103 protein-coding genes, 1 other RNA gene, 5 pseudogenes and 2 riboswitches (1 of these 111 only partly in view) are annotated in these 114,129 nt (G+C 67.9%); of the genes and pseudogenes, 68 read left to right on the top strand and 41 right to left on the bottom strand.

Annotation, left to right across the window (positions count from 1 at the left end; genetic code table 11):
* On the bottom strand, positions 1-771 hold the 5' portion of the coding sequence (locus tag IMZ29_RS02115; RefSeq protein ID WP_216179848.1) for an ABC transporter substrate-binding protein. 801 nt of this gene lie to the left of the window's left edge; the window shows 771 of its 1,572 coding nt (coding positions 1-771); its start codon is at positions 769-771; the stop codon falls past the left edge of the window.
* A gap of 266 nt (positions 772-1,037) precedes the next feature.
* Positions 1,038-2,708 (bottom strand): energy-dependent translational throttle protein EttA, encoded by a 1,671-nt coding sequence (gene ettA / locus IMZ29_RS02110; protein ID WP_216179845.1) that lies wholly within the window; start codon positions 2,706-2,708, stop codon positions 1,038-1,040.
* 214 nt (positions 2,709-2,922) lie between these two features.
* On the opposite strand from ettA, the gene IMZ29_RS02105 reads away from it, so the two are divergent.
* Entirely contained in the window at positions 2,923-4,527 is a 1,605-nt protein-coding gene (locus IMZ29_RS02105) for a tannase/feruloyl esterase family alpha/beta hydrolase (RefSeq protein WP_216179843.1), read from the top strand.
* Positions 4,528-4,636: 109 nt separating this feature from the next.
* On the opposite strand, the gene IMZ29_RS02100 is transcribed toward IMZ29_RS02105, so the two are convergent.
* The 4 genes from IMZ29_RS02100 to IMZ29_RS02085 form a co-directional block, all read right to left on the bottom strand.
* Complete coding sequence (locus tag IMZ29_RS02100) at positions 4,637-5,941, bottom strand: tetratricopeptide repeat protein (RefSeq protein ID WP_216179841.1); 1,305 nt, start codon at positions 5,939-5,941, stop codon at positions 4,637-4,639.
* Between the two features lie 94 nt (positions 5,942-6,035).
* The gene (locus IMZ29_RS02095) at positions 6,036-6,347 is read right to left on the bottom strand and encodes a HigA family addiction module antitoxin (protein WP_216179839.1); all 312 of its coding nucleotides are present in this window, start codon (positions 6,345-6,347) and stop codon (positions 6,036-6,038) included.
* Between the two features lie 9 nt (positions 6,348-6,356).
* Complete coding sequence (locus IMZ29_RS02090) at positions 6,357-6,635, bottom strand: type II toxin-antitoxin system RelE/ParE family toxin (protein ID WP_216179837.1); 279 nt, start codon at positions 6,633-6,635, stop codon at positions 6,357-6,359.
* A 42-nt stretch (positions 6,636-6,677) separates the two neighbouring features.
* Positions 6,678-7,961 (bottom strand): arsenic transporter, encoded by a 1,284-nt coding sequence (locus IMZ29_RS02085; RefSeq protein ID WP_216179835.1) that lies wholly within the window; start codon positions 7,959-7,961, stop codon positions 6,678-6,680.
* A 153-nt stretch (positions 7,962-8,114) separates the two neighbouring features.
* Between IMZ29_RS02085 and IMZ29_RS02080 the strand changes: the two genes are divergently transcribed.
* The 5 genes and pseudogenes from IMZ29_RS02080 (at position 8,115) to IMZ29_RS02065 (ending at position 12,905) form a co-directional block, all read left to right on the top strand.
* Complete coding sequence (locus tag IMZ29_RS02080) at positions 8,115-8,594, top strand: MarR family winged helix-turn-helix transcriptional regulator (RefSeq protein ID WP_216179833.1); 480 nt, start codon at positions 8,115-8,117, stop codon at positions 8,592-8,594.
* A 71-nt stretch (positions 8,595-8,665) separates the two neighbouring features.
* Positions 8,666-9,355 (top strand): annotated as a pseudogene (locus IMZ29_RS23155) (TolC family protein); the annotation flags it as partial.
* 92 nt (positions 9,356-9,447) lie between these two features.
* Complete coding sequence (locus IMZ29_RS23150) at positions 9,448-10,074, top strand: TolC family protein (protein WP_371820069.1); 627 nt, start codon at positions 9,448-9,450, stop codon at positions 10,072-10,074.
* 35 nt (positions 10,075-10,109) lie between these two features.
* Positions 10,110-11,339, top strand: a complete 1,230-nt coding sequence (locus tag IMZ29_RS02070) for an HlyD family secretion protein (protein ID WP_216179831.1) — start codon at positions 10,110-10,112, stop codon at positions 11,337-11,339.
* Positions 11,340-11,342: 3 nt separating this feature from the next.
* On the top strand, positions 11,343-12,905 hold the full coding sequence (locus IMZ29_RS02065; protein ID WP_305852500.1) for a DHA2 family efflux MFS transporter permease subunit: 1,563 nt from the start codon (positions 11,343-11,345) through the stop codon (positions 12,903-12,905).
* A gap of 48 nt (positions 12,906-12,953) precedes the next feature.
* Here the strand turns inward: IMZ29_RS02065 and IMZ29_RS02060 are convergent, their stop codons facing one another.
* Complete coding sequence (locus IMZ29_RS02060; protein ID WP_216179828.1) at positions 12,954-13,424, bottom strand: Lrp/AsnC family transcriptional regulator; 471 nt, start codon at positions 13,422-13,424, stop codon at positions 12,954-12,956.
* Between the two features lie 115 nt (positions 13,425-13,539).
* Between IMZ29_RS02060 and rarD the strand changes: the two genes are divergently transcribed.
* The 3 genes from rarD (at position 13,540) to IMZ29_RS02045 (ending at position 16,737) form a co-directional block, all read left to right on the top strand.
* A complete protein-coding gene (gene rarD, locus IMZ29_RS02055; RefSeq protein ID WP_371820068.1) occupies positions 13,540-14,490 on the top strand; it encodes an EamA family transporter RarD in 951 nt (316 codons plus the stop codon).
* Between the two features lie 108 nt (positions 14,491-14,598).
* Positions 14,599-15,822: an MFS transporter gene (locus IMZ29_RS02050; protein WP_216179822.1), complete on the top strand. Its 1,224-nt coding sequence runs from the start codon at positions 14,599-14,601 to the stop codon at positions 15,820-15,822.
* Between the two features lie 177 nt (positions 15,823-15,999).
* The gene (locus IMZ29_RS02045; protein ID WP_216179820.1) at positions 16,000-16,737 is read left to right on the top strand and encodes an ABC transporter substrate-binding protein; all 738 of its coding nucleotides are present in this window, start codon (positions 16,000-16,002) and stop codon (positions 16,735-16,737) included.
* A gap of 18 nt (positions 16,738-16,755) precedes the next feature.
* Here the strand turns inward: IMZ29_RS02045 and IMZ29_RS02040 are convergent, their stop codons facing one another.
* Positions 16,756-17,064, bottom strand: a complete 309-nt coding sequence (locus IMZ29_RS02040) for a GNAT family N-acetyltransferase (RefSeq protein WP_253206663.1) — start codon at positions 17,062-17,064, stop codon at positions 16,756-16,758.
* Between the two features lie 65 nt (positions 17,065-17,129).
* Between IMZ29_RS02040 and IMZ29_RS02035 the strand changes: the two genes are divergently transcribed.
* Positions 17,130-17,705, top strand: a complete 576-nt coding sequence (locus tag IMZ29_RS02035; protein WP_216179818.1) for a DNA-3-methyladenine glycosylase I — start codon at positions 17,130-17,132, stop codon at positions 17,703-17,705.
* Here IMZ29_RS02035 and IMZ29_RS02030 read toward each other — a convergent pair.
* Positions 17,668-18,633 carry a LysR family transcriptional regulator gene (locus IMZ29_RS02030; protein ID WP_216179816.1) on the bottom strand — a complete coding sequence of 322 codons (966 nt, stop codon included), beginning with the start codon at positions 18,631-18,633 and terminating at the stop codon, positions 17,668-17,670. The genes IMZ29_RS02035 and IMZ29_RS02030 overlap by 38 nt on opposite strands.
* A 93-nt stretch (positions 18,634-18,726) precedes the next feature.
* On the opposite strand from IMZ29_RS02030, the gene IMZ29_RS02025 reads away from it, so the two are divergent.
* Positions 18,727-19,929, top strand: a complete 1,203-nt coding sequence (locus tag IMZ29_RS02025) for an MFS transporter (protein WP_216179814.1) — start codon at positions 18,727-18,729, stop codon at positions 19,927-19,929.
* Here the strand turns inward: IMZ29_RS02025 and IMZ29_RS02020 are convergent.
* Positions 19,912-20,766 (bottom strand): hypothetical protein, encoded by an 855-nt coding sequence (locus tag IMZ29_RS02020; protein WP_216179812.1) that lies wholly within the window; start codon positions 20,764-20,766, stop codon positions 19,912-19,914. The two genes, IMZ29_RS02025 and IMZ29_RS02020, sit on opposite strands and share 18 nt — an antisense overlap.
* Positions 20,767-20,931: 165 nt before the next feature.
* On the opposite strand from IMZ29_RS02020, the gene IMZ29_RS02015 reads away from it, so the two are divergent.
* From IMZ29_RS02015 to IMZ29_RS02005, 3 genes are all read left to right on the top strand, one after another.
* The gene (locus IMZ29_RS02015) at positions 20,932-21,333 is read left to right on the top strand and encodes a DUF4878 domain-containing protein (protein WP_216179810.1); all 402 of its coding nucleotides are present in this window, start codon (positions 20,932-20,934) and stop codon (positions 21,331-21,333) included.
* Positions 21,305-21,946, top strand: a complete 642-nt coding sequence (locus IMZ29_RS02010) for a YiiX/YebB-like N1pC/P60 family cysteine hydrolase (protein ID WP_216179808.1) — start codon at positions 21,305-21,307, stop codon at positions 21,944-21,946. Before IMZ29_RS02015 ends, IMZ29_RS02010 begins: the two co-directional genes overlap by 29 nt.
* A gap of 411 nt (positions 21,947-22,357) precedes the next feature.
* Complete coding sequence (locus tag IMZ29_RS02005) at positions 22,358-23,332, top strand: tripartite tricarboxylate transporter substrate binding protein (protein ID WP_253206661.1); 975 nt, start codon at positions 22,358-22,360, stop codon at positions 23,330-23,332.
* A 90-nt stretch (positions 23,333-23,422) separates the two neighbouring features.
* Here the strand turns inward: IMZ29_RS02005 and IMZ29_RS02000 are convergent, their stop codons facing one another.
* Positions 23,423-24,211: an SDR family oxidoreductase gene (locus IMZ29_RS02000; RefSeq protein WP_216179805.1), complete on the bottom strand. Its 789-nt coding sequence runs from the start codon at positions 24,209-24,211 to the stop codon at positions 23,423-23,425.
* Between the two features lie 162 nt (positions 24,212-24,373).
* Positions 24,374-25,735: a tRNA uridine-5-carboxymethylaminomethyl(34) synthesis GTPase MnmE gene (gene mnmE, locus IMZ29_RS01995; RefSeq protein ID WP_216180210.1), complete on the bottom strand. Its 1,362-nt coding sequence runs from the start codon at positions 25,733-25,735 to the stop codon at positions 24,374-24,376.
* 222 nt (positions 25,736-25,957) lie between these two features.
* On the opposite strand from mnmE, the gene IMZ29_RS01990 reads away from it, so the two are divergent.
* The 3 genes from IMZ29_RS01990 (at position 25,958) to IMZ29_RS01980 (ending at position 29,487) form a co-directional block, all read left to right on the top strand.
* Positions 25,958-26,650, top strand: coding sequence for a GntR family transcriptional regulator (locus IMZ29_RS01990; protein ID WP_216179802.1), 693 nt, complete (start codon positions 25,958-25,960; stop codon positions 26,648-26,650).
* 84 nt (positions 26,651-26,734) lie between these two features.
* A complete protein-coding gene (locus IMZ29_RS01985; RefSeq protein ID WP_371820084.1) occupies positions 26,735-27,718 on the top strand; it encodes a Bug family tripartite tricarboxylate transporter substrate binding protein in 984 nt (327 codons plus the stop codon).
* Between the two features lie 170 nt (positions 27,719-27,888).
* Positions 27,889-29,487 (top strand): gamma-glutamyltransferase family protein, encoded by a 1,599-nt coding sequence (locus IMZ29_RS01980; protein ID WP_216179799.1) that lies wholly within the window; start codon positions 27,889-27,891, stop codon positions 29,485-29,487.
* A 108-nt stretch (positions 29,488-29,595) separates the two neighbouring features.
* On the opposite strand, the gene yidC is transcribed toward IMZ29_RS01980, so the two are convergent.
* The 4 genes from yidC to rpmH form a co-directional block, all read right to left on the bottom strand.
* Positions 29,596-31,278 carry a membrane protein insertase YidC gene (yidC, locus tag IMZ29_RS01975; RefSeq protein WP_216179796.1) on the bottom strand — a complete coding sequence of 561 codons (1,683 nt, stop codon included), beginning with the start codon at positions 31,276-31,278 and terminating at the stop codon, positions 29,596-29,598.
* Positions 31,279-31,355: 77 nt separating this feature from the next.
* On the bottom strand, positions 31,356-31,625 hold the full coding sequence (gene yidD, locus IMZ29_RS01970; RefSeq protein ID WP_253206660.1) for a membrane protein insertion efficiency factor YidD: 270 nt from the start codon (positions 31,623-31,625) through the stop codon (positions 31,356-31,358).
* The gene (rnpA, locus tag IMZ29_RS01965) at positions 31,625-32,017 is read right to left on the bottom strand and encodes a ribonuclease P protein component (RefSeq protein ID WP_216180200.1); all 393 of its coding nucleotides are present in this window, start codon (positions 32,015-32,017) and stop codon (positions 31,625-31,627) included. The genes yidD and rnpA overlap by 1 nt, the downstream gene beginning before the upstream one ends.
* 167 nt (positions 32,018-32,184) lie before the next feature.
* The gene (gene rpmH, locus IMZ29_RS01960) at positions 32,185-32,319 is read right to left on the bottom strand and encodes a 50S ribosomal protein L34 (protein WP_216179794.1); all 135 of its coding nucleotides are present in this window, start codon (positions 32,317-32,319) and stop codon (positions 32,185-32,187) included.
* A 198-nt stretch (positions 32,320-32,517) separates the two neighbouring features.
* Here rpmH and IMZ29_RS01955 point away from each other — a divergent pair, with 198 nt between their 5' ends.
* From IMZ29_RS01955 to IMZ29_RS01895, 13 genes and pseudogenes are all read left to right on the top strand, one after another.
* A complete protein-coding gene (locus tag IMZ29_RS01955) occupies positions 32,518-33,879 on the top strand; it encodes a FecR family protein (protein ID WP_216179791.1) in 1,362 nt (453 codons plus the stop codon).
* Positions 33,880-33,974: 95 nt separating this feature from the next.
* Positions 33,975-35,813 carry a CHASE2 domain-containing protein gene (locus IMZ29_RS01950; RefSeq protein ID WP_216179789.1) on the top strand — a complete coding sequence of 613 codons (1,839 nt, stop codon included), beginning with the start codon at positions 33,975-33,977 and terminating at the stop codon, positions 35,811-35,813.
* A 21-nt stretch (positions 35,814-35,834) separates the two neighbouring features.
* Entirely contained in the window at positions 35,835-37,133 is a 1,299-nt protein-coding gene (locus IMZ29_RS01945) for a tetratricopeptide repeat protein (RefSeq protein ID WP_216179786.1), read from the top strand.
* Positions 37,130-37,780: a TetR family transcriptional regulator C-terminal domain-containing protein gene (locus IMZ29_RS01940; RefSeq protein ID WP_216179783.1), complete on the top strand. Its 651-nt coding sequence runs from the start codon at positions 37,130-37,132 to the stop codon at positions 37,778-37,780. Before IMZ29_RS01945 ends, IMZ29_RS01940 begins: the two co-directional genes overlap by 4 nt.
* Positions 37,781-37,900: 120 nt before the next feature.
* Entirely contained in the window at positions 37,901-39,202 is a 1,302-nt protein-coding gene (locus tag IMZ29_RS01935; protein ID WP_371820067.1) for an amidohydrolase family protein, read from the top strand.
* Between the two features lie 7 nt (positions 39,203-39,209).
* Positions 39,210-40,214, top strand: coding sequence for an ABC transporter substrate-binding protein (locus IMZ29_RS01930; RefSeq protein WP_216179781.1), 1,005 nt, complete (start codon positions 39,210-39,212; stop codon positions 40,212-40,214).
* Positions 40,215-40,286: 72 nt separating this feature from the next.
* Positions 40,287-41,147, top strand: a complete 861-nt coding sequence (locus tag IMZ29_RS01925; protein ID WP_216179778.1) for an ABC transporter ATP-binding protein — start codon at positions 40,287-40,289, stop codon at positions 41,145-41,147.
* Positions 41,144-41,959 carry an ABC transporter permease gene (locus tag IMZ29_RS01920; protein WP_216179775.1) on the top strand — a complete coding sequence of 272 codons (816 nt, stop codon included), beginning with the start codon at positions 41,144-41,146 and terminating at the stop codon, positions 41,957-41,959. Before IMZ29_RS01925 ends, IMZ29_RS01920 begins: the two co-directional genes overlap by 4 nt.
* A gap of 59 nt (positions 41,960-42,018) precedes the next feature.
* Positions 42,019-43,400, top strand: a pseudogene (locus tag IMZ29_RS01915) (FAD-binding oxidoreductase).
* Positions 43,397-45,101, top strand: a pseudogene (locus IMZ29_RS01910) (CocE/NonD family hydrolase). Before IMZ29_RS01915 ends, IMZ29_RS01910 begins: the two co-directional pseudogenes overlap by 4 nt.
* Before the next feature lie 10 nt (positions 45,102-45,111).
* On the top strand, positions 45,112-45,948 hold the full coding sequence (locus IMZ29_RS01905) for a creatininase family protein (protein WP_253206658.1): 837 nt from the start codon (positions 45,112-45,114) through the stop codon (positions 45,946-45,948).
* Positions 45,945-46,718: a cysteine hydrolase family protein gene (locus tag IMZ29_RS01900; RefSeq protein ID WP_216179768.1), complete on the top strand. Its 774-nt coding sequence runs from the start codon at positions 45,945-45,947 to the stop codon at positions 46,716-46,718. Before IMZ29_RS01905 ends, IMZ29_RS01900 begins: the two co-directional genes overlap by 4 nt.
* Entirely contained in the window at positions 46,712-47,143 is a 432-nt protein-coding gene (locus IMZ29_RS01895) for a cupin domain-containing protein (protein WP_216179765.1), read from the top strand. Before IMZ29_RS01900 ends, IMZ29_RS01895 begins: the two co-directional genes overlap by 7 nt.
* Before the next feature lie 24 nt (positions 47,144-47,167).
* Here the strand turns inward: IMZ29_RS01895 and IMZ29_RS01890 are convergent, their stop codons facing one another.
* The 8 genes from IMZ29_RS01890 to apbC form a co-directional block, all read right to left on the bottom strand.
* Positions 47,168-47,773, bottom strand: a complete 606-nt coding sequence (locus tag IMZ29_RS01890) for a carboxymuconolactone decarboxylase family protein (protein WP_216179762.1) — start codon at positions 47,771-47,773, stop codon at positions 47,168-47,170.
* Positions 47,766-48,761, bottom strand: a complete 996-nt coding sequence (locus IMZ29_RS01885) for a Bug family tripartite tricarboxylate transporter substrate binding protein (RefSeq protein ID WP_216179759.1) — start codon at positions 48,759-48,761, stop codon at positions 47,766-47,768. Before IMZ29_RS01885 ends, IMZ29_RS01890 begins: the two co-directional genes overlap by 8 nt.
* Positions 48,762-48,795: 34 nt before the next feature.
* Entirely contained in the window at positions 48,796-49,893 is a 1,098-nt protein-coding gene (locus tag IMZ29_RS01880; protein WP_216179757.1) for a mandelate racemase/muconate lactonizing enzyme family protein, read from the bottom strand.
* Between the two features lie 166 nt (positions 49,894-50,059).
* Entirely contained in the window at positions 50,060-51,130 is a 1,071-nt protein-coding gene (locus tag IMZ29_RS01875) for a LacI family DNA-binding transcriptional regulator (protein ID WP_216179755.1), read from the bottom strand.
* A gap of 92 nt (positions 51,131-51,222) precedes the next feature.
* Complete coding sequence (locus IMZ29_RS22520; protein ID WP_253206699.1) at positions 51,223-52,323, bottom strand: translocation/assembly module TamB domain-containing protein; 1,101 nt, start codon at positions 52,321-52,323, stop codon at positions 51,223-51,225.
* Positions 52,324-52,982: 659 nt separating this feature from the next.
* Positions 52,983-54,770 (bottom strand): translocation/assembly module TamB domain-containing protein, encoded by a 1,788-nt coding sequence (locus IMZ29_RS22515; RefSeq protein WP_253206656.1) that lies wholly within the window; start codon positions 54,768-54,770, stop codon positions 52,983-52,985.
* Positions 54,767-56,764 (bottom strand): autotransporter assembly complex protein TamA, encoded by a 1,998-nt coding sequence (locus IMZ29_RS01865; RefSeq protein WP_216179751.1) that lies wholly within the window; start codon positions 56,762-56,764, stop codon positions 54,767-54,769. Before IMZ29_RS01865 ends, IMZ29_RS22515 begins: the two co-directional genes overlap by 4 nt.
* Before the next feature lie 6 nt (positions 56,765-56,770).
* Entirely contained in the window at positions 56,771-57,856 is a 1,086-nt protein-coding gene (apbC, locus tag IMZ29_RS01860) for an iron-sulfur cluster carrier protein ApbC (RefSeq protein ID WP_216179749.1), read from the bottom strand.
* 118 nt (positions 57,857-57,974) lie between these two features.
* On the opposite strand from apbC, the gene IMZ29_RS01855 reads away from it, so the two are divergent.
* From IMZ29_RS01855 to IMZ29_RS01845, 3 genes are all read left to right on the top strand, one after another.
* Positions 57,975-58,292, top strand: coding sequence for a hypothetical protein (locus IMZ29_RS01855; RefSeq protein ID WP_216179747.1), 318 nt, complete (start codon positions 57,975-57,977; stop codon positions 58,290-58,292).
* Positions 58,293-58,475: 183 nt separating this feature from the next.
* Entirely contained in the window at positions 58,476-60,608 is a 2,133-nt protein-coding gene (gene metG / locus IMZ29_RS01850; RefSeq protein WP_216179745.1) for a methionine--tRNA ligase, read from the top strand.
* A 1-nt stretch (position 60,609) separates the two neighbouring features.
* Positions 60,610-61,716, top strand: a complete 1,107-nt coding sequence (locus IMZ29_RS01845; RefSeq protein ID WP_216179741.1) for a 3-deoxy-7-phosphoheptulonate synthase — start codon at positions 60,610-60,612, stop codon at positions 61,714-61,716.
* A 62-nt stretch (positions 61,717-61,778) separates the two neighbouring features.
* Here IMZ29_RS01845 and IMZ29_RS01840 read toward each other — a convergent pair whose 3' ends face one another.
* From IMZ29_RS01840 to gyrA, 4 genes are all read right to left on the bottom strand, one after another.
* Positions 61,779-62,669: a prephenate dehydrogenase gene (locus IMZ29_RS01840; RefSeq protein WP_253206697.1), complete on the bottom strand. Its 891-nt coding sequence runs from the start codon at positions 62,667-62,669 to the stop codon at positions 61,779-61,781.
* Between the two features lie 152 nt (positions 62,670-62,821).
* On the bottom strand, positions 62,822-63,913 hold the full coding sequence (gene pheA, locus IMZ29_RS01835) for a prephenate dehydratase (RefSeq protein WP_216179739.1): 1,092 nt from the start codon (positions 63,911-63,913) through the stop codon (positions 62,822-62,824).
* Entirely contained in the window at positions 63,906-65,039 is a 1,134-nt protein-coding gene (serC, locus tag IMZ29_RS01830) for a 3-phosphoserine/phosphohydroxythreonine transaminase (protein WP_216179737.1), read from the bottom strand. The genes pheA and serC overlap by 8 nt, the downstream gene beginning before the upstream one ends.
* Complete coding sequence (gene gyrA / locus IMZ29_RS01825) at positions 65,032-67,701, bottom strand: DNA gyrase subunit A (RefSeq protein ID WP_216180189.1); 2,670 nt, start codon at positions 67,699-67,701, stop codon at positions 65,032-65,034. The genes serC and gyrA overlap by 8 nt, the downstream gene beginning before the upstream one ends.
* Before the next feature lie 696 nt (positions 67,702-68,397).
* On the opposite strand from gyrA, the gene ompA reads away from it, so the two are divergent.
* The 7 genes from ompA to IMZ29_RS01790 all read left to right on the top strand — a co-directional run bounded on the left by ompA (position 68,398) and on the right by IMZ29_RS01790 (position 75,341).
* Positions 68,398-69,048: an outer membrane protein OmpA gene (gene ompA / locus IMZ29_RS01820; RefSeq protein WP_216179735.1), complete on the top strand. Its 651-nt coding sequence runs from the start codon at positions 68,398-68,400 to the stop codon at positions 69,046-69,048.
* Between the two features lie 126 nt (positions 69,049-69,174).
* On the top strand, positions 69,175-69,894 hold the full coding sequence (gene ubiG, locus IMZ29_RS01815) for a bifunctional 2-polyprenyl-6-hydroxyphenol methylase/3-demethylubiquinol 3-O-methyltransferase UbiG (protein WP_216179733.1): 720 nt from the start codon (positions 69,175-69,177) through the stop codon (positions 69,892-69,894).
* A gap of 3 nt (positions 69,895-69,897) precedes the next feature.
* A complete protein-coding gene (locus IMZ29_RS01810; RefSeq protein ID WP_216179731.1) occupies positions 69,898-70,560 on the top strand; it encodes an HAD-IA family hydrolase in 663 nt (220 codons plus the stop codon).
* A gap of 326 nt (positions 70,561-70,886) precedes the next feature.
* A complete protein-coding gene (locus IMZ29_RS01805) occupies positions 70,887-73,067 on the top strand; it encodes a TonB-dependent receptor domain-containing protein (RefSeq protein ID WP_216179729.1) in 2,181 nt (726 codons plus the stop codon).
* Between the two features lie 69 nt (positions 73,068-73,136).
* Positions 73,137-73,503, top strand: a transfer-messenger RNA (tmRNA) gene (gene ssrA, locus IMZ29_RS01800).
* A gap of 222 nt (positions 73,504-73,725) precedes the next feature.
* The gene (locus IMZ29_RS01795; RefSeq protein ID WP_371820065.1) at positions 73,726-74,817 is read left to right on the top strand and encodes an ADP-ribosylglycohydrolase family protein; all 1,092 of its coding nucleotides are present in this window, start codon (positions 73,726-73,728) and stop codon (positions 74,815-74,817) included.
* Between the two features lie 188 nt (positions 74,818-75,005).
* Positions 75,006-75,341 (top strand): hypothetical protein, encoded by a 336-nt coding sequence (locus tag IMZ29_RS01790; protein WP_216179724.1) that lies wholly within the window; start codon positions 75,006-75,008, stop codon positions 75,339-75,341.
* Positions 75,342-75,461: 120 nt separating this feature from the next.
* On the opposite strand, the gene IMZ29_RS01785 is transcribed toward IMZ29_RS01790, so the two are convergent.
* On the bottom strand, positions 75,462-75,812 hold the full coding sequence (locus tag IMZ29_RS01785; protein ID WP_216179722.1) for a hypothetical protein: 351 nt from the start codon (positions 75,810-75,812) through the stop codon (positions 75,462-75,464).
* 415 nt (positions 75,813-76,227) lie between these two features.
* On the opposite strand from IMZ29_RS01785, the gene IMZ29_RS01780 reads away from it, so the two are divergent.
* Complete coding sequence (locus IMZ29_RS01780; protein WP_216179720.1) at positions 76,228-76,509, top strand: peptidylprolyl isomerase; 282 nt, start codon at positions 76,228-76,230, stop codon at positions 76,507-76,509.
* Between the two features lie 22 nt (positions 76,510-76,531).
* On the opposite strand, the gene mntP is transcribed toward IMZ29_RS01780, so the two are convergent.
* The gene (mntP, locus tag IMZ29_RS01775) at positions 76,532-77,110 is read right to left on the bottom strand and encodes a manganese efflux pump MntP (RefSeq protein WP_216179718.1); all 579 of its coding nucleotides are present in this window, start codon (positions 77,108-77,110) and stop codon (positions 76,532-76,534) included.
* A gap of 6 nt (positions 77,111-77,116) precedes the next feature.
* A riboswitch (yybP-ykoY riboswitch) is annotated at positions 77,117-77,282 on the bottom strand.
* A 115-nt stretch (positions 77,283-77,397) separates the two neighbouring features.
* Between mntP and IMZ29_RS01770 the strand changes: the two genes are divergently transcribed.
* Entirely contained in the window at positions 77,398-78,663 is a 1,266-nt protein-coding gene (locus tag IMZ29_RS01770; protein ID WP_216179716.1) for an MFS transporter, read from the top strand.
* Between the two features lie 7 nt (positions 78,664-78,670).
* On the opposite strand, the gene IMZ29_RS01765 is transcribed toward IMZ29_RS01770, so the two are convergent.
* Positions 78,671-79,312 carry a response regulator gene (locus IMZ29_RS01765; RefSeq protein WP_253206655.1) on the bottom strand — a complete coding sequence of 214 codons (642 nt, stop codon included), beginning with the start codon at positions 79,310-79,312 and terminating at the stop codon, positions 78,671-78,673.
* On the bottom strand, positions 79,309-80,688 hold the full coding sequence (locus IMZ29_RS01760) for a cache domain-containing protein (protein WP_216179714.1): 1,380 nt from the start codon (positions 80,686-80,688) through the stop codon (positions 79,309-79,311). Before IMZ29_RS01760 ends, IMZ29_RS01765 begins: the two co-directional genes overlap by 4 nt.
* A 430-nt stretch (positions 80,689-81,118) precedes the next feature.
* Between IMZ29_RS01760 and IMZ29_RS01755 the strand changes: the two genes are divergently transcribed.
* Positions 81,119-82,588 (top strand): aminotransferase class V-fold PLP-dependent enzyme, encoded by a 1,470-nt coding sequence (locus IMZ29_RS01755; protein WP_216179712.1) that lies wholly within the window; start codon positions 81,119-81,121, stop codon positions 82,586-82,588.
* 28 nt (positions 82,589-82,616) lie between these two features.
* The gene (locus IMZ29_RS01750; protein ID WP_216179709.1) at positions 82,617-83,072 is read left to right on the top strand and encodes a RidA family protein; all 456 of its coding nucleotides are present in this window, start codon (positions 82,617-82,619) and stop codon (positions 83,070-83,072) included.
* A gap of 66 nt (positions 83,073-83,138) precedes the next feature.
* Here IMZ29_RS01750 and IMZ29_RS01745 read toward each other — a convergent pair whose 3' ends face one another.
* Together IMZ29_RS01745 and IMZ29_RS01740 are read right to left on the bottom strand one after the other, a co-directional pair.
* Complete coding sequence (locus tag IMZ29_RS01745) at positions 83,139-85,079, bottom strand: M48 family metallopeptidase (protein ID WP_216179707.1); 1,941 nt, start codon at positions 85,077-85,079, stop codon at positions 83,139-83,141.
* A 5-nt stretch (positions 85,080-85,084) separates the two neighbouring features.
* Entirely contained in the window at positions 85,085-85,681 is a 597-nt protein-coding gene (locus IMZ29_RS01740) for a LemA family protein (RefSeq protein WP_216179704.1), read from the bottom strand.
* Positions 85,682-85,803: 122 nt separating this feature from the next.
* Between IMZ29_RS01740 and IMZ29_RS01735 the strand changes: the two genes are divergently transcribed.
* From IMZ29_RS01735 to IMZ29_RS22510, 9 genes and pseudogenes are all read left to right on the top strand, one after another.
* Positions 85,804-87,003 (top strand): efflux RND transporter periplasmic adaptor subunit, encoded by a 1,200-nt coding sequence (locus IMZ29_RS01735; protein WP_216179701.1) that lies wholly within the window; start codon positions 85,804-85,806, stop codon positions 87,001-87,003.
* A 1-nt stretch (position 87,004) separates the two neighbouring features.
* Entirely contained in the window at positions 87,005-88,207 is a 1,203-nt protein-coding gene (locus tag IMZ29_RS01730) for an ABC transporter permease (RefSeq protein ID WP_216179698.1), read from the top strand.
* On the top strand, positions 88,200-88,925 hold the full coding sequence (locus tag IMZ29_RS01725; RefSeq protein WP_216179695.1) for an ABC transporter ATP-binding protein: 726 nt from the start codon (positions 88,200-88,202) through the stop codon (positions 88,923-88,925). The genes IMZ29_RS01730 and IMZ29_RS01725 overlap by 8 nt, the downstream gene beginning before the upstream one ends.
* Before the next feature lie 141 nt (positions 88,926-89,066).
* Positions 89,067-89,630 (top strand): alkyl hydroperoxide reductase subunit C, encoded by a 564-nt coding sequence (ahpC, locus tag IMZ29_RS01720; protein ID WP_216179692.1) that lies wholly within the window; start codon positions 89,067-89,069, stop codon positions 89,628-89,630.
* A 96-nt stretch (positions 89,631-89,726) separates the two neighbouring features.
* Positions 89,727-91,307: an alkyl hydroperoxide reductase subunit F gene (gene ahpF / locus IMZ29_RS01715; RefSeq protein WP_216179689.1), complete on the top strand. Its 1,581-nt coding sequence runs from the start codon at positions 89,727-89,729 to the stop codon at positions 91,305-91,307.
* 22 nt (positions 91,308-91,329) lie between these two features.
* Positions 91,330-91,662 carry a tetratricopeptide repeat protein gene (locus IMZ29_RS01710; RefSeq protein ID WP_443083789.1) on the top strand — a complete coding sequence of 111 codons (333 nt, stop codon included), beginning with the start codon at positions 91,330-91,332 and terminating at the stop codon, positions 91,660-91,662.
* A 236-nt stretch (positions 91,663-91,898) separates the two neighbouring features.
* The gene (locus IMZ29_RS01705) at positions 91,899-92,744 is read left to right on the top strand and encodes a motility protein A (RefSeq protein ID WP_216180182.1); all 846 of its coding nucleotides are present in this window, start codon (positions 91,899-91,901) and stop codon (positions 92,742-92,744) included.
* Positions 92,741-92,968, top strand: a pseudogene (locus tag IMZ29_RS23145) (flagellar motor protein MotB); the annotation flags it as partial. The gene IMZ29_RS01705 and the pseudogene IMZ29_RS23145, both read left to right, overlap by 4 nt.
* A 679-nt stretch (positions 92,969-93,647) precedes the next feature.
* Positions 93,648-94,010: an OmpA/MotB family protein gene (locus IMZ29_RS22510; protein WP_371820063.1), complete on the top strand. Its 363-nt coding sequence runs from the start codon at positions 93,648-93,650 to the stop codon at positions 94,008-94,010.
* A 75-nt stretch (positions 94,011-94,085) separates the two neighbouring features.
* Here IMZ29_RS22510 and IMZ29_RS01695 read toward each other — a convergent pair whose 3' ends face one another.
* The 4 genes from IMZ29_RS01695 to ribB all read right to left on the bottom strand — a co-directional run bounded on the left by IMZ29_RS01695 (position 94,086) and on the right by ribB (position 96,855).
* Positions 94,086-94,556, bottom strand: a complete 471-nt coding sequence (locus tag IMZ29_RS01695) for a hypothetical protein (protein ID WP_216179687.1) — start codon at positions 94,554-94,556, stop codon at positions 94,086-94,088.
* Between the two features lie 18 nt (positions 94,557-94,574).
* Entirely contained in the window at positions 94,575-95,288 is a 714-nt protein-coding gene (locus IMZ29_RS01690) for a TVP38/TMEM64 family protein (protein ID WP_216179685.1), read from the bottom strand.
* A 159-nt stretch (positions 95,289-95,447) separates the two neighbouring features.
* Complete coding sequence (locus IMZ29_RS01685) at positions 95,448-96,089, bottom strand: hypothetical protein (RefSeq protein ID WP_216179683.1); 642 nt, start codon at positions 96,087-96,089, stop codon at positions 95,448-95,450.
* An 82-nt stretch (positions 96,090-96,171) separates the two neighbouring features.
* On the bottom strand, positions 96,172-96,855 hold the full coding sequence (gene ribB / locus IMZ29_RS01680; RefSeq protein ID WP_216179681.1) for a 3,4-dihydroxy-2-butanone-4-phosphate synthase: 684 nt from the start codon (positions 96,853-96,855) through the stop codon (positions 96,172-96,174).
* A gap of 102 nt (positions 96,856-96,957) precedes the next feature.
* Positions 96,958-97,108: riboswitch (FMN riboswitch) on the bottom strand.
* Between the two features lie 170 nt (positions 97,109-97,278).
* Between ribB and IMZ29_RS01675 the strand changes: the two genes are divergently transcribed.
* The 11 genes and pseudogenes from IMZ29_RS01675 (at position 97,279) to IMZ29_RS23030 (ending at position 107,665) form a co-directional block, all read left to right on the top strand.
* Entirely contained in the window at positions 97,279-99,717 is a 2,439-nt protein-coding gene (locus tag IMZ29_RS01675) for a penicillin acylase family protein (RefSeq protein WP_216179679.1), read from the top strand.
* Between the two features lie 25 nt (positions 99,718-99,742).
* Positions 99,743-100,207 (top strand): azurin, encoded by a 465-nt coding sequence (gene azu, locus IMZ29_RS01670; protein WP_216179677.1) that lies wholly within the window; start codon positions 99,743-99,745, stop codon positions 100,205-100,207.
* 52 nt (positions 100,208-100,259) lie between these two features.
* Positions 100,260-100,520 (top strand): annotated as a pseudogene (locus IMZ29_RS23140) (heavy-metal-associated domain-containing protein); the annotation flags it as partial.
* 139 nt (positions 100,521-100,659) lie between these two features.
* Complete coding sequence (locus IMZ29_RS01665; protein WP_371820061.1) at positions 100,660-102,519, top strand: heavy metal translocating P-type ATPase; 1,860 nt, start codon at positions 100,660-100,662, stop codon at positions 102,517-102,519.
* A gap of 4 nt (positions 102,520-102,523) precedes the next feature.
* On the top strand, positions 102,524-102,745 hold the full coding sequence (ccoS, locus tag IMZ29_RS01660; protein ID WP_216179674.1) for a cbb3-type cytochrome oxidase assembly protein CcoS: 222 nt from the start codon (positions 102,524-102,526) through the stop codon (positions 102,743-102,745).
* A 123-nt stretch (positions 102,746-102,868) separates the two neighbouring features.
* The gene (ccoN, locus tag IMZ29_RS01655; protein ID WP_216179671.1) at positions 102,869-104,323 is read left to right on the top strand and encodes a cytochrome-c oxidase, cbb3-type subunit I; all 1,455 of its coding nucleotides are present in this window, start codon (positions 102,869-102,871) and stop codon (positions 104,321-104,323) included.
* 49 nt (positions 104,324-104,372) lie between these two features.
* Positions 104,373-104,978, top strand: coding sequence for a cytochrome-c oxidase, cbb3-type subunit II (ccoO, locus tag IMZ29_RS01650; RefSeq protein WP_216179668.1), 606 nt, complete (start codon positions 104,373-104,375; stop codon positions 104,976-104,978).
* 24 nt (positions 104,979-105,002) lie between these two features.
* Positions 105,003-105,179 (top strand): cbb3-type cytochrome oxidase subunit 3, encoded by a 177-nt coding sequence (locus tag IMZ29_RS01645; RefSeq protein WP_216179665.1) that lies wholly within the window; start codon positions 105,003-105,005, stop codon positions 105,177-105,179.
* Positions 105,176-106,096 (top strand): cytochrome-c oxidase, cbb3-type subunit III, encoded by a 921-nt coding sequence (ccoP, locus tag IMZ29_RS01640; protein ID WP_216179662.1) that lies wholly within the window; start codon positions 105,176-105,178, stop codon positions 106,094-106,096. The genes IMZ29_RS01645 and ccoP overlap by 4 nt, the downstream gene beginning before the upstream one ends.
* A gap of 2 nt (positions 106,097-106,098) precedes the next feature.
* Positions 106,099-107,493 carry a cytochrome c oxidase accessory protein CcoG gene (ccoG, locus tag IMZ29_RS01635; RefSeq protein ID WP_216179659.1) on the top strand — a complete coding sequence of 465 codons (1,395 nt, stop codon included), beginning with the start codon at positions 106,099-106,101 and terminating at the stop codon, positions 107,491-107,493.
* A 43-nt stretch (positions 107,494-107,536) separates the two neighbouring features.
* Positions 107,537-107,665: a hypothetical protein gene (locus IMZ29_RS23030; RefSeq protein ID WP_256445142.1), complete on the top strand. Its 129-nt coding sequence runs from the start codon at positions 107,537-107,539 to the stop codon at positions 107,663-107,665.
* On the opposite strand, the gene fnr is transcribed toward IMZ29_RS23030, so the two are convergent.
* Entirely contained in the window at positions 107,666-108,448 is a 783-nt protein-coding gene (fnr, locus tag IMZ29_RS01630) for a fumarate/nitrate reduction transcriptional regulator Fnr (RefSeq protein ID WP_216179657.1), read from the bottom strand.
* A gap of 151 nt (positions 108,449-108,599) precedes the next feature.
* On the opposite strand from fnr, the gene hemN reads away from it, so the two are divergent.
* From hemN to IMZ29_RS01610, 4 genes are all read left to right on the top strand, one after another.
* The gene (gene hemN / locus IMZ29_RS01625) at positions 108,600-110,015 is read left to right on the top strand and encodes an oxygen-independent coproporphyrinogen III oxidase (RefSeq protein ID WP_216179654.1); all 1,416 of its coding nucleotides are present in this window, start codon (positions 108,600-108,602) and stop codon (positions 110,013-110,015) included.
* 14 nt (positions 110,016-110,029) lie between these two features.
* Positions 110,030-110,773: a sulfite exporter TauE/SafE family protein gene (locus tag IMZ29_RS01620; RefSeq protein WP_216179651.1), complete on the top strand. Its 744-nt coding sequence runs from the start codon at positions 110,030-110,032 to the stop codon at positions 110,771-110,773.
* 196 nt (positions 110,774-110,969) lie between these two features.
* Complete coding sequence (locus IMZ29_RS01615; protein ID WP_216179648.1) at positions 110,970-111,191, top strand: KGG domain-containing protein; 222 nt, start codon at positions 110,970-110,972, stop codon at positions 111,189-111,191.
* A 156-nt stretch (positions 111,192-111,347) separates the two neighbouring features.
* Positions 111,348-112,628, top strand: coding sequence for a putative Na+/H+ antiporter (locus tag IMZ29_RS01610; protein ID WP_216179645.1), 1,281 nt, complete (start codon positions 111,348-111,350; stop codon positions 112,626-112,628).
* A 38-nt stretch (positions 112,629-112,666) separates the two neighbouring features.
* On the opposite strand, the gene IMZ29_RS01605 is transcribed toward IMZ29_RS01610, so the two are convergent.
* Both IMZ29_RS01605 and IMZ29_RS01600 read right to left on the bottom strand, forming a co-directional pair.
* A complete protein-coding gene (locus IMZ29_RS01605; protein WP_253206688.1) occupies positions 112,667-113,452 on the bottom strand; it encodes a ferritin-like domain-containing protein in 786 nt (261 codons plus the stop codon).
* Between the two features lie 86 nt (positions 113,453-113,538).
* Positions 113,539-113,937, bottom strand: a complete 399-nt coding sequence (locus IMZ29_RS01600; RefSeq protein WP_216179620.1) for a YchJ family protein — start codon at positions 113,935-113,937, stop codon at positions 113,539-113,541.
* Between the last annotated feature and the right edge of the window lie 192 nt (positions 113,938-114,129).

The following is a 114,129-nucleotide window of genomic DNA, read 5'->3' as shown; positions in this document are numbered from 1 at the left end:
GCGCAGGCGGTCCAGATCCTGGGCGGGGGGATCGAGGATGAAATCGATCTCGCCCGAGAGCAGCGCGGCGGTGCGCGTGGCGTTCTGGCGGATGGGGGTGTACACCACTTCCGTGACGTTGCCCTTCTTCTCGCCCTTGCCCCACCAGTTCGGGTTCTCGGTGTAGACGGTGCGCACGTCCACTTCTCGGCTCTTCAGCTGATAGGGGCCGGTGCCATTGGTGTTGCGCGCGGCGAAGGTCTCTTCGTTCTTGGTGAAATCCTGCGGGACGCTGGCGTTGTTCTTCTCGGACCAGTTCTTGTCCATGATGAAGAGGTTGGTCAGCTGGCGCAGCAGGACGGGATTGGGCCCGTCGGTGATCACTTCCACGGTGTGATCGTCAACCGTCTTCACGTCCTTGATGCCGCCCACGTACAGTTTGAAGTGCGAGGTGGGCGCCATGGCGCGCTTCAACGAGAACACCACGTCTTCCGAGGTGAAATCATTGCCATCGTGGAACTTCACGCCCTGGCGCAGGGTGAAGCGCCAGGTGTCGGGGGACGTCTGTTCCCAGGCCGTGGCCAGCGCCGGCACCAGATTGAACTCGGCGTCGTACTGCAGCAGCGGCTCGTAGACGTAGCTCGAGGCCGCGATGGTCATGCCTTCGTTCTGGGCGTGAGGATCCAGGGTGAGGATATCGCCCTGGCTGGCCCAGCGCAGGGTTTTGGCCTGGCCGGCGAGGGGCAGGACCAGGGCAGCCGTGACGGCAACCGCAAGGAGAGAACGACGCATGAAGACTCCTGATCGATGACAGTCGGATGACGACTGTTTGCTGCGGGATGTTGCAGCAGGCAGAACAGGGCGTCAATGGTGTCGACCGAGTGCAGGAGGGCACTTGGTGATATTTGCTTAAGACGCAAATCCGTGCCGCGGAAAGATCGTCATCGCTGACAAAGTTTCCGAGACAACTTGCGCGGCTCGCAAAATCCGCGATCCGGGGATAGACCGGATCCTGTGGCGCTGGCAGGCCTGGCCCGCAGGGGGCCAGGCCACGCCGGTTACTTCGTGAGCGGCTTGTAGCGGATGCGCTTGGGCTTGGCGCCCTCTTCGCCCAGGCGGCGCTTCTTGTCCGCCTCGTATTCCTGATAATTGCCATCGAAGAAGACGACTTGCGAATCGCCTTCGAAGGCCAGGATGTGCGTGGCGATGCGGTCCAGGAACCAGCGATCGTGGCTGATCACCATGACGCTGCCGGCGAATTCCAGCAGGGCGTCTTCCAGGGCACGCAGGGTTTCCACGTCCAGATCGTTCGACGGTTCGTCCAGCAACAGGAAGTTGCCGCCAGCGGCCAGCGTCTTGGCCAGGTGCAGACGGCCACGTTCGCCGCCCGAGAGCTGGCCGGCGAGCTTGCCCTGGTCGGCGCCCTTGAAGTTGAAGCGGCCCAGGTAGGCGCGCGCCGGCATCTCGAAGCGGCCCACGGTGATGAGATCCGCGCCGTCGGAGACCACGTCGAACACCGACTTGTTGGATTCGAGGGCGTCGCGGTGCTGGTCCACGTAGGAAAGCTGCACCGTCTGGCCGATGGTGACGCTGCCCGTGTCCGGCTGCTCCTGGCCCGCGATCATGCGGAACAGCGTGGATTTACCCGCGCCGTTGGGGCCGATCACGCCGACGATGGCGCCCGGCGGCACCTTGAAGCTCAGGTTGTCGATCAGGAGGCGATCGCCGTAGGCCTTGCTCACATTGGTGAACTCGACCACCTCATTGCCCAGGCGCTCGGCCACGGGAATGAAGATTTCCTGGGTTTCGTTGCGCTTCTGGTACTCGTGCGAGCTCAGTTCCTCGAAGCGGGCGATACGTGCACGCGACTTGGCCTGGCGGCCCTTCGGGTTCTGGCGCACCCACTCCAGTTCCTTCTTGATCGTCTTCTGGCGGGCCGATTCGTTGGACTCTTCCTGCTTCAGGCGATCTTCCTTCTGCTCCAGCCACGAGCTGTAGTTGCCCTTCCACGGAATGCCGTGGCCGCGGTCCAGTTCCAGGATCCATTCGGCGGCGTTGTCGAGGAAGTAGCGATCGTGGGTGACGGCCACCACGGTGCCGGAGAACTTGGCGAGGAATTGCTCCAGCCAGTCGACGCTCTCGGCATCCAGGTGGTTGGTGGGCTCGTCCAACAACAGCATGTCGGGCTTGGACAGCAGCAGGCGGCACAGGGCCACGCGGCGCTTCTCACCGCCGGACAGATTGCCGACGACGGCATCCCAGGCCGGCAAGCGCAGGGCGTCTGCCGCGATCTCCAGGTGGTGATCAGCGTCGCCACCCGAGGCGCCCGCCGCGATGATGGCTTCAAGCTCTGCCTGTTCGTTGGCGAGCGCATCGAAGTCCGCATCCGGTTCGGCATAGGCGGCATAGACTTCGTCCAGACGCTTCTTGGCGGCGAAGACGTCGCCCATGCCCTCTTCCACCGCTTCACGCACCGTGTGCGCGGGGTTGAGCTCGGGCTCCTGCGGCAGATAGCCGATGCGCAGGTTGGGCATGGCCTGGGCCGTGCCTTCGATGTCGGTATCGACGCCGGCCATGATGCGCAGGACGGTGGATTTGCCAGAGCCGTTCAGGCCCAGCACGCCGATCTTGGCGCCAGGAAAGAACGACAGGGAGATGTCGCGCAGGATCTGCCGCTTGGGCGGCACGACCTTGCCGACGCGGTGCATGGTGTAGACGAATTGGGCCATGGCGGACTCGAAAGACGGGTTCGGGCAGGAAACCCTGGATTGTAGGCCACGGGCGTGACGCGCCCGAACGCGCTGCGTCGCGCGCCGCGCGGCCACCCGTCTGCCGGGCCGCGGGCGCGTGGACGCATCGCTGCCGCTGTCGTCCTCGCGGAGGACTGACAGGCCCACGGGCGCCGGGCGATGATGAAAGAAAAACAACCACCGAGGAGACACGATGCCCCCGCTTCCCTTTCGCCTGAGCGCCGTGTGCGCGCTGTTCCTCGCTGCCGGCTGCGGCGGCGATTCCGATGCCAGCCCCACGGGCTCGGCCGATGCCTGCGCCGCCTTTGCCAGGCATACGTTGGCCGATGCCACCCTGCGTACCGAAACCGTCACGACGGGCACGGCCCCCAGCGGTGCCGCGCTGGTGCCACACTGCCGCGTGACTGGCAGCATGCACCCGCGTACGGGCGTGGACGGCAAGCCCTACGCCATCGGCTTCGAGTTGCGTCTGCCCGATGACTGGAATGGGCGCTTCCTCTTCCAGGGGGGTGGCGGCAACGATGGCGTCGTGCGCCCCGCGCTGGGCACCCAGGCCACCACCTCGCCCGCCTTGAACCAGGGCTATGCCGTCGTTTCCACCGACGCGGGTCACGAGGGCACCGACGCGAGCTTCGGTCTGGATCCGCAGGCCCGGGTGGACCACGCCTACAACAGCTACGACAAGGTGGCTGTCGCGGCCAAGGACCTCATCCAGGCCTACTACGACAAGCCGACCGAATACTCGTACTTCATCGGCTGCTCGGGCGGCGGACGCCAGGGCATGATGTTCACGCAACGCTTTCCGGACTACTTCGACGGCGTGATCGCCATGGCCCCGGCCATGACCGTGGCGCGTGGCGCTGCCATCGCGTCGGCGCACAGCAGCATCGAGCTCACCGCCATCGCCCCGCGCAATGCGGAGGGCGCGCCGATCCTCGCCAAGGCGCTCACCAACGCCGACCTCGGCGTGCTGCGCGATGGCATCCTGGCGCAATGCGACGCCAAGGATGGCCTGGCCGACGGCCTCGTGAGCAACCCGGCGGCCTGCCAGTTCGACGTCAAGGCACTGCAATGCGCGCCCGGCCAAACCGACGCCTGCCTTACACCGCAGAAGGTGAACACGCTTGCGCGCATCTTCGCCGAGCCACGCAACAGCGCGGGCGAAGCGCTCTATGCGGCCTGGCCCTGGGACGCCGGCGTCGGCCACCCTGCCAACGACTGGCGTGGCTGGAAGCTCGGTACCGCCGAGGGCCCCGTGCCGAACGCCCGCAACGTGACGCTGATCGGCGACGCGATGGCGCACGAGTTCTTCACCCCGCCCCAGCCGGACTTCAACATCCTGGATTTCGACTTCGATCGCGACCCGCCCCGGATGGATGCCTACGCCGCCATCTACAACACCGCGGCCGACGCGCGCCTGGACGCCTTCAAGGCGGCTGGCGGCAAGCTCCTGATGGCCACGGGCATGGCCGATCCGATCTTCTCGCCGCTGGAGACGATCGATTACTTCGAACGCCTGCAGGCGTCACACCCGGCGGATGGCGCGGACTTCTCGCGTCTTTTCCTGATTCCGGGCATGGCGCATTGCCAGGGCGGTGCGGCCACCGATCGCTGGGATGGCCTGGGCGCGCTCTCGCGCTGGGTCGAGCAGAAGCAGGCGCCTGACGCCATCGTGGCATCGGGCACCACGGTGTATCCGGGACGCACCCGGCCACTGTGCGCCTACCCGGCCTACGCCCGCTACGACGGCAAGGGTGACCCGGAGAAGGCGGAGAGCTTTCAGTGTGTGACGCCGTGAGGGTCGTGGCGGGGGGCTGAGCCCCCTACTACCGGGTGCGGCGACGCGACGCCGCCGCGTCCGACCCGTGCGGCCAGCCTACGCCACAGGCACCGGCAGGCTGGACTTCTCAGCCCAGCGTGCGAAGCACGGCGTACCAGCCCGGGATCGGCCGAGTCTGGTCCTCACGGATCGGTGCTTCGGTCAACGACAGCACCTCGAAGCCGTGCGCGTCCGCCAAGGTGCGCAGATAGTCGTCGCCGTGGCGATACGTGAGGCTGGGCGCGAGCGCATACGTGCTGCCCGGCTCGCCCTTCTCCACCGTGAAGGCCAGCAGACCACCGCTTCGGAGCACGCGGCGCGCGCCGGCGAACACCGGGGCAAGATCCCCCAGGTAGATGAAGACGTCGGCGGCAGCCAGCACATCGTGACGCTCGTCCGTGCTCGCCAGATGCTCGGCAAGGTCGGCCTGGGTGACCGCGTCGTAGAGGCCGCGGGCGCGGGCGCTCTCCACCATCGCGGCCGAAACGTCCACGCCATGCAACGCGCGCGTCACCGGGCGCAGGAGCGAAGCGCACAGGCCGGTGCCGCATCCCAGATCCAGGATCGAGCCCACCGGCGCGGGGATCTGCGCGGCCAGCTGCTCGACCAGATGCGTGTGCCCTTGATAGCGCAGCACATCGACGAGGTGAGCATCGAAATCCGGCGCATAGTTGTCGAAGAGCGATTCCACGTAACCCCGCGGGGCCGCCGCCGGGGCCTTGCGGCCCGTCACGGAAGCGAGCAGGAAACCATTCAACTCGGCATCCGCCCCCAGCGTGATCGCACGCTCGAAGGCATCGGCAGCATCTTCGGCCTGACCCAGCTGCTTCAGGATGGCCCCGCGCCGGCTCCAGGCATGCGCCACGTCCGAATCGATCGCGAGGCAACGGTCGAAGGCCGCCAAGGCCTCGCCCTGGCGATCCTGTGCGAGCAACGCCTCGCCCTGGTGCAGCCAGGCCTGGGCATGGCCGGGTTGCTGCCGCGTCCAGTCCGTGAAGGCCGCGAGCGCATCGCCGTGGCGGCCCAACCGCTGCAACGCCAGGCCGCGATGTCGCAACGCCGGCACGCAGGCCGGGTCGAGCGCCAGGGCCTTGGCGTCGCTTGCCAGCGCCTCGTCGAGCCGACCGAGTTCGCCCAGCGCCACTGCCCGGTGGCACCACGCCTCGACATTGTCCGGCTCGGCGGCAGTGGCTTCCTCCAGCAGTGGCAGTGCCTCGGCAGGACGCGCGAGCCGCAGCCGTGTCGCGGCCAGATTCGTGAGCGTGGACGGCCGCCCCGGCAGCGCCGCGAGCGAGGCCGAGAACGCCGCCTCGGCCTCGGCCAGGCGATCCGCCTCGAAGTGTTGAATGCCTTCGAGGAAGCGGGTCTTGGCGAGTTCGAAATCAGCGGTCATGCGCGAGAAGCTCCAGGGCGGGCGGAAAGCCTTCGATCATAAGACCAAAGCGTTTGGCTTCATGCATCGACCTGTGGTCCAGCCCGCTGGCTGCTCAAGCCGTCGCAGGCCGCCGAAAGACACGAATCCTGGACGCGATCATGTCACGCGAGGTCCGCGCGGCGACACGCATGTCAAACTCCGTTTGCAGATTCATCCAGAACCGCGGCTCCATGTCGAAGAACAGCCCAAGGCGCAGCGCGGTATCTGCCGTGATAGGGCGTTTGCCATGGATCAGTTCGCTGATGCGGCTGGGCGACACGTCGATATCCGCTGCCAACTGCCGTGACGTGATCCCCATGGGCTTCATGAAATCTTCCAGCAGAATCTCGCCGGGGTGGATGTCTTCAAGGTATTCGGCCGTCATCTCTCGCTCCTAGTGATAATCCACGATCTCGACGCGATATGCGGCCTCGTCTTGCCAAACGAAGCAGATGCGCCATTGGTCATTGATGCGGATGCTGTGCTGTCCCTGCCGATTCCCTCGCAGCGACTCCAGTTGATTACCAGGAGGAATTCGCAAACTCGCCAACACTGACGCGGCATGCAATTGCAAGAGCTTGCGCCTTGCCACACGCTCGATGTTCTTGAATCGGGGGACAGGCCGACTGAGAAACAGCGCTTCCGTGTCAGCGCAAATGAACGAGCGAATCATGCTGCCATGATGTTCTGAATAACAGGATCTGTCAAACAGAATCTAGATTGACAGCCGCAGCGCCAGCGCCGCCAGCGTCACCGCCAGCACCGGGACGGTAGTGATGAGGCCGATGCGGCAATATGCCCCCCAGGTGATCGTGAAGCCCTTCTTGGCGAGCACGTGCAGCCACAGCAGCGTGGCGAGCGAGCCGATGGGGGTGATCTTGGGGCCCAGATCGCAACCGATCACGTTGGCGTAGATCATCGCCTCGCGCACGACGCCATTCACATCCGCGACATGGATGGACAACGCCCCCACCAGCGTGGCGGGCAGGTTGTTCATGATGGACGACAGGATGGCCGCGAGAAAACCCGTGCCCAGCGAGGCCGTCCATACCCCGCCCTCAGCGAAGCGCTCGAGCAAGCCCGCGATGGCGTCGGTGAGGCCGGCGTTGCGCAGGCCGTAGACGACCAGATACATGCCGAGCGAGAAGATCACGATCTGCCAGGGCGCCTCGCGCAGCACGCGGCGCGTGCTGATGACGTGGCCACGAGCCGCCACCGCGAGCAGGATCGCCGCACCGGCGGCCGCCACCGCGCTCACCGGCACGCCCAAAGGCTCCAGGCCGAAGAAGCCGGCGAGCAGCAGCACGAGCACCACCCAGCCGGCGCGGAAGGTGGCCGGATCGCGGATGGCCTCGGCCGGGTGGCGCACGTGTGTCGGGTCATAGCGCACGGGGATGTCGCGGCGAAACACCAGGAAGAGCACGACGAGCGAGGCGGCCACCGCCGCCAGGTTGACCGGCACCATGACGCTCGCATAGCGATCAAAGCCGATCCCGAAGAAATCCGCCGACACGATGTTCACGAGATTGGACACCGTGAGCGGCAGGCTGGCGGCATCCGCGATGAAGCCCGCCGCCATGACGAAGGCGAGCGTGGCTGCCGCGCCATAGCCCAGCGCCGCCAGCATCGCCATCACGATGGGCGTGAGGATGAGCGCGGCGCCGTCGTTGGCGAAGAAGGCGGAGACCAACGCCCCCAGCAGGATGACGAGCGCAAAGAGCAACCGCCCTCGCCCGCCTGCCAACCGCGCCACGTGCAGTGCGGCCCACTCGAAGAAGCCTGAGGCGTCCAGGACCAGGCTGATGACGATGATGGCGATGAAGGCCGCGGTGGCGTTCCAGACGACCTGCCAGACATCCGCGATGTCGTGCGGGTGGACCACGCCGGTGGCCAACGCAAGCCCCGCGCCGATCAAGGCGCTCCAGCCGATGCCCAGCCCGCGCGGCTGCCAGATGACGAGAACCAGGGTGAAGACGAAGATAGCGGCAGCGGCGAGCATGGCGGATGGCGCAGACGCCGGCAGCGGCACGGGGTGCTGCGCGGGCCCGGCCCAAGGCAGGGAGGATCGGGCGTGGGCCCGGGGCGGCCATTATGGTCGCTGCAGCGCAACACGTCCATTGCCAATTCGCTGCCTAGTCAGTTAATATGCGGCATGGCATCTTCCTCCGCACCCACCCGCACGCCCGGTCCCTATCGGGGCGACGCCCTCGTGGCCGAAGAAACGGTCGGCTATCTGGTCAAGCTCTTCTACATCTCCATGCAACGCGTGGTGGACCGGGAAATGGCACCACTGGATCTGACCGCCATGCAATGGCGGCCCATCCTGCTGCTGCACAGGGGGTTGGCGGATACGCCTGTCGAGCTTGCGCGCCTGCTGGACATCGACACGGGCGCGATGACGCGCTCGCTGGATCGGCTGGAAGGCAAAGGGTTGCTGCGACGCGTGCGCAACCATGAGGATCGCCGCATGATCCGCATCGAACTCACCGACGAAGGCCGGGCACGCGCGATGCAGGTGCCGGATGCGCTGGCCGAAGCCCAGAATATCCACGTCCGGGGGCTGTCGGCCGAGGAGCTCGCCACGTTCAAGCATCTGATCCGGCGCATGATCGCCAACGGCGCCCCACCCTGACGCCCGTCGTCCACCTCGCGCCATTGACTTATTTAGCTGCCTAGGCAGTAACAGACCCATCAGACAACACCATGAAAGCCCGTCTGCTCCTTGCACCCCTGTTTGCCGCCGTCCTGGCCGCATGCGCCCCGATGCATTCCGGGCCCGTGCCAACGTCCCGTCTGGACGCGGCCACGGTGGGCGCTGTCGAGACGCCCGTGCAATGGCCCACCCACGCTTGGTGGCAGCGCTACGGCGATCCGCAACTCAATCGCCTCATCGACGCCGCGCTGGCCGGCAGCCCTAGCCTCACCATGGCGCAGGCGCGCATTGCGCAGGCGAATGCCGCCGTGGGCGAGGCCGAAGCCGTGCGACTGCCGCAAGTGGCCGCCAATTACTCCCTCACGCGCCAGCGCTACTCCGAGAACTATATCTACCCCGAACCGCTGGCCGGCTCCGTAGGCTCGGACAATCGCCTGGCCCTGGACGTGAGCTTCCAGCTCGACTTCTGGGGCAAGAACCGCGCGCTCTTCGAAGGCGCCGTCTCGCAGGCCCGCTCGGCAGAGGCCGAGGCGCAGGCTGCGCGCAACGTGCTGGTGCAGTCCGTGGCCACGGCCTACTACAACCTGCAGGACGCCTTCGCGCAGCGCGAGGTGCTGCAGAACACCATTGCGCAGCGCGAAGCCGTCACCAGGATCACGCGGGACCGCGTCGCGGCGGGCCTGGATACGCAGGTGGAAGTGCGCCAGGCCGAATCCGCGCTGGCCACCGCCCGCGTGCAGCAAGAGCGCAACGAGGCGAATCTGGAACGCCTGCGTCACCAGGTAGCGGCGCTGGTAGGGCCGGCCCCCAGGCGGGCGACGCCCTGCAGCCGGTGGCATTGCGCACGCCGGGCGCCGAGGCGCCGGCGAATCTTCCGCTGGAATTGCTGGGCCATCGCCCGGATGTGGTCGCCGCGCGCTGGCGCGCCGAGGCGAGCGGCTCGGCCATCGATGCCGCCAAGGCGAGCTTCTATCCCAACGTCAATCTCACGGCCTTCGTCGGATTGCTCGCGCTGGGCACCAACCGCCTCTTCGACAGTGGCAGCCGCACGGCGGGTATCGGCCCGGCGATCTCGCTGCCCATCTTCGACGCGGGCCGGCTCAACGCCAATCTGAACGCCCGCCGCGCGGACGCCGAGCTGGCCGTGGCCGACTACAACCAGACGGTGCTGGACGCCGCCCGTCAGGTGGCCGACACCGTGGGCGACATCCGCTCGCTGAACCGCGAGGCGCAGCACCAGCGCGAAGCGCGCGAGGCGATCCAGGCCGCCTATGACCTCGCCGTGCGCCGCTATGAAGCGGGCCTGGGCAACTACCTGACGGTGCTTGCCGCGCAAGATGCCGTCCTGGCACAGACCCGCCTGGACACCGAAATCGCCGCCCGCCGCCAGGTGCTGGACGTGCAGCTCGCCACCGCGTTGGGCGGCGGCTACGACGACACCATCGCGCCCACGCGCTGAATCCTTCTCCTCGACATTCGCCAAAGGCCCACGCCATGTCCGACACCGACAACGCCACGCCCCGTTCCCCCCGCAAGCGCCTCCTGATCGGCGCTGCCGTCCTCTTCGTCGCCCTGGGCGCCGCCTATGGCGCCTACTGGGGATTGGTCGCACGTCACTTCGAATCCACCGACGACGCCTACGTGCAGGGCGACCTGGTGCAGATCACGCCGCAGATCGCCGGCACCGTGATTGGCCTGCACGCCGACGACACCGACTTCGTCAAAGCCGGCGAGCCCCTGGCCGAACTCGACCGCGCCGATGCCGACGTGGCCCTGGCACAAGCCGAGGCCTCGCTCGCACAGACCGTCCGGCAAGTGAGTACTTTGTACGTACAAAACACCGGCCTGGCCGCGGACATCTCCGCGCGTGAAGCCCAGGCTCGCAGCGCGCGCTCCGAACTTGCCCGCGCCCAGAACGACCTGCGTCGCCGCCAGGCGCTGGCCAAATCCGGCGGCGTGAGCGGCGAAGAGCTGCTGCACGCGCAGTCGGCCGTGCAGAATGCCCAGGCGGCCGTCTCTGCCGCCGACGCGGCCATCGCCGCAAGCCGTGCCACGCTGGCCGGCAATGAGGCGCTCACCAGCAACACCACCGTCGCCGAGCACCCCAACGTGAAGCTCGCCTCGGCCAAGGTGCGCGAGGCCTACCTGAATCTGGCCCGCACCCACGTGCTGGCGCCGGTCTCAGGCTACGTGGCCCGCCGCTCGGCCCAGCTGGGCCAACGCGTGGCCGCGGGCGCGCCGCTGATGGCGATCGTGCCGCTGGACGGGGTGTGGGTGGATGCCAACTTCAAGGAAGTGCAGATCGGTCGCATGCGCATCGGCCAGCCGGTCACGCTGACGGCAGACATGTATGGCAGCAAGGTGGTGTATCACGGCACCGTGGCCGGTCTGGGCGCGGGCACCGGGAGCGCCTTTGCGCTGCTGCCCGCCCAGAACGCCAGCGGCAACTGGATCAAGGTCGTGCAACGGGTGCCCGTGCGCATCGCCCTGGACAAGGCCGACCTCGACGCGCACCCCCTGCGCCTGGGCCTCTCGATGGACGTGAAGGTGGACATCTCCGATACCAGCGGCCAGGCGCTGGCCCAGGGTGCGCGCCGCGAGCCTGCCTATGCCAGCGAAGCCTTCACGCAGGCCGATGCCCAGGCCAGCGCCGCCGTGGCCCGCATCCTCGCGGACAACGGGGCTGGTGTGCCCCGCATGGCGGCTGCGCGCAGCGGAGAATAAGCCATGGCCGCCGCCACCGCGTCAATGACGCATCCACCGCTCGAAGGCTCACAGCGCACGCTGGGCACCATCGCGCTGTCGGCCGCGGTGTTCATGAACGTGCTGGACACCTCGATCGCCAACGTGTCGATCCCCGCCATCGCGGGCGATCTGGGCGTGAGCGCGAGCCAGGGCACATGGGTCATCACATCCTTCGCCGTCGCCAACGCGATCTCGCTGCCGCTGACGGGCTGGCTCACGCAACGCATCGGCCAGGTTCGGCTCTTCGTCTGGTCGGTGGTGCTCTTCGTCATCGCCTCATGGCTGTGCGGCTTCGCCCCCAGCATCGAAGCACTGATCTTCTTTCGCATCCTGCAGGGCGCCGTGGCCGGGCCGATGATCCCGCTGTCGCAGACGCTCATGCTGGCGAGCTACCCCAAGGCCAAGTCCGGCACCGCACTTGCCCTCTGGTCCATGACCACGCTGGTGGCGCCCGTGGCCGGCCCGCTGCTGGGTGGCTGGATCTCGGACAACTATTCCTGGCCGTGGATCTTCTACATCAACGTGCCGGTGGGCATGCTGGCCGCCTGGGCCAGCCTGCGCATCTACCGCAACCGCGAATCGCCCACGCGCAAGCTGCCGATCGACCGCATCGGCCTGGCCTTGCTGGTGCTGTGGGTGGCGGCGCTCCAGATCCTGCTCGACAAGGGCAAGGAGCTGGACTGGTTCGCGAGCGGCGAGATCCAGATCCTGGCCGTGATCACCGTCGTCGCCTTCGTCTTCTTCCTCATCTGGGAGCTCACGGAGAAGCACCCCATCGTGGACCTGCGGCTCTTCGCACAACGCAACTTCACCACCGGCGTGGTGACCTTGTCGGTGGCGTATGGGGTCTTCTTCGGCACAGTGGTGCTGCTGCCGCTGTGGCTGCAGACCACGATGGGCTACACGGCCACGTATGCCGGCCTGGTGACGGCGCCCGTGGGCATTCTCGCGATCATCCTCACGCCGATCGTGGGCAAGCTGCTCGCCAAGCATGATCCGCGGCTGCTCGTGACCGGCGCCTTCCTGATCTTCTCGGCCGTGAGCTACCTGCGCTCGAACTTCAACACGCAGGCCGACATCACGACCATCGTGATCCCCACGATCCTGCAGGGCGCGGCGATGGCGGCCTTCTTCGTGCCCCTGGTGTCGATCACGATGTCCGGGCTCGCGCCTGACAAGATCGCCAGCGCCGCGGGACTGTCCAACTTTGTGCGCATGACGGCGGGCGCCTTCGGTACCTCGCTGGTGACGACGCTCTGGGACAGCCGCACTACCCTGCATCACGCCCAACTCACGGAGCACATCCAGACCGGCACGCTCGCCACGGACCAGGCGCTGGCAGGCATGCGTGCTGCGGGCCTGTCGGAGACGCAATCGCTCGCCACGTTGAACAACATGATCAACCAGCAGGCGGCCACGATGTCGGCCACGGACATCTTCTACATCTCCTCCGGCATCTTCCTGCTGCTGGTGGCCATGGTGTGGTTCGCCAAGCGGGTGAAGGCGCCGGCAGGCGCGCAGGAAGCGGCAGGCGGCGCGCATTGAGTGGTCTGCGGTGCATGCCGGTGCCAACGCGTCTGGCCCGGCACCGCCTCAATCCACGGGCACGGCCCCGCCCGTTTTCACGCGGTCCATCGCCACCCGCGTGGAGAAGCGGCGCACGTTGTCGTTGGCAAAGAAGAGCGAACGCGTGAGCTCGGTGTATTGCGCCATGCTGCGCACGAGCAACACCAGGACGAAGTCGCAGCCGCCCGCCACGTAGTAGCACTGCTGCACTTGCGGGCAGGCCAGAAAGGCGCGGCGCAGGGTGTCGAGGCGGTCCGGCCGCTCGCTCTCCACGTGCACCTCGGTGATGATGGTGAGCCCATAGCCCAGGGCATCGGCATCCACCTCCACGCGCTGGCCGCGGATGACACCGTCGGCGGCCAGCCGCTTGAGACGCCGGTTCACCGCCGCCGGTGACAGGCTCACCCGCTCGCCAAGCTCGGCCTGCGACATGAGGGCATCTTGCTGCACGAGCGCCACGAGCTGGCGGTCGTACGTGTCCAGGACAACAGAAGTCATCAAACAGGCTCCACAACGCAATGGGATTGCGTCCAACGGGGCATTTTTGCATCGATGCAAGCCGTCGACAGCAATAGCATTACGCTCTGCCCTGTCTTTCGCGTTGTCCCGCCCTGTGTCTGTCGCTCCCGCCTCCAACAGCCCCGCCGGTATTGCCCTGTCCCTCACCGCGTCGGCGCTGTTCGCGACGATGTATTACTACGCCACGCTGCTCGAGCCGCTGGGCGGTGAGCGCATCTTCGGCTGGCGCATCCTGCTCACGGCGCCGTTGCTCACCCTGCTCATCGTCCTCACCCGACAGACCCATCAATGGGTGACGCTGTGGCAGCGCTTGCGGGCGCGACCGGCGCTGTGGCCGGTCATGCCCGTGTCGGCCGCGCTGCTCGGGGTGCAGCTGTGGCTGTTCCTCTGGGCACCCATCAATGGGTACGCGCTGGACGTCTCCCTGGGTTACTTCCTCCTGCCGCTCACGCTGGTGCTGACCGGGCGCTGGGTGTTCGGCGAGCGGCTCTCGCGCTGGCAGCAGGTGGCCTGCGTCCTGGCCGGCATCGGCGTCGTCAACGAGCTTCTGTTCGCGCCCAGCATTGCCTGGCCAGCCTTCGTCGTGTGCCTGGGCTACCCGCTCTACTTCGGCCTGCGCCGCCACCTGCGCACGCCGCCGCTCGCCGGCATGTGGCTGGACATGCTGCTGTGCGTGCCGCTGGGCATCGCCTTCCTGGTGTGGTCGCCCGCCACCGGGGCCCTGCCCGCATCGAGCGCCTGGCTGCTCATCCTGGGCCTCGGTGCGCTCAGTGCAACGTCGCTCGCGTGCATGATCGCCTCCACGGCGCGCTTGAGTCTGGGCCTCTTCGGCCTGCTGAGCTATGCCGAGCCCGTTCTGCTCGTCGTCGTCGCCCTCCTGCTGGGCGAGCGCATCGCCCCTGCGCAGTGGCCGACGTATCTGGCGATCTGGTCGGCCATCCTGGTGCTCGTGGCGGCAGGCCTGCGTGACATCCGTCGACGCTCGCGCAGCCGCGTGGCGGCCGCACGCGGCACAGAAGCGGTCGCCCCGTCAGCGGGCGTGTGAACACGGCCACCCGCGCGGTGTCCCTGCCGCTCGCAGGGACGTGCGATGGTCATCACGACCCCAGGTGTAATATCCGGGTTTACCCTAGGTAGCACCCCGCTGTCCGCCATGTCTTCTGCTCTGCCGCCGGTCTCCTCGGCACCGCCCCCCGCCTCGCGTCATCCCGTCGGCCTCGTGCTGCTCGCCCTGGCCGTGGGCGGCTTTGCCATCGGCGTGGCCGAGTTCGCCGCCATGAGCGTGCTGCCCCACTTCGCGCGCGGCTTCGACCTGGACCCCGCCCGGGCGGCCCACGCGATCAGTGCCTACGCGCTCGGGGTGGTGGTGGGCGCGCCGATCCTGGCGGTGATGGGCGCGCGCTCGCCGCGCTGGCTGCTCCTGATCGGCTTCATGCTGCTCTTCGGCCTGGGCAACGTGGCGACCGCCCTGTCCACGAACTTCCCGAGCATGCTGGTGTTCCGCTTCCTGAGCGGCCTGCCGCACGGCGCCTACTTCGGCATCGCAGCCCTGGTGGCAGCCTCGCTCGTGCCGCTGCATCTGCGCGCCCGCTCCGTCGCCGCCGTGATGTCCGGGCTGACGGTGGCCACGATCGTGGGCGTGCCCATCGCCACGGCCATCACCCAGGCGCTGGACTGGCGCTGGACGTTCGGCCTCGTGGGCGCGCTCGCCCTGCTCGCGGCCATCCTCGTCGCGCTCTTTGCCCCGCGTGACACCGCGCGGCGCAGTGCCAACCCCTGGCGTGAGCTGGACGCCCTGCGCAACCGCCAGGTGCTGCTCACGCTCGCCATCGGCTGCATCGGCTTTGGCGGCATGTTCGCGGTGTACGCGTATCTCGGCTCCACGCTCGAGAACGTGACCGACGTCGAACCGTCGGTCGTGCCGTGGGTATTCGGCGTCTTCGGCCTGGGCATCACGATCGGCAACCTCGTGGGCGCGTGGCTGGCCGATCGCTTCGGCATGCGCTCGGCGGCGTGGGTGCTGCTCTGGAGCGCCGCTGCGCTGGCCGTCTATCCCTTTGCCATCGGCCGGCTCGACACCATGATCGTCGCCGTGTTCCTGGTCGGCACGCTGGGCGCCCTGCCCACCATCCTGCAGACGCGGCTGATGGACGTGGCGGGGGACGCGCAGAACCTAGCCGCCGCGCTCAATCACTCGGCCTTCAACCTGGCCAACGCCATCGGCCCGTACCTCGGAGGGCTCGCCCTGCTGCAAGGCGGGGGCTTTGCCTCGATGGGCTGGGTGGGCGTGAGCCTCTCGCTTGGGGGCCTGGCGCTCTGGGCGATGGCGAAGATTGACGCGCGCGGCTCGGCACTGGCCTTCGGCCGAGGCGTGTGAGTCGGGCGTGCGGCCGACGTCCACAGGCTAGCGCGGGAGCGCGCCGGAACACGCGCCAGCGCGCTCGACTCCTCGGACGCGGCTGAGGTTTCGCAACACCGACAGGCCCGGCATGGCGTACCATCCTCTGGTCACGCCATGCCGCGCGTTCGGATACACGCCCTCCCGGAGCCTCCCATGACTGCAGCCACCGCCGATCTCATCGCCGCCTTCGCCCCCACCGGCACCCTGCACGCGGCTATCAACACCGGCAACCCGATCCTGGCCCACGCCGATCCTGGCACGGGCTCGGCAGGCGGCGTCTCGGTGGACATTGCCCGCGCGCTGGCCGCCCGGCTAGGCGTCCCCTTGGCGCTGGTCGTGGTGGACGCCGCAGGCAAGTCGGTGCAGGCTGTGGAGTCGGGCGAGGCGGACGTGGGCTTCTTCGCGATCGACCCGGTGCGGGGTGCGAACATCGCCTTCACCGCGCCCTATGTGCTGATCGAGGGCGCTTATCTCGTGAAGAACGATTCCGCGCTGCAATCCAACAACGAGGTGGACCGCCCCGGCACGCGCGTCACGGTCGGCAAGGCCAGCGCCTACGATCTTTTCCTGACCCGCCACCTGCAGCAGGCCGAGATCGTGCGCGCACCCACCTCGCCCGCGGTCGTCGATACCTTCATCGCCGAGCAGCTGGACGTGGCTGCGGGCGTGAAGCAGCAGCTCCAAGCGGATGCCGCCCGCCTGGGTGGCCTGCGTCTGCTGCCGGGCCGCTTCATGGTGATCGAGCAGGCCATGGGCGTACCCAAGTCGCGCGGCGAGGCCGCGGCCCAGTACCTGCGCGAATTCGTCGAATCCCTCAAGGCCAACGGTGCGGTGGCACAGGCGCTGGAACGCCACCAGATCCAGGGCGCGTCGGTCGCCCCTGCGGCCTGACGTCCGACGCTTACGTCCTTACGCCACCAGGGCGCGGCCCTCCTCGGCCAGGAGATCCTGGGTGTCGGGATGCTTGCGCATGAAGCCGGCGAACATCGCGCACTGGGGGATGACCTTCAGGTGATGCTCTCGCGCATAGCGCAACCCGGCTTTCACGAGCTTGATGCCCAAGCCCTGGCCCTGCATCGCCTTGGGGACGATCGTGTGGGTGAAGGTGATCACGTCGCCGGCCAGGGTGTACTCGGCGCGCGCGACGTGGGTGTCGATCAGGATGGCAAAGCGGCTTTGCTCGGGCTGGTGCTGGACGGTGTGTGAAGAAGCGGACATCAGGGGTTCATCCTGTGAAAGGGGTGCGCTATCGTCTGCACCTTACCACTGGGAGGATGAGGCACATGGCGGATCACGGCGAGCGTTGCCGGTGTCGTTGGGCGGGCAATACGCAGCTCATGCAGGATTACCACGACCATGAATGGGGCGTGCCCGAATACGATTCGCGTGCGCTGTGGGAAAAGCTCATGCTGGACGGCTTTCAGGCGGGGCTCGCCTGGGTGACGGTGCTGCGCAAGCGCGAAGCCCTGCGGGCTGCGTTCGCCGGGTTCGATCCGGTGAAGGTGGCCGCGTTCGGCGAGGAGGATGTCACGCGGCTGCTGGGCGATGCGGGCATCATCCGGTCGCGCGCGAAGATCGCGGCCACGATTCGCGGCGCCCAGGTCTATCTGGACATGCAGGCGCGCGGCGAGGATTTCTCGGCGTTCTGCTGGCAGTTCGTCGATGGCAAGCCGGTCATGGGCGACGGCGTGACGCTACCCGTGAGCACGCCCCTGTCCGAGCAGATGTCCAAGGAGCTGAAGCGTCGCGGATTCTCGTTCGTGGGGCCGGTGATCGTCTACGCGTGGATGCAGGCGGTCGGCCTGGTGAACGATCACGAGATCACGTGCTTTCGGCGCCCGGAAACGGCGGCGGGCTGACGCGCCCCGGCTCGCGCATGCCCGCCACCGCAGGCAGGGCCTCACGCATGGCTTCCAGAAACAGGCGCAGCCGTGCCGGATAGAACCGGGCGCGGGGATACATGAGATACACGGGCAGCGGCGCGGGTGCCCACCCCGGGGCCAGCGCCACCAGGCGGCCGGCTTCGATGTCGGGCGCGACCAGCCAGGATGACAGCGCGGCCGCCCCGAGCCCGCGCACTGCAGCGTTGCGCAAGGCATGCAGGCTGTCGGTCATGATGCGGGGCTGGATAGCGAAGGCCAGCCGTCTGCCCGTCGCGTCATAGAGCACTACTTCGTCCCGGTAGTACGTCTGCAGGGCGAGCCAGGGCAGCCCCGCCAGGCCGGCCTGTGGATCGTGCGCGAGCTGTTCTGCCAGCGCCGGTGCCGCCACGACGATGCGCGGCACGTCCGCCACATGCCGGGCGATCACGTTCGGGTCTTCAGCCGCCCCAACGTGCACCGCGCAATCCAGATTGCGCCCCGTGAAATCCGGCGTCTGATCGTACAGCAGCCACTCCACCGACACGTGGGCATGACGGGTGAGAAACGTGCTCAACGGGCCGACGAGCTGGTCCTGGCCGAACGCGTGCGGGACCACCACGCGCAGGGTGCCGCGCGGCTCGGCCTGTGCGCCGTGCATGTCGTCCGCCAGCTCGTCCCAGCCGCCCAGGAGCGCACGCGCATGCGCGAGGCATCGCTCGCCCTCGGTCGTGAGCCGCAGCCGGTGCGTGGAGCGCTGCAATAGCCGCTGGCCCAACGTGCGTTCCAGCATCTGCAGCCGTCGGCTGACGGTAGGCTGGGTGGTCTCGAGCTGCACGGCGGCAGCGGACAAACTGCCCGCTTCGACGATGCGCACGAAGGTCTGCAGGAGCAGCAGACGATCCAGGGGAACCAGCGTGTCTTCCATACGCCGAGCGTATAGCAACTCTTCCTGAACCGCCACTTCCCGACCCCACCATCGAGACGGACAATGCGAGCCATCCCCCCACCCGACTCAATCATGTCCTCCATCTCCTCCCCCCAGGCGCCCGCCACAGGCAGCGCGCTGCCGCGCTCGCTGGTGCTGCTGCTCGCGACCGGCGCCGGCCTCGGCGTGGCCTCGCTCTACTACAGTCAACCCATGCTCGCCCTCGTGGGCGACGATCTCCAGGCTGGCACCGGTGCGCTCGGACTGGTTCCGATGATGACGCAGCTGGGATACGCCCTGGGTATCCTGCTGCTCGCCCCGCTGGGGGATCGCTACGACCGTCGACAGATCATCCTCGTGAAGACGGCCGTGCTGGCCCTCGCGCTGCTCGCGAGCGGACTCTCGCCCAACCTGCCCGCCCTGCTCGTGGCCAGCCTCGTCATCGGGTTGGCTGCCACGCTCGCGCAGGACATCGTGCCGGCTGCGGCCACGCTCGCCCCTGCCGAACATCGCGGCCGCATCGTGGGCACGGTCATGACCGGGTTGCTGCTGGGTATCCTGCTCTCGCGCGTGGTGAGCGGGGCCCTGGCCGGACAGACGGGCTGGCGCGCGGTGTTCATGGCCGCGGCAGTGATGATCGCCCTGGCGGGCATGGCGTTCTGGCGCGGGCTGCCCCGATTCACGCCGACTACGCGGCTGGGCTACGGCGCCCTGCTCGCCTCCATGGTGGCCCTGTGGCGGCAGTACCCGGCGCTGCGGCGGGCCGCCCTGGCGCAAGGCCTTCTGGCCGTGGCGTTCAGTGCGTTCTGGTCCACGCTGGCGGTGATGCTGCACGACGACTTGCATCTGGGCAGCGCAGCGGCAGGCGCCTTCGGATTGGCAGGTGCGGCGGGCGCGCTGGCTGCGCCGCTGTCTGGCCGGCTGGCCGATCGGCGCGGCACCGAGATCGTGGTGCGCCTGGGCGCCGCCCTGACGGCAGCGTCGTTCGCGGTGCTCACGCTGGGCAGCGGTCTGTCAGCCCAGGGACAGATTCTCTTGATTGCCGGCGCCACCGTGGGCTTCGACCTCGGCATGCAGGCGGCGCTCATCGCCCATCAGACCGAGGTCTACAGCCTGGATCCGGCCGCGCGCAGCCGCCTGAATGCGGTGCTTTTCACCGGCATGTTCGTTGGCATGGCGAGCGGCGCGGCCCTGGGCAGCTGGGTCCTCGAACACGCCGGCTGGACGGGCGTGGCCGTGCTCTCCACGGGTAGCGCGCTCGCTGCCCTCCTCGTGCGGCTAGCGCGCCGTGCCTGAGGCCGGGGCGCGCCCGTCGTCGGCCTGCATGGCGGCGGCCACGCGCTCGGACATCACTTCGTAGCGATACAGCAACGCCTTGCCGTCCGCGTGCTGGAAGAAGAAGCGCTCGGTGGTCTCTTCTTCCGCAAAGCGGGTGTCCATGTCCACCTGCATCAGCGGGATGCCGTCGTCGGAGGCCACCGTGTTGCGACGTTCTGGCGTACTCGTGCCACGCGCCCCCAGCACCTCAGTCACCCGGCGCATGGCGCTCACGAACCGTTCCTTCGTCACGCTCTGCTTCATACCGGGTGCGCCCGCGTCATAGATAGCGGCGAACTCACCGACGCCCACCTGTTCATGGAATCGGGCGATCGCCACCAGCACGGCCTGGCCGAATGCATCGTCAAAGTTGGGTTGCGCACCCACCAGCTTGCGCAACGCTGGCGAATCGATCTCATAGTGGAAAAGCCGCGGCTTGTCGCCCACCCGGGTGAGGTGAAAGGACTCCTCGCCCTTGCCCTTCTCGAACTCCGTCGCGTAGACGAGGCGCGTGAGTGCGGCGCCATCCACGGACTGCGAACTCTCGCTGCGCACGAAGGTGGTCTTGCGGCGCTCACCCAAGGCGCCCTGGATGCGCGTGAGCAGGCTGATGAATTCATCTTCCTTGGCCACTGCCTTCATCATGGGCGCGCTCTCGGCATACAGCTCAGAGAACGCACCCTTGTCGGCCTGGGCCTGGAAATGTGCCACGTAATCCTTCGAGGCCTGCTCGAAATTCTCGTTCTTCTGCCCACACGCGGCCACCGTCACCGCGATCGCGAGCATCCACGACACCATCCACGACTTGCGCAACATCCACCCCTTTTTTCGATGCAAAGACAGGCTCAGAGATCTGAGGACTGGCGACAGGTAGCAGGCAGCATGCCGGCAACAATGGACACATGACGATACAAACCGCGGACACGCACCAGTATCCGACTGGCTATCATGCGGCGGCCTCACCCATTCTCAGGAATTCTCATGCCCCTGCTTGTCCGGTCCCCTTTGCTGCTCATGCTCGCTTGCGCTGCGATGCTCACAGCGTGTTCGGGCGGCAAGCCGGAATCGGCAGTGGAGACGTTCTACGAAGCCGTGGCCAAGGGCGACGTGGACAAGGCCACGGCCCAGATCTCGTTCGCCAACGTGCCCGCCGATCGTGTGGTGCAGGCGCGTGGCAAGGTGCAGATGATCGTGGGCGAGATGCAGAACCGTGTGGAGGCCAACGGCGGACTGGACCGCGTGGAGATCCTGGAGACCACGATGGATGACACCCGCGAGAGCGCGCAAGTGCGCGCCCGCGTCGTCTTTCACAATGGCCGCGACGACACACAGAACCATCGCCTGGTAAAGGACGATGGCGATTGGAAGATCCAGCTGCGGTGAAGGCGCCAGGCTCGCGCTGGCGCGCAGCGCTCACCGCCTTCTGGATGGTGACGGCCGCGCTGTCCGGGGCCCGGCCCTGGCGATCGACGTGCCGGCACAGGCACGCGCAGGCGATCTCGTGTTTCGCGAAGGCACTGCAGGCGTGAGCGTGGCAGTCCTGAGCGTGGACGGCGGGCCCTACAGCCATGTGGGCATGCTGCTGGGCGAACCGGGGCAGTGGCAGGTGATCCATGCCACACCCGCGGAACTCCCGGGCCGGGCCGATGGCGTCGTCATCGACACCCTGGATTTCTACCTTGCGCCGGAACGCGCCGTGCAACACGCCATCTATCACGTGCAAGCCGACGACACGGCGCGTGCCGCAGCCGTGCGCGCCGCACACGCCCGGCTCGGCGAGCCGTTTCGACTGGCCGAGCCTGGCGGCGCTTATTGCACCGAGCTCGTCTGGTCAGCCTGGCAGTCAGCCGGCGTCGATCTGGACGTGACGTTCACGCCCCTCGCCCTGCCCCTGATCCCGGGCCGCTATCTATTACCGCGTGACCTGGCTGCCTCCGCGCGGCTGCAGGTACTGCCCGCACCGCAGGCGCAGGCACACCTGGCCATGACGCCATGACCGCAGGCGTGACACGCCGCCTGACATGAGCCACCGATGCGCCGAAACCTCACGGCAGACGCCATCGCAGCGCTTCCCATATCAAAACGCGGCATTTGACGACGGAATGCAACAGCACGCGCCACCGCGTTAACCCTGCCGATTCCCGTCATTCCCGTTCAAACATTCCTGCCGTTTTTGGGGATTGTCGCGGCGGCAGGCCTCCGTATGATGAACGGCCGGACTTTGGCCGCCGTGACGCCCCCGTACAGCACCGCTGAGGGGTCGTCGTCACGCGCAGGACGCAGGACCGGACCACCACGCGGGCCGTGGCGACACGGCGATAAAGCGCCGGCTGCAGCAGTGCAGCCGGTCACACAAGCCCCTCAAGGGCAGATACCCGCGCGTTGCATTCATCGCAGGAGGACACCCATGTTGGGCTTCACCACACTCGGCCGGCTCACCGGCACTCTCGCGCTCGTCTCCGCTCTGTGCGGCATGGCGGGCACGGCCGCGGCGGAAACGCCGCTCACCCTCGTCGTGCCCTATGGCGCTGGCGGCACCACCGACAATTTCGCCCGCATGCTGGCCCAGGGCATGAGCAGCGAGCTCGGCCGCCCGGTCATCGTGGAGAACAAGCCCGGGGCCAACGGCATCATCGGCGCCACCTACGTCTCGCGTGCCAACCCGGACGGCAACACCGTCCTGCTGGGCGGCACCGGCCCCATCTCGCTCAACGTGATGCTGCGCCCGAAGCTGCCCTACAGCCTGGAGAGTTTCGAGTCGGTGGCCATGCTGTTCGAAGGCATGCTCACCATCACCGTGCCCACCAAGCTCGGCGTGAACAGCATCCCCGAGCTGGTGGCCTACGGCAAGAAGAGCAGCACGGGCCTGCGCATCGGCACGTTGGGCCCCGGCAGCGTGACGGACCTGTACAACCTGGTGCTTGCCAAGGCGCTGGACGTGGAAGTCATGTCCATCCCCTACAAGAACAACCCGTCGGCCCTGATCGATCTCATGGGCGGCTTGGGCGACGTGACCACGGCCACGCCGATCGCCGTCATCGAACACCAGAAAGCGGGCGATCTGAAGATCCTCGCCCTCACCACGGAAAAGCGCGACCCGGCCTTCCCGGACATCCCGTCGGTGACCGAACTCGGCTTTCCGCAGCTGAAGGCCACCTACTGGACCGCCCTGCACGCGCCCAAGGGCACGCCGCCCGCCGTGATCGAGAAGCTCTCGGCAGCCGCCGTGAAGACGGTGCAATCCGACAGCTTCCGCGCCTTGCTGGCCAACAACGGCCAGATGGAGAAGGCCGGCGGCCCGGCCGCACTCGATGCGCAACTGAAGCAGGATGCCGAGCACTGGGGTGCCGTCATCCGCGAGAACAATATCGTTCTCGAGTGAACCAGGCCGCAGCGCGGCCGGGGCACTGCCCGGGCCGTGCAACGCAAAAGGCCGGCGAAAGCCGGCCTTTTGCGTTGGCGCATGCTGGCGTCAGTACGTGCCTGGGTAGGCGCCACCGTCCAGCAGCACGTTCTGCCCCGTCATGTAGGCGGCCTGCACGCTGCACAGGAAGGCGCACGTCGCGCCGAACTCTTCAGCCGTGCCGAATCGGCCCGACGGGATCGTCTTGGCGCGAGACTGCGCCAGCGCATCGGCCGATTGTCCCGACTTTTCGGCGCCGATGGCAAAGTTCTTGCGCAGGCGATCCGTGTCGAATGCGCCGGGCAGCAGGTTGTTGATCGTGACGTTGCGCGCGGCCAGACGCTGCTGGCGCGCGAGCCCAGCCACGAAGCCCGTGAGACCGCTACGCGCGCCGTTGGACAGGCCCAGGATGTCGATCGGCGCCTTGACGGCGCCCGACGTGATGTTGACCACACGGCCAAAGCCGCGCTCGGCCATGCCATCCACCGTGCGGCGCATGAGTTCGATGGGCGTGAGCATGTTGGCGCGCACCGCGGCCAGCCAGGCGTCCTCCTCCCATTCCCGGAAATCGCCGGGCGGGGGGCCGCCCGCGTTGTTCACGAGGATATCGACCTGCGGACACGCGCCGAGCACCGCGTCACGCACGGCAGGATCGGTGATGTCGCCGGCCACGGCGTGCACGGTGATCCCGGGGTAGGCGGCACGCAGTTCCGCCGCCGTAGCCTCGAGCGCGGCTTCGCCGCGCGCGTTGATGACGAGGTTGACGCCTTCGGCGGCCAACGCCTGCGCGCAACCCTTGCCCAGGCCCTTGCTGGCGGCACAGACAATGGCCCAGCGGCCGGAGATTCCCAGATCCATGGTGTGATGACTCCTAGAGGATGACGACGGTGAGGCCGTCATTATCGCGGAGCGGGCAGTGTTCACGACTAACGCATGGCGCTGCCTGCTGAGGAGCGCCATGAATGGGGGCTCCCACTTCGGCCGCCCCGTCGCGGCGTCTTCCGATGTCGGTGGCTCGCATCACTTCCCGATGCAGAACCGCGAGAAGATCACCCCCAGCAGATCGTCGCTGCCGAACGCGCCGGTGATCTCGCCCAGTCGATCGTGCGCCAGGCGCAACTCTTCGGCGAACAAATCCAGCACGCGGTCGTCCTGCTCGGCGTGCAGGGCCGCCATCTCGAGGTGCGCATCCGCGGCGGCCAGCGCCGTGAGGTGCCGCTCGCGCGCCAGGTAGGGTGTCTCGGCGGCGGGCTGCCAGCCGGCGATGCGCAAGAGTTCGGCACGCAGCGTGTCCAGGCCTGCCCCGGTGCGCGCGGAGATGCGCAGAGCGTCGTCGGGCAGTGACGCATTCGCCTCTGCCAGATCGATCTTGTTGAAGACTTCCAGCACCGGCACGCCGCGCGGCAGGCGGCTCGCGAGCTCGCCACCCAACGACTGATCGTCTTGCGGCGCCCGCGCATCGCGCAGGTGGATCACCGCGTCGGCGCGACCGATCTCCTCCCACGTGCGTGCAATGCCGATGCGCTCGACCTCGTCGTCGGTCTCGCGCAGCCCGGCCGTGTCCACGACATGCAGCGGCACGCCTTCGATGGCGAGCTCCTGCACGACTTTGTCGCGCGTGGTGCCCGCCACCGGCGTGACGATCGCGGCGTCGAAGCCCGCGAGGGCATTCAGCAGGCTCGACTTGCCCACGTTGGGCACGCCGGCCAGCACGACATGCAGCCCCTCGCGCAGCAGCGCGCCCTGGCGGGCCTGGGACGTCAGTCGTGCGAGTTCCGCGCGGATGCCATCGAGCGTCGGCCGGGCCTGGTACTTCTCCAGAAAGTCGATTTCCTCTTCCGGAAAGTCGAGCGTGGCCTCGACCAGCATGCGCAGGTGCACGATGCGATCGGCCAAGCCACTGACGGCCTGCGAGAACGCGCCGCGCAGCGACGCGGCTGCACCGCGGGCCGCGGCTTCGCTCGCGGCGTCGATGAGGTCGGCCACAGCCTCGGCCTGGGCCAAGTCCAGGCGTTCGTTCAGGAAGGCGCGCTGCGTGAATTCGCCCGGCTCGGCCAGGCGCAGCCCCATGCCGGCACCTGCCTCCAGGCATCGCGACAGCAGTCGGCGCAACACCACCGGGCCACCGTGGCCTTGAAGCTCCAGCACCGTCTCGCCGGTGTAGGAATGCGGGGCCGGGAAGTACAGGGCGATGCCCTCGTCGATGGGCAGTCCATCGGCGTCCAGGAACGGGAGGAAGTGCGCGTGGCGCGGCGTCAACGCGTCCCGGCCCAGGATGGCCTGGACGAGCGGGGCGACGTCGCGCCCGGAGACGCGCACGACACCGATGCCGCCACGCCCGGGCGCGGTGGCGATGGCGGCGATGGGATCAAGGGCGGACAACATCGCGGGATAGTACATCGAGCCATCGCGATATCGAACCGCCAACAGCCGGGCGGTCTGCCACCACGCCTTGCGTCGAACCGATGGCCGTGGCCGCTGGCTGGGTTTGGCCGCTGAAACCGTTGCCCCTTCGGCATCGTTACGTTGCCGTTTCGACAGTGGTCATCACGCCAAAATCGACGTACAGTAGACCCGTTCAAATTGGATCCAATTATCCAATCCATGCCAGACACCTCGCTCACCCTCGTCACGCCCACCCGCTCGGCCAGCGCCGAACAGCAGGCCTACGACTACCTGCACCAGGCGATCTGCACGGGCGAACTCGCGCCCGGCGCGCGCATCGTCACGGAAGACATCGCGCAGTTGCTGGACATGAGCCGCATGCCGGTGCGCGAAGCCCTGCGCCGGCTGTCCGTGGCGGGACTCGTGGCCATCCGGCCGAATCGCGGCGCCGTCGTGACCCGACTGAACGTCGAGGACATGCGCGAGATCTTCGAGATGCGCAGCGCGCTCGAGGGCCTGGCGATCCGGCTCGCCGCGCCCCAGGTGACAGATCGCCAGATCGTGACGCTGGAGCGCCTGTTGGAGGACATGGAAGGCTGCGAGCAGAACTCCCAGGAGTGGCTGCAGCGACACCGACAGTTCCACGCCACCATCGTGACGGCAGCCGCACGTCCGCGGCTGGCCGCGCAGATCGATTCGCTCTATGCGCTGCTCGATCCCTACATGCGGATCTGGCTGCAGAACCCGGCCAAGCCACGCACGCCGCGCGCGGCGCACGAGCAGCTGATCTCCGTGCTCAAGGCACGGGACAGCCGGCTGGCCGAGCACACCCTGAACAGCCACATTGAGGGCACCGTTCCCTTGATCCTGAGCTTCGTGCAGCAACAGGAGCACGCCCAGGTGCGCCGCTAGTTCGGGCACCAACCACTCCCCCAAAGATTCCAGCCGCCGTAGCGCGGTCCCCTGTCCACCCTCCATCGCCAGACAACAAGGAACCTGCTCGTGACTCTCTCCCGCGTTTGCTCTGTCCTCTTCCTGACGGCCGGCCTCGGCGTCGCCGCTGCCGCGACGGCCGCGTCCACCGACTGGCCCCAGCGGCCCATCCAGATCATCGTGCCGTTCCAGGCCGGCTCGGCCACGGATCTCATCACCCGTCAGCTCGGCGTCGCGCTCGGCAAGGAACTCGGCCAGAGCGTCGTGGTGGAGAACCGCCCCGGCGCCGCAGCGGCCATCGGCAGCACGGCCGCCGCGCGCGCCAAGCCGGACGGCTATACGCTCCTGATGTCGGGCCCCGCATCGATGGTCACCAATGCCCTGATGATGCCCAACCTGAGCTACGACCCCGAATCCTTCGAGAAGATCGCGCTCGTCGCTCAGACCCCCAATGTGCTCCTGTCCAGCCCGGCCATGCCGTTCAAGACGCTGGAGGAGATGGTGGCCTACGCCAAGGCCAATCCGGGCAAGCTCAGCTATGCGTCCTTTGGCACGGGGACCACGTCGCACCTGGCCGGCGAACTGCTCAAGCAGCAGGCCGGCATCGATCTGCTGCACGTGCCCTACAAGGGCGCCGGTGAAGCGATTCCGGCGCTCCTCGGCGGGCAGGTCTCGATGTACTTCGATACCATCATGACCGCGCTGCCGCAGGTGAACACGGGCGCGCTGAATGCCCTGGCGATCTCCACCGGGGAGCGCTCGGACATGGCGCCGGACATCCCCACCGTGGCCGAGCAAGGCTATCCCGGATTCGACATCGCCCCCTGGTATGGTCTGGTGGCGCCCGGCGGCACCCCGCCCGAGGTGATCGAGAAGGTGTCGGCGGCGGTGCAGAAGATCGTGAAGGACGACGACTTCCAGGCGCAGCTTGCCAAGACCGGCGCCGAGATCCTGCCGGCCGACCGCGCCGCGTTCGATGCGCTCATCGCTGCCGAGCGCCCGCGCACCCAGGCGCTCATCGAACAGGCGGGCGTGAAGCCGAACTGATCCGCTGCCCCGGGGCCGGACAACGGTCCGGCCATGACGCCAGCACCCAAGGCCGCCCGGACCTTCGATCCGGGCAGGCGCCGTCCCGGATGGACGGACGCACGAATGACCGGGACAGCGGCTGCGAGGCCGCTGTCCCTTCTTGCCATTTCATGATGCACGGAGACCTCATGTCCTATCCCGATGACTTCTGGACGCTGCCCACTGAGACGCGGCGCCAACCCCTGGTGGCGCGCAACATCGTCAGCACCAGCCAGCCGCTGGCCGCCCAGGCCGGGCTGCGCATGCTGCTGGCCGGCGGCAACGCCGTCGATGCCGCCATCGCCAGCGCGATCACCCTGACGGTGGTCGAGCCCGTGATGAACGGCATCGGCGGCGACAATTTCGTGCTGGTCTGGCACGAGGGCAAGCTCTATGGCCTGAACGCCTCGGGCCGCGCGCCCGCGGCCTGGACCCCCGAGCGCTTCGCCGGGCTCTCCGCCATGCCGGGCCTGGGCTGGGAGACGGTCACGGTGCCCGGCCAGGTGTCCGGCTGGGCGGCCTTGTCCAAGCGCTTCGGCAAGCTGCCTTTCGCCCAACTCTTCGAGCCGGCGATCGCCTACGCGGAAGAAGGCTTTCCGGTGTCGCCCACCATCGCTCGCCAATGGGCCACGCAAGCCGTCAAGCTCAAGGATCAGCCCGGCTTTGCCGAGGCCTTCCTGGTGGACGGCAAGCCGCCCGCCGCGGGCGACATCTGGCGCTACCCCGCGCAGGCGCGCACGCTGCGCCGCATCGCCGAGAGCCATGGCGAGGATTTCTATCGTGGCGAGATCGCCGAGCGCCTGGCTGCCTACGCCCGCGAGACGGGCGGCGCCCTTACCCGTGAAGACCTGGCCGAACACACGACGGAATGGGTCGAACCGATCGGTATGCGCTATCGCGACGACTACGTGCTGCACGAGATCCCGCCCAACGGCCAGGGCATCGCGGCGCTGATGGCGCTGGGCATGTTGGACAACCTGGAGCCGCCGCGCGCGGACGACCCGGCAAGCCTCTTTCACGACCCCATCGAAGCCATGAAGCTGGCCTTCGCGGATCTGCACGCCCACGTGGCCGATGCCGATCACATGGGCGAACTCACGCAGCAGCTGCTCGATCCGGATTACCTGCGTCGGCGCGCCGCGCTGATCCGTCGTGGCACGAGCGCCAAACCGGGTGCGGGCACCCCTGGCCAGGGCGGTACGGTCTACCTCACCACCGCTGACGCGGGCGGCACGCAGGTGTCCTTCATCCAGTCGAATTACCACGGCTTCGGCTCGGGCGTCGTGGTGCCCGATCTCGGGATCTCGTTGCACAATCGCGGCTGCGGCTTCACGCTCGCTCAGGGTCACCGCAACCAGGTCGCGCCGCGCAAGCGCCCGTTGCACACCATCATCCCGGGTTTCATCACGCGCGGCGGCAAGCCGTGGTGCAGCTTCGGCGTGATGGGCGGCAACATGCAGGCGCAAGGCCACGTGCAGGTGATGCGCCAGTTGGTCGATCTGGGCCGCAATCCGCAGGCGGCCAGCGATGCCCCGCGCTTTCGCGTCGAGAAGGGTGACACCGTCATGCTGGAATCCCACGTGCCGCAAGCCACCGTGGAGGCCCTGCGCGGCTGGGGCCACCCGCTGGACCTGCAACCCGCCAGCAGCCTGGAGTTCGGTTCGGCCCAGCTGATCGTGCGCCAGGACAACGGCAGCTACATCGCCGGCTCCGATGGCCGGCGCGACGGTCAGGCCGTGGGCTCCTGAGCGGAAGAGGTCCGGCGTCCTGCCGGACCGCCATCGTCGCACTGGGTGTGGTGCAAAAACGAAGGGCCCTCTTGCGAAGGCCCTTCGTCATTCACACGGCAAGGCGGATCAGGCGGCCTTGGCCGGCGCGTTCGCGATCTTGCGCGTGATGTACCACTGCTGGCCGATCGACAGGATGTTGTTGACCACCCAGTACAGCACCAGGCCGGACGGGAAGAAGAACATCATCCCGCCGAAGATCAGCGGCATGGCCATCATTACCTTGGCCTGCAGGGGATCCGGCGGCGTCGGGTTCAGCTTGATCTGCAGGAACATGGTGGCCATCATGACCGCCGGCAGGATGAACCACGGGTCACGCACGGAGAGATCCTGGATCCAGAGGATCCACGGCGCACCGCGCATTTCCACGCTGGCCAGCAGCACCCAGTACAGCGAGATGAACACCGGGATCTGCACGAGGATCGGCAGGCAGCCGCCCAGCGGATTGATCTTCTCGGTGCGGTACATCTCCATCATGGCCGCGTTCAGCTTCTGCTTGTCGTCGCCGAAACGCTCCTTCAGCGCCTGAAGGCGAGGCGCAACCTGCTTCATCTTGGCCATCGAGCGATAGCTCGCGGCCGACAGCGGGAAGAACACCAGCTTGATCAGCACGGTCAATGCAACGATGGTCCAACCCCAGTTGCCGATCATGCTGAAGAGCCAGGTCATGATGGCGAACAACGGCTTGGCGATAACGGTGAGCCAGCCGTAGTCGACTACCAGGCCCAGGCCAGGCGCCACCTGCTCCAGTGCCTTCTGGTCCTGCGGACCGACCCACAGCTGCGCGTCGGAGGCACGGGACTCCTGCGGGGCGATGGTGCCCATCGACTCGATGGTGCGCACGGCATACAGGTTGTTGCCCAGCGACACGACACCGTTGGTGCGCTGCGTGCCTTCCTGCGGCACCCAGGCGCTCACGAAGTAGTGCTGCACCATCGCGATCCAGCCGTTGTTGGCACCGGTCGTGAAGGTGGCACGGTTGCGGTCGATGTCCGTGAAGGAGATCTTCTGGAACTTGTCGGCTTCGCTGTAGACCGCCGGACCCGTGAAGGTGCTGTAGAAGCTCGATTCGCCAGCCGGCTTGCTGCCGTCGCGGGTGAGCTGCAGGTACACCGACGGGGCCACCGGGGCGTCGCCCACGTTGGTCACGTCATGGCGCACGCCGATGTCGTAGCGGCCACGGTGCAGCGTGTAGGTCTTGACCACGCGCACGCCGCCGCTGGTGGCTTCGAAGGCCACTTCCAGGGTGTCGCCGGTAAGCTCGCGCTGGGTGCTGGTCACCTGGAACGGGGTGCGGTGCGTCGGGAATGCAGCACCTTGCTGGCCCACGGTGCCCGTCTCGGCCACGTAGGTCAGGCCGGGGCGGCTATCGAGCAGCACCACGGGCTGATTGGCATCGTCGACGGCGCCGTACTTGAGCAGCTCGGCCTTGACCACGCGCGCGCCCACCGGATCGAAGGTGAGGCGAACCACGTCGGTCGTGACCACGACAGGCTCGGCCTGCGTCTGCACCGGCGCGGCGGTCGTGCTCGGCACGGCGCTGGCGGGGGCGGTGACCTCTTGCGGGATCGGCACGCCATCGGCGCCCGGCTGCGGCTGGGGCGAGACGCCCTCGTTCGCGGCCTCGGCCTGCGTGGCCGGCGGCGTGCCGCCGAACAGCGACGGCTTGCCATTGTGAACCTGCCAGTTGTTCCAGAGGAACAGCAGCGAGAAGGAGAAGATCATCCAGAGGATGGTGCGTCGTGTATCCATGAACTGTGCAGGTAGCCGGATAAAGGATCGTGGAGGCGGTCGGCCGGGGGCGCCGCGGGCCCGCCAGAGTGTAGCCGCTATTGGCCGCCGGGCTGGTCGGCCGAGGCGGCGCGGCGTTCGGGCGGGACGGGATCGTGACCGGTGCCGCCCCACGGGTGGCACCGGCAGAGACGGCGCAACGCGAGATAGCTGCCGTATGCCGGACCATGCACCTGGATGGCTTCCTGGGCATAGCCGGAACAGGTCGGCTCGAAGCGACACGACGGCGCCAGCCAGGGGCTGACGACGATCTGGTAGAACCGGATGGGAAGCAACAGAGTCGCCTTGGCGACGCGGCGCATGGACATCAGGGCTGTCCTCCGGGATTGGGCCTGGGGCCTGCTTGACGTCGAGCCCGCGCGAAGTGGGCATCGGCTTCGGCACGCACCTGGCGCTTGAGCACGGTCAGACTCAGCTCGCCCACACGACGGTGCAGGCGCATGGCGTAGTCTGCCGGCGGCAGCGTGGCCGCCTGATGACGGAAGGCTTCACGCACGACGCGCTTGATGGCGTTGCGCGTGACCGCGAGCGGCGCGTGACGCTTGCCGACGACGAGGCCGAGTCGGGGAACCCCCGCCACGGCCGGCCCGGCGTGCAGCATGAGCAACGCACCCGTGGCGACACGGCGGCCCTTGAGCGGTCCGGCAAAGGCATCGGGCGTCAGAAGACGCGCCGACCGGGGGAACGACAAGGTCGACATCACGCGGCCAAGCCAATGCCGTCCGAGCCAAGGCAACGGACGACGAACAGGCAGGCTTTCGGTACTACACTACTGCGTGAGGCGTGACGCTCGACACGGCAAGCCGTGCAAGGCGCGCACGCCGCGGCGCGGCTGCCGAAACGGCAACGGCGCACGAGGCGCATGGCTTAGACGGCCAGACGCTTGCGGCCCTTGGCGCGACGCGCGTTGATGACGGCGCGGCCGCCACGGGTCTTCATGCGGACGCGAAAACCGTGGGTGCGCTTGCGACGGGCAACGGAAGGCTGATAGGTGCGTTTCATGGCGGGCTCGGCAATGAGGTTTTATTGCAATCGAGAGGCCAATTGCAATGGTGATATATGCGTAAAACTTCGCAAAGCCAATCATTTCATCAGGTTCCCTGCAAGGTGTCAATGGCAAACGCGAAGCGCGGCATCGGCACCACAACCACTGTATCAAAGATATACTCATTGATTCGAAAACGTAACTCGTATCTCACCATGTCTTCGCCGCTGCCTGTCGCGCGCCTGGGCGCGCTGTGTCTTGCCCTCACGGGAAGCGTGTCCGCGCACGCGGCCGCCCCTGCCGCCGGCGAAGTCGTGCTGGTCGCGGGCCCTGCCTTCGTCCAGACAGAGGCGGGCCGCACGCCGCTCGCACGCGGCGCCGCACTCAAGGCGGGACAGACCCTCTTCACCGGCGAAGGCGGCTTCGTGCACGTGCGCATGGCCGATGGCGGCATGGTCGCCGTGCGGCCCCTGTCCGAATTCCATATCGACGTCTTCGATTACCAGGGCGACGTGGCCACGGATCGCGTGCGCTATCAATTGCGCGAAGGCGTGGCGCGCTCGGTCACCGGTGGCGTGGGCGAGGTCAACAAGGACGCGTTCCGTCTCAATACGCCTGTCGCGGCCGTGGGCGTGCGCGGTACCGATTTCGTGGTCGCCACTGACAACGCGCGCTCACGCGTGGCCGTCAACAGCGGCGCTGTCGTCGTCGCCGCCCTGGGCTCGGGCTGCGCGGCCGATGCCTTCGGCGCCTGCACCAGCGGCGGGCTGCTGCTGGGTGCTGCGCCCAGCGCCGACGGCCGCTATGTGGAAGTCGCCGTGGGCAATCCGTCCCCCCGTCTCGTTCAGGATCCGGCGACGAGCCCGGACAGCACGGCCGTGCCGCATCCGCAGGAGCCGGTCGCGAGCGTGCGGGCAGGCACCTCGGAGTCGGTCAACCGCTCCAAGCCAGATACCGTGCTCGAACTGCCTGCCACGCCGGCCCCGGCACCTGCACCCGATCCCGCCGCACCCTCACCGGGCCAGCCCGGCGTGTCCTTGCCGCCCGTCCAGCCCGAGATTCCGCCCGTGGCCGTGACGATGCCCACGGACGCCTACTGGGGCCGTTGGGATGCGATCGGCAAGGCAGGCAACGATGAGGTGCTGCTGGCTTCGCAACTGCGCGCCGCCGGCAAGGCGGCTCAGCTCGCCAACACGGTGTATGTGGCCGGGCTAGAGTCCCGCGCGACGGATCTGCCGCGCACCGGTCGGGCCGACTTCCTCGCCGCTGGCGGTGAAGGCATGCTGATCTCGCCCACGGGCAACACGACGCTGGCCGTGGGTGCCGGCACCCTCAGCGTGGATTTCAACCAGCGCAGCTTCGACACCCGCAGCAGCTTCGAGGGCAACGGCGCCACCTATGCCACGAGCGCGAGCGGCGTCATCAACGAGCGCGGCTTCCTGCACTCTGACCCCGCCCGGTCGGACTCCCTGGTGACGGGGGCCATCGGCAAGAATCTGGACAGCGCGGTCACCACGGTGCAGCGCACGTTCGAAGACGGTCAACTGCATGGCGTGGTCATCTGGGGGCAGCGATAGCCCGCCCAGGCCCTGCCGGCTCGCCACCCTCGGTCTCTCGCCCACGCTTTCTGCGCACGGTCTTCGTCGCCCTGTCGCTTGCGCTGGCGGCACTGGTGTTTCTCGAGCCGACACGCGGCGCACTGGAGAATCGCCTGCGTGGGGCGCTGCTGACGCTCGACGCGCGGCTGAATCCCCCGACCCCTGGCCCCGTGACCATCCTCGCCATCGACGAGGAAGCGATCGACATGCTGGGCACCTGGCCCTGGCCACGGGCCGTCTGGGCCGAGCTCATCGCGCGCATCCGCCAGGCGCATGCGCCCAACCTGCTCGGCATCGACGCCGTGTTCCCGCCCGCGCCCGAACAAATGGCAGGCAATGCCGCCTTCGCCGCGGCACTCGCCCGCCAGCCTTCCGTTGTCGGTCAGCTCATGCTGCACGATCCTGGCACCCGTGGCGCGCGGCCCTGGCAGCCCATCGCGCCGCCGCGGCCGGCCAACTTTCCGCCGCCTGACACGCCTGTCTTCAAAGGCGCCCTGGGCAGCGAGGCCGTGCTCGCGCAAAGCGCGCGCGTCGGGCACATCAATGCGCTCATCGACACGGATGGCGTGATGCGCCGCGCGCCAACGCTGGTGTGTGACGGCCCGCCTCCCGCCGCGTGCGCCCCAAGCCTGCTGCAGTCGCTCGTGGCGCAGCTCACCGGTGTCGGTGAATGGTCCGTGCGCCGAGGCGGCTGGAACGAGGCGAGTTGGATGCTGGTGCCCGGCGATCTCGACAGCCTGGCCCTGCCGGTGGACGACAGCCTCGCGCTCACGATCCCCTGGCGCTCGTCGGCGGCGCTGCGCTACGCGTCGGTCGCCCGGGCCTGGGCGGGGGAGTTGCCCGCAGGCACCCTGGACCAGGGGATCGTGCTGATCGGCGGGGTGTCCCTGGGCTTGGGCGACTACGTCGTCTCTGCCTTCTATGACACCGTGCCTGGGATCGAGGTGCATGCCCACACGCTGCAGGCCTGGCTGGGTGGTCAGGTGCCCTACGAGCCACGCTACGCAGCGTATCTGATGAATGCCCTTGCGTTCGTCACGGCGGCGCTGCTGCTGGCCAATGCCCGGCGCTTTCGACGATTGGCTGCCATCACCGCCGCCGGCGTGATCCTGCCGGTGGCAGGCGCCCTGATCGCCTGGCGCGTGGACCATGTACTGTGGCCCGCCGCGGCACCGGCCACTTTTGCGGCCTTCGCAGGAGCCGTGCTTCTGCTCAGTCAGGTGTTGCACGAGCGTACCCGGCTGCGCGAGCGCTTCGAGGCCTATCTGCCGCCCCCGCTGCGCCGTCTGATCGATCGCCCCGACGCGGTGGTGCCCACCGAGACGGGCTGGGGCACGGTGATGGTGGCCGACATCCTTGGCTACACCGCGCAATCCCAGCGCCTGCCCCTGGGCGACCTGGCGCGCTGGTGCGACAGCGGAATCGCGCACGTGGTGGGGCATGCCAAGGCGCACGGCGCCATGCTGGACAACGTTGCGGGCGACGGTGCCCTGCTGCTCTGGCGCACCGGCACCGACGTCGAGCAGGCCCAGGCGGCGTGCGACGCCGCGCGGGCCATCCTGGAGGGCATGAGCGCGCTGAACGCCTCGCTCGCCGAGCAAGGGCTGCCGCCGCTATCGATCGGTATCGGCATGCATGCCGGCCCCTACCTGCTGGGCTCCTTCGGCACGGATCAGAAGCGCTACACGGTGGTGAGCGAAGTGGCCAACCTCGCGGCGCATATCGAACGCCAGACACGGCACCACCCCTGGCCGCTGCTGCTCAGCAAGACGGTGGCGCAGGCCCTGCCCGCGAACGCCACCCTCCCGGTGGGCGACATGCCAGGGGAAATCCAGCGTACCATGGCGCTGTTCACGCTGGCCGACGTGCCTGCCAATCGCTGGCAGGGCCGCCGAAGCGCTGATCCGACCTGATGTCTCGTGGCTAGAATCCGTTTGTCCTCCCCCTCGTTTTCGGCGCTGTCGCCACTTGCGCGACGGCTCTCGCGTCGTCTGCCGGCGCGCCCGTCTCGGGCATTGCGCACCGCTACGCAGCGCGCCGGCTGGCGCGTCTGGCTCTCGGCCGCGATGCTGACTGCCGGCCTGCAGATGCCGGCAGCGGCGGCGCCAGCCGATTCGGCCACGGCCGGCGCCAGCACGCCGGCCCTCGAAGCCTATGAGGCGGGACTGGACGCCCGCGCGCGTGGGGACATCCGCGCCGCCGCCCTGCACTTCGAGCAGGCGCTGATGTACGACCCGGATTTCGCGGGCGCGTGGTACGACTACGGGCTCGCCCTGTGCGATCTCGGCGATCCCGCCGGCTGCAACAATCTGCTGACGGCCGCGGTGTCGCGCTTCGGCCTGCCGCCCGCCTTGCAGGCGGGCCGCCAATCGCTCATCGCCCACGCCGGTGAACTGCGACTGGGCATTGGTGCCAGCAGCAACCTCTCGCGCTCGACGAGCGTCACGGACCTGACCCTGCTGCTGGACGGCCTGCCGGTCACTGCGACGCTGGATCCGCGCTTTCGCCAACGCGGTGGCGGCTTCACCGAGGCGGGCCTGCGCTGGGAATCGCGCTGGCCGTTGCACGACATCGAAACTCGCCTGGATCTCACGGCGCGCCGGCCCTTCTCCAGCGCGCCACCCGATTTCCTCGCAGGCTACGGCGAACTCGGCGTCGGCATCCGTCCGCGCACGCGTGTTGGCGTACTGGCGCTCGGCGTGGACGAGGACTACCTGGGCGCCATCACCGCCGTGGGCGGCTGGGCCGAGCATCGCTTCGCTCCGCAAGGCATGGCCGTGCGCGCCGCCTTCGAGCGCCGCCACCCCCGTGGCCAGGCCGGCTGGAACACCGCGCGCCTCATTGCGCGCATTCCCGTGGGCGGCGACACCGCCCTGCAGGCCGGCTACGAATACGATTTCGCCCAGCGCGAGCGCGCAGGACGCGCGCAGCAGCGGCTGCTGCTGGACCTGCGCAGCGGCTTCTCGCTACCCGAGATCGCCGGCCGCATCCCGCGCCTCACCCTCGGTGCGGGCGTGCTACACGCCCGCGACCGCGACGCCTACAGCCCGCTCTTTGGCGATGTGCGCAGCCGGCGCACGCGCTGGCAGGCCAGCGCCGATCTCAGTGTCAACATCAACCGAGACTGGCGCGTGAACCTCGGCGTCCTCGCAGCACGCCAGCGCGCCAACATCGGGCTCTTCGACTACAAGGAAGCCAGCGCCACGCTGTCGTTGATCTACCTGTTCCAATGAGTCAGGACGCGCCCGCCTCACGCCAGCCTCGCTCGCGCAACCGGCCCGGTCGCGAGCGCATCCTGCAGGCCATTCGCCAAGCGGCCATCGCCGAATTCAGTCTGCAAGGATTCAAGGGGGCGACGACGCAGGAGATCGCCCGGCGGGCGGGACTCACCAAACCCCAGCTGCACTACTACATCGCCGGCAAGGACGAGCTCTACCTGGAGCTCCTGCATGACGTCCTCGCGGGCTGGTCTGCGGGAGTCGTCTTCGAATCCGACGAGCACGATGCGCGCTTCGTGCTCACCCAATACGTGCGGCGCAAGTTCGAGTACGCCGTCGCCAATCCGGATCTGTCTCGCATTTTCACGCGCGAGATCATGGATGGCGGGCCCAACCTGGGCAGCTACTGGCCGGTGGCCGTGGCCTCCATCCGGCTGAAAGTCGAACGCATCGACCGCTGGATCGCGCAGGGTCAGATGCGTGCGCTCGATGCCCGCATGTTTCTCATGCACATCTGGGCCATGACCCAACATTATGCGGACTACGAAACGCAGGCTCGCGTTGTGCTCGAGTGCCCTCTACCGGCGCCGCTGCCGCGCGAACCGATAGTGCGCGAACTCACGGAATTGGTGCTGCGCGGCGCCGGCATCGCACCAGAATAAGGCATCGCTGCACACAGCAGAAGTGCCGCGACACTCTGGGATGCCCCGCGCGCGAAGTTGGCATGGCTTTCGCTTATTTTGACCAATCGATCAAATTGAGTGGTCAAACCTGTGAGTGCCGTGTCGTTCGCCCCCGCCTGGCCGCCAGACCTCGCCACCGCCCGAGCGGTACGCTTGCGCCGCGTGCGCCTGCCGCGCTGGCTGCTGGGCCCGGGTTGGCCATCTCGAAATGGCACGCCTGCGTTCGCGGATCTGGTCGTCGTGAACGGCCACGTCGCGAGCCTGCAGCCGTCTGACGGGCCGGGACGCCATGTCGTATGGACGACCGGCGATGACCACGACCTCGACGGCATGCTCGCCCTGCCCGGTCTGGTCGAGGCACATGCGCACCTGGACAAGACCTTGACGCTGGACCGCCTGGGCGAGACCGAGCCCGGGCTGCTGGGTGCCATTGCGGCCATGATGCATGACCGGGCAGGCTGGACACCCGAGGACGTGCGTGCTCGCGCCGGTACGGCACTGACGTGGGCATGGGAAGCCGGCGTGACACGGCTGCGCACGCACTGCGACTGGTGGGAGCCCGACACGGTGCCCCTCGCCTGGCACGTACTGGGCGAGCTCGCCGACGAATGGCGCCCCCGCCTGCGCATGGATCGCGCCGCGCTCATGCCGCTCACGTTCTTTGCCGAGCGCGGCGAAGCTCACCGGCTGGCACAGGGGCTCGCAAGGCTGGATCCGACCGCCAAGCTCGGCGCCTTCATCCACACGAGCCGGTGGGATCCGCTCGCCATGCGTCACCTCGTTCAAGCCGCTGCGGACGCGGGGCTTGGGCTGGACCTGCACATCGACGAAGAGCTGGATCCGGCGGCCGCCGGCCTCGCCACCCTCGCGGGGCTGCTGCGCGAGACTGCCTTTGCAGGGCCGGTGATGTGCGGTCACGCGTGCGCATTGTCAGCACAACATGCAGACGTCGCACTGGCCACGCTCGACGCGGTCGCCCGCACCGCCATCACGCTTGTCACACTGCCGGCGACAAACCTGCTGCTTCAGGACGCACGCACGGGCCATACCCCCCGCCAGCGCGGCCTCACGCTGGTGAAGGAAGCCCGTGAGCGCGGCATCCCGGTGCTGATCGGCTCGGACAACGTGCAGGATCCCTTCTGCGCGGTGGGCGACTACGACCCTCTGCAGGCGCTGGGCACCGGCGTGCTCGCCGCGCAGTTGCCCGCTGCCTTCGACGTCTGGTCCGAGGCCATCTGCCGTCACGACTGGCTCGACCCCGGCGCGCCCATGCCGCTCGCCGTTGGCGCGCCCGCCGATCTCGTTCTCTTTCCCCATGCCCGGCCGCACGGATTCCCTGCCCGCACCCACGGGCGCGTCGTGTTGCGCGGCGGGCGACTCGCCAGCCCCCACTCCTCCTGAGGATGCCATGAAGACGTCGTTGCCACACGCCCTTGCCCGCGCCGCCCGCTGGGCCGCCCTGCCTCTTGCCGCCGGTTTCATCGCCCCCATCGCCCAGGCGGCCGAGAAGTTCACCCTGCTCACCAACTGGTATGCCCAGGCCGAACACGGCGGCTTCTATCAGGCGCTGGCCCAGGGCCTGTACGAGAAGGCCGGCCTGGACGTGACCATCAAGATGGGCGGGCCGCAGGTCAACAGTGTGCAGATGATGGTGGGCAAGCAGGCCGACTGCGTACTGGGCTCCAGCGACCTGCAGATGCTGCAGGTGCGCGCGGGCGGCGTACCCGTGACCACCGTGGCGGCCTTCCTGCAGAAGGATCCCCAGGTGCTGATCGCGCACGAAGACGTGAAGTCCTTCGAGGATCTCAAGGGCAAGACCATCCTCATCGGGCAGACCGCGCACCGCGCCTACTGGCCGTGGCTCAAAGCCCGCTACGGCCTCACGGACAGCCAGACGCGCCCCTACACGTTCAACATCCAGCCTTTCATGGCCGACAAGAACACGGCGCAGCAAGGCTACCTGACGTCCGAGCCCTTTTCCATCCAACAGGCCGGCGGCAAACCGACCGTGCTGCTCTTCTCCGACCACGGCTACCCCGCCTATGCCGCCACCATCAGCTGCATGGACGACACCGTGAAGGCGCGACGCGATGTCGTCAAGGCCTTCGTAGCCGCCTCGGCCGAAGGCTGGAAGCAGTATCTGCAGGACCCGGCACCCGCCAACGCGCTCATCCGCAAGGACAACCCCAACATGACCGAGGCCCAGCTGGCCTATGGCGTGAAGAAGCTCAACGACGAGCAGATGATCAAGGGCGGGGACGCTGCCACGCTGGGCATCGGCATCATCACTGAAGCACGAGCGCGCCAGAGCCACGCGTTCCTGGTCGATGCCGGTTTGCTCGAGGCCAGCAAGGTCTCGGTGGACCAGGCCTACGACTTCTCGCTGGTTAAGGACATCAAGGTCCTGCCCTGACACGTTCGGGGGCGCATCGTCCCCGATCCGCCGCGGCCTGGCCGCGGCCCACCCTCACGCGGACGCTCTGCCATGCTGCCTGCCAAATCCTCGCTGTCGCTGGCCTACCCGCCTCCAGTGCCTGAGCCCGCCACCGCCGGCACGGCCGCGGCACCCGTGGTCGAGGTGCTCTCGGCTGAGAAAACCTATGACAAGGGCACGCGTGCATTGCTGCCCGTTGATCTGCGCATCCGCCAGGGTGAATTCGTCACGCTGCTCGGCCCCTCGGGCTGCGGCAAGAGCACGTTGCTCAAGATGGTCGCGGGTCTGCTCGAACCGACTGATGGCCGCATCCTGCTATGGCGCCAGCCCGTGCAGCAGGCCACGGCGACGGCAGGCAAGATGGCCTTCGTGTTCCAGTCCCCCACGCTCATGCCCTGGGCCAGCGTACAGACCAACGTCCGGCTGCCGCTGGACCTGGCCGGCGTGCCACGCGCCGAGGCCGACGCTCGCGTAGCCGATGCCCTGGCGCTGGTGGGCCTCACCCGATTCCACGAGGCCTTGCCCCGTGCGCTCTCGGGCGGCATGCAGATGCGCGTGTCCATCGCCCGTGCGCTCGCCACCGATCCGGATCTGCTGCTCATGGATGAGCCCTTCGGCGCCCTGGACGAGATCACGCGTCACAAGCTGGACGCGGACCTGCTGGAGCTGCAGCGGCGCAAGAACCTGACCGTGGTCTTCGTCACGCACTCGATCCACGAAGCCGTGTTCCTGTCGAATCGCGTGGTCGTGATGGCCGCCCGTCCGGGCCGCGTCGTGGAGACCGTGCCCATCGCCGAGCCGTATCCGCGCAGTCTGGACTTCACCACGTCCACCGAATTCGCCCAGTACGCCCGCCACCTGCAGCACAGCCTGCTGCGCGCAAGCGTCGACACCGAGGAGGCCTTGTCATGACCCCGCGCAAAGCCCCTCTGCCCCTCATGCGTCGGCCACACGTGCAGCGCATCGTCTATCCCGCCCTTGTCGGCCTCACGCTCATCCTCGCCTGGCAGCTGGCCGTGACGGCGCTGCAATTGCCGCCCTATCTCGTTCCCTCGCCCTGGCTCATGGGCGTGACCTTGGTGGAACATTGGCAGCCCCTGGGCATGGCACTCGCCACCACGGTGAAGATCACGGTCACGGCCTTCCTCGCGGCCATCGTGGCCGGCGTGCTGATCTCGTTTCTCTTCGTGCAGAGCAAACGGATCGAGACGGCGCTCTTTCCGTACGCGGTGCTGCTGCAGGTCACGCCCATCGTGGCCGTAGCCCCGCTCATCATCATCTGGGTGAAGGATCCGACGATCTCGATGGTGATCTGCGCGACGCTCGTGGCGCTCTTTCCGATCATCGCCAACACGACGCTCGGTCTGCGCAGCATCGACCCGGACCTGCAGGCCTACTTCCGCCTGAACCGCGCCACGCGCTGGCAATCCCTCGTGCGCCTGCGCATCCCGAGCGCGCTGCCGTACTTCTTCGGCGGGCTGCGCATCTCCAGCGGCCTGGCCCTGATCGGCGCGGTGGTCGCCGAATTCGTGGCTGGCACCGGCGGCACCGGTTCGGGACTCGCCTATCAGATCCTGCAGGCGGGTTTTCAACTCGACATCCCACGCATGTTCGCGGCCCTGCTCCTCATTTCCCTCACCGGCATCGCGCTCTTCGCCGCGATGTCCTGGCTGTCGAAGAAGGCGCTGGGCGCCTGGCACGCCAGCGAGACGTCCCACGACTGAATGCCCTGCCCTCGATACGACCTCGGCCGCCGCGGCGGCCGGCCTCCCGGAGTGAACTCATGACCCTGCAAGCCCAACGCGCCGCGAGCCTGCCCGAGCAACTGCCCGAACTCGACTGGATCGTCGACCCCATCAAGGTGGGGAGGCTCTCCGCCGACTTCGCCTGGTTCAGCCCGGTGCTCAAGGCGCAGCTCGCGGGCAAGCGCGGCGACATCGCCGTGCGCCCGCGCTCCGAAGACGAGATCCGTCAGGTCGTGGCCGCGTGCGCGCGCGCGCAGGTGCCGATCACCGTGCGCGGCAGCGGCACCGGCAACTACGGTCAGTCCACGCCGCTGCACGGCGGTCTGGTACTCGATCTGTCCGGCTACAACGCCTTCGGCTGGGCGCGCGGCGGCGTCGGCCGTGCCCAGGCCGGCATCCGTCTCGCGGACTTCGACAAGGCGGCGCGCCCGCTGGGCTACGAGCTGCGCTGGCTGCCTTCCACCTTCCGCTCCGCGAGCCTGGGCGGCCTCTTCGGCGGTGGCTTCGGCGGCGCCGGGTCCATCACCTATGGCCCCGTCGCCGCGCCTGGCAATGTCCTGGGTGCCCGCGTCATGACCGTCGAGCCCGAGCCGCGCGTCCTGGAACTGCGCGATGCCGAGGCCATGCTGCTGCACCACACCTATGGGACCACGGGCATCGTGCTGGAACTGGAAGTCGCGCTCGCGCCGGCGCAGGCCTGGATGGAGACGGTGGCCGTCTTCACCGAGTTCGATGTGGCCCTGCACTTTGCCAACGATGTCGCGGCCAACCCCGCCCTGATCAAGAAGGACGTGTGCTTCCTGGGCGCGCCATCCCGCAGTACCTCAAGCCCATTGCCGATGCCCTGCCGGAAGGCTGCCACGCCGTGCTTCTCGTCGTCACCGAGTGCAGCGAGTCCGGCGTGCGCCAGGCCCTGGCACACCATGGCGGCGAGATCACCTACCGCAAGAGCGCGGCAGAAGTCCAGGCAGGCGGACGCACCCTGATCGAGTTCACCTGGAACCACACCACGCTCAATGCGTTGAAGCACGACAAGTCGATCACCTACATCCAGAGCGCCTTCGATCCGTCGCCCAATGACTACCTGGCTCAGATCAAGACGCTGGAGAAGCAACTGGCCGGCGAGGTGCTCATGCACCTGGAGTTCCTGCGCACCAAGGAAGGCGGGCTCAACTGCAGCGGCATCCAGCTCGTGCGCTACACCACGGAAGCCCGCCTGAACGAGATCATGCAGATCCACCGCGACCTGGGCGTGCGCATCAACAACCCGCACGTCTATGTCGTGGAGGACGGCAAGCAGGGCAAGGTCAATCCCGAGATCGTCGCCCTGAAGGCCCGCTTCGACCCCCAGGGCCTGCTCAATCCCGGCAAGCTGCGTGGCTGGGACGAACGTGCGCAGCTGGAAGGAAAGGCAGCATGACGGCTCGCCCTCTCGATGCGCCCGACGCGCGCGGTGCTCGCGCGCAGCGCCTGGCCACGCTGCCCGCTGAGACCATGGCCATGACCACCCGCGACGGCGTGCGGCTGGACGCCGACATCTATCGCCCCGCGGGCGACGGCCCCTTCCCCGTGCTGCTCATGCGCCAGGCCTACGGCCGGCGCATCGCCTGCACGCTGTGCTACGCCCACCCACGCTGGTATGCGTCGCACGGCTACATCGTGGTGGTGCAGGACATCCGCGGGCGCGGCACGTCCGAGGGCGTCTTCACGCTGGGCCGGGATGATGCCGAGGACGGCGCGCAGAGCATCGCCTGGGCCGCCGCGTTGCCGGGCAGCAATGGCCGCGTGGGCATGTACGGTTTCTCGTACCAGGGCTACAACCAGTTCATGGCGGCCAGCCTGGCCGGGCCCGCGCTGCGCGCGCTCGCCCCGGCCATGGCCCCCTGGGACCCGCGCGAAGGCTGGTCGCACAGCCAAGGTGCCTTCCGGCTGCAATCCAGCCTGGGCTGGGCGTTGCAACTGGCGGCGGAAACCGCGCGTCATGATGGGGATGCCGAGGCATACACCGAGATTGCTCGTGCAGCCAAGGCCTTGCCCCTGAACGAGCAACGCCCCGCGCACCCCGGCGTGATGGACCGCTACCCCGAGCATTCGCACTACGCCACATGGCGCGACACGCCGCGCGACCATACCTATTGGCAGGACATTTCGCCAGCGGCCCGCGTGGCAGCGATGGCGGAACGCCGAGTGCCTACCCTGCTCGTGGCCGGCTGGTACGACAGCTTCCTGGAGGGCAGCCTCGCCAGCTGGCATGCCCTCCAGGCCACACGCGCGGCGCCCGTACACCTCGTGGTCGGGCCCTGGGGCCACTTCCCCTGGGTACGCCGTCAGGGCGCCCTGGATTTCGGCCCCGACGCGGACGGCGGCATGGATGCGCTGCACGTGCGCTGGTTCGACCGCTGGCTCAAGGACGAGGACAACGGTGTGGATCACGAAGCGCCCCTGCGCCTCTTCGATCTGGGACGCAAGGCCTGGCAGGACTTCGCGACCTGGCCTCACCGCACGCAGTCGCTGTATCTCTCAGGTACCGGACTCGCTTCCCTGGACACTGCCGATGGCAACCTGCGCGACCACCCTGACGACGCCCCCGGCGTCGACGCGGTGGTCACCGACCCCTGGCGCCCGGCGCCGTCGGTGGGCGGGGCCTTCGGCAGTCCGGCCGGCCGCCGTGGACCGCGCGGCCACGGACGCTCGCGGCGACGTCCTCACCTTCACCACGCCCCCGTTCGTCGCGCCGCTCGCGTTGGCCGGCGACGTCACCGCCGAACTCCACGTGGAAGGCGACCGGCCGAGCTTCGACATCGCCTGCACCCTCTCGCGCGTACAGCCCGACGGCAAGGTGATTCCCCTGGCCGAAGGCTATCGCCACCTGCCTGCGAACGAGGTACCGGCATCGCCCGACGCGCCCGTCACGGTTCGCCTGGCCGCCACCTGCGTCACACTGGCACCGGGGGAAGCCTTGCGCCTGTCGATCGCGGGCGCCGCCTTCCCGGCCTACGCGCTCAACCCCGGCACCGGTGAGGACCCCAAGACTGCCGCCACCGCGAACGCGCTGGTCACGACGCTGGGCGTGCATCACGGCGCCGCCCGACCTTCCCGCCTGATCCTGACCCTTGCCTGAGGACCCGCCCATGACGACCCGCCTGCCCCGCCGACTCTGGGTGGACATGACGACACGAGAATTCGCGCAACTGCCGGCCGACACTGTCGCGGTGCTGCCCGTGGCCTCGATCGAGCAACACGGCCCGCACCTTCCCGTGCTCGTCGATGCCTGCCTGAACCAAGGCATCGTTGAGCACGCGCAGGCGCTGCTGCCGGACGACCTGCCCATCACCTTCCTGCCCATGCAGGCGGTGGGCAAGGCCAACGAGCACCTCGCCTTTCCCGGCACGCTGAGCCTGTCGGCCGAGACGCTCACGCGCGTGTGGACGGAGATCGGTGAAGCCGTGCACCGCGCGGGCATCCGCAAGCTCGTGATCTTCAACTCGCACGGCGGCCAGCCGCAGATCATCGACATCGTCGCGCGCGACTTGCGGGTGCGTTTCGGCATGTTCGTGGTGGGCTGCGACGGCGGCAGCTTCGGCCCGGTGCCGGGCGATCCCTTCCCCGAACTGGAGCGCCGCCACGGTATTCACGGTGGCAGCAAGGAGACCTCGATGATGCTGGCGCTGCGCCCGGATCTCGTGCAGATGGAGCATGCCAGGGACTTCCGCCCTGCCAGCGTCGACATCGAATCGCAGTATCGCTTCCTGCGCAGCGAAGGCCGCATCGGCTTTGGCTGGCAGGCGCAGGATCTGCATCCCGCCGGCGCAGCAGGCAACGCCCTGGATGCCGACGCCGAGCGCGGCCAGCGCGTGATCGACCACGCGGCACAGGGCTTGGCCACGCTGCTTGCGGAAGTCCACCACTATCCCATCGATCACCTGAAGGTCGTGGACCTGACCACGCCCGGCACGAGGCGCCCATGACCGCTGCCCGCATTCCGCTTGGCGCCACCGGGCGCAACCAGTGGCGCGTAAGCGCCAAACACGCCGATCTCGTGCGCGATACGGTGCCACCGCGCCCCGTGCGCGTCGTGGCAGAGCCGCAGACGCTCACGCTCGACCTCGCGCGCACGGCGATCGTCGTCATCGACATGCAGAACGACTTCTGCCATCCGGATGGCTGGCTCGCGTCGATCGGGGTGGACGTCACGCCGGCCCGCGCGCCCATCGCGCCGCTCGCCCGTTTGCTGCCCACGCTGCGCCAACAATCGGTCCCTGTCGTGTGGCTCAATTGGGGCAACCGGCCGGATCGACTGAACCTGAGTCCGTCGCTGTTGCATGTCTACAAGCCCACCGGCGAAGGTGTCGGGCTAGGCGACGCCCTGCCCAGCGGTGCGCGCGTGCTGGAGGCAGGCTCCTGGTCCGCTGGCATCGTCGACGAACTCGTACCCGAGCCCGGCGACATCCACGTCGACAAATCGCGCATGAGCGGCTTCTGGGACACGCCACTGGACGCCATCCTGCGCAACCTGGGCGTGCACACGCTGCTCTTTGCGGGCGTGAATGCGGACCAGTGCGTACTCTGCACGCTGCAGGACGCGAACTTCCTGGGCTACGACTGCGTGCTGCTGGCCGATTGCAGCGCCACGACGTCACCCGCGTACTGCCTGGAGGCGACGCTCTACAACACGAAGCAATGCTTTGGCTTCGTCGCCACGTCCGACGCCCTCACCACCGGAGTCGCCGCATGCTGAAGCCCGCCCCCGCCATCCGCAAGGCGATGGCCGAATGTCCGGCCTGGCGCATCTCGCCCGAGGACACGAACTACTTCGCCATGGTCTTCGACGCCACCGGGGAGGGGTGTGACTTCGTGGCAGTGGTGGAGATCTTCGAGCCGGGCGGACGCACACCACCCAACGCCCACACCCGCGCGCACGAGATGTTCTTCATCCTGGAAGGCGAAGGTCGCGCCTGGGCCGATGGGGAGATGCTGGAACTGCGTCGCGGCGATGCCATGCTGGTGCGCCCGGGCAGCGCGCACGAGGTGGAGAACACCGGTGCAGGCAAGCTCTACTGTCTCACGGTGATGACGCCAGACGAGGACTTCGCGGCGCTCATCCGGCGCGGCGTGCCCGCCACGCTGAGTGCACAGGACAGGGCGGTGCTCGGGATGGCGTGAGGGGAGCGGCGTACTGGACCGCCCTCAGAACGGTACCGGCACGCCTGCCGGCAGGCTTGGCTGACGCAGGGTGAGCAGCAACGCAACCGACACCGCGAAGCCACAGAAGCTGGTGAGCTCGACCACGCCGCGTGTGCCCAGCACGGCTTGCACGGCGTCCACCTGGGCGTCCGTCACCACCGCGGTCTCCAGCAGTGCCGTCGTCAACGCCAGCGCGGGCGCCACGGCGGCCAGTGCCTGCCGCGTCTGGTCATCTGCCACCGTCGCGGCCACGGCGTGCGCGGGCGCGACCGGCGCACCGCTCGCCAACGCCGCGATCACGGTGTCCGGCAACCCCGCCGCGCGCGCCCTGCCGACATGGTTGGCCCACAGGTAGCGGCAGCGCTGGCGCCGGGCGACCCGCAGAAAGACGGCTTCGCGCACAGCATCGGGCAGCGCGCCAGCCTGAAGCGCCGCCGACCACTGTGCGATGGCCTCGCCCACGGGCGGCGTGGCCAGCAGGGGAACGAACGGCGCCGGCACGCGCCCGCGCTCGGCCAGCAGGCGCTCGTACAAAGCCCGCGATGCCGTGTCCAGGGCATCCGGAGCCACCGGCACGTATCGGTCACGGCCTGCATCAGGATCAGGCATCCGGCTTGATCCCGCCAACGCGGATCACCTCGCGCCACTTCGCGATCTCGGCCTGCAGGCGTTGCGCGAACTCGTCGTGGGTACTGCCCACGGGAACGAAGCCCATCTCGACCAGCCGCTCGCGCAACGGGCCACTGCGCACCGCCTCCGACGCAGCCTGACTCAGTTGCGACACGGTCTGCGGCGACAACCCGGCTGGGCCGATCAGCCCGAAGAACGGCGTGGCGTCCACCGCTGGCAGGCCAGCCTCGGCCATGGTCGGCACGTCGGGCAGCCGTGGGCTGCGCGCGTCGCCGGTCACGGCCAGCGCTCGCACGGAGCCGGCCCGGATATGGTCGTACATGGTGGGCACAGTGAAGAAGCCGAACTGGATCTGCCCGGCGAGCAGATCGGTGATCACGGTGGCGCCACCGCGATACGCGATGTGCATCACGTCGACGCCCGCCGCGCCGCGCAGTTGCTCGCCGGCCAGATGCGGCGCGCTGCCCACGCCGGCCGACCCATAATTCAGCGTGCCGGGCTTGGCCTTGCCAAGCGTCACGAACTCCGCCATCGAGTTGACCTTCACCGAGGGATGCACCACCAGCACGAGCTGCGCGCTCGCCATGAGCGACAGCGGCGTGAAGTCCTTGTCGGTGTCGTACGGCAGGGCCGTGCCGATCAGGCCAGGGTTGATCGCGAACGCCGTATCGATGAAGCCCAGCGTCTGCCCATCAGGAGCCGCGGTGGCGATCGCCTTGGTGCCGATCTGCGAGCCGGCCCCACTTTTGTTCTCAATGATGAAGTTGGTGCCTGCGGCCTTCTCGAGCGCCTGCGCCAGCAGCCGCGACAAGGCGTCGGTGGCCGCGCCGGGCGGATACGGCACGATGACGCGCACGGGCTGGGCCGTGTTGACCTGCGCGGTAGCGATGGCCGGCATGCCGATGACAGCGCCGAGCGCCAGTGCGCCGGAAGCCTGCAGCCAGTGACGGCGATTGACGGTGGACATGATGTCTCCAGGAGTTATTGTGAGAGGGCTGGTGTCAGCCAGCAAAGTGGGCAAGATCGGTCTCATCGGCCGGGTCAGCGCCAAGACCAGGCCTGCTCGGCACCGCGAAGGCGCCGTCCTGAAACGTCAGCGTGCGGGCGTAGGGTGTGAAGCCGAGATTGCAGAAGAGCCGCTCGATCACTGCAGGCGTGGCCTGCGCAGCGAGCACGTGCAAGGTGGCGAGAAAGCCGGGACCAAAAAAGGCCGATTGCGGCGAGAAGCGTACCGAGGTGCCTTCGCACGCCTGGGACAAGGCCCAGAGCACGCTCACGCCGCCGCCCTTGATGGCGCTCGGCTGCAGATAATCCGCCGCCCCGGTGGCGATGATCTGGCGCAATTCGTACAGGCTGCTGGCGTTCTCGCCGACTGCCGTGGGTATGCCCGTGGCCTCGCGCAAAGCCATCAGGGCGGACAAGTCCTCAGGCGGCCAGATCGGCTCCTCAATCCACAACGGATCATCGTCACGCATCGCGTTGACTTCCGCAGCGGCTTGAGACGCAGTCCAAGCGCAATTGACGTCCACCATCAGCGGCATGGCCGGCCCCATCGCGTGACGCGCGGCCCGCACGGCACCCGGCGTGCGCTCATGCAGCTTGATGTGGCGGTAGCCGGCTGCGCAAGCAGCCTGCACGTTGCGACTGACCAGTGCCTCATCGCCGTAGTACTGGAGCAACGAGGCATAGGCAGGCACCGTCAGACGCTTTGCGCCGCCCAACAACGCATGCAGGGGCTGCCCTGCCAGCTTGCCACGCAGATCCCAGAGCGCGATATCCAGGCCGCTCAAGGCATGGCTGACCAGCCCGGAGCGCCCCATGTTGTGCAGGATGCGGTCCAGTGCCGCCGTGAGGCCCGGATCCGTCGGATCCTGGCCGCAAGCCAGCGGCGCCACTCGGCCCGTGAAGATCGAGGCCATGGCGTTCAGCTCCGCGCCATAGGCCTCACCCCAACCCACCAGACCATTGTCCAGCGTCACTCGCACCAGGCAACTGTCGAGCGTAGTGCGCACCCGCCCGGCAAATTTCGGGGCGGGGCCACCATGATCGAACGGCAGGCGAAGCGGATGGCAGGTAACCGACTGAATGCGAGTTGACATGGCACGGAATACGTTGGAACCGGTGGCAAGGGAAACGACAACAGGATCATGCCGCAAATTGGTAGCGCTACCAAATCATATCCAGCGCTGGTGACCAGCGCTAGCCAGGGTTACCCCTAGGTGGCAGGAGACGGTGAACGCCAGGAACCTCGCGCGACGCCTCGACTCAAGCGCTGTCGCGCTCGATGATCGTGAAGCCAACGTCGACGAAGGTATCTGCAGGCCGCCTTCCCTCGGCACACGCCACGATGAAACGTGCCGCATGGCGGCCAATCGCCTGAGAATCGATGTGCACGGTGGTGAGCGAAGGCACGATGTCCGCCGCGAAATGCAGATCCCCAAAGCCGATGACGGCGAGTTCGCCGGGCACGGATCGCCCTTGTGCTTGAGCCTCGGTGAGCACACCCAGGGCAAGCACGTCGGAGCTGCAGAACACCGCCTGGGTGCCCGGCTGGCGCTGGAGAATCTGGCGCAGCGCCTCCCGGCCACTGCCGACCCCTGCGGGTGCACGCACCGCCTCGGTGATCGCGCTCACCGCCTTACCTTCGCCCGCCGCCTGCTGCGCAGCCTGCTGGAATGCGGCGGCGCGCCGCAGCGCACGTTCATGGTCGCCGCCGACGAAGGCCAGCTGACGGTGTCCACGCGCCACCAGGAAGTGCGCCACCGCCGTGGCGATCGCCTCGTGGGAAAAGCCCACGAGCATGTCGATCGGGTCATCCAGCCGATCCCAGGTCTGGACGACGGGAATGCCCGAGGCACGCAGGCGCAGCCGCCCCGCCGCAGAGGGAACGACCCCGCCCAGCACCACGCCGTCGGGACGCCGCCCGATGATGGCCTCGAGCAGGGCATCCTCTTCCTGGAGCCCGTAGCCACTCTGGCCGAGCATGAGCTGGTAGCCCGACGCGGCGAGCTCGGCGATCAGCGACTGCACCATGTCCTGGAACACGGGCCCGGCAATGGACGGCACCACCGCCGCCACCAGCCGGCTGCGCTGGGACGCAAGCGCCCCGGCGACGCGGTTGGCCACATACCCCGTGCGCTCCACCGCGGCCCGCACACGGGCGCGGATCTGCTCGGAGACCTGATCCGGCGAATTGAGGGCACGCGATGCGCTCATCGGCGAGACCCCGGCCAGGCGCGCCACGTCGGTCAGCGTGATGCCGCCATGGCCGCGCCCGCGACGGCGCGCACGCGCGTCGGACGACGGATCGGCAGGCGGCGGTGAGGAATTGGACATGAGCGCAACCGCAGAGGGCGAAGGCGCCAGGGTAGCCCAAAGCCGGCGAGACGGGGCACCGGGGCAGGTCGCCATGCCCGGCGCCCCACCCCTCAATCGTCGAATACCAGCGACCAGACGAGACGCAGGCCGTTGATCGTGCCGCCCTGCACGGCCGCCGTCAGCCGCTCGGAGATCTGGTAGCTCGCGCGCACCACGGTCTCGCTGCCGGACAAGGCCTGCTCGAAGGTCAGATACAACGCGTCGTTCAGCCGCTTGCCGATCACGAGGAACTGCGCATCGGCATTGTTATCGACGGATGAGGTCACGCTGCCCACCACCGTACGCTCAGGCAGCAGCCCGCCCAGCCCGCTGTTCAGACCGGAGCGCAGCCCGAGTTCATCCAGGCCGAGCTGTCGGTAGATCGGTTCGCTGTCCTCATCGCCCAGCAAGGATGCCGCCGCCGCGAGCAGCATGCCGGCGTCGGCGCCACTCGCATCGGGGCCCCGTCCCAGCAGCAGCCACGAGAGCTTCTCCACCTCGGGCACGTCCGGATATGACACGAGCGAGATGATCGGCTGGCGCACCGTGCCGCTCACTTGCACGCCGGCCTCGATGCGCACGCCTTCGCGCACGGCGATGATGTCGAGCAGCGGATCGTCCAGCAGGCCCTGGAACGTCACCGCGCCCTTGCGCACGACCAGCGTCTGGCCATAGATGCTGAAGCGGCCTTCGCGCGTGTTCACGACGCCGTTGGCGCGCAGGCCGGCGCGCGTGTTGCGGATGCGGATCGACCCTTCGAGCGCGGTGTCCAGGCCCATGCCGCGCAGGTAGAACTGCCGGCCGAGATCCACTTCCAGATCCAGCCGCATGGGCAAGGCGGTGGCGCGCTCGGCCTCGTCGCCTGCGCGCACGATGACGATGTCGCTCGCAAGCGAGGGCACGTCGGACGCGCCCTCCAGACTGATCCAGCCCACGTCGGCCACGGCCTTGCCCGTGATGTCCAGACGGTTGGGGCCCATCACGATGTCGACCTTGCCCGAGCCCGCGATGAAGCGGTCCGCACGCTGCACCAGCGGAAAGCGGGTGAGCGTGACGGTGGCCTGTCCGCTCGAGCTTTCGAGCGACCAGGCGCCGGTCGCCTCCACGGCCGAGCCCGCCGCGTTGTTCTTCAGCCACGCCTGGATGCGGCTGTCGCGCGGCGCGGCGCGCATCACGCCCGGAAAGCGCAGGCTGTCCACGACGAGTTGACCATTGGCCAGGCGGGCACTGAGCGTGCCGTCGAGCAGGCGGATGCCTTCGTCGATCAGCACCACGCGCAGCCCCGAGCCGGTGAGCGGTCCGCCCGCGGCCCACACACCACCCTGGCGCTGCACCCGCACGTCGCCCGCCAGGCGACCGCCGATGTCCATGGTGTCGCCCACCAGGCCGTTGAAGACCGCGATGTCCGCAATCGCGAGCTTGGCGTCGACCGTGACCGGCTGCGTCTCGGCCAGGGTGGGGACACCGTCCACCACGGTAAGCGTGGTGGTGCCAGTGGCGTCGATGGAACCCAGCATCTTGCCGGCGACGCGCGCGTCGAAGGCGAACGTGCTCGCGTTACCCGAGGTGGGCGTGGCGCGCGCGCGCAGCCGCAGTTCGGTGAGGCCGGCCTGCAGCGGTGGCGTGCCGGGAATGGCCAGATCGCCGCTGCGGCGTGTGAGATTAACGGTACCAGCCAGCGCCTGGCCCATCGTGAGATCCCAGTCCAGGTCTACGCGCAACGGATCCTTGAGCCGCGGCAGCTGCGCCACGAGCCAGGCCGGCGTGAGGCCATCGACAGCACCCGACGTGCGCCACTGCGTGCCGCTGCCGCTGGAGGCACGGTGCGCGATCACGATGGCGCGCTGGCCGGGCAGGCGCAACTGCACGTTGGTCTGGCCGACCGACCAGAGCAGCGGTTCGCCCGGCACCACCGCCACCTGGGCGGCCGAGCCCAGGGCGACGCCCGCCTGCCGATTGCGCACGTCCAGCGTGTCGATGGTGCCGCGCCAACCGTCGCGACCCGGTCCCAGTTGACCTTGGCGGCCAGCGTCCCACGCCCCGTTGACGGCGAGCCGCACGTCGAAAGCGCCCTGACGCAATACGCTCGGCAGATCCAGCGCGTCCTGACCGGTATCGACGACTTCGTTCTGCCCCGGTGCCACGGTCTCGATGCGCACCTTCGGCCCGAATTGGCAGGCCGCGGGGCCGCGGCGAGCAGCGGGTGATCCACCCGGCCCGCCACCGTGAGCTCATGCTTTTCGAGCATGCCGCGCAGCTGACCTTCCAGCCGGGCACTGCCCTCCAGCCCTGGCCAGAAGGCCGCCGGCCGCGGTGCGGCCAGGGCGAATGTGATCTGGTCGCCCGCGCCGCCGAAGGCGCCGCGCAGACGGACGGTGTTTTCCTTGGCCACGGACAGATCCAGGGCGAGCTCCGGCAGGCGCGCATCTTCCAGACGCGCGTCGAGCTTGCCGCGCAACGGCTGCTTCTGCCAGAGGCTGCCTTCGTCGATGGACAGCGAGATCCGCGCGGTGAGGCCACGAATCGTCTCGCGCCAATCGGTGGCCTCGGCCGGTGCTGGGGCGGGGGCCACGGGCGCTGGCGACGTACTGTCAGCGGGTTGAGGCCGCGCTGCACTGACCCCAGCCGGCGGCTTGGCGCCCGACGCCGGCGTGGCCGCAGCCTCGGCTTCCTGCGCCGCCTGCGCATCGGCCAGCAGCACGCCATCGAGCTGGGCATCGACGGTGAGGTTGAGCAGTGCCGAGGGCAAGCCATCCACCCACGCGCCCGGATCGATGCCGCGTACGGTGCCACGCAAGGCGCGCACGGGCAGCGTGGACGACAGCGGCGCCAACCGCGCGCTCGCGTCGATCGCCATTCCCTCGCCCGATCCCACCAGGATCACCGCAAGGTCTTCGAGCGTGCCTTGCGCGGTGAGGTCGAGTTCAGCCGCAAGATCGGCCTGCTGCACGTCACCCGCCACGCGCACGTCGAGCGTCAAGGGGCTTCGCCCGCCCACGCTGGCCGTGCCGCGCAGATCGGCGCCCGCCTCCGGTGTGCGCACGGACAGGCTTTCGAGCACCAGCAAGCCGCCTTCGCTGTCGGCCGACAGGCTGGCCACGACATCGCGCACGTCCACGTAGATCGGCTCGCCATCCTGCGTGACGCGCAGCTCGCCCAGCGCCACGCGCCGCAGCTCGACGCTGCCCGGCAGCGCCGGCCACTCCGGCATCGTGAACGGGGTCGACGGTTCGGCGGGTGCCGTGTCGTCGCTGCGCAGCGCCAGATCCAGCGACTGCACGCTCGCTTCGAGCACACGCAAGCGGCGCTGAGCGATGGCCGGCCAATCCACGGTGAGCACGACGTCGCGCGCATGCACGTCCAGGGTCTCGCTGGTGTAGTGCAGCTCGCCCACGCGCAGGCCGCGCCAGAGCGAGCCCTCCACGTTCGTCACGCTGCCCCCGGTGGCCGACAGGCCCAGCCGCAGCGCAAGATTCGCCCCGGCGTTGGTGGTGACGAGAAACACCACCGCCGAGACCAGCACGAGCACCAGGATCAGCAGCGCCGTGAGGAAACCGGACTGCGCGCGGCGCGAACGGGACCGCCGCAGCCGCGAGACAAGGGCGCGCCGGCCCTTCAAAACGCCAGACCCAGCGAGAAGCTCAGGCGCAACCGCTTGTCACGGTCGGCCCAGGCGAGGTCGACGAAGATCGGACCGGCCGGTGTGCGCACGCGCAGCCCGCTGCCCACGCTCCAGGCGATGTCCATGTCGCGGAACGAGGCCGCGGCATCCCCTGCATCGACGAACACGCCGACGCCCAGCATGTCGGTAAAGAAGTGCTGGTACTCCACACTCGCGACGGCCAACGCGGGGGCCGCCACGACGGCATTGCCGTCGTCGATCCCCAGCCCCAGATAGCGATAGCCCCGGATCGTGCGTGCGCCACCGGTGCGGAATCCGAAATCCGCCGGGATGCGCGTGTTGCCGCCCGACCAGACCTTGCCCACTTCGCCACGCACGGTGACGAGATCACGCGCGCCGATCGGCCACCAGTACTGGCCGCGGGCCTGCAGGCGGCTGTAGGGCTTGAAGTCGCGCACGGAGGAGCCCACGCCCACGCCGAGATCGATCAGATGGCCCTGGCGCGGGTTGTACTTGCTGTCCACGTCTCGCCGCAGCCACTGGTAGGTGGCCGTGAGTGAGGGCAGCGTATAGCTCTCGCCGCCGTCCACACGCACGTCATCATACGCAGCCACCAGGCCGGCGTTGGTTTCGTACTCGACACGGCTGCCGTCGCCTGCCGGACGGATGCGGTTGCGCACACCGCCCAGCGCCACGCGGCGCACATCCTGCCCCTGGATGTCGTTGTGCTCGGCCAGCACGCCCACGCGGTCGCGATAGCCCTTGGGGCTCGGCGGCAGGTAGAAATCCGCGAAGGCCGTCTGGCGGTCCGCGTCGATGCCGATGCCGGACTGGAGCTCGACGGGCAGACCTGCCACGATGTTCTGCCGGTAGGTGCCTTCCACGCGCAGGCCAACGTCCGTGTCGACGCCAATGGCCGCGCCCACGCGCCGGGCGGGTGCCTCCGTCACCGACACCCGCACCGGGACGACCAGGCGCTCGCGCTGCATGAGATTGCTGCGCGGCGCCGCCTGGCCGGCCGGCGCCTCGCTGGCCGTGTCGCGCGTCTGCGCGTCGTCGTCGTCCTCGTCGTCGTCAGGCACCTCGGCCGCTGCGGCCTGCGATGCCGGCGTGCGCCGGATGGCATCCAGATCGCCCGCTCCCTCGGCTTGCGCGGCGCTATCGGCCACCTGCTGGATGGTGCGCCGCCCCGTCGATCGTGTGAGCCCCACGTCGACCGACGAGAAGAATGGCGTGCTCTGCATGTCCTGCTGCCAGCGGATCAACTGGCGCCGGTCATAGCGTGTCTCGTTCGGCTGGTACGCCACGTACCGGCGGATGAGACTCTCAGGCACGCGCCGCAGCCCGATGATCTCGAGTTCGCCCAGGACGACTTGCGGGCCGCTCTCGACCTGGACGGTGAGATCGGCTTGCGCCGCATCGGCGTCGACCCGTGCTTGCGACTGCTGGATGCGGGCGAGCGCGAAATCCCGCTCGCTCACCGAGCCGATGAGCTCGCGCTTGGCGGTTTCCCACTGCTCGCTGCGCAGCGGCTGTCCCACCGGCAGGCGCCAATCGTTGCGCATGGCACTGACGCGCTCGGCGTAGGCCGGCAGCTCGATGGCCCCGGAAAAACCCAGATCCAGCGTCGACACCACGGTGCGCTCGCCCGGCTGAATCGCAATGTCCCACGTCTCCCCGCCAACATCCTCGCCCACGTCGAGCGTGACTTCCGGCGAAAAGTAGCCTTCGGTGGCGAGAGCCGTGATGGTGACGTCGCGCACCCGTCGGCGCAGGCGGTCGATTTCGCCGCCGTCCTGGTCCTGCGACAGCGACACGATGTGGTCCACGGACCGCGTCACGGCCTGCAGTACCGCGGCAGGTACGCCACCGGGGTCGATCGTGACCTCAGGGCGGGCCTGCTGCGCATGCGCGGCAGACAGCCCGAACGCCCAGGGTGCGAGAATCAGCCAGCGGCTGGCGACAGTGACGCGGGGCCGGAAGCGCTGCATGCGGGTTCAGGTGTTCTGCACGACGATGGAAGGAAATTTGCTCGACATGTCGCGCCCCTGCGCGGCAACCCGGCCCGCCACCCGGCGCGCGATCGCACGATAGGCAGCGGCGGCCTCGCCGTCGGGCTCCGCCACGACGGTGGGCTTGCCCGCATCCGTCTGCTCTCGGATCGCGAGCGACAAGGGCAACGCACCCAGCCAGTCCACACCCACGTCCTTGGCCATCCGCTCGCCGCCACCTTCACCGAAGATGTGCTCGGCATGACCACAGTTCGAGCAAATGTGCACGGCCATGTTCTCGACGATCCCGAAGATGGGCACACCCACCTTCTCGAACATGCGCAGTCCGCGGCGCGCATCGATGAGCGCGATGTCCTGCGGGGTGGTGACGATCACCGCGCCCGTGACCGGCACCTTCTGCGCCAGCGTGAGCTGGATGTCGCCCGTACCCGGGGGCATGTCGACGACGAGGTAATCCAGATCGGCCCAGCGCGTCTTGCGCAGCAACTGTTCCAGGGCCTGCGTGACCATCGGACCGCGCCAGACCATCGGCGCCTCCGGATCGACCAGGAAGCCGATGGAGCTTACCTGCAGCCCATGGCCCTGCATGGGCTCCATGTTCATGCCGTCTTCGGTGCGCGGCTGGCCGGAGATGCCCAGCATGGTGGGCTGGCTCGGTCCGTAGATGTCCGCGTCCAGCAGGCCCACGGTGGCGCCCTCGGCGGCCAGCGCCAGGGCCAGGTTCACGGCGGTGGTGCTCTTGCCCACGCCGCCCTTGCCGGAAGCGACCGCAATGATGTTGCGCACCTGGGGCAGCAGCTTGATCCCGGCTTGCACGGCGTGCGCCTGCACCTTCCAGGTGAGGTTGAGCGTGACGCGGCCAGCCCCCTCACCCATCAGCGCTTCGGTGATCAACGTCCGCAGGGCCGGCAGGCGCGATTGAACCGGATAGCCCAGTTCGAGGTCCAACGAGACATCGTTGCCATCGACCGACAGCTGCTTGACGGCCCCGGTCGACATCAGCGACAGGCCGGTGTCGGGATCGAGGGTGTTCTTCAAGGTGTCGCGCACCTGGTCTGTCGTCAACGACATGGTTTTCCTGGGGTCTAGCATTCATTCAACCCATGAAGCATAGCGGATAGCCGGGCCCTATCGCACCGATGCAATTTCCTGTAACGCCAGGGAGTTACGTAAAAGGTACACTTGACCTATGAATACCCTTTCTCGACTGCTTCGCAGTGTTGTCGTCCTGATGCTCGCACTCGCGGGGATCGCCATGGCCTTCGTGCTCATGGTGTCGACCGCCATCGCGCTGGGCGTCATGTACGTGGTCGCGCGCGTGCGCGGCAAGCCCTTCCCCGCTGCCGCCATGTGGCAGGCGCGCCGGGGCACGCAATGGCGTTTCGTGCGGCGCCCGGGTGCCGCACCGGCTGACGCCGCCGACGAGGTGAGCGAACCGGCTCGCCCTCGCGCTGCGATTCGCCGCAACCGCAACGTCACCGACGTCGAAGCACGCGACCTGCCCTGATGGATCGGCGCGCGCGGCGGTCTGCCCTGCCCGCGCGGCGCGTCCCCACCCTGCTGTCCCCCCTGCCGCCGCGGCCCTGAGGCCCGCGGCGTTCGCACGTCCCTGCGATCCGGGATGCGCGCACCCCCACGGTGCGCCTACAATCGCCTGTTGCCGTTTGCCGTGCCTTCCACAGAATCCGCCATGTCCCGCACCTTCTTCGTCACGACTGCCCTGCCCTACGCCAATGGCTCCTTCCACGTGGGCCACATCATGGAATACATCCAGGCCGACATCTGGGTGCGCTTCATGCGGTCGCAGGGCCACACGGTGCACTTCGTGGGGGCCGATGACGCGCACGGCGCGCCCATCATGCTCAAGGCCGAAAAGGAAGGCATTGCGCCGGAGCAGCTCGTGGCACGCTACGCCGCCGAGCGCCCGCAATACCTGAACGGCTTTCACGTGCAGTTCGACCATTGGCACAGCACGCACAGCCCGGAGAACGTCGCGCTCTCGCACGACATCTACCGCCGCCTGCGTGATGCCGGCCTGATCGATTCGCGCGTCATCGAGCAGTTCTACGATCCGGTCAAGGCAATGTTCCTGCCGGACCGCTACATCCAGGGCACCTGCCCGCGCTGCAAGTCGCCCGAGCAGAATGGCGATTCCTGCGAAGTCTGTGGCGCCGTCTATGCGCCCACGGATCTCATCGAGCCCAAGTCCACGCTCACGGGCGCCACGCCCGTGCTGCGCCAGTCCGAGCATCTCTTCTTCAAGCTCTCCGACCCGCGCTGCGTGGCCTTCCTGCAGGAATGGACGGCCGGGCGCAACGCGCAGGGCACACCGCACCTGCAGCCCGAGGTGTTCGCCAAGACGCGCGAATGGCTGGGCGAAGACGGCAAGCTCGCCGACTGGGACATCTCGCGGGACTCGCCCTACTTCGGCATCGAGATCCCGGATGCCCCCGGCAAGTACTTCTACGTCTGGCTGGATGCCCCCGTGGGCTACCTGGCGTCCCTGTCCGCCTACTGCGCCAAGCAGGGCCTGGACATGGACACCTTGCTGGATCCGGCCGGCGGCACTGAACAAGTGCACTTCATCGGTAAGGACATCGTCTACTTCCACGCCCTCTTCTGGCCCGCGATGCTGCACTTCTCGGGCCGCAAGACGCCGGACCAGATCAACGTGCACGGCTTCATCACCGTGAGCGGCGCCAAGATGTCCAAGAGCCGCGGCACGGGCATCTCTCCGCTGCGCTACCTGGACACCGGCATGAACCCGGAATGGCTGCGCTACTACATCGCCGCCAAGCTCAACGCGCGTGTCGAGGACGTGGACTTCAACCCGGAAGACTTCATGGCCCGGGTCAACAGCGACCTCGTCGGCAAGTATGTCAACATCGCCAGCCGCGCCGCCAAGTTCATCCACCAGCACTTCGAGGGTGAGCTCGCCGTGCCGGACGCGGACTTCCTCGCCGAAGTCCAGGCGGTGGCCGCCTCGGTGGCGACTGCCTACGAGACCCGCGAGTATGGCCGCGCCATCCGCGAGACCATGGCGCTGGCCGACCGCATCAACCAGGTGTTCGACACGGCCCAGCCGTGGGTGATGGCGCGCAGCGCGGCGGTGGACGCCGTCCAGCGCGAAGCGCTGCACCGCGTGTGCTCGCAGGCCATCGCCGGCTTCAAGGCCTTGTCCGTGTTGCTTGCCCCGGTGCTGCCGGCGCTGTCCGCCCGCGTGGCGCGTGAACTCTTCGGCCTGGATCGCGATTTCACCTGGGCCGACGCCACCGTAGCCTCCACGCGCATCGCCACGTACCAGCACCTGATGCAGCGCGTCGATGCCAAGCAGCTCGATGCGCTCTTCGACACGATTCCCGCTGCGGCTGACGCGCCGCCTGCCGCTGTGGCCGCCCCGGCGGCTGCGCCGGTGGCTGCCGCCGTACCCGCCGTAGAGACGGTCTCCGATGGTGCCCTGCCCGGCGGTGAGGCCATCGCTCCCACCATCACCATCGACGACTTCGCCAAGGTGGACCTGCGCATCGCGCGCATCGTCGCCTGCGACTACGTCGAAGGCGCGAAGAAGCTGCTGCGCCTCACGCTGGATGCGGGCGAAGGGCGTCACCGCAACGTGTTCTCCGGCATCCGTTCAGCCTACGAGCCCGCGCAGCTGGTGGGCAAGCTCACCGTGCTCGTGGCCAACCTCGCGCCGCGCACTATGAAGTTCGGCGTCTCCGAAGGCATGGTGCTCGCCGCCAGCCACGCAGACGAAAAGGCCAATCCGGGCATCTATGTGCTCGAACCCTTCCCGGGCGCCCAGCCCGGCATGCGAGTGCGCTGACATGGATGATTTTGCCCACGATCGTGAGACTGGCAACGGCACGCTGGATGCCACCCGCATCGATGACGTGCGGATTCGTGCCGTGCGCCCGTTGATCTCGCCGGCGTTGTTGCTGGACGAAGTGCCGGCGCCCGCGAGCGTGCAGACGTTGGTTGAGGCAAGCCGCGCGCAGATCGCCGACGTGCTGCATGGCCGCGATGACCGGCTCGTCGCGGTGATCGGCCCCTGCTCCATCCATGACCACGACCAGGCGCTGGATTACGCGCGCCGCCTGAAGGTCACGGCCGACGCCCTGCGTGGGGAGCTCCTCATCGTGATGCGCGTGTACTTCGAGAAGCCGCGCACCACGCTGGGCTGGAAGGGCTACATCAACGATCCGCGTCTGGACGGCAGCTTTCGCATCAACGAAGGCCTGCGCCGCGCACGCGAGCTGCTGCTCGAGATCAATGCCCTGGGCCTGCCCACGGGCACGGAGTTCCTGGATCTGCTGAGCCCGCAGTACATTGCGGATCTCGTCGCCTGGGGCGCCATCGGCGCACGCACCACGGAAAGTCCGAGCCACCGGCAGCTGTGCTCCGGCCTGAGCACGCCGCTGGGTTTCAAGAACGGCACGGACGGCGGCATCCAGGTGGCCGCCGACGCCATGGTGGCCGCGCGCGCGAGCCATGCCTTCATGGGCATGACCAAAATGGGCATGGCCGCCATCTTCGAGACGCGGGGCAACGAGGACGTGCACGTCATCCTGCGCGGTGGCAAATCCGGGCCGAACTACGACGCCGCGCACGTGGAGGAAGCCTGCGCCGCGCTGCGCGCCGCCGCCCTGCGCGAGCAGGTCATGGTGGACTGCTCGCACGCCAATTCGAACAAGTCGCATCTGCGCCAGGCCGACGTGGCCCAGGACGTGGCGCGCCAGATCGCGGGCGGCGAGCACCGCATCACCGGCCTCATGCTGGAGAGTCACCTGGAAGAAGGCCGCCAGGATCTCAAGCCCGGTGTTGCGCTGCGCCCCGGCGTGTCCATCACCGACGCCTGCCTGGGCTGGACACAGACCGAGCCCGTGCTGGCCGCGCTGGCCGACGCGGTGAAGGCCAGGCGCGCGCGGGGCTGACGCGTCAGGCCGGTGCGCGTGGGCGTGCGCCAACGGCGCAAGGCCTCGTGTGCTCCGGTACGTTACTCGTGCCGCCAGCCGCCGCGCACGCGTGCGGCGCGCGCGAGGAACGCTTCGAGCGCCTCGCCCTGATCCTCGCGGATGAAGCCGGCCACCGTATCCAGCGTGGCCTGCACGGCCTCAAACTCTGCCAGCAGCGCTTCCCGATTGGCGAGGAAGATGTCGCGCCACATCTCGGCGGATCCGGCGGCGATGCGCGAGAAGTCCCGAAAGCCGCTGCCGGCATAGCTCAGGCGGCGGGCGCCGTCTCCGCTGGCGTCGATCTGCGCCACGTAGGCGGCTGCCAGCAAGTGCGGCAGGTGGCTGACGCTGGCCAGGATCTGGTCGTGTTCATCGGCCGGCATCGTGCTCAACCGCGCGCCGCACGCCGCCCAGGCGGCCTCGACGAATGCGACCTGGGCCGGCGTGTTCTGCGCCAGCGGCGTCAGCACCACGTGCCGACCACGATACAGATCGGCATTGGCCGCCTCGGGCCCCGTGCGCTCACTGCCTGCGATGGGATGCCCAGGCACGAACTGGCCAATCCGCTCGCCCAGGCCTTCACGGGCGGCGGCAATCACGTCCTGTTTGGTGCTGCCGCCATCAGTGACGACGGCGTTGACGCACAGGTGCGACGCCATCGTGCGCAGCACAGCAGGCATCGCGCCCACGGGCGTCGAGAGAAAGATCAGATCAGCCTGCGCGGCGGCCGTGGCGGCATCCGCGACCTCGTCGATGAGGCCGAGCTGCTGCGCTTGCGCGAGCGAGGCGGGATTGCGGCCCACGCCGATGATGCGGCCAACCACGCCGGCAGCACGCAACGCCGCGGCGAACGAGCCGCCGATCAGGCCGACGCCGACGACGGCCAGGACTGGGATCTGCGGTGCCCGGGAAGGCTGTCCAGCATCTCGCAGCACGGCACCGTCAGCGCCGCCTGGCCCAAACGCCGCGATGTCGGCGCCCACGGGCGCGGCATCGCCCTGCGTGGACTGCTGGCCGCCGGACGGCTGCTGCGCCCCTGCAGCCGGATGCTTCGCGCGGCCCCGGGGCTGGCCTTCCCGACCGCTCACGGCTGCGCGGGGTAGGAGCCCAGCAGCTTGAAGAACGCCGTCTGCGCCTGCAGCGTGTCGAACGCCTTGGCGACGTTGGCATCGCTGCGGTGACCCTGCACGTCGACGTAGAAGTAATACTCCCACTGTCCGGTGCGGGCCGGCCGCGATTCGAAGCGCGTCATGGACACACCGTTCTGGGCGAGCGGCGTGAGCATCTGGTAGACGGCGCCGGCCGTATTGGGCACGGCGAGAATGATGCTCGTCTTGTCCCGGCCCGAAGGCAGCGTGTCCTGATGACCGATCGCGAGAAACCGCGTGCGGTTGTGCGGATCGTCCTGGATGCTCGCGGCCACCACCTGGATCTGCCACAGGCTCGCGGCCGATTCGCTCGCGATCGCAGCCACGGTGGGGTCTTCGGCGGCGATGCGCGCGGCTTCGGCATTGCTGCTCACAGCCTCGCGCGGAATGCCCGCGGCGTGCTGGGTCAGCCAGCCCTGGCACTGCGCCAGCGCCTGCGGATGCGCCATCACGCGCGTGACGCCCTCGAGCGTGCCGCTGCGCGTCATGAGGCAGTGCCGCACCACGAGCGAATTCTCGCCGAGGATGCGCACCGGCGAGGACAGCAGCAGATCGAGGGTACGGTTCACGGCGCCTTCGGTGGAGTTCTCCACCGGCACCATGCCCACGTCGGCGCGATTGGATTCCACCGCGCGAAAGACCTCATCGATGGTGACACAGGGCAGTGCCGTCACGGCGTGGCCGAAGTGCGCCAGGGCCACCTGTTCAGAATAGGTGCCCTGCGGTCCCAGGTACGCCACCGTCAGGCCACGCTCCAGGCCGCGGCAGGCAGACATGACTTCCGTCCACACGGCCCGCACGGCCTCGGCCGGGAACGGCCCCGTGTTGCGCGCCTGCAGGCTGCGGATGACCTGGGCTTCGCGTTCGGGCCGCAACACGGCCACGTCCGCGCCACCCAGCGCATGCTTGACCTCGCCCACCTGCTGCGCCACCTGGGCGCGCTGGTTCAGCAGATCGAGGATTTGCGCATCGATCGCATCGATGCGCTCGCGCAGCGGTCCGAGCTGCGCCTGCACGGGATCAGCCATGGCGGGTCTCGAAATCCTTCATGTAGGCGATGAGCGCCTGCACACCTTCGAGCGGCATGGCGTTGTAGATCGAGGCACGCATGCCGCCCACGCTCTTGTGCCCCTTGAGCGCCAGGAGACCGGCTGCCGCCGCGCCCTTCAGGAAGGCATCGTTGTGCGATTCGTCGTTCAGCACGAAGGGCACGTTCATGCGCGAGCGCACGGACGGATGGATGCGCGTGCGGTAGAAGCCGCTCGCCTCCAGGTAGCCGTAGAGCAGATCCGCCTTGGCACGGTTGGCGGCCTCCATGCCGGTAAGGCCGCCGTTGGCGATCACCCACTTGAACACCAGCCCGGCCATGTAGATGGCATACGTGGGCGGCGTGTTGAAGCGCGAGGATTCCTTGGCAACGTTGGCGTAGTCGAACGCCGTGGGGCACACCGGCAACGCATGGCCGATCAGGTCACGGCGCACGATGACGATGGTGACGCCTGCGGGGCCCGCGTTCTTCTGGGCGCCGGCGTACACGAGACCGGTGCGCGCGACGTTCATCGGACGCGACAGGAAGTGCGAGGACGCATCGACGACCAGCGGGACGTCCGCCTGCCCGAGCGCTGCCATGTCCGGCCAGTCGATGAACTCGATACCATCGATGGTCTCGTTGCTGCACAGATGCACGTAGCTCGCATCCGGGCGCACCTGCCACGTGGCGGGATCCGGCATGTACGTGAACGGGGCCTGCTCGCGGCCTTCGATCACGGCGGCCTCTGCCGCCGTCGCGATCACCTGCGCATCGCCGTAGCGCGCGGCTTCCTTTTGCGACTTGCGCGACCACGAGCCCGAGACCACGTAGTCGGCCTTGTGCTCGGGCCGACGCCCAATCAGGTTGAGCGGCACGATGGCGTTCTCGGCCGTGGCGCCACCCTGCATGAAGAGCACGGCATAGTCGTCGCTCACGCCCAGGAGCGTGCGCAGGTCGGCTTCGGCTTCGTCGCAGATCTGCACGAATTCCTTGCCGCGATGGCTCATCTCCATCACGGACATGCCGCTGCCGCGCCAATCCAGCATTTCTTCCGCGGCCTGACGCAGGACGCTTTCCGGCATCGCTGCCGGGCCCGCCGAAAAATTGTAGGGACGTTTAGTCATTGCCGCTCTCGCCGCTCGCTTCGCTGCCGGTGTCGCCCGTCGCCGGGCCTTCGTTGCCTTCGTTGCCTTCGTCGCCCTCGCCCTCGGCATCCAGCACGTCGCCTTCGGCGATACGCTGCACGCCGGACAGACGGCTGCCATCATCCACGCTGATCAAGGTCACGCCTTGCGTGGCGCGGCCCATTTCGCGAATCTCGGCCACGCGGGTGCGCACCAGCACGCCACCATTGGTGATCAGCATGATCTGGTCGGACGGCATGACGAGCACGGCGGCCACGACCTTGCCGTTGCGCTCGCTGGTCTGGATCGCGATCATGCCCTTGGTGCCGCGGCCGTGGCGCGTGTACTCGCTGATCGGGGTGCGCTTGCCAAAGCCGTTCTCGGTGGCCGTGAGCACGCCCTGCGTCTCGTCGCTGGCCACGAGCATGGCGATGACGCTCTGGCCTTCTTCCAGGGACATGCCGCGCACGCCACGCGAATTGCGGCCCATCGGGCGCACGTCGTTCTCATCGAAGCGCACGGCCTTGCCGGAATCCGAGAAGAGCATGACGTCATGCGAGCCATGCGTGAGCGCCACGCCCACCAGGAAGTCGCCCTCGTCCAGATCGACGGCGATGATGCCGGCCTTGCGCGGATTGGAGAACGCCGACAGCGGCGTCTTCTTGACCGTGCCGCGCGAGGTGGACATGAACACGTACTGGTCTTCGACGAAGCCCTTGACCGGCAGGACGGCGGTGACCTTCTCGCCATCGACCAGGGGGAACATGTTGACCATCGGGCGCCCGCGCGAATTGCGCGACCCCTGCGGCACTTCCCAGACCTTCAGCCAGTAGACACGGCCGCGGTTGGAGAAGCACAGGATGTGATCGTGCGTGTTCGCGATGAACAGCCGCTCGACCCAGTCGTCTTCCTTCGTGGCCGTGGCCTGTTTACCCCGCCCGCCACGACGCTGCGCGCGGTACTCGGACAGCGGCTGGCTCTTGATGTAGCCCGTGTGCGAGATCGTCACCACCATGTCGGTGGGGGTGATCAGGTCTTCAGTGTCGAGCTCGTAGGCGTTGTGCTCGATGGTCGAACGCCGCGTGTCCTTGGCGTTGACCGAGAACTCGTTCTTGATCGCGGTGAGTTCGTCGCCGATGATCGTCGTGATGCGCTCGGGCTTGGCGAGGATGTCCAGCAGGTCTGCGATGTTGGACATGACGTCGCGGTATTCGCCGACGATCTTGTCCTGCTCCAGGCCCGTCAGGCGCTGCAGCCGCATGTTCAGGATTTCCTGGGCCTGCACATCGCTCAGGCGGTACTGGCCATCGGCTTGCAGGCCGAAGGCTTCGCCCAGGCCATCCGGCCGGTAGGCCGCGCTGCCACCCGGAGTGTCGTCCTGCGCCCGCGCGAGCATCTCGCGCACGAGCGACGAATCCCAGCTGCGCGTCATCAACTCCTGACGCGCCACCGGGGGCGAGGGCGCCGCCTTGATGATCGCGATGAAGTCATCGATGTTGGCGAGCGCCACGGCCAGGCCTTCCAGCACGTGGCCGCGCTCGCGAGCGCGTCGCAGCTGATACACCGTGCGCCGCGTCACCACCTCGCGGCGGTGCGAGAGGAAGTACTCGACGAGCTGCTTCAGGTTCAACAAGCGCGGCTGGCCATCGACCAGGGCCACGAAGTTCATGCCGAACGTATCCTGCAACTGCGTGTGCTTGTACAGGTTGTTCAGCACCACTTCGGGCACTTCACCGCGCTTCAATTCGATCACCAGACGCATGCCGTCCTTGTCGGACTCGTCGCGAATGTCCGAGATGCCCTCGAGCTTCTTCTCGTTGACCAGCTCGGCCATCCGCTCCTGCAGCGTCTTCTTGTTGACCTGGTAGGGGATCTCGTCGACGACGATGGACTGGCGTCCGCCCTTGTCCATGTCCTCGAAGTGCGTCTTGGCGCGCATCACCACGCGGCCGCGGCCGGTGCGATAGCCTTCACGCACGCCGGACATGCCGTAGATCGTGGCACCCGTGGGGAAGTCCGGCGCCGGGATGCGCTCGATCACGTCATCAATCGAGCAATCCGGGTTGCGCAGCACGAAGAGGCAGCCCTCGACGACTTCGGCGAGGTTGTGCGGCGGAATGTTGGTGGCCATGCCCACGGCAATGCCCGAGCTGCCGTTCACGAGCAGGTTGGGCAGGCGCGCCGGCAGCAGGAGCGGCTCCTTCTCGGAGCCGTCATAGTTGGGGCCGAAATCCACCGTTTCCTGATCGATGTCCGCGAGCATCTCGTGGGCGATCTTGGCGAGGCGGATTTCCGTGTAACGCATGGCCGCCGGGCTGTCCCCGTCGACCGAACCGAAGTTGCCCTGGCCATCGACCAGCGTGTAGCGCAGGGAGAAATCCTGGGCCATCCGCACGATCGTGTCATAGACCGCCTGGTCGCCGTGCGGGTGATACTTACCGATCACGTCGCCGACGATACGCGCGGACTTCTTGTAGGCGCGGTTCCAGTCGTTGTTCAGTTCGTGCATCGCGTACAGCACCCGCCGGTGCACGGGCTTCAGGCCATCGCGCACGTCCGGCAGGGCGCGGCCCACGATCACGCTCATGGCGTAATCGAGGTAGCTGCGGCGCATTTCCTCTTCCAGCGAGACTGGAAGTGTTTCCTTGGCGAAGGAATCCATAGCGTGGGGCATGTAAAAGCGGGGTCAGGCCAAAAAGCGAAAAGGCGCGCCCGAGCGCGCCTAGGGCCAAGCCGTCGAGTTTATCACCCGCACAGCCTCGCACCGCCCCGCTGCTGCCCAGATGACACGCCTCGGGCACGCTCCCTGCGAATGGTCGGGCAACGCCAGCTCGGATAGCACCGGCCAAGTGACCAGCCATCCGCTGCCAGCCAGGCCCACGCCATCCGAGCCCATCGCCTTCTCTATATATAGATAGTCAGTCTGTCACATGCCCCAGCTACAAACCCCGGTGTTGCGAAACATTTCGTCGGATCGCGTTGCGAACGACGGCCATTTGCGGTCTCAGCGGCCGCATCGCGCTTCATCCGGGCTCGCAGCAACCGCGGGCAAACCCGGACACTCTGTGGGAAAAAACCAACACGAAGCGCGCGTCGGCCTGCCGTTTGCTTGCCCCGTCGCGTACGCACATTCCACAATGAAGACACGGGTTTAGCCCCTTGTCCCATTGCTCAGACGGACGTTGCGGAGACCCGCCGCACCACTCGGGAGGTTGTTGAAAATCCTTTGAAACACATATCCTGATTGATATACTGGCCTTCGATTGTCCTGTCCTAGACAGGGCGCCAGTACTTACCTTCTGCGGCGGGGGTTCGCTGCGAAACTCACAATTTCTGCTTCAAGCTCACGAGGAGAAACATGAACAAGCCCTCAAAAATCGCCCTGGCGCTCGCGTTCGCCGCTACGACGATCGGTGGCGTCGCTTCCGCGCAGCAAGTGCGTGCGGTGGCTGATCCGGCCGTGATCGCCCAGAACATCGGCAAAGGCCAAGACAACTGGGTCAACGTCGCCGGTCTGCCCTGGATGAACGGCACGAACGAACACTGCTGGCGCAATGCGTTCTGGACGCCCGCCACTGGCCTGCCCGGCTGCGACGGCACCATCATCGCCCAAGCGCCCGCGCCCGTCGCGCCGCCCCCGGTTGCCGCTCCCGTGAGCGAAAAGGTTGTCTACGACGCTGACACCTTCTTCGACTTCGACAAGACCGACATCAAGCCGGACGGCCGCCAGATGCTGGACGAACTGGTTCGCCAAGTTCAACAGCTCGAGCTGGAAGTCATCATCGCTGTGGGTCACACCGACTCGATCGGTTCCGACACGTACAACCAAGGCCTGTCCGAGCGTCGTGCCAACGCCGTGAAGACCTACCTGGTGAACCGTGGCATCGACCCGAACCGTATCTACACGGAAGGCAAGGGCGAGTCCCAGCCGGTGGCCAGCAACGCCACCCGCGAAGGCCGCGCTCAGAACCGCCGCGTGGAACTGGAAGTCGTCGGTACCCGCCGCTAATCTCGCGTAGGTCTGCCCGGGTCGTGCCTCTGGCACTTCCCGGGCGCCGTGTTTTCCGAGTGGGTAGAATGAACCTGGCAGATGTCTTGCCAGGTTTTTTTTTGCCGTTTTTTTGTCGAGCCCGCCATGACCGCCACGCCGTCCAACGTCAACGCCGCCGAACTCGCGAAGTTCAGCGCCCTCGCCTCGCGCTGGTGGGATCCGACCAGCGAATTCAAGCCGCTGCACGCGATCAATCCGCTGCGTTTGAACTGGATCGAGGAGATCGCAGGCCCGCTCGCCGGGCGGCGCATCCTGGATGTCGGTTGCGGCGGCGGGATTCTGAGCGAGAGCATGGCGGCCAAAGGCGCCAACGTCACGGGCATTGATCTGGCGGACAAGCCGCTGTCCGTGGCTCGACTGCACAGCCTGGAATCCGGCGTGAAGGTGGAGTATCGACGCATCGCTGTTGAAACGCTGGCCTCCGAGAAGCCTGGGCAGTTCGACGTGGTCACGTGCATGGAGATGCTCGAGCACGTGCCCGATCCGGCTTCGGTAGTGCGCGCCTGCTCCACGCTGGTCAAACCCGGCGGCCATGTGTTTCTCTCCACGCTGAACCGCAATCTCAAGTCGTTCCTGCAGGCCATCGTGGCCGCCGAGTTCGTGCTGCGGCTGCTGCCGCGTGGCACCCACGACTACGAGCAGTTCCTCAAGCCCAGTGAACTCGCGTCGGCTGCGCGCGGCGCCGGGCTCAATGTCACCCATCTCCAAGGCTTCACGTACAACCCGCTCACCGACGTGTATTCCCTCACGCCGAACACAGACGTGAACTACCTGATGGCCACCTACCGTCCCCTGGCGAACTGACGCATGCCCGATCTCATTCTTTTCGACTTCGACGGTACGCTGGCCGACACCGCACCGGATCTGGCCGCTGCCGCCAATCTGCAGCGCACGGCGCGCGGGCTGCCTCCGCTGCCCTATGAGCAGCTTCGCCCCGTGGCCTCGCAAGGCGCACGCGGCCTGCTGCGCGTGGCCCTGGATCTGCGTCCCGAGGACATGGAATACCCGGACGTTCGCGATCAGTTCCTGAAAGACTACGCCGCCGGCATGGACCAGCAGTCCGAGCTCTTTGCCGGGGTCGACGCGTTGCTGGGCCAGATCGAGGATGCGGGCATGCGCTGGGGCATCGTCACGAACAAAGTGGCCTGGCTGGCCGAGCCGCTGATTGCGAGCTTGGGCCTCAAAGCCGCGGTGGTCGTGTGCGGCGACACCACGCCGCATGCCAAGCCGCACCCGCTGCCCCTGCTGCATGCGGCGCGCGAACTGGGCACGGATCCCGCGCGCTGTGTGTATATCGGCGACGACCTGCGCGACATCCAGGCCGGCAAGGCTGCCGGCATGCCCACCGTGGCGGCTGCGTGGGGGTATTGCGGTGATGCCGAACCCGTGACGACCTGGCAGGCCGATGCGGTGGCGGACACGCCGCTGGCCGTCTGGCCCGCCCTCCAGCGCTTGGCCAGCGCCAGCTGATCCTTCGGCGTAGACGCACGTCCTGAAACGCCCCGCTCTGCGGGGCGTTTGTCATTCGGGCATCGACGTTTGTCGTCATCGCAAGGCTGTTGCCGACGATGTGCCCAGCGCGGGGCAGCGTCGATCTGCCACCGTCGCGATTCCGTCGAAACGGGGCCGATCCTCTGCAATCTGTCGGCAACGTGCGACAGATATTCAAAACAAAGATACAACTTGATGTCGATTTGTAGAATAATAACGACTCTCATTATTAAATTCGTCTCGACTATCAACCCCTGATCGCGGTCGGCGCTCGTCGGCCCCGTCAACTCGGATAAGCCCGCCGCATGCGTTCGTCTCTCCTGCCCCGCCCTGACTTCGCGCTCTCCCGCCTCACACTCTCCGTCCTGCTGGCTCTGCCCGTGGCAGCCCAGGCGCAGACCGCCGACAATCCCGTGCGCCTGTCCGATATCGTGGTCACAGCCAGCGGCTTCGAGCAGGAGATCGCGCAAGCGCCCGCCAGCATCAGTGTGATCACGCGCGAAGATCTGGAAGCCAAGCCGTTTCGCGATCTGGCAGAAGCCTTGAAGGACGTGCCCGGCATCGACGTGCAAGGCGGCACCGGCAAGACGGGCGGGCTGGACATCAGCATCCGCGGCATGCCGAGCGACTACACGCTCATCCTGATCGACGGGCGCCGGCAGAACGTGGCCGGCGACATCACGCCCAACGGCTTCGGCGCCGCGCTCACGAGCTTCATGCCGCCCGTCTCGGCCATCGAACGCATCGAAGTCATCCGCGGCCCCATGTCCACGCTGTACGGCTCGGACGCCATGGGTGGCGTGATCAACATCATCACGCGCAAGGTATCGCCCGAATGGGGCGGTAGCGCCTCGGCCCAGATCGGCATCCCGCAACACAGTGCCGAAGGCGGCCAGCGCCGCTTCAACGTGTACCTGGATGGCCCCATCGTGAAGGACCTGCTGGGTATCGCCATCCGCGGCGACGTCTACCGCCGCAGCGCTTCGGACCGCATCTGGAGCACCGGCAATGCACGCGATCCGCGCCCGGGCGAGAGCCGGCAGCACACGCTGGGCGCCAAGCTCAGCTTCACGCCCAATCGCAACCACGACGTCTGGCTTGACGTCGAGCAAGGCCGCACCTGGTACGACAACGACGACTGCCGCCTGGGCTCGGTCGATTACCGCAATTGCGCCACGGGCGTGACTGCCGTGGCCGTGAACGGCTATCGGGACTACCTGCGCTTCAATCGCGACCAGGTCGCCGTGGGCCACAGCAGCCGGCTCGGCATCGGCTTGCTCGAGTCCAGCCTGACGCGCTCCACCACGGAGACACTGGGCCGCACGATCCCGTCAGCCGCCCGTCCCGCGCGCGATCCGTCCATCGGCACGGACCGCAAGCTCGAGACGACCAACACCGTCTTCGACACCAAGCTCGTCACCCCGCTGGGCGAATCCCACATCCTCACCACCGGCGCGCAGTGGTGGGACGCCAAGTTCACGGACGGCTTGCTGCCCGAGAACCACAAGCAGACCATGTGGGCGCTCTTTGCCGAAGACGAGTGGCGTCTGACCGACAGCCTCACCGCGACGCTGGGCGGGCGCTACAACCACCATGATGCCTTCGGGGGCGAATTCAGCCCGCGTGGCTACCTGGTGTGGGAAGCCACGCCCAACTGGACGGCCAAGGGCGGGGTGAGCCGCGGCTTTCGCGCGCCGCGCCTGAACCAGCTCATCGACGGTGCAAGCGGCGTCTCTGGCCAAGGCTCCGTGATCAGCATCGGCAATCCGAACCTGAAGCCGGAGATCAGCACCAGCACTGAATTCGGCGTGCTCTTCGACAGCCTCAACGGCACGACCGGCTCGGCCACCCTCTTTCACAACCGCATCACCAACCGCATCACGGGCGGCGGTGACTGCACCGTCAACTACATCTCCAGCTGCTCGGCCAACCCGCAGGCCACCTATTCCATCAACCTGGACGAAGGCAAGACCTGGGGCCTGGAACTCGCGAGCCGCATCGCGCTGGCCGATCGCTGGTCGCTCAACCTGAACTACACCTGGACGGACAGCGAAGCCATCGAGAACGGCGTGAAGAACGGCAAGCTCAGCGACACCGCCAAGCACATCGCCAACGCGCAGCTGCGCTGGGACGCCACCGATCGCCTGAACCTGTGGGTGACGGCAGAGCATCGCGGCAAGAGCCGCCGATTCGACGGCAACCCCGACAACCTGACCGGCAACAACCGCTTGGAGTACAACGCCCTGGGCGATCTCAAGGCCTACACCCTGCTGCACCTGGGCGGCTCCTATCGCGTGTCCCGGAACGTGACGCTGGGCGCCAACGTCTACAACGTGCTCGACAAGAACTTCGACGAGTACCAGGCGTGGACCAACCAGGCGGGCGAGACGGTGCTGGGCAGCCGGTACTTCAAGACGACCTCGGCCACGAAGGGCACGGCCCCCGCAGGCCGCGCCTTCTGGCTCACGGCCAACGTCAACTTCTGATGTCGGCAGGGCGCGACGGGGCTTGAAACCCCGCCCCCCTGCCCCATCTGGAGTACACTAGCAGTCACTGGGGCCGATCCGGATTCGACGGGGGTCGCGAAACAGTGCAGGGCATGTCGAGCACCAGTTCGCTCGTTAAACCACTGGAACACCAATAAACGCCAACGATGAGCGTTTCGCTATCGCCGCTTAAAAACCGGTAAAGCGCGTTGCACTGGTTTGCCTTTGGGCCAGGTGGGGTAACCCACAGCAACGTCATTCACAAAGGATCGGGCGTCACCGGGGTCACACGGGGGCGTCTTAAATCACGTGAATCGCCGTGAGCCGGTCAGTCGGCTGGCCAATCTCACGGTTAAAACTTAACAAGCCGACTAAACATGTAGAACTGCCTGCGGAGGGCTCGCGGACGGGGGTTCAATTCCCCCCGGCTCCACCAGAATTCGCGAGATATCAGTAAAGCTGAAATGGCCAACCCGCAAAGGTTGGCCATTTTTTTATCCGCGTCTTCACGTTTGGCGTCAGCTCGACACAGCCGCTCGCGGTACATTCCCGGCACCCCCTTACGCGCAATTCGAGCATGGCCCTCCCACCGGATAGCGAGCCGCCCATCGACTCACCCCCACCCGCCTGGCACAGGGCACCGCAACCCGAGCACCCCGTGCGCGCGCGGTTCCTCGGCTGCCTCCTCGGCGGTGCCGTCGGCGATGCGCTCGGCGCCCCGGTTGAGTTCATGTCACGGGCGGAGATCCTGCGTCGCTTCGGCCCGGAAGGCATCACCCAGTATTCACCGGCGTATGGCGGTCCCGGGACGATCACCGACGACACGCAGATGACCTTGTTCACGGCCGAGGGCTTGCTCCGGGGCTGGGTGCGGGGCTGCTTCAAGGGCATCACAACGTATACCGGCGTGACGGCACACGCGTATTTGCGCTGGCTGTGCACGCAAGGGGAACGGCCCGCATGCGACGTGGAACTCAGCGCCGAGAAGTCGGGCTGGCTCTACCAGCAGCGTGCGCTGCACAGCCGCCGCGCACCGGGCAACACCTGCCTGTCGGCGCTGCGCGCCATGACATCATTTGGGAAAACGGCCAGCAACGACAGCAAGGGCTGCGGTGGCGTCATGCGGGTGGCGCCGGTGGGCCTCTTCGCCTGGCGCCTGCGTCAGTACGAATCGCCGCAGGATGTCTTTCGGCTAGGGAGCGAGCTGGCGGCGCTGACCCATGGCCACCCAACCGGCATGCTGACGGGCGGCGTGCTGGCGGTGCTGATCCTGGCGTTGACCGATGGCGCGTCGCTGACCGAGGCGCTGGCAGCGGCCAAGCACATCCTGCGCGGTGAGCCCCGCCATGAGGACACGCTGACGACAATCGAAATGGCGGAGGCACATGCTGAAGCCGGCCTGCGCCACGAGGACGCCATCGCTCGGCTAGGCGAAGGCTGGACCGCCGAGGAGGCGCTGGCGATCGCCATCTACTGCGCTCTGGTGGCCCGCGACTTCGAGCACGGCGTCACCCTCGCAGTGAACCACGGCGGCGATTCCGATTCGACCGGCGCCATCGCGGGCAACCTGCTGGGCGCCCTGCATGGCGCGACGGCGATTCCCGCTCGCTGGCTGGAGCCGTTGGAGCTACGGGACGTCATCACCGAGGTGGCGGAAGATCTCTACGCCTTCAAGGATTGGACCATCGGTGAATACAGCGAGAACCACGCGCTGAACGAGCAGATCTGGCGCAAGTACCCGGGATTCTGAACGGGCAGGCCATGACGCCGCGCTGCCGCTGCAGAGGCTGCGGCGCTACGTATGCCACCTGCGCGGCCCCCACGGGACGCCGCAGCGTGTTGCGTAGCACGCCTGAGCCATGGCAACCCATCGCGCGAGCCCCTACAGTGCGAATGCCAGCGCATGCCGGCCCTCACTCACTCTCTAGGTACGATGCGATGACTTCCGAACCGCACACCGTGCAGTCCTTGACTGAACGCCTCCTCGCCGACGCCGAGCTCCAGAGCAGACTCGCCCAGGCCCAGACACCCGATGCCTGTGCTTCGGCGCTCACGACGGCGCTGGCACGGCATGGTGTGACCGTGGATGCGCAGCAACTCGCGCAAGCGATTCGTGATCACGCGGTCGAACAAGGCCCGCTCAGTGATGATCAATTGGAGACCGTCTCAGGCGGCTTCGAGAATGTCATCGTGACGATCATGCCGATCCTGTCTCGACCGCAGCTCGTCGGCAGTTGGGTGACGGGACCCGGGCTGGGCCTTCGGGGCAGCTAGGGCGTCATCATCGCTGCGATGCCCCCGCCACCTTGGCATCGGACGGGGCGAGTAGCCCCTGCGCGAGGCTGCGCAGCGCGCACTCGGGCTTTGAGAGATCGCGAGCGCCGGAATCCGGGCTCAGGGCTTGGCGGCCACGCTCATCGCAGTCAGCGCCGCGCCGCCGGCGCCCAGGTACGCCGACGCGGTCGTGAACCATGCCGGAAGCACGTCCGCGCCGAGGAAACACGCCATGAACCCAGCGATGGCGCCAACCACACCGACGCTGGCGGCGCGACGCGTGAGTTGCAGGAATCGGTCACGCTCGACACTGGCCCGAAAGTCGAGGACATTCGTGCGGCAGTGGCGGCACACGGTGGACAAGGGCGAGATGGAGACGTGGCATGACGGACAATCGATCTCGGCGCTGTTGCTCCTGCGAGTGCCGCAGGACGCGCTACCTGCACCGATTGCGGCGATGTCGCCGGTCATCTGAAAACCACGGTTCCCTTGCATGTGCATCACCGATCTCCACTCGGATATTGCCGCGCCTGCCTCGTCGGCAAGTCGGCAAATTGCCGTCTATCCCAGGGCACCGCGACAGCGGCGCCACGCTCGGAGGCGGGTAAACTCAACCATTCAGCCCGTGCCCGCCTCAGATCGGCAACAATAAGCATCACAAAAAACGCATTGTCACATTTATGACAGCGTTTATGCATGCATTGTTACAAACCTACGGTTGAGCGTGGCGAGATGACAACGTGGGGCCGTCGGCATGATGATGCCGATCATCGTGCGGTTCACGACCGAGTCGGTGCTCAGGTACCGACTCGGGTGATCGGGATCGCCGTCGCGAGACGCCTTGACGCAGCGGTTATCATGGGGAGTCCTCATTCAAGGAGTTCCCATGTCCCAAGCTTCCGCCCGCCACATCCTCGTGTCCACCGAAGAGCAGTGCAACCAGCTCAAGGCCCAGATCGAAGGCGGCGCCGACTTCGCCCAGGTGGCTCGCGACAATTCGCGCTGCCCTTCCAGCCGCGACGGCGGCAATCTCGGCACCTTCGGCCGTGGTCAGATGGTGCCGGAATTCGACCAGGTGGTGTTCAGCGCCCCGGTCAACACCGTGCAAGGCCCGGTCAAGACGCAGTTCGGCTACCACCTGCTGGAAGTCACCAGCCGCAAGGACTGATGACGTCTGCCGTGGCGGCAGCCTATGCCGCCGCGGCCGACAGGTGCTCGTAGAGAATCACGCTGCCGATCCCGATGAGGATCACGCCGCCGACGATTTCGGCGCGCGAACCCACCAGCTTGCCGAGCACCCGGCCCAACATGATGCCCAGTGTCACCATGAGCAGCGTCGCCATGCCGATGGCCGCCGCCGTGGAGACGATGTTGGCGTCGATGAAGGCCAGCCCCACGCCCACCGCCATCGCGTCGATGCTGGTGGCAAAGCCCGTGATGGCCAAGGTCCAGAATGAATGGCGCGAGGTCTTGGGCGTCTCTGCATCCTCGTCGCCGGGCTGACAGCCGTTCCAGATCATGTGCGCGCCCAGCACACCCAGTAGCACGAACGCGATCCAGTGGTCCCAATCGGCCACGTAGTCGGCCGCCGCCAGTCCCAGCGCCCAGCCTGCCACGGGCGTCAAGGCCTCGATCACCCCGAAGATGATGCCGACCCGCAGGGCGTCGCCCCAGCGCGGCTTGTGCAATGCCGCCCCCTTGCCGACCGCGGCCGCAAAGGCATCGGTGGACATGGCAAACGCCAGCAGGGTGGTGGAGAGAATGTTCATGAAGCAACCTCGGCCGGCACGAGCCCACGACACGGCTGCGCACGCCGGACCTCGGGCGCAGGTGTCGATGGTCTCGCCAAACCTTGCGGTTGCGCGCGCCATGGCGTGAAGCCAAGTGTGTTGACGCGCACGCTTTCGTTGCGAAAGCAGGCTACTCCCCAAAGAGGGCCGTATCGTAGCACCGAACGCGACAGCTCGGGGAGCTGGCCCAGATGACGCCGCAGCCTTATTACCGATTTTGCTAACCTTATGCGCTTTGCGCGTCACGCAGAATACGGAGACAGAACATGACCGCCGGCGCCAGGTACTACTACGGCTGGAACATCGTGGCCGCGGCCACCTTCCTGACCTTGCTCACGGTGGGCATGCGCATGGGCATCGGGCCGTTCTTCCTGCCCATGACGGAAGACCTCGGCTTTTCGCGCAACCAGCTCTCCACCATCGTTGCCGTCGGCATGCTCTTCTACGGGCTGGCCATGCCCGTGGCGGGCTGGCTGGCTGGCGCGCGCGGCACACGCGTCACGCTCACGGTGGGCACGGCCATCGTCCTGCTCGCCACGGCCTGGACGCTCGTGGCCCGCGATCCGATCACATTCTTCCTCGCCTACGGTGTGCTGCTGTCGGTCGGGCTCGCCTTCACGAGTCCCGTCGCCCTCACCCCCGTGCTCAGCCGATGGTTCACCCGGCAGCGCGGCATGGCGATGTTCTTCCTGTCCACGGGCTCGATGGCTGGCATCGCCATCATGACGCCGGCGTTCGGCTTTGCCATCAAGGCCTGGGGCTGGCAATCGACGCTGCTGGGCTTTGCGGTGCTCTTCGCCCTCGTCACGCTGCCGCTCGCCTGGATGGTGATCCGGGACGAAGCGCCCGAGCACACCGATCTCTTGCCCAGCCAGATCCCGGCACCCGGGGCAGCGCCCGCAACGCCTGCGGCAGCCGCGGCCAAGCCCAGCATGACGGTGGCGCAGGCCCTGCGCACCGGCCCCTTCTGGATGATCGCGCTCGGGCTCTTTGCCTGCGGCTACAGCATGAACCTGCTCGGCACCCATGGGGTGCCGATGCTGATGGACCACGGATTCGACGCCACGACGAGCTCGCTCGGCATCGGTCTCATCGGGCTCGTGGCCATCTTCAGCACGCTGGTCCTGGGCCGCCTCTCAGATATCCTGCCGCGCCGCTACATCCTCGCCACGATCTACTTCGTGCGAGGCCTGGGCTTTCTGGCGCTGATGGTGGTGGGCACGCACTGGGAGCTCTATGGCGCAGCGGCGCTGGGCGGCATCGTGTGGGCGGGCAGCATCGCGCTGTCCTCGGCCATCCTCGCCGATGTCTACGGTGTTCGCCTGGTGGGGGTGCTCTACGGCTGGGCCTATCTGGGCCACCAGATCGGCGCCATGCTGAGCTCGTGGCTGGGTGGCTGGGGCTTCGATACGTACGCCACGCACTGGATCGCCTTCGGGGGATCGACGGCGCTGCTGTTCGGCGCGGCAGTCCTGTCGCTGCGCCTGCCGGGCCGCGCCCTGCCCCCCAGGGCCACTCCGCAACCCGCCTGAGGCCAGACTACGCCGCGGGTGCAATCTCCGGCAGGGCCTGTACATACCCCGTCAGGCCCACGTCCGTGCTCAGATGAAGCTTGCGGCGCACGCGCAAGCGATGGGTCTCCACCGTGCGCACCGACATGTCCAGGGCATCGGCAATATCCCGGCTGCTGAGTCCCTGGGCCACGAGCCGCAGCACGGCGGCTTCGCGCGGGGTGAGGTTCGACGGTGCTCGCACGCCCGGATCCGGTGCGCGCAGAAGGGCCGCCACCCCGGGGTCCACATGACGCCCGCCCTGGGCAACTGTGCGGATCGCTGCCAGCAACGTATCCGCGCCCGCGTCCTTGCGCACGTAGCCGGCAGCCCCTGCGGCCAGCGCCCGATCAATGAGACGCACATCGTCCAGCATGGACAACAGCAGCACGCGCATCGAGCAGGCGCGCTCGGCAATGGCACTCACCAGATCGAGACCGCTGCGCTCCGGCATGCGGATATCCGTCACGATGACGTCGGGCCGCACGGCATCGAGCGATGCCAACGCACTGTCCACACTGCCGGCTTCGCCCACCACCTGAATGCCGTCATCGCGCTGCAGCCCCAACCGGATGCCGTCGCGCAACAAGGGGTGATCGTCCACCAGCAATACTCGGATCGGCCTCATCATGCTTCCTCTTCTGGCGTGGATTCCCAGGGCAGGTGCAGATCCACGGTGGTCCCCAATGCGCTCGAACGCACCTGGAGGCGCCCGCCCAGCGCGGCCGCGCGCGCCTGCATGTTGCGCAGCCCGATTCCGCCCGCGGCGTCGGCCTGCGCCACATCGAAGCCAGCCCCGTCGTCCTGCAGGCGCAGATGAATGCCGTCGACGCTGCCCGCCAGCCGGATATCCAGCCTGCTCCCAAGCGAATGACGGCAGGCGTTGTTGATCCCTTCCTGCACGATTCGCAGCACGGCCAGCCGCTGGTCTGCGGGAACGTCGCGCGGCAGGGATCCAATCTGCAAGCTCAACATCATCGGACATCCCGCCTGGCACTCGGCCACGAGCACAGCCAGTGCACGCGTGAGATCTTCCTCCTCCAGCCGCGCACTCGCCATGCCGTGCGACAAGCGGCGAATCTCGCTCAACGCTTCGTCGAGCCTCGCAAGGCAGGTCTGCAACGTGGTGCCAAGTGAGCCGTCGGCGGCCGCTCCGCCCTTGCCCCGCGGCCCGGCGTGGCGTTGTGCAGATTCGATCAGATGCCGCGTCGACACCATGACCTGCCCGACGCCATCGTGCAGCTCACGGCCCAGGCGCTGACGCTCGCCCTGCCGCGCCTCGCCCAGACGCTCGACCATGCGAAAGAGCCGGTGCTGTGAGCGCCGCTGCTGCCAGAGCACCGTCGTGAGCCAGCCGAGCCCAGCCAGGCCGAGGGCCAGCCCCGCGATCGTGGCGATGCGCTGATGGATCTGGGCGATGCTGTCGCGGGCTCGCGCATCCAGCTCCTGCAGGCGCGCCTCGACCTCGTCCAGATACAGGCCCGCCCCCAGCGTCCAGCCCCAGGGCTCGACACGCGTGACATAGGACATCTTCGGCACCGGATGCGGCGAGGCTGGCTTGGCCCACGCGTAGCGCACCAGCCCGCCACCGCGCTCTGCGGTGGCGAGAATGAGCTTGGCTTGTTGCTGTCCGGCGGGCTCGTCAGGCTCGCAGAATTCGACGCCCGGCGTATCCATCTGCCCGGGATCGAGCAGGACGCGGCCATCGCGGTCATAAACGAAGAAGTAACCATCCTGTCCGAAGCGCATGCGCGCGAGCACCGCGAGCGCTTGGCGCTTGCGCGGTGCCATCTCGCCGCCCTCGGCGGCCAGCCGCTCGGTGGCGGCTCGCGCGAGCAGGACGTAATGCTGGAGTTCGCGCTCGCGCGCGTGCACGTACAGCGACTGCACGCGTTCGCGCTCCTCGGCCACCAGCCGCAATGTCTGGCGCTCCACCGTGGACATCACCCAGGCCAGGGCGCCGAGCAACAGCAGCAGCGACAGCCCGATCGGCCAGGCGTACCTCATGCCGCGAGCCGGCGCAACGAGGCCGGGCGGGAATAGCTACCAACACGCAAAGGGATTTCGTCTCGATCTTTCATGAATGACGACACGGCTTCCTGCAGAAGCTGTCGACTCGTGAACCCGATTCAGAAATGCAGAAAGCATGCCAACACGACAGCGGCCTTGCCCTCGCCCCGTGCACACGTGCCGATCCCCTGGCCGCTGGGCATGACGATGCACCAGCGCTGTGCGACTCGCCCGATTCTACCGACCGACAGGCACCATTAGCGCGCTTGAGACATGAGGAGATACCCGGATCTGCGTAACGCTACGTAAGGGAATAAAGTTGCCCGCGGATCGAATGTGCCTACCTATAATTTTTTACACACGCCGTCATGTCTCGTCATGTCGGGCCGGCACATCGCCAGATCCCTGGCCTCTTTGCGGAGTCACCATGCAAACCCCCGTCGAATCCCCGAGCGAACTCGCGCTACCGACGCGCGCCACCTCAGACATCTCCCTGGGCTGGACCACCAAGCGGCGCGACTTCCTGCGCATGCTGGGTTACGGCGCGGGCGCCGCTACCCTGGGCCCGCTGTTGGCCGCCTGCGGCGACGCGAGCGGGCAGACCGCAGCCGACGCCGCGCGCAACGAGCTGCTGCAGGACGAAGCTTTCTGGACGGACGTGCAGAACATGTTCGTGCTCAACCGCGACAAGGTCTACATGAACATCGGCACGGCGGGCTCCATGCCGCAAGTCGTGCTCGATACCTTCGCCACGGAGAACCGCCGCAAGGCCGAGGACTCTGGCAGCGGCTACACCAACCTCGCGGATCTGCGCGCCAAGGTGGCGCGCGGCTTCGGCGTCGACGGCGACGAACTGGCCTTCTCGGCCAACACCTCCTCGGGCATGTGCCACGCCATCCTGGGCATCCCCTGGCGCGAAGGCGACGTCGTGGTCACCACGAACCACGAACACGGCGGCGGCAACACGCCGCTTGCCATTGCACAGGATCGCTACGGCATCGAGATCTCGCGTATCGAGATGCCAGTCGGCAATAACCAGACGGCTGCCACCTACCAGAGTCTCTTCGATGAGCGCATTCGTCAGCTCAAGAGCCAGGGCAAGCGCGTGCGCGCCGTGATGTGGTCCTCGCCTACGTTTGTGACCGGCACCATGCTGCCGATCGCCGAGATCATGGAAGTGGTCAAGGCACACGAACTCATCAGCATCTGCGACGGCGCGCACCTGCCGGGCATGATGGCCTACGACTACGGCGCGCTTGGCGTGGACTTCATGTCTGGCGCTGGCCACAAGTGGCAATGCGGGCCAGGCTCGACGGGTATTCTCGTCATGCGCAACAAGATTCGCCCATCCAACCCGCTGCCCCTGCCCGAGTGGTATCCCATCCACACGAGCACCTATGTGTCCCGCCCGCGCAGCACCGGCAGCCAGGCCGCGTTCGACGTTGCGGCGAGCGTCACGGCGTGCGGCAGCATCCACACGCCGATGTTCGAGGCCCTGGGACGCGCGTGCGAGATGTGGGACACCATCGGTCGCAAGAAGATCGAGACCTATGACCTCGCGTTGAGCGCATATTTGAAGGAGCGCATCACCGAGCGGTGGGGCGTGAATTCGCTGTATTCGCCGAAGGACGACCCCAAGCTCGTGTCGGCCCTCACGTCGTTCAACCCGTTCCGCAACCCGGCGGACGTCATGAACAGCCAGAAGGCCACAACCTTCGTCAACCGCATGCTGAGCGACTTCTCGCCGGGCTTCTCGATTCGCAACGCCGGCTTCCCGGTGATCGGCTACCCGAACAACCACTACGGCATCCGCATCTCCACCCACGTCTGGCACGACCCGCACGACATCGACCGCCTGGTCGATGCCATGTGGAAGCTGTCGGCCGAGATGGCCTGATCCCTCTTTCTCCTACAAGGACACGTTCATGACGTTTCGCGCCCTCGCCCTGACCCTCGCCGTTGCCGCCGCCGGCACGGCTGCCGCTGCCGACGTGGCCGGCATCACCGTCGTCGCGTCCCCAGACGCGCCCAAGGCCATCGGCCCGTACTCCCAGGCCATTCGCGCCGGCAACGTGCTGTACCTGGCCGGTCAGATCCCCATCGATCCGAAGAGCGGTGAACTGAAGAAGGACGCGCCCATCGCCGAACAGACCAAGCTGGTGCTGGACAACCTGAAGGCGGTGCTGGCGGCCGATGGCATGACCATGGCCAACATCGTGTCGACCACGGTGTACATGAAGGACTTGAACGAGTTCGCCACGATGAACGAGGTGTACGCCACCTACTTCCCGAGCAACCCGCCAGCGCGTGCCACGGTGCAGGTGGCTCGCCTGCCGCGCGACGTGGGCGTGGAGATCGGCGCCATCGCCGTCAAGCCCTGAGCCCTCGCGCCGTCACGGCAGTCGAAGCCCCGTGGGTCAGCCAGCGCTGGCCCCCGGGGTTTTTCTTCATGCGGGCGCGGCGCTCACCAGCGGTGGCAGCGGGCAATCGAGTGCCAGTGCCACGGCACGCAGCAGCTCGGCCTGCATCGGGCTTGCCTCACCCGTGTGTGTCACCACCTGCGCCAGGGCCCGCAGCAGCGGCTTCTTGTGCGTGGTCTCCAGACCCGCGAGCCGGCTCACGGCCTCGTCCAGCAGATGCGGCGAACCCGCCCCGGTGATGGGCGGTTCAAGATCCGTCATCCCCAACGCCACGGCACCCGCGGCGAACGCAGCCTTCGAGTCGGTCCCATCGCCTTCGCCGGCGCGCGCCAAAGCGCCCATCAGAATCGCCACGTCACGGCGATTGGACGCGAGATCACCCGACGTCCGCGGCGATGCCCGCGACTCCAGCGTATGCACCACGATGCGATAGAAGGCCCACTCACGCAGACTGACCTGGCCATCGGCTTGAATGACCGAACGCAGGCAGCCCTTGAACGTGTCGTACTGCGCGGCAGACAACTGGCGCAGGGCCGGCAACGCGGACTCGAGCAGCGGCAGGCGCGCGGATTCGGGCAGCGCAAGGACTTGTTCGCGCAAGCGCGCCAATATCGCCTGCACGTCGGGATGCGCCTGCTGCGACAGCGCCTGCAACTGCCGCTCCTGCACCGTGCTCGAGTCACTGAGCAACAGGGCATAGATGACCGCACGCGCCACGTAGGTGTCGTGCGCGGCATCGCGCAAGGCCGGGTCCATGTCCTCCAGCGTGCGTTGCGCCTGCGCGAGATGGGCCGGGTCCGCCTGGCCGATGGCGTCGATGGCCGCCAGGGCGGCGGCCGGTGTCAGCACGGCAGCCGCGCGCTCCAGGCGGGCATCTGCGGCCGGCGTCTGTGCGGCGTCGCGCGGTGGCTCGGCTTGCCTCGCGCGGATTTCCTCCAGCGTGGGGAACCGCCCATCCCACCCCGGCTCGATCCGACGAATGCGCTCCACCAGCGGCGGGTGCGTCGACATCCAGGCCCCGCTCGCTCGCCCCACGGCCTTGCTGAAGAACATGTGGCTGAACTCGTGCGCATGCGCATCCTTCACACGCGAGCCTGCAGGCACGGCGCCGATCTTCTTCAAGGCGCCGGCAATGCCATCGGGGTTGCGCGTGAATTGCACCGCTGCTGCATCTGCCAGGAACTCGCGCTGGCGGCTGACGGCGGCCTTGATGATGCGGCCAAAGAGCGTGCCGATCGAGCCCAGGACGACGAGCACGAGGGCGATGACGAGCAACTGCGGGCCGGCGTTGTCGCGCGAGTTGTTGCCACGCCGCCAGGGCATCACTTCCAGGATGCCCCGGCCCACGAGTCCGATGACGAGGATGCCGTGCAACACCGACACGAGGCGGGTATTCAGCCGCATGTCGCCGTGGAAGATATGGCTGAACTCATGCGCGATCACGCCTTGCAGCTCATCGCGGGTGAGATGCTGCAGGCTGCCACGCGTGACGCCAATCACCGCGTCGCGCGGGGAATAGCCTGCGGCGAAGGCATTGATGGCTGGGTCTTCCAGCACATATACCGGTGGCACGGCGATGCCGGAGGCGAGCGCCATCTCCTCGACCACGTTGAGCACCTTGCGGGCTTCTGGCTCGGTACTACCGGGATCGAGACGACGCCCGCCGAGTGCCTCGGCCACGGCCACCCCGCCCCCTGCGAGCTGATAGTGCTTGAAGAGGCCGGCTACCACGATCACGGTGAGCACCGGGATCGCCACGCCGATCAGAAGGCCGGGTGTCACAACCGACAGCGTGCGCGTCATCCAGTCGAGCTCGGGGCGGTCCGGCCCTCCCCCGTCCATCCAACCGATGATGAGCGCGATGACAAAGGACGTGACCGACACGAGGCAGATCACCGCCACGGCCATCAGCCCCACGAGCAGCGCACTGCGGCGCCGAGCCAGTGCCTGCTGTTCGAAGAAATCCATGGCGCTCAGAAGCTGACCTTGGGCGCGGCCTGGATGGCCTGGCTATCCTCGAACTCGAGCAGCGCCGCATCCTTGCCGTGGCCGAACATGCCGGCGAAGATCACGGGCGGGAAGGTCTGCTTGTAGGTGTTGTAGGCCATCACCGAATCGTTGAACGACTGGCGCGCGAAGGCCACCTTGTTCTCAGTGCTGGTGAGCTCCTCGGAGAGCTGCTGCATGTTCTGCGTGGCCTTCAGATCCGGATAGGCTTCCATGACCACGTTGAGCCGGCCCAGCGCGCCGCCCAGGGCACGTTCGGCGCCGGCCAGCTGATTGAGCGCGGCCGGGTTGCCTGGATCCTTGGCCGCGGCCTGCAGCCCGGCAGACGCGGCATTGCGCGCGTTGATCACGGCCTCCAGCGTGCCGCGCTCGTGCGACAGATAGGCCTTGGCCGTTTCCACGAGATTGGGGATCAGGTCGTAGCGCCGCTTCAACTGCACCTCGATCTGCGCGAAGGCGTTCTGGAAGCGATTGCGCAAGGTGACCAGGCGGTTGTAGATGCTGATCACATAGATCACCAGCAAGGCGATGACGACAAGGACGACGATCGTCGTGATACCCATGGACAGGACTCCTAGCGAACGGGACAGGTATTGGCGAAGACGCAGCGCGTCGCACGCAGCGTACCGCGTCCTACAATACCGCGCAGGCTGCGCCATGCCGGCCGCAAGACGAGGAGACAGGGTTGGCCAGGGGTCTGGGTTGGGGTAAGGCAGTCGTCGTCGGCGTGCTCGGCATCGTCGTTGCCGCCGCGGTCTGGCAATCGCGGCGCGGGCCTGAAGTGCCGGCCTATGCGCTGGTGCAGGCCCCGCTCGTGCAGAGCGTCGTGGCGAGCGGGCGAGTGGTGGCCACAGTGCGCGCACGCATCGGCAGCGAAGTGGCAGGCACCGTGCGCCTTCGCCGCGTCGACGAAGGCGATCGCGTGGCCGCCGGGGACGTGCTTGCCGAGCTCGATGACGGCCCCGCGCAGGCCCGCGTGGCCGAAGCCCGCGCCGCGCTCGCCCAGTTGGCGCAAGGTCAGCGCCCGCAGGCCCAGTCCGCCCTGCGGCAAGCCGAGATCGAGGCCGCCCAGGCCGAGCGCGAAGCGCGCCGGCGTCAGGGGCTGCAGGCCTCGGGCGCGTTTTCCCGCGAAGAAGTCGAACTGGCCTCGCAGGCCCGCGATGCCGCGCGCGCCCGTCTGGCCCAGGCACGCACGCAGGCGGCCACGCTGGCGCCCGGCGAGGCCGACGAGCGCGTGCTGCTCGCGCGGCTGGCGCAAGCTGAATCCGATCTGGCCCGCACCACCTTGCGGGCGAGCTTCGCCGGCCTCGTCGTGTCGCAGGATGCGGAGCCCGGCGACGTCGTGCAGCCGGGTCAGGTCCTGTTCGATCTTGCCCGCGATGGCGACACCGAGATCCTGCTGCCCGTGGACGAGAAAAACCTCGCGCGTCTGGCGCTCGCCCAACGGGCCGTCGTGATCGCCGACGCCTATCCCGAGTCGCCGTTCCCCGCCCGCGTCACCCGTATCGCCCCCGGCGTGGATACGCAGCGCGGCACGGTGGAAGTCCGTCTCATGCCGGACGCCACGCCAGACTTCCTGCGCGAAGACATGACGGTGTCCGTCACCATCGAGACCGCGCGCCGCGACGAGGCGCTCGCCATCCCGAACGACACGCTGCGCGCCGCGCGACCGGGTGAGCCCGCCACCGTGCTGGTGGTGCGCGATGGCCGGGCGCAACGGGCGCCCGTGACGCTGGGCCTGCGTGGCCTCACGCTCACCGAAGTGCGCGAGGGGCTCACCGCGGGCGACGTCGTGCTCGCGCGGCCAGACTTCGCGCCCGACACACGGGTGCGCCCGGTGCTCGAGCCGCTGCCGGTGGCGGCGCGTGCGCGCAACGGCGGCTGAGATGTGGCTCGCCACCACACTCGCCCTGCGCTTTCTGCGGCAAAGCCGCTCACAGACGGCGCTGATCCTGGTCGGCATCGCCGTCGGGGTGTCCGTGATCGTCTTCATCAGCGCGCTCATCCAGGGCCTGCAGGCGAACATCATCCAGCGCACGCTCGGCTCGCAGGCGCACATCGTGATCGAGCCACCGCGCGAGGCCAACCAGATCGCGCCCGCGCCGGCAGGCACGCTGCAACTCGTACTGGAGGATGCGCGCGCCCAGCGCCTGCGCGCCATCAACGACTGGCAGCACGTGCAGGCCGTGCTGGACGACATGCCGAGCGTGCGGGCGGTGTCGCCGCTCGTCACCGGCCCGGCTATCGCCTTTCGCGGTGATGCCCGGGCGTCGGTCGCGCTCCTGGGGGTCGATCCGAACCGCTATGAGCGCATCATTCCCGTGCGCGAGAATCTCGTTGCCGGCAGCTTCAGCCCTGCCCCTGGCGACGTGGTGATCGGCAGCACGCTGGCACGCGACCTGGGTCTGGAACTCGGCAGCCGGTTGCGCGTCGAGGCGGCAGGCGGGCGGCAGGCGGTGCTCACCGTGCGCGGCGTCTTCACACTCGGCGTGCGTGAGCTCGACGCGCGCTACGTGTATCTCGACATGAAGGAAGCGCAGTTCCTGCTCGACGTGCCCGATGGCGCGACGCAGCTCGACGCCACCGTGGATGAGATCTTCTCGGCGCGCGAGATCGCCGCCCGCCTGGCCGCGCTCTTCGGCCTGAAGGCCGAGAGCTGGATGCAGAACAATGCCGAGCTCCTGAATGCGCTGCGCTCGCAAAGCCTTGCGAGCACCATGATCAGTGTCTTCGTCGCGCTGTCCGTGGCCATGGGCATCGCCAGCGTGCTGGCCGTGAGCGTCACGCAGCGCACGCGCGAGATCGGCATCTTGCGCGCCATGGGCACCACCCGCGGGCAGATGCTGAGCGTGTTCCTGCTGCAAGGCGCCGTGCTGGGCCTCGCCGGCTCGCTCATCGGCAGCCTGATCGGGCTGGCCCTCACCGGGGCATTCAACACCTTTGGCCCGCGACTCTTCATCATCCCGCTGCCGCCCGGCCTGATCCCGCTCGCGATGAGCGTGGCCACGGTGAGCGGCATGATCGCGGCCGCGTCGCCCGCCTGGCGCGCGTCGCGTCTGGACCCTGCCGAGGCGATCCGACATGCCTGAACGCGATCCGGTTCTGCGCCTGTCCGGCGTGCGCAAGTCCTTCAACGTGGGCCGTCCGAACGAGGCCGAAGTCCTGCACGGCATTGATCTCACGCTGCCACGCGGCGATTTCGCGGCCTTGATCGGGCCATCCGGTTCGGGCAAGAGCACCTTGCTCAACCTCATTGCCCAGCTCGATGCGCCCACGGCCGGCGAGATTCTGCTCGACGGTCATGCCACGCGCACGCTGGACGACACCGCACGCACAGCCTTGCGCCGGCGCACGCTGGGCTTCGTCTTCCAGTTCCACCACCTCATTCCCGCCTTCACCGCGCTGGAGAATGTGTTGATGCCGCTGATGATCGCCGGCGGCCGCCCTGATGCCGCGGCACGTGATCGGGCGCAGGCCTTGCTGCACGAAGTGGGTCTGGGCGAGCACGCCGGCAAGCGGCCCACGGAGCTGTCCGGTGGCCAGCAGCAGCGGGTTGCCGTGGCGCGTGCACTGGTGCACCGGCCTCTGTTGGTGGTGGCCGATGAGCCCACCGGCAATCTGGATACGCAGACGGCGGACACCGTGTTCGACTTGTTCCGCCGGGTGCATGACCGGGAGGGATGTGCCGTGCTCGTGGTCACCCACGACGCGCGACTTGCCGAGACCTGCGATCGACGCATCCGCCTCGTGGACGGCTTCATCGTCGAGGACACGGCCCTTCATCATACGCAAAACCAATCAAGTTAATAGCATCAATTGATTTGTACAATGGTGCATTAGCCGTCATCATGACGGCTTAGCGTGCACTGGCACGTTCAGGCAGCACCGTTCACCGCGCTGTCACGGCCATCCGGACCGGCGGCAGCACCTCAACCTCAAGGAGAGTTCATGTCTTTGGTCAATACCCAAGTCAAGCCGTTCAAGGCCACCGCGTACCACAACGGCAATTTCGTGGAAGTCACCGAAGCCAGCCTGAAGGGCAAGTGGTCGGTGTTCGTGTTCTACCCGGCTGACTTCACCTTCGTCTGCCCGACGGAGCTGGGCGATCTGGCCGACCGTTACGCCGACTTCCAGAAGCTCGGCGCTGAGATCTACGGCATCTCCACCGACACGCACTTCACCCACAAGGCCTGGCACGACACGTCGGACACGATCCGCAAGGTGCAGTACCCGCTCGTGGGCGACCCGACCGCCACGCTGGCCCGCAACTTCGAAGTGCTGATCGAAGAAGAAGGCCTGGCCCTGCGCGGCACCTTCGTGATCAACCCCGAAGGCCAGATCAAGCTGATCGAAGTCAACGACAACGGCATCGGCCGTAACGCCGAAGAGCTGCTGCGCAAGCTGCGCGCTGCCCAGTACATCGCCGCACACCCGAACGAAGTGTGCCCGGCCAAGTGGGAAGAAGGCGCCGAGACGCTCAAGCCCTCGCTGGACCTCGTCGGCAAGATCTAAGGTCTGCCGCGCCGGTGCCTCGCACCGGCCAAGGCCCGGCCCTGGCGGCCGGGCCTGCACTGCCCCGCAATACCCAGAATTCCAGAAAGGATTGCCATGCTCGACGCCAACATCAAGACCCAGCTCGCAGGCTACCTCGACAAGCTCGTCCACCCGATTGCGCTGATCGCCACGCTGGACGGCACCGCGAAGTCGAACGAACTGCGCGCGCTGCTGCACGACATCGCCAGCCTGTCCGAGCGCGTCACTGTGGCCGAGGATGGCGCCGATCCGCGCAAACCATCGTTTGCCATCACCCGCCCCGGGACGGACATCGCCGTCAGCTTTGCCGGCATCCCGATGGGCCATGAATTCACCTCGCTCATCCTGGCGCTGCTGCAGGTGGGCGGGCATCCGCCCAAGGTCGAGGCCGACGTGATCGAACAGATCCGCGCGCTCGAGGGCGATTACCAATTCGAGACCTTCTTTTCGCTGTCCTGCCAGAACTGCCCGGACGTGGTGCAGGCGCTGAATCTGATGGCCGTCATCAATCCGCGCATCCGTCACGTGGCGATCGATGGCGCCCTCTTCCAGGACGAAGTCGAATCGCGCCAGATCATGGCCGTGCCGACCGTGTTCCTGAACGGCGAGGTGTTCGACCAGGGCCGCATGACGATCGCGCAGATCCTGAAAAAGCTCGACACCGGTGCCGGTGCCAAGGCCACCGAGAAGATCAATGCGCGCGCCCCCTACGACCTGCTCGTCGTGGGCGGTGGGCCGGCGGGCGCTGCGGCAGCCATCTACGCCGCGCGCAAGGGCATCCGCACCGGCATCGTGGCCGAGCGCTTCGGCGGCCAGGTGCTCGATACGCTCGCCATCGAGAACTTCATCTCGGTCGAGCACACGGAAGGCCCGAAGCTCGCGGCCGATCTCGAACGCCACGTGCGCAGCTACGGCGTGGACATCATCGACCAGCAGCGTGCCGAGGCCCTGGTGCCCGGCGAGCTGGCCGAGGTGCGCCTGGCCGACGGCGGCGTGCTGCGCGGCAAGGCCATCGTACTGGCCACCGGCGCCCGCTGGCGCGAGATCAACGTGCCCGGCGAACAGCAGTACAAGAACCAGGGCGTGGCCTACTGCCCGCACTGCGATGGCCCCCTCTTCAAGGGCAAGCGCGTGGCGGTGATCGGCGGGGGCAACTCCGGCGTGGAGGCGGCCATCGATCTCGCGGGCATCGTCGAACACGTGACGCTGGTGGAATTCGCTGATGCGCTGCGTGCCGACGCCGTGCTGCAGAACAAGCTGAACAGCCTGCCCAACGTGAAGGTCATCCTGAACGCCAAGACGACCGAGATCACGGGCGACGGGCAGCGCGTGAATGGCCTCGTCTATGAGGACCGCACCACGGGCCAGAGCCATACCGTGGCGCTTGCCGGCGTCTTCGTGCAGATCGGCCTGGTGCCCAACACCCAGTGGTTGAAGGGCACCGTGGATCTCACGCCCTATGGTGAGATCGTCACCGATGCCCGCGGGCAGACCTCGGTGCCGGGCGTCTTTGCCGCAGGGGACGCGACGACCGTGCCCTACAAGCAGATCGTGGTCGCCATGGGTGAAGGCACGAAGTCCGCGCTGAGCGCCTTCGATCACCTCATCCGGACGTCCGCGCCCGTGACGGCGGAAGCCGAGGCGGAGACGGCCTGAACCACACCCGGAGGCGTCTGTCGTGGACCGCATCACCCCGCTTGAGACCATGCTCGCCGCGGGCAAGGACAACAGCCTGCTGCGCTATGGCCTGGGGCAGGCCTACCTGGACGACGGTCAGCCGACGCCCGCCATCACGCACCTGCGCGCCTGCGTCGCCCACGACGCCACCTATTCCGCTGCCTGGAAGCTGCTCGGCAAGGCCTACATGGCCGCCGGCGACACGGCGGCTGCGGCAGACGCCTGGCGCCACGGCATCGCCGCGGCCCAGGGGCGCGGCGACAAGCAGGCGGAAAAGGAAATGACGGTGTTCGTGCGCCGCGCAGAGCGCTCGCCTGGGCCGCACCCGGACTGAGCCGCCTGACCTGCGCTGGGCGCTGTCGGTCTCGGCCTGTCCTCGCGCTTCAGAAACCCGCGCCGGCAGCCTCGCGCCGCCTGCGTGCGCCGGACGTGTTACGGCCCCACGCGATATAACGGCCATTCCACCCGGTTTCTTCACGTTTGACCGGTGCGGGGGCTCACTACAATTCTGGCGGAACCCTTGTCCAGACCGCGCCCCTCGGGCTGCGGACCGCCATGACCAAAGCCCGTCTGAATCCCTCCACCGTCATCGGCATCGTCGCCAGCGTCGCGCTGCTGGCGGCCATCCTGGCCTTTGCCGCCAACGATCCCAGCCTGTATCTGAACTACCCCGGCCTGGCCATCGTCGTCGGCGGCACGCTCGCGGCCACGTTCATCAGCTACCCGCTGCGCGAGGTGCTGCGCATCTTCGCCCTGGTCAAGACGGTGTTCCGCCACGAGCAGGATTCCAGCGCGCATGACATCGAGGACCTCGTGCACATCGCCCAGCTCTGGTCGCGGCACGACGTGCGCAAGGTCGAGCAGGCCCTGGCCGACGTGCGCAACCCATTCCTGCGCACCGGCGTGCAGCTCGTCATCGACAACACCCCCGAGCACGAGATCGCCGAACTGCTCCAGTGGCGCATCGCGCGCCTGCGCGCCCGCGAACAGGCCGAAGCCGAGCTCTTTCGCGTGATGGCAGGCTTTGCCCCGGCTTTCGGCATGCTGGGTACCCTCGTCGGCCTCATCAACCTGCTCTACGTGCTGGGCGACGGCGACATCATCGTGATCGGCCAGCAGATGGCGATTGCGCTCATGACGACGTTCTACGGCATCCTGATCGCCAACCTCGTGTGCAAGCCCATCGCCGTGAAGCTCGAGCGCCGCACTGAGCAACGCGTGCACCTCATGGACATGCTGCTGCAAGGCGTGGGCATGATGGCCGAGAAGCGCAGCCCGGCCTTCATGCGCGAGGCCTTGAACGCGTTTGCGAACGAGGCCGACGACGACGCGCCGCCGACGGCCACGGCCAAGACCCCGCCTGCGGCCGCCCCGGCCCGCGCCACTCCCGCTGGCAGCGCGCCATCCACGCGATGAGCGCCACCCCCACGACCTCGGCGCTGAAGTCGCTGCACCCCGATCTGCGCCGACGCCTGCAGCGGCTCGACAGCCTCGAACGCCAGGCCCAGCAAACGCGCGCCAGCCGCTGGCGCGCGCCGCCGCCCGCCAACCGCGAGAACGACGGCTGGCTCATTTCGTATCTGGACATCGTTACGCTATTGCTGGTGATGCTGGTGGTGTTACTGGCGATCTCTCGCATGCATGGGACGCGCGCAGAGGCGAGCGCGACGCCCAGCCTCGCCGCGCCGCTGGCGGCGCTGACGGCAGATACCCCGTCTACTGAGCATCCCGCCACGACGGGTGCGGGTACGACGGCACTGCCTGCCGTCGCAGCACCGACCTCGAACGATGCGGCGCCCCCAGCCATCACGCCTGAGCCGTCGCAGGCAGCCGAGACGGTCGAGCCCGCCGTCGCGGGTATGACGACGCTCGCAAGTGCGCCTCAATCGACGTCGCCTGACGCCCCACTGATCGCGATGCCGGCCGCAACGACGCCGCACGACCCGACATCGCCTCGCCAGACCCCGTCAGCCGCCCGCACGCAGGCCAGCGACCCGGCTGGCGCTTCAGCGCCGTCCGCCGGCACGCCGGCACCTCCGGCCGCTGCCACCGCGGCGCCCCGCCCGGCGCCCTGCCTTCCCGGCGCTCGCGCTCGTCGAAGATGGCCCCTGGATCGGCACGCGTCTGCGCCTGCCAGACCCGGCACAGCCCAGCCGCTGGTCGCTGCCGGGCTTCGCGACGCTGGCCGAACAGACGCCGCCGCCCGCCGCCGTCGACACCGCGCCGCCAGAGCCCGCGCAGCCCGCACCGCCCTCGGTCGAAGGACTCGGCCTGGGCGAACTGGGCGACGGCATCGACGTCATCGTCAATGCGCAATCCGTGAGCTTTCGCATCAGCAACGAGATTCTCTTCCCGTCCGGACAGGCCGATCTCGCGCTGACTGGCTCCGACGTCCTGGACCGCCTGGCCAACGTGCTGGCGCGCAACCCGTACCCGCTGTCGATCGAAGGTCATACGGACATCATTCCCATCCAGAACGACCGCTTCGCCTCAAACTGGGAACTCGCCACGGCCCGCGCCACGAGCGTCGTGCGCTATCTGTCGCGCCATGGGATCGCGTCCGACCGCATGCGGGCTGTGGGCTATGCCCACACGCGCCCGCTGACGACGAACGACACCCCGCAGGGCCGCTCGACCAACCGCCGGGTGGAACTCATCATGGACATCCCGCCCGCACGCTAGGCCGGCCGTGGGCGCTTGCAAAGGCCGCCGCAGACGGCTCCTGACCCGTGTCGGGCGTGCCGGATGTCGACGTTCCTAGCGCAAGTGCAAGAGGTTGAGCTGCGCGCCGACGCCGCCGTCACCGACCGGATCCAGCGTGAGCAGCACGACGCCGCCGCCACGTGGAGCAAGGAAGGCCGCGTTGCGCCAGGCCGGCGATGCGGGTTCGGCCGCCGGCGTGCGCATCGGGACGAAGCCCAGGGCTCGCAGATAGTCCTGCTGCGCCTGCCACGCCGCCTCGCTCTGCCCGGGCGCCAGCAGCATCGTCAGTTCGGACTGCGCCGCCACCCGTGTCGTGCCCAGCGATCCCGCGTAGAGCGGCGGCGCCGCCGCACCCGCCACGGGGGCGTCGCGCACCAGCGCGGAGATCCCCAGGTAATACGTGGGCCAGCCTGGCCGGGTGACGTAGCGATCAGGCCACAGCAAGGCGAGCGCCGTGGCCAACGCCGTGCCGGCCAGGGCCGCCAGGACAATGACGACAATCGTGAGAACGGGCGTGACGCGCATGGGTGGGGGTATCCGCCGTCAGTCGTCATCCCGCCGCGCCGCACGGCGACGCAAGGCACGCCGGACGACGACACCCAACAGCACCAGCACCACGGCGGCGATGGCGAGCTTGCCCAGGGCGTCCATATCGGAGGTCTCGGCCGCCTGCGCGAGCTGATCGACGAAGACCACCTTGATCAGAATGCCCGGCAACATGCCCAGCATCGTCCCCAGCATGTAATCGCGCAGACGAATGGCCGAGGCGCCCGCCACCAGATTGACCACGACAAACGGCGCCACGGGCACCAGCCGCACAGCCAGCACGGCCCGCACGCCTTTGCTCGCCACCTTGCGACTGAGCGCATCCACGCGCGCGCCGGCAATCCGGCGCAGATTGCGGCCGCCCACGAGAGAGCCGACGAGAAATGAAAGATAGGCCGCCAGCATGGAGCCGACGAAGGCATAGGCCAGCCCCGGCCAGGCACCAAAGATGGCGCCAGTCGCCGCCACCGTGACAGTAAGGGGCACCAGGAGGAAGGGCCCGATCACATAGACCGCGATCACGATCAGGGGCGCGAACGGCATGTCTTCCAGGGCGTCCGCGGCCGCAACGAAGTCGTCCACCGTGAGATGGTCACGCAGGGGCGTCAACAGCCAGATACCCGCCACGACGGCAGCCAGCACCAGCGCCGCGACGAGCGGCAGCAGCCAGGGTCGAGCAGGGGAACGGCCAGGACTCAGATCAACGGCCATGCAGGGGAGACAACGAACGGGGGTGGACCAACGGCGTGCGAAGCACGCAATCAGCAGGCCCCGGGCAACTCAGCAATTGCCGGGCCAAGCCACCGGCCGCGAACGGGGGAGCCCCGACGCCCGGCGGCCGAGGCAGCGCCCGGCGTGCCCGTCCAATCGTCAATGCCGGGTGCGCGAGCCGCCCCGCACGGAGTGAGAGCCATTCCCCGGCGCGTCGTGCCCGTGGTCGTGGTCATGTCCGCCGCAGGTGCCGTGATCGTGCGAGTGGTCGTGATGGTGCGAATGGTCGTGCGGCGGGGTGGCGTCCTTGGCCTGCGCATCGCGCAGGAACGCCATGGCGGCGTCTTCGTCGTCCTCGTCGTCTTCCGGAAATCCGTCGACGCCCGCGGATTCGTCCGCATCGACCTGGAACGGCAACAGTTCGCCCAGATCATCCGACCAAGCCTCGACCTGGCCGGTGCCATCCAGGCGCACGTAGCGCTCACCGGGCTCGGTCCCGACCTGGATCGCCCAGAGCAGGCGGCAATCGTGCACGTCGTCCGGCGCGGGGGCGAGCCCGCCCGCATTGCCCAGGCGCTGCGCGCCGGCACCGCCCATCTGCCAGACGGCAAAGGATTCGGGATCCTCGTCGTCGTCGCCCTGGATCGCGAGCGGCAGGCCAAAGACGGCCCAGGGCACGCCCTCCGTCTGGCCATGTTCGGCCATGACGGGCTTGCCCCACCAGGCGCTCAGGGCGTCGGCGGTGCGTTCGAGAAGCAGGAGATCATCCGCGCTGAAGGCGGCAGTTTGCGGGGCAGTCATGCCCCGCACCTTACCACGCCGCCCCGCCGCGACAGGCCTGCGCGACAGTCAGTGCGGGCCCGCCAACGCCCGATCGGGCGGCTCAGGCCGCCTCGGCCAGGGCCTGCGTCTGAGCCTGCAAGTGCTCGGCAAGCTCGGCGATGGTGAGCGCCACCAGGCCATGGACGGCCGCATAGCGATCCAGCTGCTCACCGCGCATCATGGTGCCATCGGGATTCATCAGCTCGCACAGCACGCCGGCGGGGGAAAGGCCCGCCAGCCGGGCCAGGTCCACCGAGCCCTCGGTATGGCCGCGCCGCGTCAACACCCCACCTGCCTGGGCACGCAGCGGGAAGACATGACCCGGGCTCACGAGATCCGCCGGCTTCGCGCCAGCTGCGCAGGCGGCGCGGATGGTGGTGACGCGATCGGCGGCGGAGACCCCGGTGCTCACGCCCTCACGGGCTTCGATGGACACGGTGAAAGCCGTGCTGAAACGGCTGCCGTTGCGCTGCGCCATCTGGGGCAGCTCGAGCTGATCCAGCACGTCGCCGGGCAGGCACAGGCAGACGATGCCGCTGCCGTCGCGAATGAGCTGGGCCATGACGGGCACGGTGAGCTTGTCGGCAGCGACGATGAGATCGGCTTCGTTCTCGCGATCGGCATCGTCCAGGACGATCACCGGGCGGCCCAGACGCAGCTGATGCAGGGCACGCGACAGACGCTGCGCGAACGGCGCCGCCGTGAGGACGGGGAAACGGGAATGCGTGGCAGGAGTAAAGGACATGAAACGCTCTCGCAAAAAAATCGTGGCGAAAAACGTTTCAGGGCTAACAGATAGCCTGAGAACGGGCGTGCACGGCCGACGGCCGGGGCAACCCGAGAACTGGCGCATCTTCTCTCATCCGGACTATGACCGTCGGCTCTGGCTTGGCTACCAGATCTGCTGACCCCACACCCATAGGTGCGGGCGCTCGCGGGCTTGCCACCCAAGGTGGACTACCGCCGGTGGGGACTTTCACCCCGCCCTGAAGACGTACGACGGGTGTAGCACATGGCACACCGTCGGCGAGTGTAGCGCAGCCTCCGGCACTTGCCTACCGCCTGGCCGGCAGGCGCGGGGCATCCCGGATAGCCAGTCGAGCCGGAAAGCCCCTACCATGCAGAAGGCAGTGCAAACGTGTGCGCCAAGGCTCGGGAAGGAGGCAGGATGAAGGTGTGGTTCAGACGGGCCTTGTGGGCGCTGGCGTCGGCGCTGGTGGTGTTGGTCGGGATCTCAGGGCTGTATGCGTACAAGGCCCTGCCCACGCTGGATGGCACGGCCCAGGCCCCCGGGCTGCGGGCCGAGACCACGGTGGCGCGCGATGCCGCTGACATCACGCACATCTTCGCGCAGTCGCCGCGCGACGCCTGGTATGCCCTCGGCCGGGTGCACGCCCAGGAGCGCGGCTGGCAGCTCGAGCTGCAGCGACGCACCATGCACGGCGAGCTTTCCGCCGTCCTGGGCGATGCCACCGTGGGCACGGACCGTCTCATGCGCACGCTGGGCATCCTGCGCGCCGCCCGCCGCCAGCTCGAGGGCCTGCCTGCGGACACCCGCGAGGCGCTGCAGGCCTACGCCGACGGCATCAACGACTTCCACGCCCATGCCGGGCAGGCGCTCTCGCCGGAGTTCCTCGTGCTGCGGACCCGGCCCGGCGTCTGGCAGCCCGAGGACAGCGTGGGCTGGGCGCTGATGATGGCGCTGGATCTGGGCGGCAACTGGGGGACGGAATTCGCGCGCCTGGCCGCGGCCCAGGTGCTGGACAACGAACGCCTCTGGCAGCTCTTTCCGCCCTATCCCGGTGAGGCACCGGCCATCACCCTGGATCTGCCGGCGCTGTACCACCGGCTCGGCGTCTTTCGCCCGCTCGCCACCGCCCAGGCTGCGCCCGCTCCCGCCACGGACAGCCTGCGCGCCTGGTCCGACGCCGTCGTCGCACACGCGGGCAACGTCGATGGCCGCGGCAGCAACAACTGGGTGGTGGCCGGATCGCACACCACCACTGGCAAGCCCTTGCTCGCCAACGATCCCCACCTCGGCCTGAACGCGCCCGCCCTGTGGTACTTCGCGCGGCTGCATGCGCCCGGACTGGACGTGATCGGCGCCACCCTGCCCGGCATGCCTTTCGTCGTGCTGGGCCGCACCGCCGGCGCAGCCTGGGCCTTCACCAACACCGGGCCGGATGTGCAGGATCTGTATCTGGAGCAGATCGATCCGCAGGACGCCACCCGCTACCGCACGCCAGAAGGCTGGACCGCCTTCGAGACCCGTACCGAGACGATCGCCGTACGCGGCGGCCCTGACATCACGCACACCGTGCGCACCACGCGCAATGGCCCCGTGCTGAGCGATGCCCAGCCTCAGCATGGCCGTGTGATCGACACGAGCCGCTATGTGCTCGCCCTGCGCTGGAGCGCGCTCGACGACGACAACCAGACCGTGCTCGCGGGCTTTCGCATGAATGCCGCCCAGACCGTGCAGGAACTGATCGATGCCGGCGCCTACCACCACTCGCCCATGCAGAGCGTGCTGATGGCCGACACGGCGGGCGCCGTGGCGTTTCGCGCCTTCGGCAAGGTGCCGCTGCGGGGCCAGGACAACGACATCCGGGGCATCGCCCCTGCCCCCGGCTGGATGGACCGCTACGCCTGGACGGGCTGGCTTCCCTATGCCGACACGCCGCAGAGCACCGTGCCGGATGGCTGGTACGCCACCGCGAATCAGCGGGTGACGCCGCCCGACTATCCCTACTTCATCGGCCAGGACTGGGCGGTGCCGTACCGCCAGGAACGCATCGAATCCCTGCTGGGCGCCACCACGCGACACGACGTGGCGAGCATGCGCGCCATCCAGGCCGACATCGTCTCGCTCGCCACGCGCCGGCTCATGCCCCACCTGCACGAGGCCCGCTCGGATCACCCGCTGGCCGAAGCCGCCCACCAGGAGCTGGCCGGCTTTGACGGCACCATGGGCGCCGATGCCGCCGCGCCGTTGATCTTCGCGGCCTGGGCTGACGAGCTCGCCCGCGGCATGGTGGTGCCGCGGCTGGGCGAGGCGCGCTTCGCGCTCCTGTACGGCCGACGCAACTTTCGCCAGACCGTCGAGCACGCCCTGGAGACCAACGACGCCTGGTGGTGCGCGCCGGCCGGCTGCGCGGCCCACACCGGTGCCGCGCTCACGCGGGCCCTGGAGCGCCTGCAGGCGCGCTACGGCGACGACGTGCACGCCTGGCGCTGGGGCGAGGCGCACGCCGCGCTGAGCACGCATCGCCCCTTCGGCAACGTGGCAGCGCTCGCCCCGCTCTTCGATGTACGCGTGGATGCGGGCGGCGATGGCTACACCATCAACGTCGGCCAGTACAACCTCACGGGGGAGGAGCCCTTCGCCACCCGGCATGCGGCCTCGCTGCGCGCGATCTACGACTTGTCGGACGGCGGACAATCGCGCTTCATCTACCAGACGGGGCAAAGTGGCCTCGTCTTCTCGTCCCGCTACCGCGACATGCGCGAGCCGTGGGCGGCCGTGCAGTATCGCCCGCTGCGCATGCCGGCCGCCCCGGACGACCAGGCCACGGACTGGGCTCATGTGCAACGTCTGACACCCTGATCCCTGGAAGCCCCTCGAGACTGCGATGACGCGCCAACTCGCCTCCCGGATAGGCCTCGCGCTCTGCTTCACCGCGCCGGCGAGCGCCGCGTGGGCAGAGCCCCGTTGCGCCACGGTCCTGGAAGTCGGCGACATGCAGCACTTCGTACAGTCACAGATCCGGATTCCCGCCGATTGCCACGCCTTCTCGGTCACGCTGCGGCATACCGGGGACATGCCCGTGAACGCCATGGGGCACAACTGGGTGCTCACGCGCGAGTCGGACATGGCTGCCGTAACACGGGACGGGGTCGGCGCCGGGCTGGTCAACGGATTCCTGTCCCCGCACGATCCGCGCGTGATCGCCCACACCCGACTCGTGGGCGCACGCCAGGAGACGACCATCAGCTTCAGCACGCTCGAGCTCGCGATCGGCGAGACCTACGTCTTCTTCTGTTCGTTTCCCGGGCATGCACACTCCATGCATGGCCACCTCACGCGCGGGCCCTGACAACGGCCGCCGGGCTTGATGCAGGTCAAGGCGCAAGCCGCCCGCCCGGCCTATGCTCCGGGCCATGATCGCCGAATCTGCGCTGCCTCCCCCGGCCGCTCTTCCCGCCCCAGACGCCTATGCCGCCTTCGATGCCGATGCGCAAGCCAGCGGCCGGGTACGCCTGCTCGCTGAGGGCGAAGCCGAGACGTGGATCGCGGTGGAAGGCATGGTGTGCGCGGCGTGCGCCCAGACGCTGGAAGCCGCGCTCGGCGCCGTGCCGGGCGTGCGCAGCGCACGGGTCACCGTGATGACGCAGCGCGCGCGGGTACGCTGGCGGCTCGACGCGGCACCCCTGTCGGCCCTGTACCGGGCGATCGCGCAGGCCGGCTACGCGCCCTACCCGACCGATTCGGCCGCCTTCGAGGCCGCGCGCCGCAAGCGCCGCGCGGCTCGCGCTCTGGCGCCTGCTCGTGGCCGCCGCCGCGATGATGCAGGTGATGATGTATGCGGCGCCCGAGTACCTCGTGGCACCGGGCGACATCGCCCCGGACCTCCTGCGGCTGCTGCGGTGGGCGCAATGGATGGTCACCCTGCCCGTGATGCTCTTCTGCGCCTGGCCAATCCTGCGCAACGCCGTGCGCAGCCTGCGCGCCCGCCGCGTGGCCATGGACCTGCCGGCCGCGCTGGGCATCGTGCTCGCCTTCGTCGCGAGCAGCGAGGCGACGTTCTCCGGTCAAGGGCACGTGTGGTTCGACTCCGTGACGATGTTCGTGTTCTTCCTGCTGCTGGCCCGCTGGCTGGAAGGCAAGGCGCGCGCTCGCGCCACCGCGCGCCTGGAAACACTCGGGCGCGCGTTGCCCGCCACCGTGAGCCGGCGCACCGCGCGCGGCGACTTCGCCACCGTGCCGGTGGGGCAGCTCGCCGTGGGCGACGTGCTGCGCGTGCCTGCTGGCGAGGCTTTCGCCGCCGATGGCGTGGTGCTCGCCGGCGACACGCAGGCGAGCGAAGCCCTGCTCACCGGCGAGAGCCTGCCCGTGGCCAAGCCGTGCGGCGCGGCCGTGCGCGCCGGCAGCGTGAATCTGCAGAATCCCGTGCTGGTGCGGGTGGAGCGCGTGGGCGCGGATGCCACGCTGGGCCAGATCCGCCAACTCGTCGATCAGGCCGCCGCCGCCCGTCCGGGCTGGATGCGCGCCGCCGACCACTGGGCCACGGCCTTTCTCGTCGGCGTACTGGTGCTCGCCGGGGTGGCTTGGCTGGCTTGGCAGGTCGTGGACCCGACCCGCGCCCTGTCCGTCGCCATTGCTGTGCTCATCGTGACCTGCCCCTGCGCGTTGTCGCTCGCCACGCCCGCCGCCATGCTCTCGGCCACAGCCGCTCTCGCACGCCACGGCATCTGGCTGCGCAGCCCGGACGCGCTCGAACGCCTGGCGCGCGTCGACCACGTCGCCTTCGACAAGACAGGCACGCTCACACGGGGCGAGCCGACGCTCGTGCACGTGGACTGCCTGCGTGCGGGAATCAGCGCAGCCGAGGCGTGCCTGCTCGCGGCGGGATTGGCGCAGTGGTCATCGCACCCGGCCTCACGGGCCATCACCCGGGCAGCACCCAGCGCCGCCAGCGCCGACGACGTGCAGGAAATCGCAGGCTCCGGGCTTCTCGGCACCATCGCGGGGCGCACCTGCCGGCTCGGCAACGCCGCGTTCGCCGCGCCGCTCGGGCCGGATGCCACGCCGCGCGCCGGCACCTGGCTTGCCGATGAGGAAGGCCCCATCGCCCGCTTCGTCATCGACGACCCGCTGCGTGCCGATGCGCCCGGTGCGGTCCATGCCCTGCAGGCGGCCGGCATGACGGTGGCCTTGCTCTCGGGCGATGCCCCCGCCCGCGTGGCGCGCCTGGCGGCGCGCCTGCCCCTGGCCGAAGCCCGGGGCGGCATGACACCGCAAGCCAAGCTGGACCGGGTCAGAGACTGGCAGCGCGCGGGCAGCACGGTCGCCATGGTGGGCGACGGCATCAACGACGGCCCCGCCCTGGCCGGTGCCGACATTTCCGTGACGCTGGGCGAAGCTTCGCAGCTCGCCCAGGCGCAGGCGGCCGTCGTGCTCGCCTCAGGACGCCTGGACGACATCGGCCACGCCCGCGCCATGGCCATCCGTGCCGTTACCGTGATGCGGCAGAACCTCACCTGGGCCATGGGCTACAACGCGGCCTGCGTGCCGCTGGCTGCGCTTGGGTTCATGCCGCCCTGGGCGGCGGGGCTCGGCATGGCGCTGAGCTCGATGCTCGTGATCGGCAACGGCATGCGCCTCATGCGCGACCCCGACGGCGCCTGACACGATGGACATCCTCTATCTGCTCGTGCCGTTGTCGGTGGTGCTCGCGATGATCATCATTGGCATGCTGGCCTGGGCCATGCATCGCGGCCAATTCGATGATCTGGAGCATCAAGGCGAACTCATCTTCGATCCGGACGACGCGAAGACACGAGCCAACGCCCGACGCCAGCAGGCGCGGGCTGACGCCGCCACATCGACGCCGGATCACTTGCCAAGGGCGTGATCCCACCGGCAGCGTGCTCTCGCTGGCACATCTTGACATGGGTCAACACGGCCGGAAGCACATCCGCGCATAGTAGGGTCTCGCGCTCTGCGAACCATTCTACGAATGTACGGAGATTTACCCATGAGCACCCAGGCAGCCCTGCCCACCGACGCGGTCTACCATGACCGTGTGGTGCGGCAGTTCGCCATCACCGCCGTGTTGTGGGGCATCGTCGGCATGGCCGTCGGCGTCTTCATCGCGGCCCAGCTCGCCTGGCCCGAGCTCACCGACGGCATCGCGTGGCTGTCCTACGGCCGCCTGCGCCCGCTGCACACCAACGCCGTCATCTTCGCCTTTGGCGTGAGCGCCCTGATCGGCACGTCCTACTGGGTGGTGCAGCGCACGTCGCACGCACCGCTCTTCGCGCCCCGTCTTGCGGCCTTCACCTTCTGGGGCTGGCAGGCCGTGATCGTGGCCGCCCTCATCACGCTGCCCATGGGCTACACGCAGGGCAAGGAGTACGCCGAGCTCGAGTGGCCGATCGACATCCTGATCACCGTGGTGTGGGTGGCGTACGCCGTGGTGTTCTTCGGCACGATCGCCAAGCGCACGGTGCGCCACATCTACGTGGCCAACTGGTTCTATGGCGCCTTCATCATTGCGGTGGCCCTGCTGCACATCGTGAACAATCTTTCCGTGCCGGCTGGCTGGTTCAAGTCATACTCGGTGTTCTCGGGCGTGCAGGATGCCATGGTGCAGTGGTGGTATGGCCACAACGCCGTGGGCTTCATCCTCACCGCGGGCTTTCTCGGGATGATGTACTACTTCATCCCCAAGCAGGTCGAGCGGCCGATCTGGTCGTATCGCCTGTCCATCGTGCACTTCTGGGCGCTGATCTTCACGTACATGTGGGCGGGCCCGCACCACCTGCACTACACCGCGCTGCCGGACTGGACCCAGTCCATGGGCATGCTCTTCTCGCTCATCCTGCTCGCGCCCTCGTGGGGCGGCATGATCAACGGGGTCATGACGATGAGCGGCGAGTGGCACCGCCTGCGCACCGATCCCGTGCTGCGCTTCATGATCGTCGCGCTCTCGTTCTACGGCATGGCCACCTTCGAAGGCTCGATGATGGCCATCAAGACGGTCAACGCGCTCTCGCACTACACGGATTGGACCGTGGGCCACGTGCATTCGGGCGCCCTGGGCTGGGTGGGTCTCATCACCATGGGCTCGCTCTACTGGCTGATCCCGCGCCTGGTGGGTCGCACCGAAATGCACTCGCGCCCGGCGATCGAGCTGCATTTCTGGCTGTGCACCTTGGGCATCGTGCTCTACGTGGCCGCGATGTGGGTGGCCGGCGTCATGCAGGGCCTCATGTGGCGCGCCATCGAGCCGGACGGCACGCTCACCTACACCTTCGTGGAATCCGTGGCCGCCACGATGCCCTTCTACGTGATCCGACTCGCAGGGGGCGTGCTGTACCTGGCCGGCATGTGCGTGATGGGCTGGAACGTCTGGCGCACCGTGGCACAGGCCCGCGTCGAGCAACGCACCTTCGCCATCCCCGTGCTCGCCCCGTCCGCCCACACCTGACCGACCCGCGGCGGCCTGCGTGCCGCCGCCACTGAAGGAAGCCGCCATCATGGCCTTTTCCCATGAACACATCGAAACCCGCAACTGGCTCATGATCGTGCTGGTGCTGGTGGTCGTCTCCATCGGCGGCCTGATCGAGATCGTGCCGCTGTTCCATCAGCGCTCCACGACGGAACCCGCGCCCGGGGTCGAACCCTACGGCGTGCTGCAGCTCGCCGGGCGCGACGTCTACCTGCGCGAGGGTTGCTACAACTGCCACTCGCAGATGGTGCGCCCCCTGCGCGCCGAGACGCTGCGCTACGGCCCGTATTCCGTGGCGGGCGAATCCATCTACGACCACCCGCACCAGTGGGGCAGCAAGCGTACCGGCCCGGATCTCGCGCGCGTGGGCGGCCGCTACAGCGACGAATGGCATCGCCGTCACCTGATCGCCCCGCGCGACCTGGTGCCGCAATCGAACATGCCGGCCTACCCCTGGCTGGCGACGGCATCGCTCGACGGCGCTGCCACCGCCCAGCGCATGGCGGCCCTGAAGGCCATTGGCGTGCCCTACACCGAGGCGCAGATCGCCGCTGCGCCCGACGCCCTGACGGGCATGACCGAGCTCGACGCCCTCGTCGCCTACCTGCAGGTGCTGGGCATCCAGCGCCGCTGACCGCACCCCCACGAGGCTGCCACCATGTTTGACCTGACATTCCTGCGCGTGCTGTTCACCCTTCTCGCCTTCGCTGCCTTCACGGGCGTGGTGGTCTGGGCCTGGGCCGGCGGCCGCCACGACGGCTTCGCCGACGCCGCCGCGCTGCCGTTCTCGCCCGATGCGGGTGCCGATGCACCCGCACGCGGAGACGCATCATGAGCGACTTCACCCACTTCTTCTGGCCTGCTGTGATCACGGTGGTGAGCCTGGCGGGCATCGCAGCCTGCGCCTGGCTCGCCTGGCGTCACGGCCGCAACCCCGCCTATGCACAGCCCGCCGAAGCCAAGCCCGATACCGGCCACGTCTGGGACGGCGACCTCTACGAGCTGAACAACCCGCCGCCCCGCTGGTGGCTGTGGATGTTCTATCTCACCGTGGTGTTCTCGCTCGGCTACCTCATCTTCTATCCCGGTCTGGGCAACTTCGCCGGCGTGCTCGGATGGACGCAAAGCGGCCAGTACCAGGCCGAGCGCGAGGCGCTCGACGCCCGCGTGGCGCCCCTCTACGCCCGCTTCGACGGCAAGACGCCCGAGGCGCTGGCCCAGGACAGCGAAGCCCTGGCCATCGGCACCAGCCTCTTTCTGAACACGTGTGCGCAATGTCATGGTTCGGACGCCCGCGGTGCCCGCGGCTACCCCAACCTCACGGCAGGCGCCTGGCTGCATGGCGGCACGGCCGATGCCCTGCGCACCACCATCGCCGAGGGACGCCACGGCGTCATGCCGCCCATGGCGGCCGCCGTGGGCACGGCCAGCGACGTGCGCAACGTGGCCGCCTACGTGCAGTCGCTCTCGGGCATGCGCACCGATAGCGTGGCCGCTGCCCGCGGCAAGATCGGGTTCATGAACAACTGCGCGGGCTGCCATGGCGCCGAGGGCAAGGGCAACCCCTTGCTGGGCGCGCCCAACCTCACGGATAGCGTGTGGCTCTACGGCGGCTCGCAGGCCGACATCATCGAGACCATCACCCGCGGGCGCGAAGGCGTCATGCCGGCCCATGCCGGCCGGCTCACCCCCCAGCAAATCGATCTTCTCGTCGCCTACGTGCTCAAGGTGTCGGGCGGCCCGGGACGCTGATCATGGCCAGGACCATCCCCATCGTTCCCGCCAACGCTCAGGGCGACGCCCGGGTCTATGCCCGGTCGGTCAAGGGCTGGTTCGCCGGCTGGCGCTGGGCCCTCGTGGCGTTCACGCAGGCCTTGTTCTACGGCCTGCCCTGGCTGACGTGGAACGGCCGCCAGGCCGTGCTCTTCGATCTGGACGCCCGGCGCTTCCACATTCTGGGCTTCACGTTCACGCCCCAGGACTTCATCCTGCTCACGCTGCTGCTGGCCGTGTGCGCGCTCTCGTTGTTTCTCTTCACCGCCATCGCCGGCCGGCTATGGTGCGGCTATGCCTGTCCGCAGACGGTCTACAGCGAACTCTTCCAATGGATCGAACGGCGCACCGAAGGCGACCGTGCCGCACGCCTGCGCCGCGACCGCGGCCCCCGCAACGCCGACTGGTGGGCGCGCAAGCTCGCCAAGCACGGGCTGTGGCTGATGCTGGCAGCCTGGACAGGGTTCACGTTCGTCGGGTACTTCGTGCCCATCCGCACGCTGGGCGGCGAGCTAATCGCGGGCACGCTCGCCGCGGGCGCCACCTTCTGGATCGGCTTCTACGCGCTCGCCACCTACGGCAATGCGGGCTGGCTGCGCGAGAAGGTCTGCAAGTACATGTGCCCCTATGCGCGGTTCCAGGGCGTGATGTTCGATCGCGACACGCTCACGGTGACCTACGACGTGGCCCGGGGCGAGCCGCGCGGTGCACGCCGGCACAGTGTGAAGCCTGCGCTGGGCCAGGGCGCCTGCGTCGATTGCACGCTATGCGTGCAGGTGTGCCCTACGGGCATCGACATCCGCCAGGGGCTGCAGTACGCGTGCATCGGCTGTGCGGCCTGCATCGACGCCTGCAACGGCATGATGGACCGCGTAGGCCAGGCACGGGGCCTGATCCGCTATGGCACCGAGAGCGGGCTGTCGCTGCGCGATACGCCCCGGGCTTGGCTGGCGCGCCTGTGGCGCGTGCGTGTGCTGTGCTATGCGGCGGTGTTGGGTGTGCTCCTCGCGCTGCTGGCCACGGGGCTTTCCACCCGCACGCCGCTCAAGGCGGACGTGCTGCGCGACCGCGCCGTGCTGTCACGGGTGCTGGACGACGGCGGCATCGAGAACCTCTACCGGCTGCACCTCACGCATGCGGGGGAAGCGCCGCTGAACCTGCGCATCGCGGTGGACGGCCTGGCAGGGATCACGCTGCCTGCCGACGAGGGCCACGCGCGGATCGGCGCCCAGGCCAACGCCACGCTGATCCTGCATGCCCGCCTGCCCGCCGATGCCGACGTGCCCGCCGGCACGCATCCCATCACCTTTCGCATCACCGAGGAACGCCATGACGGCCTCGCCATCGACGCAGCCTCCTCCTTCGTCATCCGCTGAGCTACGCCACCCCTGGTGGCGTAGCGGCTGGATGTGGCTGGTAGTGAGCATCCCTGTCATCACGCTGGCAGCAGCCATCACCACGACTGTCGTGGCGGTGCGCTCGGCCGACCCGCCCGTGGCTGCCACGTCAGGAGAACGGCCGGTCCATATCCGACAGGCCAATGAATGATCAGCGCGCGCCTGCTTCCATCACGTGGCGCAGGCCGTCCGCATCGACGATGCGCACCAGCCGCTGCTGCACGTCGATGTAGCCTTCGTCGGCGAGCCGTGACAGGGTGCGGCTCACCGTCTCGAGCTTCAGGCCGAGATAGCTGCCGATCTCCTCGCGGGTCATGCGCAGCACCACTTCGCGACTGGAGAAGCCGCGCGCCTGCATGCGCTGCACGAGATTGAGCAGGAACGCCGCCAGGCGCTCCTCGGCGCGCATGCTGCCCAGCAAGAGCATCACGCCATGCTCGCGCACGATCTCACGGCTCATGAGCCGATGGAAATGCCGCTGCAGCACGGGCAGCTCCTGCGACACCTCGGCCAGGCGGGCGTAAGGAATCACGCAAACCTCGGCATCTTCGAGCGCCAGAGCATCGCAGGCATGCTGGCCCGTGCCGATGCCATCCAGGCCGACGAGCTCACCGGCGATCTGAAAGCCCGTGACCTGATCGCGTCCGTCCAGCGTATTCACGCGCGTCTTGAAGGTGCCCAGGCGAATCGCGTAGAGCGAGGTGAATTCGTCGCCATGACGGAACAATGCATCGCCCTTCTTCACGGCACGGCGGCTCGCCACGAGCGCGTCCAGGCGGGTCATGTCCTCGGGCGACAGACCCACCGGCAGGCAGAGTTCGCGCAGGTTGCACTGCGAGCACGCGACACGCGCCTGCGCGAGCAACGGCGCCACCGGCGCGTCGGAACACAGATTGGCAGCGCTGGTGCTAGAGGGGGACGACAAAGACGACATGCTGACTCCATGGGTGCCTCGGCCGGCGGCCGGGCTCGGGTGTGGTGCGCCGACCACCGACGCCACCCCGCAGGCAAGGACTGCCGGGCGCAGCACGCGCCGCTTGATCCTGGTCAAGGTGCCCTGCGGAGGCTTGGGGCACAGTGAACGCATGACCGCGCCCCTCTGCCCCCAAGCCCATCCGGCTGCCCCGTCCGTTCCCGCCGAAAGCCTGCTGGCACAATTCGACGGGCCCGGTCCTCGCTACACCTCGTATCCTACCGCAGACCAGTACACCGAGGCCTGGGATGCGCACGCCTATCGCCACGCGCTGGGCTCACGAGGGCTTGGCGGGCCGCTGCGGCCGCTGTCCTTGTACGTGCATATCCCGTTCTGCCGCTCGATCTGCTATTACTGCGCCTGCAACAAGGTCGTCACGCGCGACACCAGCCGCGCGGCGCGCTACCTCAGCGCGCTGCGCCGTGAGGCCGACATGGTGCACGATGCGCTTGCCGCGCCAACGCCGGTGCGCCAGTTGCACCTGGGCGGGGGCACACCCACCTTCCTCGATGACGCCGGGTTGCACACGCTGATCGACCTGCTCGAATCGCGCTTCGCGTTCGCCACGAATGCCGAACGCTCGATCGAAATCGACCCGCGCACCATCGATGCGAACCGTCTGTCTGCGCTGCGGGACATGGGCTTCAATCGCGTGAGCTTCGGCGTGCAGGACTTCGACCGTGCCGTCCAGCAGGCCGTGCATCGGGTGCAACCCGCAGAGCAAGTGTTCGCGCTGGTCGCCGCCGCACGCGAGCTGGGGTTTGCCTCGATCAACGTGGACCTGATCTACGGCCTGCCACGGCAAAGCCCCGCCTCATTCGCGCGCACGCTCGACACCCTGGTTGCGCTGGCGCCGGACCGCATCGCGCTGTATGGCTACGCGCACCTGCCCGAGCGCTTCAAGCCCCAGCGGCGCATCGATACGGCCGACCTGCCGGACGGCCCCGCGCGCGTGCGCATGCTGCACGATGCCATTGCGCGTCTCACCGCATCCGGCTGGGATTACATCGGCATGGATCACTTCGCCAGGCACACCGACAGCCTGGCCGCAGCCCGGCGCGAGGGCCGGCTGCACCGGAACTTCCAGGGCTACACCACCCATCCGGACTGCGATCTGGTGGCGCTGGGCGCCTCTGCGATCAGCCGGATCGGCTCGCACTATGCGCAGAACGTGCGCACGCTGGAGGAGTACTACGACTGCGTCGAGAACGACCGCCTGCCGGTCTTTCGTGGCCACGCGATGAATGCCGATGACCTGCTGCGCCACGCGGTCATCATGGCCATCATGTGCCAGGGCGAGGTGGATTTCGCGGCCATGAGCGAGGATTATCTCGTCGACTTCAGGCGCTACTTCCAGGCCGAACTGGCGCAACTCGCACCGATGGTCGATCAGAATCTGGTGCACCTGCACGAGGGCGGGCTCAGCGTGACGGCCACCGGCTGGTTCGTGGTGCGGGCCATCGCCCGCGTCTTCGACCGCTACGCGCAGCAATCCCACGCGCGCACGCGCTTCTCCCGCATCCTCTAAGCAGAGCGCACACCATGACCGTCGCCCTGGGTCTCATCGGCACGGCTGCCCTCATCGGCCTCACCGGCGGTGTGCATTGCGTGGCGATGTGTGCGTCGCCCTGTGCCCTGGCCGTCCCGCCGCAGGCCACGCTCGCCTTCCAGGCCGGTCGACTCCTTGGCTATGCAGGGCTGGGCGCTGCCGCCGCCCTTGGCGCCGCCGCCTTCAGCGAGATGGCCAGCCTGGCAGTGTGGGTGCGCCCTCTCTGGCTCATGACGCACGTGGGCATGCTGATGCTGGGCGCCTGGATGCTCTTCACGGGGCATCAGCCCCCCGTCTTGCAGGAGGGCCTGCTCTTGCTAGCACGCGGGCTCCCGGGCAGGCGGCCGGTCATGCTCGCGGCCGGCGCGGGCACCGCAACCCTGGAGGGGCCTCGACCTCCCGAGGCGCGGTCCCTGACGCCTGCCCGCCCCTATCGGCGAGCCTTCGTCACAGGCCTGGCGTGGTCCTTGCTGCCGTGTGGATTGCTGTACTCGGTCGTGATGCTGGCCTGGATGGGCGGCAGCGTCGTGAACGGCATGCTCGTCATGGCGGCCTTTGGCACTGTGTCTGGGGTGCAGTTGTGGCTCGGTCAACGCGGCTTCCTCGCGCTGATCTCTCGCCGCGCCGATCGAGCCGCCATGCGGCTTGCCGGGGTGGTGACGCTTTTGGGCGCGGGCTTGCTGCTCGGGTTCGCTGTCTCTGGTCATGCGCCCGATGGTTTCTGTCTGCCTCGATGAACATTTGTTTTTTTCATCCGAGTGGCATGAACATTTCTGATAACGGATGAGTAATCCGTATCGCTTCTTGTAGGGAAACATCGCACGTTTGGCACTTTCTCCCTAGGAGGGTGCCTTGGGCACAGGGGTTGCCTTGACAACCGTGCGTCTCTCGATCGAGAGGCATCGTTCCTTCACGTCATTACAGGAGTACGACATGGCCAATCCCAAGACCGGCTCAGGCCGGGGCTTTGCCTCGATGGATCCGCAACGACAGCGACAAATCGCCAGCCAGGGCGGCCGCGCTGCCCACGCCAGCGGCAACGCGCACCAGTTCACCTCGGCCGAGGCCCGGGCAGCAGGTGCACGCAGCCACGTCAACCGTCAACAAGCGCGCCGCAATGCCGAAGGTGGGCAGACCGGCGGGCAAACGAGCTAAGTGCCTTCGCGCCTCTCCCCGGCGGCGTACAGGCGACCCACGCAATGGCGTCCCCGGGGTTAACCTCTGATCCCTTCATTCGCGTTCACTCCCCCAGCTTTGGCATAATTCGCGGCAGCCCACGTTCCGGCGTGGTATCTCCCTCGCTGCGCGATCATGCCCGCCTTCCTCGAATATCTTGCCACCGCCTTGTTCGCCATTGCGGTGTTACACACGTTCTCTGTCCCGTTCTTCGCCCGCCTCGCCCACCGTGGCGGACCCCATGCCGGAATCTGGCATCTGCTCTCTGAAGTCGAAGTCGTCTTCGGTTTCTGGGCCTTCGTACTGATCGTAGCGATGACGGCCGTGGGAGGGGCCGGCGAGGCCGTGGCCTACATGGACGGCCGCCACTTCACCGAGCCTCTATTCGTGTTTGCCATCATGGTGATCGCCGCGAGTCGACCGATCCTCGAAGCAGTAGGCGGCGCCGTGCGCAGTCTGGCGCGCCTGCTGCCCGTCCAGCGCGAGCTCGCCACCTTCTTCCTCATCCTGTCGTTCGTGCCGCTCACGGGCTCGCTCATCACGGAGCCAGCTGCCATGACGCTTGCCGCGCTCCTGTTGCGAGATGCCTACTTCCAGCGGCAGGAACGGACCGGCTTCAAGTACCTCACGCTTGGCGTGCTGTTCGTGAACGTGTCGATCGGTGGCACGCTCACGGCGTACGCCGCGCCGCCCGTGCTGATGGTGGCCGGCACCTTCGGTTGGGACACGGCGCACCTGTTCATGACCATCGGCTGGCGCGCAGCCGTGGCGGTCGTGATCAACGCGGCCTTGCTCACCTTCGTCTGCCGCAGCGTGCTGCTCGGGGGTGACGTGTGCACGGGACACGGCGTGGATGGCGAAGCCAGCCGCACCAAGCGTCCGGGCGCGGCAATTGTCACCCTGGTGCATATGGGCTTTCTGGTGGCGGTAGTACTGAGTTCTCACCATCCTGCCATCTTCCTTGGCCTCTTGATGCTCTTCATTGGCTACACGCAAGCCTATGCCAAGCACCAGGACCGCCTCATGATCCGTGAAGGGTTGATGGTGGGCTTCTTCCTGGCCGGCCTGGTGGTGCTGGGCGGCATGCAGCAGTGGTGGCTGCAGGATGCGCTGGGCGGGCTGTCGCCCACGGTGCTGTTCTGGGGGGCGACCGCACTCACCGGAATCACGGACAACGCTGCCCTTACCTACCTCGGCTCTCTGGTAGAGGGCTCGAGCGAAGCCTGGCGCTACATGCTGGTGGCCGGTGCGGTGACGGGGGGCGGCCTCACGGTGATCGCCAACGCACCCAACCCGGCGGGCTTCGCCATTCTCAAGCACACCTTTCCGGACGGCACGATTTCGCCTGCGCGCCTGCTTGCAGCGGCCATTGTGCCGACGGCCATTGCGGCCGTCATGTTCCTCTTGCCCGTCTAGACAAGCACTAGCAGGCCCTGCGAGCCAGGGCCTGGGAGTCAGCGGGTGACCTCGGCATCCGCGGCCGCCAGCGCCGCAAGTTCCGCATCGTCGAAGCCGGCAGCCCGGCGGGCCAGCCAGTTGAACGGCCCGCGCAGGCGTGGGGCCAGGTACTGCGTCGAGAGGACAGGGTACGTGGCCACCGGGTCGAGCCCGCGCTGCTCGCACACCCAGCGATACCACCGATTGCCGATCGCCACGTGCCCGATCTCATCACGCAGGATGATCTCCAGGATCGCCGCGCCCGCGGCGTCTCCGGCGCCGGCCAGCTTGTCGCGGATCAGCGGCGAGGCATCGAGCCCCCGCGCTTCCAGCGTGCGCGGCACCAGCGCCAGGCGCGCCAGCAAGTCGTCACGGGTCTTCTCGGCCATGTCCCAGAGCCCGTTGTGGGCCGGGAAATCCCCGTAGGCATGGTCCAGCGTGGCCAGATGCTCGCGCAGCAGCGTGAAGTGATAGGCCTCCTCGCGCGCCACGCCGAGCCAGTCGCGGTAGAACGTCTCGGGCAGATTCGGAAAGCGCCAGATCGCATCGAGGGCGAGATTGATGGCATTGAACTCGATGTGCGCCAGCGCATGCAGCAAGGCGGCGCGCCCGGCTGGCGTGCCTACCGAGCGCTGCTTGACCTTGCCCGCCGGGACGAGCACCGGTGCCGACGGGCGCCCGGGCAACCCGCCGGGGTCGGCGAGCACCGCCTGCGCGTCCACGCTGGCTGCATCGTCGATACGCCCGACGGCAGCGACCTTGTCGTGCCAGTCCGCGCACTGCAGGGCCGCCAGGGCCTGCATACGCAGGCTCCGAGCTTGCGGCAGACAGGCGCCCTCGCCCTCGGGTGAACGAGGCAGGGCCGGTACACCGACGTCGGACCCCTGGCTCATGGCGCGAAGCTGCCGTCGACGTAATACCAGCGGCCGTCCTCGCGGACGAATCGGCTCGTCTCGTGCAGCCGGTTGGCCCTGCCCTGGAGCCGGCTGCGCGCCACGAATTCGACCGTGGCGTGCTCGGCATCCTGGTTGGCGTGCCCCCGCACCTGCAGGCCCAGCCACTTCAGGCCCGGCGGGTTGGGCTCGAGATCGGCCGGGCGCGTGCTGGGGTGCCAGGTCTGCAGCAGATACGGCTGCAGATCCATCACGAAGGCCACATAGCGCGAGCGCATGAGGGATGCGGCATCCGGCGCCTGCAGGTGCAGCGGGCCGGCGTGCCAGCGGCCGCAGCAGGCCGCATAGGCCTTGCCCGTGTCGCACGGGCAGGCAAGGGAAGCGGAAGAAGCCATGGGTCAGTCACCAACGACAAGGCCGGTATTGTCGCTGATCCTGGCTGCGCTACAGTGCAGGTCCGCCACAGGAGATCACGATGCCAGACACCATTCTCATCGCCGGCTGCGGCGATCTGGGCCAGCGCACCGCGGCCCGGCTTGCTGCCCAAGGGCACGCGGTGTGGGGCCTGCGGCGCCGGCCGCCGACCG

It is taken from the genome of Verticiella alkaliphila (assembly GCF_018904615.1).
GTDB lineage: Bacteria > Pseudomonadota > Gammaproteobacteria > Burkholderiales > Burkholderiaceae_B > Verticiella > Verticiella alkaliphila.
This window is presented reverse-complemented; position numbering and strand designations above follow the sequence as displayed.

Bases quoted from the DNA above. Each gene is read 5' to 3' on its own strand.
- ettA (WP_216179845.1), bottom strand. From the start codon at position 2,708: ATGGCCCAATTCGTCTACACCATGCACCGCGTCGGCAAGGTCGTGCCG.
- IMZ29_RS02105 (WP_216179843.1), top strand. From the start codon at position 2,923: ATGCCCCCGCTTCCCTTTCGCCTGAGCGCCGTGTGCGCGCTGTTCCTC.
- IMZ29_RS02100 (WP_216179841.1), bottom strand. From the start codon at position 5,941: ATGACCGCTGATTTCGAACTCGCCAAGACCCGCTTCCTCGAAGGCATT.
- IMZ29_RS02095 (WP_216179839.1), bottom strand. From the start codon at position 6,347: ATGACGGCCGAATACCTTGAAGACATCCACCCCGGCGAGATTCTGCTG.
- IMZ29_RS02090 (WP_216179837.1), bottom strand. From the start codon at position 6,635: ATGATTCGCTCGTTCATTTGCGCTGACACGGAAGCGCTGTTTCTCAGT.
- IMZ29_RS02085 (WP_216179835.1), bottom strand. From the start codon at position 7,961: ATGCTCGCCGCTGCCGCTATCTTCGTCTTCACCCTGGTTCTCGTCATC.
- IMZ29_RS02080 (WP_216179833.1), top strand. From the start codon at position 8,115: ATGGCATCTTCCTCCGCACCCACCCGCACGCCCGGTCCCTATCGGGGC.
- IMZ29_RS02070 (WP_216179831.1), top strand. From the start codon at position 10,110: ATGTCCGACACCGACAACGCCACGCCCCGTTCCCCCCGCAAGCGCCTC.
- IMZ29_RS02065 (WP_305852500.1), top strand. From the start codon at position 11,343: ATGGCCGCCGCCACCGCGTCAATGACGCATCCACCGCTCGAAGGCTCA.
- IMZ29_RS02060 (WP_216179828.1), bottom strand. From the start codon at position 13,424: ATGACTTCTGTTGTCCTGGACACGTACGACCGCCAGCTCGTGGCGCTC.
- IMZ29_RS02050 (WP_216179822.1), top strand. From the start codon at position 14,599: ATGTCTTCTGCTCTGCCGCCGGTCTCCTCGGCACCGCCCCCCGCCTCG.
- IMZ29_RS02045 (WP_216179820.1), top strand. From the start codon at position 16,000: ATGACTGCAGCCACCGCCGATCTCATCGCCGCCTTCGCCCCCACCGGC.
- IMZ29_RS02040 (WP_253206663.1), bottom strand. From the start codon at position 17,064: ATGTCCGCTTCTTCACACACCGTCCAGCACCAGCCCGAGCAAAGCCGC.
- IMZ29_RS02035 (WP_216179818.1), top strand. From the start codon at position 17,130: ATGGCGGATCACGGCGAGCGTTGCCGGTGTCGTTGGGCGGGCAATACG.
- IMZ29_RS02030 (WP_216179816.1), bottom strand. From the start codon at position 18,633: ATGGAAGACACGCTGGTTCCCCTGGATCGTCTGCTGCTCCTGCAGACC.
- IMZ29_RS02025 (WP_216179814.1), top strand. From the start codon at position 18,727: ATGTCCTCCATCTCCTCCCCCCAGGCGCCCGCCACAGGCAGCGCGCTG.
- IMZ29_RS02020 (WP_216179812.1), bottom strand. From the start codon at position 20,766: ATGTTGCGCAAGTCGTGGATGGTGTCGTGGATGCTCGCGATCGCGGTG.
- IMZ29_RS02015 (WP_216179810.1), top strand. From the start codon at position 20,932: ATGCCCCTGCTTGTCCGGTCCCCTTTGCTGCTCATGCTCGCTTGCGCT.
- IMZ29_RS02010 (WP_216179808.1), top strand. From the start codon at position 21,305: ATGGCGATTGGAAGATCCAGCTGCGGTGAAGGCGCCAGGCTCGCGCTG.
- IMZ29_RS02005 (WP_253206661.1), top strand. From the start codon at position 22,358: ATGTTGGGCTTCACCACACTCGGCCGGCTCACCGGCACTCTCGCGCTC.
- IMZ29_RS02000 (WP_216179805.1), bottom strand. From the start codon at position 24,211: ATGGATCTGGGAATCTCCGGCCGCTGGGCCATTGTCTGTGCCGCCAGC.
- IMZ29_RS01990 (WP_216179802.1), top strand. From the start codon at position 25,958: ATGCCAGACACCTCGCTCACCCTCGTCACGCCCACCCGCTCGGCCAGC.
- IMZ29_RS01980 (WP_216179799.1), top strand. From the start codon at position 27,889: ATGTCCTATCCCGATGACTTCTGGACGCTGCCCACTGAGACGCGGCGC.
- yidC (WP_216179796.1), bottom strand. From the start codon at position 31,278: ATGGATACACGACGCACCATCCTCTGGATGATCTTCTCCTTCTCGCTG.
- yidD (WP_253206660.1), bottom strand. From the start codon at position 31,625: ATGTCCATGCGCCGCGTCGCCAAGGCGACTCTGTTGCTTCCCATCCGG.
- rnpA (WP_216180200.1), bottom strand. From the start codon at position 32,017: ATGTCGACCTTGTCGTTCCCCCGGTCGGCGCGTCTTCTGACGCCCGAT.
- rpmH (WP_216179794.1), bottom strand. From the start codon at position 32,319: ATGAAACGCACCTATCAGCCTTCCGTTGCCCGTCGCAAGCGCACCCAC.
- IMZ29_RS01955 (WP_216179791.1), top strand. From the start codon at position 32,518: ATGTCTTCGCCGCTGCCTGTCGCGCGCCTGGGCGCGCTGTGTCTTGCC.
- IMZ29_RS01940 (WP_216179783.1), top strand. From the start codon at position 37,130: ATGAGTCAGGACGCGCCCGCCTCACGCCAGCCTCGCTCGCGCAACCGG.
- IMZ29_RS01930 (WP_216179781.1), top strand. From the start codon at position 39,210: ATGAAGACGTCGTTGCCACACGCCCTTGCCCGCGCCGCCCGCTGGGCC.
- IMZ29_RS01925 (WP_216179778.1), top strand. From the start codon at position 40,287: ATGCTGCCTGCCAAATCCTCGCTGTCGCTGGCCTACCCGCCTCCAGTG.
- IMZ29_RS01920 (WP_216179775.1), top strand. From the start codon at position 41,144: ATGACCCCGCGCAAAGCCCCTCTGCCCCTCATGCGTCGGCCACACGTG.
- IMZ29_RS01905 (WP_253206658.1), top strand. From the start codon at position 45,112: ATGACGACCCGCCTGCCCCGCCGACTCTGGGTGGACATGACGACACGA.
- IMZ29_RS01900 (WP_216179768.1), top strand. From the start codon at position 45,945: ATGACCGCTGCCCGCATTCCGCTTGGCGCCACCGGGCGCAACCAGTGG.
- IMZ29_RS01895 (WP_216179765.1), top strand. From the start codon at position 46,712: ATGCTGAAGCCCGCCCCCGCCATCCGCAAGGCGATGGCCGAATGTCCG.
- IMZ29_RS01890 (WP_216179762.1), bottom strand. From the start codon at position 47,773: ATGCCTGATCCTGATGCAGGCCGTGACCGATACGTGCCGGTGGCTCCG.
- IMZ29_RS01885 (WP_216179759.1), bottom strand. From the start codon at position 48,761: ATGTCCACCGTCAATCGCCGTCACTGGCTGCAGGCTTCCGGCGCACTG.
- IMZ29_RS01880 (WP_216179757.1), bottom strand. From the start codon at position 49,893: ATGTCAACTCGCATTCAGTCGGTTACCTGCCATCCGCTTCGCCTGCCG.
- IMZ29_RS01875 (WP_216179755.1), bottom strand. From the start codon at position 51,130: ATGTCCAATTCCTCACCGCCGCCTGCCGATCCGTCGTCCGACGCGCGT.
- IMZ29_RS22520 (WP_253206699.1), bottom strand. From the start codon at position 52,323: ATGCGCGCCGCGCCGCGCGACAGCCGCATCCAGGCGTGGCTGAAGAAC.
- IMZ29_RS01865 (WP_216179751.1), bottom strand. From the start codon at position 56,764: ATGCAGCGCTTCCGGCCCCGCGTCACTGTCGCCAGCCGCTGGCTGATT.
- apbC (WP_216179749.1), bottom strand. From the start codon at position 57,856: ATGTCGTTGACGACAGACCAGGTGCGCGACACCTTGAAGAACACCCTC.
- IMZ29_RS01855 (WP_216179747.1), top strand. From the start codon at position 57,975: ATGAATACCCTTTCTCGACTGCTTCGCAGTGTTGTCGTCCTGATGCTC.
- metG (WP_216179745.1), top strand. From the start codon at position 58,476: ATGTCCCGCACCTTCTTCGTCACGACTGCCCTGCCCTACGCCAATGGC.
- IMZ29_RS01845 (WP_216179741.1), top strand. From the start codon at position 60,610: ATGGATGATTTTGCCCACGATCGTGAGACTGGCAACGGCACGCTGGAT.
- pheA (WP_216179739.1), bottom strand. From the start codon at position 63,913: ATGGCTGATCCCGTGCAGGCGCAGCTCGGACCGCTGCGCGAGCGCATC.
- serC (WP_216179737.1), bottom strand. From the start codon at position 65,039: ATGACTAAACGTCCCTACAATTTTTCGGCGGGCCCGGCAGCGATGCCG.
- gyrA (WP_216180189.1), bottom strand. From the start codon at position 67,701: ATGGATTCCTTCGCCAAGGAAACACTTCCAGTCTCGCTGGAAGAGGAA.
- ompA (WP_216179735.1), top strand. From the start codon at position 68,398: ATGAACAAGCCCTCAAAAATCGCCCTGGCGCTCGCGTTCGCCGCTACG.
- ubiG (WP_216179733.1), top strand. From the start codon at position 69,175: ATGACCGCCACGCCGTCCAACGTCAACGCCGCCGAACTCGCGAAGTTC.
- IMZ29_RS01810 (WP_216179731.1), top strand. From the start codon at position 69,898: ATGCCCGATCTCATTCTTTTCGACTTCGACGGTACGCTGGCCGACACC.
- IMZ29_RS01805 (WP_216179729.1), top strand. From the start codon at position 70,887: ATGCGTTCGTCTCTCCTGCCCCGCCCTGACTTCGCGCTCTCCCGCCTC.
- IMZ29_RS01790 (WP_216179724.1), top strand. From the start codon at position 75,006: ATGACTTCCGAACCGCACACCGTGCAGTCCTTGACTGAACGCCTCCTC.
- IMZ29_RS01785 (WP_216179722.1), bottom strand. From the start codon at position 75,812: ATGACCGGCGACATCGCCGCAATCGGTGCAGGTAGCGCGTCCTGCGGC.
- IMZ29_RS01780 (WP_216179720.1), top strand. From the start codon at position 76,228: ATGTCCCAAGCTTCCGCCCGCCACATCCTCGTGTCCACCGAAGAGCAG.
- mntP (WP_216179718.1), bottom strand. From the start codon at position 77,110: ATGAACATTCTCTCCACCACCCTGCTGGCGTTTGCCATGTCCACCGAT.
- IMZ29_RS01770 (WP_216179716.1), top strand. From the start codon at position 77,398: ATGACCGCCGGCGCCAGGTACTACTACGGCTGGAACATCGTGGCCGCG.
- IMZ29_RS01765 (WP_253206655.1), bottom strand. From the start codon at position 79,312: ATGATGAGGCCGATCCGAGTATTGCTGGTGGACGATCACCCCTTGTTG.
- IMZ29_RS01760 (WP_216179714.1), bottom strand. From the start codon at position 80,688: ATGAGGTACGCCTGGCCGATCGGGCTGTCGCTGCTGCTGTTGCTCGGC.
- IMZ29_RS01755 (WP_216179712.1), top strand. From the start codon at position 81,119: ATGCAAACCCCCGTCGAATCCCCGAGCGAACTCGCGCTACCGACGCGC.
- IMZ29_RS01750 (WP_216179709.1), top strand. From the start codon at position 82,617: ATGACGTTTCGCGCCCTCGCCCTGACCCTCGCCGTTGCCGCCGCCGGC.
- IMZ29_RS01745 (WP_216179707.1), bottom strand. From the start codon at position 85,079: ATGGATTTCTTCGAACAGCAGGCACTGGCTCGGCGCCGCAGTGCGCTG.
- IMZ29_RS01740 (WP_216179704.1), bottom strand. From the start codon at position 85,681: ATGGGTATCACGACGATCGTCGTCCTTGTCGTCATCGCCTTGCTGGTG.
- IMZ29_RS01730 (WP_216179698.1), top strand. From the start codon at position 87,005: ATGTGGCTCGCCACCACACTCGCCCTGCGCTTTCTGCGGCAAAGCCGC.
- IMZ29_RS01725 (WP_216179695.1), top strand. From the start codon at position 88,200: ATGCCTGAACGCGATCCGGTTCTGCGCCTGTCCGGCGTGCGCAAGTCC.
- ahpC (WP_216179692.1), top strand. From the start codon at position 89,067: ATGTCTTTGGTCAATACCCAAGTCAAGCCGTTCAAGGCCACCGCGTAC.
- ahpF (WP_216179689.1), top strand. From the start codon at position 89,727: ATGCTCGACGCCAACATCAAGACCCAGCTCGCAGGCTACCTCGACAAG.
- IMZ29_RS01695 (WP_216179687.1), bottom strand. From the start codon at position 94,556: ATGCGCGTCACGCCCGTTCTCACGATTGTCGTCATTGTCCTGGCGGCC.
- IMZ29_RS01690 (WP_216179685.1), bottom strand. From the start codon at position 95,288: ATGGCCGTTGATCTGAGTCCTGGCCGTTCCCCTGCTCGACCCTGGCTG.
- IMZ29_RS01685 (WP_216179683.1), bottom strand. From the start codon at position 96,089: ATGACTGCCCCGCAAACTGCCGCCTTCAGCGCGGATGATCTCCTGCTT.
- ribB (WP_216179681.1), bottom strand. From the start codon at position 96,855: ATGTCCTTTACTCCTGCCACGCATTCCCGTTTCCCCGTCCTCACGGCG.
- IMZ29_RS01675 (WP_216179679.1), top strand. From the start codon at position 97,279: ATGAAGGTGTGGTTCAGACGGGCCTTGTGGGCGCTGGCGTCGGCGCTG.
- azu (WP_216179677.1), top strand. From the start codon at position 99,743: ATGACGCGCCAACTCGCCTCCCGGATAGGCCTCGCGCTCTGCTTCACC.
- ccoS (WP_216179674.1), top strand. From the start codon at position 102,524: ATGGACATCCTCTATCTGCTCGTGCCGTTGTCGGTGGTGCTCGCGATG.
- ccoN (WP_216179671.1), top strand. From the start codon at position 102,869: ATGAGCACCCAGGCAGCCCTGCCCACCGACGCGGTCTACCATGACCGT.
- ccoO (WP_216179668.1), top strand. From the start codon at position 104,373: ATGGCCTTTTCCCATGAACACATCGAAACCCGCAACTGGCTCATGATC.
- IMZ29_RS01645 (WP_216179665.1), top strand. From the start codon at position 105,003: ATGTTTGACCTGACATTCCTGCGCGTGCTGTTCACCCTTCTCGCCTTC.
- ccoP (WP_216179662.1), top strand. From the start codon at position 105,176: ATGAGCGACTTCACCCACTTCTTCTGGCCTGCTGTGATCACGGTGGTG.
- ccoG (WP_216179659.1), top strand. From the start codon at position 106,099: ATGGCCAGGACCATCCCCATCGTTCCCGCCAACGCTCAGGGCGACGCC.
- fnr (WP_216179657.1), bottom strand. From the start codon at position 108,448: ATGTCGTCTTTGTCGTCCCCCTCTAGCACCAGCGCTGCCAATCTGTGT.
- hemN (WP_216179654.1), top strand. From the start codon at position 108,600: ATGACCGCGCCCCTCTGCCCCCAAGCCCATCCGGCTGCCCCGTCCGTT.
- IMZ29_RS01620 (WP_216179651.1), top strand. From the start codon at position 110,030: ATGACCGTCGCCCTGGGTCTCATCGGCACGGCTGCCCTCATCGGCCTC.
- IMZ29_RS01615 (WP_216179648.1), top strand. From the start codon at position 110,970: ATGGCCAATCCCAAGACCGGCTCAGGCCGGGGCTTTGCCTCGATGGAT.
- IMZ29_RS01610 (WP_216179645.1), top strand. From the start codon at position 111,348: ATGCCCGCCTTCCTCGAATATCTTGCCACCGCCTTGTTCGCCATTGCG.
- IMZ29_RS01605 (WP_253206688.1), bottom strand. From the start codon at position 113,452: ATGCAGGCCCTGGCGGCCCTGCAGTGCGCGGACTGGCACGACAAGGTC.
- IMZ29_RS01600 (WP_216179620.1), bottom strand. From the start codon at position 113,937: ATGGCTTCTTCCGCTTCCCTTGCCTGCCCGTGCGACACGGGCAAGGCC.